The organism is Streptomyces sp. NPDC005799 (assembly GCF_040630525.1).
In the GTDB taxonomy this organism is placed as follows: domain Bacteria; phylum Actinomycetota; class Actinomycetes; order Streptomycetales; family Streptomycetaceae; genus Streptomyces; species Streptomyces griseorubiginosus_B.
Genome location: NZ_JBEXXQ010000007.1, coordinates 151,328 through 244,410, shown reverse-complemented (window position 1 = coordinate 244,410; position 93,083 = coordinate 151,328). Strand labels below are relative to the sequence as shown.

The following is a 93,083-nucleotide window of genomic DNA, read 5'->3' as shown; positions in this document are numbered from 1 at the left end:
TGGCGGCGAACCGGTTTTCCCTGCCCCGCTCCGCAGGAGCTTCGTTTCCTCCCCCGGCCAAAGCCGGCGGTATCCACGAAGGAGAGCCCCGATGAGCCGATTTCTCGTCTACACCGCACCGGGCAGCGGCCACGTGTACCCGCTCATCCCGACCTTGCTCGAACTGCGGGAACGCGGGCACGAACTGGTCGTGTTCGCCGAGGAGTCCACTCTGGAGACGCTGCGCGGACTCGGCTTCGGCGCGGCGGCCGTCCACCCCGAGATCGAGCAGCGGGAGGACGACACCTGGAAGGCCGTCACCCCGATCGGGGCGATGCGCCGCTCGGTGGCCATGTACGTCGACCGGGCCCGGCACGAGGTCACCGACATGCAGGACGCCATCGCCACGTGGCGGCCGGACGTCATCGCCCTGGACAACAACTGCTGGGGCGCCGCCGCCGTTGCGCAGGCGTCCGGCCTGCCGTGGGCGCAGTTGGCCACCTTCCTGCTGCCGCTGACCACCCCGGACGCGCCGCCGTTCGGGCTCGGATTGAGGCCTGCGGCCGGCTGGCCGGGCCGGCTGCGCGACGGGATACTGCGGCAGAGCGCCTTGCCGCTGTTCGCCGCGCCGAGGGCGGTGAACAAGCTGCGGCGCGATCTGGGGCTGGCCACGGTGAAGCACGTCCCGGACCTGTACATGACGGCACCGCTCATCCTGTCGTACACCGCCCAGCCGTTGGAGTACCCCCGTCCTCTGCTCCAGTCGTCCGTGCACTTCGTGGGCCCCAGCAGCTGGGATCCCGCTTCCGACACCGATGAGCCGGAGTGGCTGGCCTCTCTCAACCGGCCGGTGGTCCTGGTGACCGTCTCCACGGTGTTCCAGGACGACGCCAAGCTGATCCAGGCGGCCCTCGACGCCCTGGCCGACGAGCCGTACGACGTCGTGGTCACCACAGCGTCCATCGATCCGGCCCGCTTCCGCGCCCCTGCCAACGCGCACCTGCACCGCTTCGTGCCCCACAGCCTGGTGCTGCGGAAGGCCGCGGCTGTGGTGTGCCACGGCGGCATGGGCATCACCCAGAAGTCCCTGCTGGCCGGGGTGCCGGTATGCATCGTGCCGTTCGGCCGGGACCAACTGGAGGTCGCGCGGCGGGTCGAACTCGCGGGTGCCGGAACACGCGTGCCCGCCGGGCGCCTGAATCCGCGGCGCCTGCGGGAGGCGGTACGGCAGGCGGTGGGGAAGAAGCAGCAGGCCGTACGCGTGGCGGAACAGCTCAGGGCCGCCGGCGGTGCTCAGGCGGCCGCCGACGAGCTGGCGAAGTTGGTCGCCGCCCAGGTCTGACTCACCCCCCGGTCTCACCGCCCCCACCTCCCGCATCGCCCTGACGGGCCGGTTTCCGCTCCCCGGCGGGCCCGTCAGGGCTCACGGCCCTCCGGTCACGGCCGGGCAGCGCCGTCGCGGGCACGACGCGGGGGAGGACCGCGCGGGCGAGAAGACCGCGTGGCTCGGCGTCGTCCAGTTCCAGCTCCGCCCCGCCGGCCTTGAGCAGCGCCTTGGCGATGGCCAGCCCCAGGCCGGAGCCGCTGCGGCGGCCGGGCTGACGTCCGCGCCAGAACCGGTCGGTGGCCCGTTCCTTCTCCTGGGGCGACATTCCGGGCCCCTGGTCCTCGACCTCCACGTACACCGAGGTGTCGTCGGAGCGGATGCGCACGGTCACCCGGCCGCCCGGCGGCGAGAATCCGAGGGCGTTGTCCAACAGGACGTCGAGCACCTGGTCCAGCGCCCCGGGAAGGCATCTGGCGGGCGCGCCGCGCCCCTGGACCGCGATCGTGACGTCCGCTTCCTCCGCCCGGCTGCTCAACGCTCTCGCCCGCGACTCCACGACGGCCCGGACGTCGATCGTGCTCGATCCGCCGTCGACGGTGGCGGCGTTCGCCAGTACCAGGAGCTCGTCCAGGATGCGGCTCAGGCGGTCCGCCTCGGCGACCGCGACGGCCAGGTTCTCCTGCCCGTCCTCGGGGACGACGGCCTCCAGGGCCTCGACCCGCACGCGCAGTGCCGTCAGCGGGTTGCGCATCTGGTGCGAGGCGTCGGCCACGAAACAACGCTGCGCCTCCAGTACCGAGACCAGGCGGTCCGTCATGCCGTTCACCGCTTCGGCCAGTTCCCGCAACTCGGGCGGACCACGGTCCGCGGTGGCACGCACCGAGTACTGCCCCTGGGCGATCTGCCGGACCGCCGCCTGCAATTGCCGGGCCGGCCGCAGGCTCCATCGTACGAGCGGTATCCCCACGGCGGCCGCGGCCAGGAGCCCCGCGACGGCCACTCCCAGCAGCAGCAACGCGTCCTGAGTGACCTGCGAACGCAGCGACGTCGTCGGCGAGATGGTCGCGACCGATCCCACCGGCCGCCCCCGCTTCAGCACCGGCTCGGCCACGAACAGCGGACGGGCGCTGATGTTGAAGGAGTAGTCCAGCGGCACGGTGCTCTCTCCGACGAGCGCGCCGAGCAGGGTCCGCCGCCACTCCGGATCGCTGATCTTCGTGCCGGGCCGGGTGGAGTAGGTCCTGCGGCCCTGGTCGTCGAAGAGCAGGACCACGGCGTCGTTCTTTTCGCTGTAGGCCTTTGCCCGCGCCTTCCAGGCCGCGTCCGGGGCGGCACCGCCGGTCGCCTCGGCCGCCGAGGCGAGCGAGAAGGCATTGGAGACCTGCCGGATCACCAGGTGGTGGTAGTTGTTCATGGCCAGGTTCAGGCCGAGCGGGATCTCTGTGGCCAGCAGGATCACGGCGGTGAGCGTGAGGTAGACGATCAGCAGACGACGCTGCATGTGCGCCCTTTCTTACGTGGCTTGCTGCCCGGGCGCTGTCAGGTGGTCGACGGGGAACCGAGGCGGAATCCCACGCCGCGCTGCGTCTCGATCCAGTCGTATGATCCGAGTTTCCGGCGCAATGTGCCTATGTGGACGTCGAGGGTGCGTGTCGAGCCGAACCAGTTCTCGTCCCACACACGGGAGATGATGTCCTCCCGGGTGTGCAAGGTGTCCGGTTCCTCCACCAGCATGGCGAGCAACTCGAACTCCTTGCGGGTGAGTTGGAGGGGCTCGCCGCTCAGGGTGACGCTGCGACTGCGCAGGTCGAGGCTGAGCGGTCCCACGTTGATGACGTCCCGGCGCTCGGCGGTGCACGGGGCATTGTCGTGCGAGCCGAGGCCACAGCGGCAGGTCCGGCGCAGGACCGCCTCCATGCGTGCCCGCAGCTCGTGCACGGAGTACGGCTTGACGACGTAGTCGTCGGCCCCGGCCTGCAACCCCAGAACCTTGTCGATCTCGTCGGCGCGGGCGGTGAGCACGATGACCGGTACGGCGGAGCGGGCGCGTATGCGCTTGCAGACCTCGACGCCGTCCAAGTCCGGCAGGCCGAGGTCGAGAAGGACCAGCTCGCAGCCCTCCAGTTTGGTCAGCGCCTCGGCCGCCGTGGGCGCGGTCAGGATGTCATGCCCGAATTGGCGCATCGCCGCGGTCAGGGCGTCGGCGACATGTTCGTCATCTTCGACCAGCAGAACACGCATGATCCCCCCGGAACAATCTGATCAAGTTGCATATTCAAACGCCTACTTCAAGTCTAACCAAGTCCTAAGCAGACTCGTAGTGCAATGGAGTTGCACATCTTTTGAACACCGCCTGGCAATGGCCTGCAGTTGGGTTCAGTAGCGTCATGGCTGATCCCTGCGCGCACCCGCAGGTCGGCAGGTCTCCCCCACCGGAGGCCACGTGACGCCGCAGGCGAACCCGCCCCCTCGGGCCCGGTCCCGACGAGCGCTTACAGCCGGCATCGAAAGGAGCGTCGTGCGCGAGGCGACCCTGGTGGGCAGCATCGAGATCGCTGCCGATCCGACCACGGTGTACGGCATTCTCACCGACCTTGCCCGCTGGGAGCGGTTCGTCGCCGAGACCCGCGTTCCGGCCCGCGCCGCAGACGTTCGCCTCTCCCCCGGCATGACCTTCCGGGCCTGGAACCGCAACGGCCCCTGGCGGTGGCGTACGACCACCACCGTGCTGGAAGCGGTACCGCACGACCGGCTGGTGTTCCGCGTCTCCTGCCTCGGCTCACCGGTCTCCGTGTGGCGCTACGACATCGTCCCGACGCCCCGGGGAAGCCGGGTCACCGAGAGCACCCGCGACCTGCGCGGCACGGCCATGGTGCTGCTCTGCCTGATCACCACCGGCGTGCTGGACCGGGCCGAGCACAGCCGGCGCAACATCGAACTCACCCTGGCCGCGCTGAAGGCCGAGGCGGAAGCCGAGCAGCCGAAGTTCTCCTGACACCTTCAAGCGATGTGCAGTTCTCCTGCCTGATCCATGTCGCAGCTCTTAAGCACCTCTGCCAGCCATCTGAAGGCCTCTTGCAACACCGCTTCCTAGGTTTGGGGGCAGCCAGCGGGACAGGGCCTCGGCCGCTTCCGCCCGCTCCAGACATTCCGGCGATCTTCCCTCGACGACGTAAGGCTCGCGGAAATGCACTTTCTGGAACACGAACGCGCCACCCTCACCGACCTCCTCCCGGGCCTGGACGAAGCCCTGGCCGCCGCCCCGCTGTCGACCTGGGAGACACCCGGCAACCCGGGACTCGACCACTTCCGCACCGCGGGCGGTCCGGGCCTTCTGGTGCCCGCCGAGCACGGCGGCAAGGGCGCCGACCTGCTCACCGCGGTACGCGTCCAGCGCGCGGTGGGTGCTCGCTCGCCGTCCCTGGCGGTGGCCACCACCATGCACCACTTCTCCGTCGCCTCCCTGGTCGAGACCGCAGCGCAGAGCAGCGGGATGGAGTGGATGCTGCTGGCCGCCGTCGCCAAGGACAACCTGCTCCTGGCCTCCGGGTTCGCCGAGGGGCGCACGGGTCAGGGCATCCTCAACCCCGCGATCAGCGCCCGGGTGGAAGGCGACAAGGTCTGGCTGACCGGCTCGAAGAAGCCCTGCAGTCTTGCCTGGTCCATGGACCTGCTCACCGCGTCCTTCCCCTTCCCCGACGAGGACGGCACACCGCGCCTGGCCGTCGCCGTCGTCCCGGCGAAGACACCGGGTCTGTCCGTGCGTCCGTTCTGGAAGAGCCCCGTGTTGGCGGGCGCGGAAAGCGACGAGGTCGTCCTGGCGGACGTGGAGGTCCCCGGCGATCTGCTGGTCCGTACCGACGTGGGCGCCGACGGTGGGCTCGACCGCCTCAACACGGTCGGATTCCTGTGGTTCGAAGCACTCATGACGGCCAGTTACCTCGGTGCGGCCTCGGCCCTGGTGGAACGGGTCCTGGTCAAGCCCGGCATGCCGGCCGCCGCCGGCGCCCAGGCCGTCACGGCGGTCGAGTCCGCGGCCCTCATGCTGCGCGGACTGGCCGCCCGCGCGACCGACGGGCCGGTCGACGACGAGATCCTCGCCCAGGCGCTGGTATGCCGGTACGCGACACAGGACCTCATCGTCCGGGTCCTGGACGTGTGCGTCGAGGCTCTCGGCGGCATGGCCTTCGTCTCCGGCGACGACATCGCCTACCTCCACTCGGCCTGCCGCGCCCTGGCCTTCCATCCGCCCTCTCGGTCCCGGATGCACGAGACGCTGGCCCGCTACTTCGCCGCCGGCGAACCCTTGCGCATCCCTGCCTGAGCACCTCTTTCCGACAGCGGGCCCTGACCGGCCGCGGCCTCCTGCAGCGCTGCCGTCCCCGCCCACGACACCGCGAGGTACAGCAAGTGACTTCTTCCACCCCTCCCACCGTCCTGCTCACCGGAGCCTCGGGCGTGGTCGGCAACGCCCTGCTCGCCGAACTCCCCTCCTTCTGCGAGGTCATCGCCCTGATCCACCGCTGCGCGTGCCCCGCGGCCGCGCAGCAGGTCTGTGGCGACCTCACCGCGCCCCGCCTGGGTCTGGACCGCGCGACGTACACCGATCTCGCCCGTCGCGTGGATGTCGTCGTGCACTGCGCTGCGGTCACCGACTTCACCCAGGGGCCGGAGGCCACACATGCTCTGAACGAGGCCGGGACGCGTGCGGTCGTCGACTTCGCGGCCGACGCCGGCGCCGTCCTCCACCACGTGTCGACCGCGTTCGTGGCCCGCCACGAACTGACCCGCTCGCGAATGGGTCGCGACGTGGGCGAGGCAGGCGCCCGGCCGGAGGACTACCTGGATTCCAAACGCGCCGGCGAGGAGGTCGTACGTGCCTCCGGCGTCCCGGGGGTCATCGTCCGGCCCTCCATCGTCATCGGCGACTCCCGCACCGGGCAGATCGCCGCCTTCCAGGGCCTGCACAACATCCTGCTGATGCTGCTGCGCGGCCTGATGCCGCTGGTTCCGCTCCCCGCCACCTCGCTGATCGACTTCGTGCCACAGGACGTCGTGGCCCGCGCGATCGCGGCGCTCATCGCCGCCGACCGGCGCGACGGCGAGGTGTGGGTCACCGCCGGCCGGGAGGCCCTGCACACCGAACAGGTCCTCCAGGTCGTCTCCGGTGTCTGCACCGAGCTGGGCCTGAGCACCCTGATACCGCGGATCGTCGGCACCGACATGGTCGACCGCCTGATCCGGCCGGTGTTCCTGGCCGGGGGGCTCCCCAAGCGGGCACTGCGCCGCTTCGACGACATGCTCGCCATGACCGCGCTGTTCGCCGATGCGCCCACCTTCCCGACCTCGCTCGGCGAACTGCCCGGCGATCCGCCGCCGTTGACCCGTGAGGAGCTGGAGGCGGCCCTGCGCCAGACGCTCCTGCATCTCGCACGGGTCAAGAAGCTGGGCGACGCGCCCCCCGTCACGCGGCCCCTGGCCGCTGGAGTGCCCGCATGACCGCGCCGACCGTCTCCCCCGCCGCGGCACAACCTTCCGTCTCCGAGGTCCTCGCCGCCTGCCGCAAGCACCTCGGCCGGGGCCGGGCACGTCTGGCCTCCCTGACCGGCGGGGCGATGGAGGTCACCTCCTACGGTTCCCGCGTCTTCGGCGCCGACGGCAAGGAGTACGTGGACTGCGGCGGCTACGGCGTCTTCCTGCTCGGCCACTGCCATCCCCGTGTCGTCGAGGCGGTGGTCGACCAGGTGACCCGCCACCCGCTGGCGACCCGTCTGCTGCTGGAGCCGGTGGCCGTCCAGGCCGCGTCGGCACTGGCGGAGGTGACGCCGCCCGGCCTGGACCACGTCCACTTCGTCAACTCCGGTGCCGAGGCGACGGAGACGGCCGTCAAGCTGGCCCGGGCCCACGGCAGACACCGGCTGATCTCCACCATCGGCGGCTACCACGGCAAGACCACCGGAGCGCTGGCGCTGACGGCCAAGGAGCTGTACCAGGCGCCGTTCCGACCCCTGTTGGATTCCGAGCACGTCCCGTACGGCGACACCGAGGCACTGGCGGCCGCCCTCGCCGACGGACCGCCCGCCTGCGTGGTCGTCGAGCCCGTACAGGGCGAAGGAGGAGTCGTCCTGCCGCCGCCCGGCTACCTCCGCGACGTTCAGCACCTGTGCGCCGCGCATGGGGCGTTCTTCGTTCTCGACGAGATCCAGACCGGCCTCGGCAGGCTCGGCAGCTGGTGGGGCGCGGACGAAGACGGACTGCGGCCGGACGTCCTGCTGGTGGGCAAGAACCTCAGTGGCGGGGTCATCCCCGTGGCAGCGGCAGTCGCCACCGCCGAGGCCTACGCCCCCTTCGACCGCGACCCGTACCTGCACACCTCCACCTTCGCCCAAGCGCCCGTAGCCATGGCCGCCGCGCAGGCGGCCGTCCGGACCATCGCGGACGAGGGTCTGGTGCACCGGGCCCGGCTGCTGGGCGAGGACCTGCTCCTCCTGCTGCGGGACGTGCTCGCGCCGCTGGGCGACGCGGTCCGCGCGGTACGCGGCCGGGGCCTGCTGCTCGGCATCGAGATGCGCGACGAGCAGCTCGCCGGCGAACTCGTGCTGCACCTGCTGGAGGCCGGCCTGCTGGTCAACCACTCCCTCAACGCCCACCGGGTCGTACGGCTGACTCCGCCCGCCGTGCTCACGCCCTCCGACCTGGACTGGATCTCGGCCGCGTTCACCACCGCGGTCACCGCCCTGACGAAGGGACTGCACTGACATGCCCGAAGTGACCCTCGACGTCCGCATACCCGACCTCAATCCCCTGGCCGTCTTCGAGCGACTCCGCGACTTCGCCGCCTACCCGAAGTTCACCGACGCCATCCGCGAGGTGCGGGTCGTCGAGATCGACCACTGCACCGTCGACTCCCACTGGCAGGCCAACTTCCGCAACGGCGTCCTGTGCTGGTCCGAGCGCGACACGATCGACCCCGCCGCCCTCAGCATCGAGTTCACCCAGCTCGACGGCGACTTCGAGCGCTTCGAGGGCGGCTGGTACGTGTCGCAGGACTCCCCCGGCACCACGGCACGCTTCACCGCCGTCTTCGACCTCGGCATCCCCACCCTCGCCTCGCTCATCGACCCCATCGCCGCCCGGACGCTCCTCGACACGATGGGCCTGATCGCCCGGGGGCTGTTCGGCCCGCACGTCCTGCTGGACGAGCCGCAGACGGTACCGGCCGACGCCCCCGACGGGAGCCGACGGCCGTGACCAGCGCCCCCAGCTACCCCCTGATCCACGTGGCCGAGGCCGAACGGCCCGCGAACGCCCCGCCCTTGACCCAGCGGACGACCGACCGTACGTGCCGCGAGGTCTTCGCCCAGCTGCCGGCCGCGGTGAGCGTCATCACCACCGACGGTGCCCACGGACCGGCCGGAATGACAGCGAGCGCCGTCTGCTCCCTGTCCGTGGATCCACCGCTGATCCTGGTCTGCATCGCCAACCGCAGCCGCACACTCGAGTACATCCTCAGTCACGGGACCTTCGCCGTGAACGTGCTGCGCGAGGACCAGGCCGATGTCGCCAGGGCGTTCGCCGACCCCGGCACCGGCCAGCACAACCGCTTCGCCGCCGCACCGTCGCGTCGCGAGTCCGGAGCCCTCCTTCTGGAGGAATCCGCGGCCTGGCTCGCCTGCGACGTCCAGGACACCTATCCGGGTGGCGACCACACCATCGTCACCGGCCGGATCCGCTCTCTCGGCGCTTCCCGCATCCGCCCCCTGCTCTGGCACGGACGCCGCTTCCGCGCCCTGTCCTGACCACTGCCGTATCCACCTCGTCCCACCTCCCCGGGAGGAAACATGCCCAGGAACCTCACCCACCAGGTCGTGGCCATCACCGGCGGCAGCCGAGGCATCGGCCGCGCCACCGCCGAGATGTTCATCGCCAAGGGCGCGAAGGTCGCCATCGGCGCCCGCACCATCGAGTACGCGGCCAAGGTGGCCGGCGAGATCGGCGCACACGCCTATCCGCTGGACGTCACCGATCCGACGTCGGTCAAGCAGTTCTGGAAGACCGTCGAAGCCGAACTCGGCCCGGTCGACATCCTCGTCAACAACGCCGGAGAAATGATCGTCAGCCGGCTGGAGCACGAGACCGACGACGCCACCCTGCACCAGATCGAGGTCAACCTGCTCGGCACCATCAACGGCATGAAGACGGCGATGGGCCCGATGCGCGAGCGGGGCCACGGGCACATCATCAACATGGTCTCCGCCGTCGGCATGGTCGGCCTGCCCGGCTGCGCCACCTACTCCGCCGCCAAGCACGGTGTGGTGGGGCTCTCCGAGGCGGCCCGCGCCGAAATGCGCGGCTCCGGCGTGGACCTGTCGATCATCCTGCCCATCCCCGCCCGGACCGAGCTGACCTCCGGCGTCGGCAAGGGCCGCTTCGTACCGCTGCTCACCCCGCAGGACATCGCCGCCGCCGTCCTGCGCACCGCGCGCCGCCCCCGCTACAACGTCTACGTCCCCGGCTGGACCAACCCCGTCACCCGCTCGCTCTATCTGCTTCCCCAGCCCTGGCGGGACGCCATGGGCCGCTTCCTCAAGGCCGACCAGTTGCTGCGCACCACCGACTTCCAGGCCCGCACCTCCTACGAGGCCCGCCTGGGCCACACGCTGCCGAGGGAGGCCGCCTGATGGCCACGCCCACCAAGCGAGCGTCCCTCGTCAACAGCATCGTCAGGGGCTCGACCACCAAGGGCGCCGTCCGCCGCGGCAACGCCCCATCCGTCACCGGCATTGCCCTGGTCGACCGCCTCATCCACGTCCACCCCGTCACCACCGTCGCGATGTTCACCCCCGTCGCCGCGGCGGCCGCGGCACTCTCCGCGGGCCGCACCGGCGGCTGGGCCATGGCGGGCTGGGCGCTGGCCGGGTACGTCACCTGGACGCTGTCCGAGTACTGGGGCCACCGCATCGTCCTGCACTACGAACCACCACGCGGCTTCGGCGCCAAGCTCCACTACGTCCTGCACGGCGTCCACCACGACTACCCGCAGGACATGCGCCGCTCGATCCTCAGCCCGCTGCTGAGCATCCCCATGGTCGCGGCGACCTTCTACGTCTCCAGCGGACTGCTGGACGTCCCGCCGGTCTTCGGCGCCGGCTACGTCGTCGGCTACCTGGCCTACGACCTGTTCCATCTCTACCTTCACCACGGCAAGCCCAAGAACCGCCTGCTGCGCACCCTGCGGGAATACCACATGCGCCACCACTTCCGCGACGACTCCCGCGGCTTCGGCATCAGCGCCCCGTACTGGGACGAGCTGTTCGGCACCTCCATCGCCCGTACGCCCAAGGCCGGGCGGACGGCGGGCGCTTCATCCGGTGGCGCCTGACGGTCCGCCCTCCCAAGCCGCGTGGGCGCCGTCGCCACCACCGGGGCCACGACCCGTCGTCGGTGCCCCGGCCCCGGTGGCCGGCGCGGGCGCCCACGCGCCGCGGACGGCCACCGGCCGCTCCTCCCGCCCCAGCCGTCACGGGCCGCGCCGCCCCCTCACGAGGACCAGGCCTTGACTTCTCCCCCAGCTGAAGCGGGGAGATTCTTCCCTCGCGGGTTGAGTTTTCTGCTTCTCAGACAGCAGCTGCCCCGAACCAACGGCAAGGGACGTGGATACGCCCAGCAGTCTTACGCCAGCTCCACAGACCTGACATCCCGCCAGCCCGGCGGTAGGCCCGGCCAGCCTGGTTATCGCCGACCGGACGCCAAACAAACTACCCCTTACCTGCGGCTGGTTGACGGTGAACGCCAATCCGCCCTGGCGGCGCATCGGCTTTCCCTGCCCTGCTCCGCAGGAGACCGTCTCCTCCCCCGCCCCAAGGCGGGGGTATCCACGGAGGAATCCCGATGAACTCATCCGACACCCTCCCAGCACGCATCGCCTCCGCCCCGGACACCCACACCCCCCTTCCTGTCCCGTCCACACCGCCGTGCCAGACGGATCTCACCGAGGCGCTGGACTTCGTACGGCAGCACCACCGCGAACACCCGGATCAGACGGTCCCCCTTCACACGCGCCTGCGGCAGGTCCAGCGGCAGATCGACGAGACCGGCGCCTACCGCCACACCACCGAGGAGCTCACCTTCGGCGCACGCGTGGCCTGGCGCAACAGCAGCCGCTGCATCGGCCGCCTGTACTGGAACAGCCTGCAGGTCTTGGACCGGCGGGAGGCGACCACGCCCGAGGAGATCCACGAGCACCTGATCACCCACCTGCGCCGCGCCACCAACGGCGGGCGCATCCGCCCCACCATCTCCGTCTTCGCCCCCGACACCCCCGACCGCCCCGGTCCTCGCGTGTGGAACGACCAGCTCATCCGGTACGCCGGATACCGCCGGCCTGACGGCGGCGTCGTCGGCGACGCCGCATACACGGACTTCACCGACCTGGTCCAGCGCATGGGCTGGAACGGCCCCGGAGGCCCCTTCGACGTCCTGCCCCTGGTCATCGCCACCCACGACACCAAGCCGCAGCTCTTCGACCTTCCCGCCGACGCCGTCCTCGAAGTCCCCCTCCGCCATCCGGACCATCCCTGGTTCGCCGAACTCGACCTGCGCTGGCACGCGTTGCCCGCCATCTCCAACATGCGCCTGCGCATCGGCGGCATCGACTACCCCCTCGCCCCCTTCAACGGCTGGTACATGGGCACCGAGATCGGCGCCCGCAACCTCGTCGACGAAGACCGCTACAACCTGCTCGCCCTCGTCGCCGCCCGCCTCGGCCTCGACACGAGCGACGAAGCCACCCTGTGGCGCGACCGCGCCCTGGTCGAACTGAACGTCGCCGTCCTGCACTCCTTCACCGAGGCGGGCGTGCGCATCAGCGACCATCACACGGAATCCCGCCGCTTCCTGACCCATCTGGAGAAAGAGGAGCGGGCGGGCCGGACGGTGCCGGCCGACTGGACCTGGATCGTCCCACCCGTCTCCGGCGGCATCACACCTGTCTTCCACCGCTACTACGACGAAGCCGACCAGAACCCCAATTTCCATCTCGACGACGACGCCCGCGCTCGGGGCAGGGGCCGCTGCCCCTATGGCCACGACCGGTAACGATGAGGAGCAGGTGGCATTGACTTCTCCCCCAGCTGAAGCAGGGAGATTCTTCCCTCGCGGGTTGAGTTTTCTGCTTCTCAGACAGCAGCTGCCCCGAACCAACGGCAAGGGACGTTGATACGCCCAGCAGTCTTACGCCGGCTCCACAGACCTGACATCCCGCCAGCCCGGCGGTAGGCCCGGCCAGCCTGGTTATCGCCGACCGGACGCCAAACAAACCACCACCTACCTGCGGCTGGTTGGCGGTGAACGCCAATCCGCCCTGGCGGCGCATCGGCTTTCCCTGCCCTGCTCCGCAGGAGACCGTTTCCTCCCCCGCCCCAAGGCGGGGGTATCCACGGAGGAATCCCGATGACCATCCGCAGGGCGGTCGTTCCCGCCGCCGGCCTCGGATCGCGTCTCCTTCCGCTGACGAAGGCGATGCCGAAGCAGATGCTGCCGATCGGCGGCAGACCCGTGATCGAGCACACCGTGCGCGAACTCGTCGCCTCCGGCATCACGGACATCACCGTCGTCGGCGCGGGCCGCGGCAAGGACCTGATCCGGGATCACTTCCGGCCCGACCCCGCCCTCGTCGCCCGGCTGCGAGCGGAAGGCAAGTCCGCGTACGCCGACGCGGTTCAGGAGATCGGCGAACTGTCCCGGCTCGGCCACATCACCTACCTCGACCAGGACGGCCCGTACGGCAACGGCACCCCCGTCCTCAACGCCGCGAACCACCACAGCGTCGCCGAGCCGATGGTCGTCCTGTGGCCGGACGACGTCTTCGTCGCCGAGGTACCGCGTACGCGGCAACTGATCACCGCGTACGAGGCGACCGGCCGCCCGGTGCTCGCCCTCATGCCGATGGACCCCGCCGACGCCCGGCACTACGGTGTGCCCGTGGTCAAGGACGACCTCGGCGGGGGTCTCCTGCACATCGCCGGTCTCGTCGAAAAACCCGAGCCGGACGACGCTCCCTCGGCCTACGCGGCCGTCGGCGGATACGTCGTCACCCCCGGCATCATCGAGGAACTGCGCGCCCAGACCGAGCGCTGGTACCAGCGGCGGATCGGCGAGCTCTCCCTGACCGACGCCATCAGCGCCTACGCGGGCAGCCACACCGTCTACGGACAGGTCCTCGAGGGCCGCTGGTATGACACGGGCAACCCCCTGGCCTACCTCACCGCCCAGTTCGCGACAGCCCTGTCGGAGCCCGCATACGGCCCCCATCTGCGCCGACTCGCACTTGACCGGTGACCAGAGCCCTGTAAGCGCCTGCGCCGACTCGCCTTCGACGAAGCGAGCAGCCATACCCTCCAAATTGACGCCCCAGTCGACGACTTCGACTCAGAAGCATCCGCGAATCCCCGCGTAAGAATACCCCTAGGGGGTATAAGTGGAGTGGGCAAGTCACGGGACTCCCCCGAAGAGAGGACAGTGGCATGGGCCGCCTCCTGACCGCGGTGTCGAGTGGCGCACTCGCGCTGTTCAGCACCTACTGGGACGACTCGCTGCATACTGACATCGGCCGGGACACCTTCTGGAGCGCACCCCACGTACTGCTCTACGGCTCGCTCCTGGTCACCCTCGGCGCGCTGGCCCTGTGGGCCTGGCCGCGCGCCCGCGAGGAGGGTGTGAGAGGGATTCTGAGGGAGCCGGTCCTGCGCTCGGCAACCGTCTCGGGCGTGTCCATAGGCATCGCGGCCCCCGCCGACACGGCATGGCACACGGCCTTCGGGCGTGACGCCGTCCTGTGGAGTCCGCCGCATCTCCTGGCCATCGTCGCGACGATCGCCCTGACCGTCACTCTGCTGCGGGCGGTCGCGCTGGAGCAAAGGCGCGGATTCGCACTCGCGGCCGCAGAAGCCCTGGTCCTGGGCGCAGCCTTGGTGCCGGTCATGGAGTACGACTCCGACGTGCCGCAGTTTCCAGCCGTGTGGTATCTCCCCATCGTCAGCGCCGCCGTGACGCTGGCCGTCCTGCTCATCCGCCGTTTCGATTCCCGGCCTGGCGCGTCCGTCCGCGCGGCGCTGCTGCTGACAGCCGCGCGTCTACTGACGGTCGCCTTCCTGGCGCTCCTGGGTCATTCCACGCCCATCGTCCCACCCGTGCTCGTGGTGGCCCTCGCCGCCGACCTGGTACGGCGATGGCGTCCGTCCGCCTGGTGGCTGACCCTCGTCGTCCCGGCGGCCGTGCACGCGATCTACGTCCCCCTGTTGCCGGTGTTGCCGCACGGCACGGCCGTCCCCGCGGGGCAGATCGCGCCGTCGTTCCTGCTGGGCGTCGGCGGCTCAGCCCTGATCGTCCTGGTCGCCGAAGGGGTGCCGGACGGCCGGCACCGCGGGGTCCGGGTGGCTACGATCGGCGTCGCCGTCCTGCTCGCCCTTCCCCTGCTGGCCCCGACACGAGCCCTCGCTCACGATCCCGGGCAGGGCACCGACGTGGGCGAGGCACGGTGGAGCACCTTCGTCAGGGAGCACGAGGTCGACGTCACCCTCTCCTCCGACGAACCAGGGCTGCGCCCCTCCGGCCTGGTCGCCCGGCGCGCCGGAGAAGAGGTCACGGGACGGCTCACCTCCGACTCCGACGGCACCGGACACGGTACGGTCCGGCTGCACGCCGACGGCCGCTGGTTCCTGTACGCGACCTTCAGGGACGCCCGCAACCGGTTGGCGGAGAGCTGGGTCGCGGTGCAGCAGGGTTCCGCGCGGGCGCGCACGGCGACGCGTCCCGTCTACGTGCCGCCGACGCAGACGTACGGCGCGGGACGGACGGTTGCGACCGTGGTGCTGTACGGAATGGCCGCGGCGCTCCTCGTCGGCGTCGCCCGGTCCGGTCGCGAACCCAGAACGGTACCCACGGCCGGCTGAACACCTTCGACACGCCGTTCGTACTAAGGGCCATAGCAGTTGAAGGCCTGCAGTCGATCGGGAAGGTGATGATGGGAAGCCTGGCTCTCAGTTGGTCCATCGCGGCAGTCGCCGCCCTCGTGGCCGCGGTCAGCGCCGTCCGGGTGGTGACCACCAGAGGCGAGACCCGGTTCGCGGCGGGTGGTGAACTGGCCATGGGCCTGTGCATGGCCCTCATGGCCCTGCCTGCGACGGTCGCCTGGTACGCGGGCCACGGCATGTGGTGGGTGGTGGTGTTCACTCTGCTGGGGCTCGGCGGTGCGGCGCTGGCGGTCAAGCACACCCGTACGTGCGGATGGAAGCACGGCCGCCACTGGGTGCATCTCATCGCGGGAAGCTTCGGTATGGTGATCATGACGCTTGCCATGACGCCCACATCGTCCGGCCCGGTGCTGGCTCTGGGCTCCTCGATGGCGGACATGCCCGGAATGGAGAACATGCCGGGCATGCAGGATGTCGCCGCGAACACCGACACCTCGGGCATGGAGGGGATGCAGGGCATGGCCGGCATGGAGTCCATGCCGGGGATGAACATGCCCGGCATGGACTCCGCCGCCGTGCCAGCCTCGTCGTCGATACCCTTGTGGCGTTGGGTGATCGTGGCGCTCGCCGTGTACTTCGCCCTGATGATCGGCGCGTCCGTCTGGGCCCGGATACGGGGCACCGACAAGAACCTCGCCGCCGGCCGGACCTGGAGTCGCTGGCTGCTCGCCGTACCGGACACGCTTCTCGTCTTCCTCGCGTCCCTCACACTCTCGGTGTGGGACAAGGCCCGCACGGGCGAGGGCACCGCTCACGGCCGCCGCCGGAAAGTCGGCGCCGCCCCGCAGGCCGCCCTGGCGGCCCATGTCGGCATGGGCGCGACCATGTCCGGGATGCTGCTGACGATGGCGACCTGACGACGGACACAATGACTGCAAGCGATCGGCCGGCGCTCGCGATGGACGCCACGGACTCCCCGACGTCGGCGGACAACGGCGACAGCGGACGTTGTGGTCCGGATACTCCCACCGACAGAGGGTGGCCAGATACCCCTGGGGGTATGCTGTTGCCGGGCCGGGAGGACGGGGACGCCGTCCTCCCGCACACCGATCCCACGCGTTCACACCGAGGTTGACTTCTCTCCCAGCTGAAGCAGGGAGATTCTTCCCTCGCGGGTTGAGCTTTCTGCTTCTCAGACAGCAGCTGCCCCGAACTAACGGCAAGGGACGTGGGTACGCCCAACAGTCTTACGCCAGCTCCACAGACCTGACATCCCGCCAGCCCGGCGGTAGGCCCGGCCAGCTTGGTCATCGCCGACCGGACGCTACACAAACTACCACCTACCTGCGGGTGGTTGGCGGTGAACGCCGATCCGCCCTGACGGCGAATCGGCTTTTCCTCCCCTGCTCGGCAGGAGTCGGTTTCCTCCCCCACCAGAAGGCGGGGGTATCCGCGGAGGAATCCCGATGAAGCCATGACCGATCAGACGCCCTCCACCTCCGGCTCCTGCTGCGGCGGCTCGTCCTTTGGCTCCGACAGCACGCCCGACGTCCACGACATCCGGGCCACCGGCGTCACCACCGTCTACCAGGTGTCAGGCATGACCTGCGGTCACTGCGAGGGCGCCGTCTCCAAGCAGATCGCCGCCCTGGACGGCGTGATCGCGGTGCAGGCCGTCGCCAAGTCCGGCCAGGTGACCGTCACCTCCGCCGCCCCGCTCGACGAGTCGGCCGTCCGCGCCGCCGTCGACGAGGCCGGCTACGAACTCGTCGGTCAGGCCTGACGGCCCCCCGGGGCGCCCAGCCCCGAGGCACGACGCGCACTCCCTCCCGTGCCGGGACCCATCGCTCCGCCAATACGGACGCTGCGCGTCCCGGCCCCCCTGGAGATACGCATGACCAGCACGGCTCCCGACAAGACGCAGTCCCCCACAGCATCCGTACCCGCAGCATTCGTACCGGCAGCATTGGCACCCTGGCCGCCCTCGGCATGCTCAACCCGATGATCGCCGGAGCCGCGATGGCGTTCTCCTCGGCATTCGTAGTCACCAACAACCTGCGGCTGCGCGCCTTCAGGTAGGCATCGGCGAAACCTTGTTGGCACAGGCGCCCGGATCACGACCGGGCGCCTCGCCGTGTTCCACTCGTGGACAACGGTGCCGACGGAGCGCGACGTGTCACGCGATCGGCGTAAAACTAGTCTGCTTAGTAATTAAAGAGTAGGGTGACTGCGACACCTCATGGAACTCCGGAAGCCCCCGCTCGTTGCGCTGGCTCCCCGGCGTCTTTCAGGAAGGCGGTCGGGGGTTCCCGGTGAGGTGATCCTGCTGCGCGAGAGCGCAATTGAGGGATGTGCGGGCCCTGCTCAGGTGAGTCAGGGCCCGCATGCCAGCAGCAGGGGCAGCAAGGGAGCCACGACCGTGGCCGCCAGGATGCCCAGCCACGTCGCACGGTTCGGCCTGGGTTGCGGCGTGAGAATACGGCGCAGCCGGATGAGGGCGCCCGATCCGCCGGCCCCCAGGGCCCCATGAGGTGCCCGCCCTGCCGCGACCTCGTACATGGCGCTGGCCAGCGCATCCCTGGAGTGGTACCGCAGGGCACGGTCGTCGGCGATCATTTCCAACAGCAGGTGCGTCTGCTCCTTGGCGTGCTGGGCCAGCGGAAGACCCCGAAAGGCTCGGGAAAAGGCGTCGACCAGGACCTTCGGCACATGGTGCCGCCCGGCGATATGAGCCCGTTCGTGTTCGAGCACGGCGCGCAGCTGGACTTCGGAGAGGGTGTCCAGCGCACCGCTGGTGACCACCACACGGGAGCGGCGGCCCGGCAGGCAGTACACGGCCGGAACCTCGTATTCGACGACCGTGGCACCGTACTTCGGGGACGGCCTGCCGACAAGAGCGAGCATGTCCAACTGGCGCCAGCGGGCACACCGGGCCCGCCAGGCGCAACGGACGAGCCAGCCCACCGGCAGCAGGAGGACACCCACAGGAGCGGCGAGCACCAGCACGTCACCGAGGCTGGGCGGTCCGTCACTCGCGGGCGCGTCAGCGGCCAGGCCGCAGGCAGTGAGCAGTCCGACCAGCCCGTCGTGCACGTGCTGCTCGGTGAGCGCCAGGTGGTAGACGGCCAGGGCGGTGGCGACGACGAACGTGGCCATGAGCGCCTGCCAGGCCAGAACCGCGGCGGTCGGCGCATGATGAGTCCATTGCGCCCGCGTCAGCAGGGGTGGCGCCACGGCGCCCACCAGCACCGCGTATCCGGCCAGCGCCACGGCTGTGATCATGCCTCACTCCGCCTGTTCGCCCTTCGGAGAGCCGAGCGTAGCGCCTGCGTCTCGTCCGGCGTCATCTCTTCCAGGAAACTGACCAGGGTCCCGGCCGGGTCCGGATCGCGGCCCAGCGCCTCGTGCATCAGGGACGCCGTGTACTGCCGGCGAGTGCGGTTGGGCGTGTACACCCTGGTCCAGAGACGGTCATTGATCTCCGCCTCCCGCTCACCCAGTTGACGCACGACCGCTCCCTTCGCTTCCGGAGCGCGAGGCCTCCGGTACCGGTGCGCGTTCATCGTAGACGGCGAGGTCCGGGTGCTCTGCGCGGTCGTGGGAGAGGAGGCGTCCGGCAGCGACGCCGGTCGCTACGCCCGCGAGGCGGTCCCCCGCGCCGGCCGCGTACGGCACCGACGCGCGGAAGGGCGGGGAGGACCGCACGGACGGAGCCGCGGGGCACGGATCGGCGTGAGTGTCTGTCACCGGGCCGAAGCGTGCTCCATGGCCTGGTCGAGGTGCGTGATGACAGCCGCTACGTCATCGCTTTCGGTGCGCCGGATCAGCTCCAGAGCCGGCCGAACCAGACCACCAGGCCGCGCGATCAGCCGTGCCAGCACGGCCGCCCGGATGTCAAGGCGCTCGATGGTGGCCTCACGCTCCTGATCGCTCTGACCGGCCAGCAGTACCGCGTTGTACCACGCCTCCTCGCGCGACTGGCGGATGCTGAAGTCGAGGATCCGCTCGTCGGTGCGGCCGCCGACCTTGTCCAGCAACGACATGAAGGGCGACAGGGCGTCGACCGAGTCCTGCACGGCCAGCACCACCCGCCCGAGGATGTCGTTGATCAGCAGGAAGTCGTGCCGCAGAGCGTGGATGTCCTCGCCGGGGCTGGTCCGCGCGGCGGCGACGGCCAGGTCGAGGTTGATGTGCGCGTTCACGCCGAGTATCAGGTGCTGGACGATGATGGTGTCGTCGTCCTTGAGCAGCCCGAACGCCTCGCGCCAGCAACGCGGCCCACTCTGGTCCCGGCGCCAGGCGTCGTACGCCTCGAAGTAGCGGTTGCCGAAGTGCGTGTCGAAGCGGTCCATGCGGGCGCCGTCCTCGAACTGCCCGGCGTGGATGGCCGAACGGACCTCAACGGTCACCTGCCGGTACAGCGCCGCGAAGTAGCCGATCCGGTCACCGGCGCGGCCGGCGTCCCGCACGATGTCGGCAAGTCCGTTCACGACATCGTCGATGTTCTCCGCCGCCATGCTCAACCCCCGTCTGCTGTCTGCTGGTTCGGCAAACCTGTCGTACCACGACACACCGCGGTGGGCCCCTGCGCCGCAGGCAACGAGACGAGAACTCTTTTGCTGCAAAGGGCCGTTCACTGGCACGACTTCGCTGGGGCGGCTCGTCGGAACGCAGAAGCGCGTGTGCCGGTGTCGCACCACCGACACTGTCAGGGCTGTTGGGCGTACCAGGTCAGGTCGTCAGCCATGGTGGGCAGATACCTGTTGCGGTCCGCCAGGAGAACCGGGTCCCGGTCGTCGAGGTTCGCGTCGAGAACTCGGTGGGCGGCCCGGCGCCACCGCTCGAAGGTCTCCGGCGACGCGGTCGCGAGCCGGTGGACGTCGGTCACCCGCAGCCGACCGCCCACACCAGCGGGCCGTACCCGGCGCAGTGCCTCACCCGACAGCAGGTCCAGCACCGGGCTCAGCGGCACCTGGTCGCAGCGGGGCAGCTCCTGTTCGGCGCAGGCCGCGTAGAGGGCCAGGGCGACGAGGACGACGGTCATGTGCGCGTCGAGGGCGTTGCCGCCCGCGGGCGGGTACAGCCACTCGTAGACGTCTCCGTCGGTGGGCACCGCCCAGACGCACAGTCGCCGTGCCCAGTGGAGGCAGTCGGTGAGCGGCGCGATGCCGGTCGTGGTCACCACCCGGCCTTCCCAGCGCAGTTGACGCTCGGGGGCGTCGGGCGGGGGCGGGTACAGGGTCCGGTCCTCGGTGATCCGCGGCAACATGTCGATCTTGACCGCCGCGCCCGGAAATCGGCCCTCCGCGCCCTGCGCCCCCAGGTGGAGCAGTTGCCGCACCCCGCAGGCGGCCACCTCGGGGTCGGTCCATTCGTGGCCCTCTGCGCATTCCAGGTACGCCTCGCGCCCGCGAGCCACCAGGGTCAGCCCCGTCGTGCGACCGCAGCGGGGGCAGTACAGCGGCTCCTCCAGTACGTCGTCGATCAGATCCCCGTATTTGGCCACGACGATCTCCCCGCTGACGGACACGCGGACCAGTCCCTGCACGTCACGTCCCTTCGAGCGGACCGCTGGACCACTGTCCTACCCGAGCGGTGAGCGAATATCCGCCCACGCGCTGTCGGCAACCCCGGGAGGCACGGCCGGGCCCCGGGGCACCGTCCTGTCGTGCCCGCGCGACCTCGACATCGCGCGCCGGCTGTTCGGTGAGGTGGTCCGGGTCCACGCCGTCCAGCCCGGCCATCTCACCTCCCCCGCCCCCGAGGGAGCCGTGGCCTGAGGTACCGCCGTCTCCACCCACAAGAGCGGGGTGATCAGCCAGGTGGTGGGTGTGTGGGCGCCGCCCGCCACCCCGTTCCGCACCACGTTCCACGTCGCCGGTACCGGTGGCACCCTCAGCCACGACTCACTGGCCTCCCCCGGTCTGCGGGTCACCGGCAGCGACCGGGACGCCGCCGGGGCCGACGGCATCCCGTCGGGCGACTTCGGCCAGTCCCCGTACGCCCTGCAGATAGCCGAGTTCGCCGCCGCCTTCACCGGGCGCGGGCCCGAGCCTCGAGTGAGCGCAGGGGACGGTGTGGCGGCCGTCCGCATCGCCGAGGCCGCCGCCGTGTCCGCGCGCACCGGGCGGGCCGTGCGTCTCGAGGGGAGCCCCGCGTGAAAGTCGCCGTTCTGTCCTTCGCCCACGTCCACGCCGCCACCTACCTCACCCTGCTGCGCGAGCGCGAGGACGTCGATCTCGTCGCCGCCGACCCCGACGCCCCGACCGGCGCCCCGGACCGCGGCGCGGCCCTCGCCGAGCGGCTCGGCGTGCCGTACGCCGCCACCTGGGACGAGGTGTTCGCCCAGCCGCTCGACGCGGTCGTCATCACCAGCGAGAACGCCCGCCACCGCGCCCTCGTCGAACGAGCCGCGGCGGCCGGTGCCCATGTGCTGTGCGAGAAGCCGCTGGCCACCACCGAGGCCGACGCCCGCGCCGTCATCGACGCCTGCGCCCGTGCCGGGGTCGGCCTGATGACCGCCTACCCGGTCCGTTTCGGCTCCGCCTTCGCCGCGCTGCGCCGGGCCGTGGCAGACGGCTCGCTGGGCCGGGTGATCAGCGTCCACGGCACCAACAACGGCCGCAATCCGGCCCGTTCGAGCCCGTGGTTCGGCAGCCGCGAACTCGCAGGCGGCGGCGCGCTGATGGATCACACCGTGCACATCGCCGACCTGCTGGACGCGCTCCTGGAGGGCGAACAGGCCGCGGAGGTCTACGCCCAGGCCAACGCCGTCCTGGACGCCGACCTCGGCCTGGACGTGGAGACCGCGGGACTGGTCACCATCCGCTACCCCGGCGGCACGGTGGCCGCCGTGGACTGCAGCTGGAGCCACCCGCGGGACCATCCGACCTGGGGCGGTCTGACGCTGACCTGCGTGGGCGAGCGGGCGATCGTCGAACTCGACGCCTTCCCCCGGCTGTTGGACGGCTTCGACACCACCACCGCCCGCGCCCGCTGGGAACCGGGGGGCGACGACCTGGACACGGCGATGCTCGACGCCTTCCTCGACACCGCCCGCACCGGCCGACGCCCTGCCCCGGACGGGGAGGCGGGCCTGCGGTCCCTGCGGGTGGTACTGGCGGCGTACGAGTCACTGCGCACGGGCCGGCCGGTGGCACTGCCGGGCTGATGTCGGCCTTTTCGGTCGCACGGGGGCAGGTCCTCCCGGGGGCCCGGGAACGACCGGTGCCCAGGAGGCGGGATCCTCCTGGGTACCGGGGTCGTCCGTCGGTGTGCTCTCAGCCGGATGTCAGGCGTCCGTGGCCGTGACGGCCGCCGCGTACACGAGGGCGACGCGGTGGTTGTACTGAATGGTGTACATCGCCTTGGCGCCGGTGACGACCCGCCCGCTGGAGGGGAAGTAGTCGTCCGTGAGGGACGGTGCCGTGGTCGCCACGTAGGCCTGGCCGGTGGGCACGGTGTACATGCTCAGCGGAGCCTGCGTGGAGGGCGACAGACCCGAGGGGTACTCGGAGGCGTCGGGGTAGCTGGAACCGTACACCGCCACCGGGGAGCTGCCGGCCGCCGTGATCACCTTCACGCCCTGGGCCGGCGCGGTGTTGCAGCCGTCCGGGTTGTAGAACCACACCTTCGCGCCGCTGTACCAGATGGCGGTCCAGTCGCCGTCCTGGTCGGCGACGACGAACTGCTGACCGGCCACGGCCGTGCCGCCCCAGTCGTTGATGCGGTCGGTGCCGGCCGCGCCGGGGTGGATGGCCTGGTCGCCGAAGAGCGGGGCGGTGTCGCTGGGCTCGGTGCGCAGGTAGACGAAGTTCGCCTTCTGCTGCGTCTCGGTGCAGGCCGTGGTGGCGCCCGTCGGGTCGTCGGAGGGGCAGATCTGGACGGTCTGCAGGTTGGCGTCGAAGCGCGGGGCGATGGTGACGACCGAGCCGACGGGACCGACGCCGTGGCGCCCGGTGTGCACCCCGAGCAGGTTCATGAAGTGGTTCCAGTCCCAGCCCGGGCCCGGGTCCCAGTGCATGCCGGAGACGAGGGAGGACTTGGGGCCGGCGACGTTGTCGTGGCCGATGATGTGCTCGCGGTCCAGCGGTATGCCGAAGCGGTCGGCGAGGTACTTCACCAGGTCGGCCGTGGCCTCGTACTGCGCCTCGGTGTACCAGGTCGCGCCGTGGGCGGCGTAGCCCTCGTGCTCGATGCCGATCGAGTGCATGTTGGTGGAGTAGTTGCCCGCGTGGAAGGCGAGGTCCTTGGTGGGGACCATCTGCGTGACCGCGCCGTCGGAGGAGCGCATCACGTAGTGCGCCGCGGCGCCGCCCGCCTGCTCGAAGGTGGTGATGGCGGCGTCGTAGGAGCTCTCGGTGTCGTGGATGACGATGGTGTCGATCCGGATGCCGTTGGCGGGGCGGTTGGAGACCTGGCCGTTGGACGGCGACGCCGGAACGAAGGTGCAGGCGACGGTGGTGGGGCACTCGGTGGTGGCGTCCGCCGCGGCCTTCAGGTGCAGCGACGTCAACTGGCCGGTGGCCGGGCGCACATCGGTGTCGGCCGTCAGGGAGACGCGTGTGCCGTCGGTCGTGGTGCGGTGGGCGCCCTTCTTCATGGTGGCGAAGACGCGGTCGGCGAAGGCCTCGGCGCCCTGGCGCCGGGTGGACTGGCTGTAACGGGCCACGGCCGCGTACCAGTTGCCGGGCTCCGCGGAGGTGGAGCCGGTCGCGGCCTTCTGGTAGGAGGCGAGCAGGGCCGCGCCGCCGCGGATGTTGGCGGACGGGTCGGTGCGCAGCTTCCGCGCCGACAGGCCGGTCAGCTTCGCGGCGGCCTGCACGGTGTGCAGGGCCGGGTCGGCGGCCAGCTTGGTCAGGTCGCCGCGGCCGGCCGCGCCCGCGTCGCCGCCGGCCATCATGGCGGGGGTGACGTCGGTCAGGTGCATCGGCCCGTAGCCGCCGTCCGTGCTGTGCTGCCCGGGGTGGGTTTCCCAGGCGGACTCCTGGTACGCCACCGCGAGCAGCACCTGGCGCGGGACGTGATAGGCGTCTGCGGCGTCCTTGAAGTCCTGCTGCAGACCGGTCGCCGCGGGCGCGGCCGCACCGGTGGCCAGTGCCGTCATCGGCACCGCTATGCCGCCCCCGACGGCGAGCGCGACCGCGGCCAACAGGCTCACACGGCGTCGCTTGGACGCGTGTCCGCGCCTGGTACTGCTTGTGGTCATGAAGGTCCCCCGGACCTGAGAGAGATCGAAATGGCCGGGCGGACAGCACATATGACGGCGCGTCAGGTGGTCGACCGACTACGAGTACGCGCACCTCTGCACGAACTCTGCGCCGCTGTCCGTCGGCTTCTGCGAAGTGGATGATCCACCTCAGGGGGAACTCGCGTCAACCTCGGTCCGGGGAAGGGCAGTTCACCACTACAGAGGGTCCTGACACGACCACGGTTCCGGAACGCGCAGCGGGCGGGCTGTGCTCAGCCGCGCCACAGATCGTCGCCGTCACGCACCTGGGCGCCCATGTTGCGTTCCATCATGCGCAGTGCGGCCTGGGCGAGGTCGGCGTGGATGTGGGCCACCGCGTCCCGGGGAACGGTCACGTCGAAGTGGCGGATGTGGGCGTCCAGCGCCGAGTAGAGAATGCACTGCTCGGTGACCTGCCCGCACAACACCAGGTGGTCGATGCCCTGTTGGGAGAGCAGATAGTTCAACGGGGTCTCGAAGAAGACCGAGTGGCGTGCCTTGACGACGAAGAGGGAGCGGTCGTCGGGCACGAGCGGTTCCACGAGTGCCGCGCGCGGACCGGACAGGGCCTTGTCGAGGAGTTCGCCGTGGTGCGAGCGCCATTCGCCGAAGTTGTCGTTGACGTAGATGACGGGTACGTCGTTGTCGCGGGCTCGCTCCAACAGCGCGGCCACCCGTGGGACGACCTCCGTGACCGAGGGCAGCAGCAGGTCGGCGTCGGCGTGATCATAGGTGTTGATCATGTCGATGACGATCAGTGCGCTCTTGCCCATACCCACCAGGGTGCCCCGCTGGGGGAAGCCATGCAGACTTCGGCAAGATCCCGCATGCCCGAGCACCGGCCGCCTCGTAGGCTGAGGGCTGCTTGAGGCCAGAAGGGGAAACCGGACAGGGCCCTGTACCTCCCAGCCGAGGCGCCGCATGATCGAGTTCGCCGCTGTCTTCGCCGTCGCGGGCGCCGCGAGCAATGCCATGGGCACCGCCTTCCAGCGCAAGGCGGCCTCCACCGCCGACAAACGGGGGCTGCGCCTGCTGGGGGAACTGGTGCGTCGGCCCGCCTGGGTGATCGGCATGGCCGGCGTGATCGGCGCCGCGCTCTTCCAGAGCCTGGCCCTGGTCAACGGCCCCCTGGCCCTGGTCCAGCCGCTGTTCATCCTGGAGCTGCCCTTCGCCCTCATGATCGCCGCGCCGCTGATGCACCGACGGCTGCCCGCCTGGGGCTGGTGGGGAGTGAGCGCCGTGGTGGCGGGCCTGGCGCTGGTCCTCGCCTCGGCCGCCCCGCACGGGGCCACCGACCAGGCCTCGCCGGCGCGATGGATCGTCGGCCTCGGCCCCTGCCTGGGGGCGGTGGCCGCCACCGTCCTGCTGTCCGGCCAAGGCCGCCCGGCGGCGGCGCGGGCCGCCCTTCTGGGGGCCGCCGCCGCGATCGCCAACGCCGTCACGGCCGCCCTGCTCAAATCGGCGACGGGCACCTTCGCCGACCACGGCCTCACGGCCTTCCTCACCTCCTGGCAGACCTACGGCTTCGCCCTGGCCGGAGTCATGGCGGTGCTCCTGCTGGAGAACGCCCTGCAGGTCGGCCCGCTGGCCGCGTCCCAGCCCGCGCTGACCATCGGCGACGCGACGGTGAGTCTCGCGCTCGGCGTCGTGCTGTTCGACGAGGAGATCCGCACGGGCTGGTGGCTGGCGCCGGCCGCGCTGGGCGCCCTGCTGATCGTCACGGGCGTGGTGGTGCTGAGCCGCGCGGTACAGGCGATCGTCGTCCTGGAACAGTGAAAATCCGCAGGTCGAGAACGTATCGGATGCGGCATCGGGACTGTGGGCGCATCCTGGTCGGGTGATCGGTAGAAACACCGAACGCGCCGGGAGCAGAGCTGCTCACGCCGCTCCCGCGCCCTCCCAGTCACTGGCTCTCGCCGCCATGATGTTCGCGGTGGCGATGACCTTCATCGACCAGACGATCGTGTCCATCGCGGCACCCGACATCGTCTACGAGCTGCACCTGAGCGCGTCGGGTATGCGATGGGTGGTCAACGCCTATCTGCTGGCCCTGGCCGCCTTCTTCGCCCTCGGCGGACGCCTCGCCGACCTGTTCGGCCCACGCCGTGTCGTGGTCATCGGCACCCTGGTCTTCGTCGTCTCCTCGGTGCTGTGCGGCTGTGTCCCCCAGGGCGACTACGCGCTGACCTGGCTGATCGTCTTCCGGGCCACGCAGGGGCTGGGCGCCGCGCTGCTCTTTCCCGCGGCGCTGGCGGTGGTCGTGGCGGTCTTCCCCGTCCAGCGCCGCGGCCGGGCCCTCGCCCTGTTCTTCGGGCTGACCGGCGCCCTCACCGCGCTGGGCCCGCTGCTCGGCGGCTGGCTGACGTCCTGGACCTGGCGCGCGATCTTCTGGGTCAACGTGCCCGTCGCCGTCGTCGCCCTGATCCTGACCGCCCTCGCCCATATCTCGGACCGCCGTCGCGACGAGACACTGGATGTCGTCGGCGCCGTACTGGTCGCAGCCGGTATGGGACTGAGCGTGCTCGGCTTCCAGCAGGCGTCGGCGTGGGGCTGGGACAGCGCCGCGACCTGGGGGTGCATCATCGGCGGTCTGGCCGTACTGGCCGTGTTCTGCCGCTACGAGCTGAGGACCCGTCATCCTCTGATCAACCTGGCGGTCTTCCGCGACCGCGCCTTCACGGTCGACTCACTGGTGCTGTTCTTCGCGATGCTGGCGTTCGTCCCGCTGTTCTTCTTCGCCTCCGTCTACGCCCAGGTCTCCCTCAGCGCCTCCCCCAACCAGGCCGCCCTGTTCCTGCTCTACTTCTTCGCCGGGTTCGCGATCGCCTCCCAGTGGGGCGGCCGCATCCTCGACAAGCAGGGCGCACGACCGGCCATGAAGATCGGTTGCGTGGTCGGCGCCGTCGGCTTCGCCCTGTGGGCGGGCAAACTCACCGACCTGTCCATGCACGACCAGTGGCCCTACGCGGCACTCGCGGGCGCCGGAATCGGCTTCATCCTCGCCCCCGCCTCGACGGACGCCGTCAACCGCTCCATCGACGCCACCTACGGGGAGGTCACCGGCATCACCCAGACCGTCCGCAACTACGCCGCCAGCATCGGTCTGGCCGTCTTCGGAACCGTGCTGAACCACGCCATGACCGACAACGTCGTGCACAGCCTCACCGCCCGTGGCCTGTCCTCGACCGCCGCGCATTCCGTGGCGCAGGACGCCGCGGAAGTGATCGCGGGCAACGCTGACGCGCGACAGCCCACCGGTTCCGGTACGGCGGCGACGATGATGCGGGATGCGATGTCGACGATCCGCATGGACTTCGCCGAGGCCAACCAGTGGGTCTTCTACGGCATGGCCATCGCCCTGGGCATCGGCTACTTCTGCGCGCTGCGCCACCCCGGAGGCACCGCCCAGGCCGAGAGGGAGCAGCCGTCCACGGCGACGCCGGTCCACCACTGATCCGGGTACGGCCCGGTTCGGCTGAGACTGAGGGCGGCCAAGGCGGGCGTGTCGTCAGCCGCGCGCCGCCTCCGTGACCGTCGCGGGATCCACTCCGGTCAGTTCGACGATGCGGTGCGGCGGGACACCGGCGGCGAGAGCGCGTCCGATGAGGTTGTCGCGGCCGTCGGAGCAGTCGCGGTAGGCGAGCAGCTCCTGCTCGACCTGGGCGAGCGGCTCGGGTGTCAAGTGGTGGCGGACGCGGTTCAGTTCCTCGTCGCTGAGCGGGACGGGCAGCCGCTCGGCCCCCTCCGGAATGGCCCCGGTCTCCTCCGGCGGCAGCAGCCGCAGATGCGGAGAGGTCGGGGTGCTCTTCTGTGCGTCCAGCCACGCGCGTACGGCGGGCGTCTCCATGCAGGCGAGGTCACCGACGGCCGCGGGGGTCACCCCGAGCGGCGCGGAGACGTCGCCGATCAGGAACAGGTAGGCGTCATCAGTCATCGTCGGCTCCTTCTCAACGGGGGCTGATCGACGTCCCATTACCCCGCCGCGCCCGGATTACCGCGGGCTCACCGTGTCGAGTGAACGCGGCTGTCGGGGCCTCAGGCCGCGTCCGGCTCACGCCGTGCCGACTCCGGCGCGGGCACGTCACGAGACTTCTGCAACCCGCCGGGGATCAGCTTCAGATGACGCCGCGCATGCGCGTGCCGCGGGGGGCCGGGCGCCGCGGTCACCCAGTCCTCGACACGGTCCATGACCAGCAACAGCCCACCCAGCAGAGGAACCACCAACACCGCCACGACAATCACAACGCCACCCTCCGTCGGCTTCCGTGGACCCCGGGTGCCCGGCACACGGCGGAAGACCCGCCGACGGGATGTGAAGGTGCGGTGAAGTCGCCTCGAGCGTCGGCTGTTGTGACCGTCTGCCAGGATGTGGCCATGCCCACCCCGGTCGTTGAGATCCACGTGCCCCTGCTGTCCCCGCCCGATCTGCCCGACGGCTCCGACCCGTTCCCCTGGATCGAAGAGATAGAGGGCTTCTTGGAGGACCTCGAAGAGCAGAGCGAGGTGGAGGTCTTCGATGACGGGGAGGAATACGGGGACGTGTACGTCTTCTTCGTCACCGGAGCCGACGAAGAGGCCCTTCTGAACGTGGCGTCTCGTGTCGCCGCCTTGCCCGACGTGCCCTCGGGAACCTTCGCGGTGGTCAGTGACGATCAGGCCGAGGAGTTCGGGCTGGGGCGTCGGGTGGGGTTGCCGCGGCGAGCATGAGGAACCGGCGGTTGTCGTGTGGCTTGCATCGTTTCACGAGGCGTGCCTCGATCTATGTCTGCTTCCCGTGTCGTGCGGCTCAACGATGCCGCACGACGGCTGCTGCCCCAGGTCGCCCACGGGCACCTGCTGCGCGAGACCGTGACGGTGTGGCTGTCCGACGCCCACCAGCGCCTGCCCGACAGGCGGCCGGACGCCGGCGCTCGGCTCCTCCGCTCAGCGACGTCGGCGATCGTCACCTCGAGGTGTCGGCGGTCCGTGTCGTCGAGCCGGCTCAGAACGCCCTGGACAGCAGGCGCGCGCTCGGAGGTCCTGTCCGAGGTCTCCACAGCCCTGCTGTCGACGCCGCTGCCGCCGCTGACGAAAGGGCCGAGGGACGCGCGCCTAGGCGGGCAGCCCCCAGCGCGGTGCGTCCTGATTCGGTCGTACAGGAGTGATGGTCAGGTCGGGGTGGTCACCGCGCGCGGTGATGAGCGCGGTCTCGCCCCTGTGCAGCGCGATCCTGATCGCTCCGTCGCCGGCTTGCGCGTACCGGAGCGGGCTACCCCGTTCGTCGCGCACCTCGACCGGCCCATCGATGCCGTGCCGTACGACGCAGGGGGCGCCGGCCTCGCTGTGCAGCCGCACCCAGCGGGTGGTGCCGGACTGGCGGCGGGCGCCGAGCAGGAAAGCGCCCTGGGTGCGGAAGTCGTGCACGACCAGGTCCGCCCAGGCGGCGGGCAGCGCGGGGAAGACCCGGATGGTGCCGCCCCAGGACTGGCAGATCATGTCGTGCAGCGACTGGGCCGCCGACAGGGGTGTCTCGATCACCGGGCCCGACTCCTGGTACATGGTGTTGGGCTGGATGAAGCGGGTAATGAGTTCGTCGAGGTAGTGCAAGGCGTCGTCGCCCTTGCCCAGCAGCGCCGACATCGAAGCCGCTCCCGTGAAGGTGTAGCCCTGCAGGGCGCCTTCGAAGCCGACCCAGTGGGCCAGTGACTTCTCGATCAGAGCGCGTTCGTCCGGACTCCGGCCGGTCACCTCGTAGAGCGGGTAGACCGCGAGCAGATGCGAGTAGTGGCGGTGCGACTTGGCGAACGGGATGTCCGCACCGATCATGAAGCCGTTCGCATCCGTGGGATACGGCACCCGTTTGGCCAGCACCTCCCGCCAGCGGGGCACCAAGGGGTCGTCGACGCCCAGGAGTTCGGCCGATTCAACGAGGGTGCGACAGCCCCAGGTCAGCAGCATCAGGTCGTAGTTGCAGTCCCGGGAGTCGCCGCCGTACTCCGGGGAGAAGGTGGCGGGCAGGTGGAGTCTGCCGTCCGGGCCGGGCTCGAGGAAGTGCAGGTAGTAGTTGATCGCCTTGCGGAGGAGGGGGAAGAGGACGTCTCGCAGGACGGAGGTGTCCATGGTGTGGCGGTAGCTGAGCCATACGTTGTGCAACGCCCAGGTCAGATCGCCCACTTCGGGGGTGGGCGGGTCCTGGCCCGGGATGCCGACGCCGTAACCCATGAGCGGGCTGGCCGCCCCGTTGACCAGATGGGGATCGGTGGTGCGGGGGATGCCGAGCGAGTCGCTGCGGTACGGCTGCGCCACCTCGGCGGCGAGGTTGCCCCGGTACTCGCTCAACGCCCGTGTGATGGCGTCGAGTTCGAGATGGTTGGAGCCGTGGATGAGCCAGTACTCGAGTTGGGCGTTGAGGTTCCACCAGGTGTTGGGCCACGGCGTCGGCTCCAGCCAGGGGCCGCTGGTGGCCATCACGGGGGCGTCGCGGCGGGCGGCGGAGGCGGCCTTGTACAGCTGGAGCCAGTAGAAGCGCTGGATGCGGGCGTCGGGCACGGACAGGAAGCTCTTGCGGTAGTACGAGCGCCACCAGGCGCGGTGGGTGAGCGCGAGGGCGTCGTAGGGAAGTGGGGCGGTGGTGCGGATCGTCCTGAGCGCCCTGTTCAAGGCCGTGGTCTGCGGATAGGAGTGCGCGACGTGCGCGTACAGCGTCCGGCTCCGGCCGCTGGAGCGCTGGCGCCACGCGGTGACGTGCTGCCCGCCCGACAGCAGCGGCTGGACGGCGGCGCTGACTCCGTCGTGGTCGGCGACCTGGGCGGGAGGGTTGCCCCGGTAGCCGTCCGGGAGCGGTTTGAAGGCGGCTCGTGGGCTGATCGCGTCGGCGGGATGGAAGACCCAGCGAAAGCCGGTCTCGCCCTCGCTGGGCGTCACTTCCACCGCCAGGACCGAACGGTCGTTGTGGACCAGGGCGCGCAGCGCCAAGGTGCCCTTCTCGGTCGTCAGTGTGCCGGTCAACTCGGCGTCGCGCAGGGACAGCCGCCAGTCGATGCCGGTGATCGCTCCCACCGGCTCAAGGGTGAAGTGGCCGATCGGCAACCGGGCCAGGCCGAAGAGGGAACCGAACTCGGGGCGGTGGTCCTGGACTTCGGAGTGCTGGACGTTGAAGCGCACGGCCGTCGCGGTGGCGCCCGGCTCGGCGTAGATGCCGGAGCCGAGGAAGCCGTTGCCGAGGAAGGGGCCTTCGTACCAGGCCGTCGGCATCCGCTGCCACACCATGTCCGCGTCCTCGAGAACGGAGCGCCAGGGGTCGGAGGTGTGCGAGGGATACGGTGCGGACGCCGCTGACCCGCTCTCGTCGGCCGACGCCCGCGGGGCGGCCAGACCCGCCGTCAGCAGCGCGCCGCTCAGGGCTGATCCGGTGGCGAGGACGGAGCGTCTGGACGGATCGGGCACGGAGGGATGGGACACGGCGCCTCCAGACGGCTCGGCTCTGAAATTCATCGGATCTATCTCGCGATGGAACATAGGGTTGCGACTGGAGGGTGTCAACAGAGCGGGAGAGGCCCGATGTATCGAAGGGACCGCGGAGCTTGTTATGACCGTGGTCATAGCCCATGCTTACTGTCGGCAGCGCACTGAAGGACGCGTGTTCGGATCGACCGGCAGGAGGATGCGGCATGGGGACGAGCACGGCACGGGCGATGTGGGAACGGCTTGAACCGGTTCACGATCTCGTCTACTTCGCGCCCGAAGCCCGCCGGGCCGCCGACGACCTCGGGATGCGCGGGTTCTGGATGGGCTACTTCGCCCTGCGGGCGGCTCCGCTCGGCGCCGTACCCGCCTCCGTCGTCACCGCGTGCTTCTACGTCTTCCACCCCGATCGCGTGGCACGGGCGCTCCCGGACGCCTGGCAGTACGCCGCCCCACCGGACGTCCTGGCGGCGCGCGAACGCGCCATGGAGGCGGCCATGACGGGCCTGTTCGGCCCCGCCGTCATCACCTCGGCGGACATGGCCGAGGCCGCGGACCTGGCGTGGAACGCCGCCGCAGCCGCCGACACCGCCGGACGGCCGCTGGCAGCCGCCAACCAGGCCCTCGACCGCCCCCGGCAGCCGCACACCCGCCTCTGGCAGGCCCTGACCACCTTGCGCGAACACCGCGGTGACGGACATGTCGCCACGCTCGTCGCCCATCACCTCTCCCCCGTCGCAGCCATGGCCCTCAAGGCGGCGACGGGGGATTCCGACGCCGCGCTGCTGCGCGAGAGCCGCAAGTGGGATCTGAGTGACTGGGCCGCGGCCGAGGGGGAGTTGCGGGAGCGCGGCTGGCTCACGGAAGACGGGGCGCTGACCGCGGAAGGCACAGCCGCCCATGACGCCGTCGAGGCGCAGACCGATGCCCTCGCCGAACAGCCCTGGCAGGCCCTCGGCCAGGAAAACACCGCGCGTCTCGCCGAGTTGCTCACGCCGTTGGCCGCGGCGGTACGGAAGTCGGGGGTGCTGCCCTCCGGCAATCCGGTGGGGCTCACCGACACCACCGTCTGAGCCACGCGACCGGTCATATCGCTGTCGGCGTTCCCATCAGGAGCGCAGGTGTGGCTGAAGGGCTGGACGACCTCCGCGCACGCCTGTGTGCCCGGCCGGCGTGTCGACGTGCCCGAGGGCAACGGATGGCAGCGGCACGTGGATCCCGACTACCTCAACTCCCTGCCAGCCCACTGGGCCGCCGCCCAGTACCGGGACGGTCCTCCGCAGGATCTGTCCGCCATCGAGCGGGCCCACGTCGCCCGCGGGCACGCGTGGCGGCAGGCGCCGGGCGCCCGGGCGGGCTATACGCACGCGCAGACCACCAAGCCCCACACCCCGGCCGTCGCCCTGGGCGACTCCCCGTCCGGCCTGGCCGCCTGGATCCCGAGAAGCTGCGCTCCTGGACGGACCGCCTTCACGATCTTCCCGCGGGACCTCGTCCGCGCCCCACGCGAGTTCGCGGCCCGCTTCTTCGACGCCCGCTCCTGGATCGAGGAGCCTGTGGGCGGCCACTCCGCGGCATGGGAACTGTACGGACGGTACGCCTCGGGCGTCGTACTACTACTACGCCGCACAGCCATTGATCTCGCCGACGGTCGGTGAACCTGCGCGGACTGGCCACAGCGGGTGCGTATACCGCTGATGGCCAGTCCGTCTTACGGGGCCTCCCCGACGACCGGGGCGGAGGGGCTCAGCCTTCGGTCCGGGCGGGCAGGCGCCACCCCGGGCGGGGGAAGTGGCAGGTGTAGCCGTCGGGGTAGCGCTCCAGGTAGTCCTGGTGCTCGGGCTCGGCCTCCCAGAAGGGGCCGACCGGCTCGACCTCGGTGACGACCTTGCCCGGCCACAGGCCGGAGGCGTCCACGTCGGCGATGGTGTCCTCGGCGATGCGCTTCTGCTCGTCGTCGACGTAGTAGATCGCGGAGCGGTAGCTGAGGCCGATGTCGTTGCCCTGGCGGTTCTTGGTGCTCGGATCGTGGATCTGGAAGAAGAACTCCAGCAGGGCGCGGTAGTCGGTCGCCTCGGGGTCGTAGAGGATCTCGATGGCCTCCGCGTGGGTGCCGTGGTTGCGGTACGTCGCGTTCGGCACGTCTCCCCCGGTGTATCCGACCCGGGTCGCGGTCACGCCCGGGAGCCGGCGGATCAGGTCCTGCATTCCCCAGAAGCATCCGCCCGCCAGCACGGCCCGCTGCGTCTGTGCCGCCATGTCGGCTCCTCCCATTGTCTGTCGCCTCGGTCACTCGCGCTGATCGCCCATGCCGTCGGCGTCCCGTCTTTGCGCATACAACAGCGCACGGAGGGCGTGAACAATTCCTCGCACGGCCTTGTTCGGGGCGGTCCCGCGCAGACATCAATGCCACGATCGGGGGTACCCCCAGCATCGGAGGCTGATGATGTTCGAGGCAGGCGACATCCGCGAATGGCGCGGACACGACGTGGTCGACCCCAGTGGCCACAAGATCGGCACCCTGGAAGCGGTCTACGTGGACACCGGGACCGACCTACCCTTCTTCGCGACGGTCACCGTGGGTCTGCCCACCCGTCGCCGCCTGGTGTTCGTTCCCTTGTCCGGCGCGACCGTCGGCCCGGGGTACCTCAAGATCACCCATCCCCGGGACGTGGTGAAGAAGGCCCCCACCATCGACACCGACGGCGAACTGCCGGCCACCGACGAGCCGGACATCTTCGCGCACTACGAGCTCGACTACTCGACCGGGGCGGGCGGCGCACGCCGTCTCGCCCGCCGCTGACCCCCCGACACCGCCGGGAGCGCCGATGAGTCTGTTCCTGCTCCTCATCCTCGTGGCCCTCGTTCTGGGCATCATCGGATTCGCCGCCCATGGCCTCTTCTACCTGCTGATCATCGGCGCCGTCCTGCTGCTCGCCGACCTCGCGTACGGGGCCATGCGCTTTCGCCGCGGAGGACGCAGGCACCGCATCGTACGCTGACGCGGTCCCACCGAGACGTTCGGCCTGCCGCAGGGAGTCTCGGGGCGGGTGGAGGGAGTCTGTGCGCGATGGGAACCGCCGTCCATGTCCCCCAGACGAAGGACATGATCGGGGAGGAGCTCTCCGGCGACGAGGCGCTGAGCGCGCTGCGGCACTACGGCAGTCTTCGCCTGCTGCTGGACTCCTTCGCCCGGTTCCGCTACGCCGACGGTTTCACCAACGCGCGGGCCCTGGCCTTCCAGATCGTGCTCGGACTGGTCCCCTTCACGCTGGCCCTCGTAGGTCTGGCCACGTTCGTGCACACCGACGCGGTGGGCCGGGTCGTCGAACGCGCCCTCGGTGACATCGTGCCCGGCACCGGCGCGAAGGTGCTGCACGAGGCGTTCGCCGGAACGCGGCGCACCGCGCACGGCGGTGTCTGGAGCACCCTCGCGCTGTGGCTGGGACTGGCCTTCGCTCTGCTGAACCTCGCCTCGGCGATGGGGCAGATCGAGCGGGGCGCCAATCGCATCTACGGCATCGAACGCGATCGCCCCTTCCCGCACAAGTACGGCCGTGCCCTGCTGCTTTCCGTGGCTGCCGGGCTGCCGTTGGTACTCGGGTTCGTGGTGCTCGTGGCAGGCAGGGCGGTCGGAGAGGCCGTCGCCGAGGTCCTGGGCACACCGGGTGCGAACGGCCGGTGGTGGGACGTACTGGAGATACCGGTGGGGCTGGCGCTCGCGTGGATCGCGTCGGCGGTGATCTTCAGATGGTCGCCGCGCCGCAGGCAGCCGGGCTACACGTGGCTCGCCTTCGGCAGCGCCGTCCATCTCGTGCTGTGGATCGCGGCCACCCTGCTGCTGTCCCTGTACATCGGCAAGAGCGCGGCGTTCGGCGCCGTGTACGGCCCGTTGACCGCGTTCATAGCCCTGCTGCTGTGGGCGAACGTCACCGGGATCGCCCTGTTTCTCGGAATCGCCTTCGCCGCCCAGCTGGAAGCGGCGCGCGCCGGGATCAAGTCGGCCGTGCACCCCGACCCGGGGCCCGGATCCTGACCCCGCCGGCCGGCCGACCCCAGCCTCCAGGCGTCACCCGTCCCGCAACGTCCGCTGCGGCGAGCGGCCGTAGGCCTCGCGGTACAGGGCCGCGAAGCGGCCGGCGTGGTGGAAGCCCCAGCGGGCCGCGACGTCGGTGACCGTGGCTCCCCGGGTGGGGTCGGCGTCGGTGAGGTCCTGGTGGGCGTGGGCGAGACGGATCCGGCGCAGGTGGGCCAGGGGGGTGGTGTCCAGGTGGCGACGGAAGGCGTACTGGAGCGCGCGGACGGTGACATGGGCGGCGGCGGCGATGTCGGCGACCGTGAGGGGCTCGTCCGCGTGGTCGCCCATGTAGGACAGCGCCCGGCGCAGGGCCGCCGGATGGGAGTCCCGGCGGTCGGAGGAGGTCGGGTCGGTGACGGCGGTGTTGGGGAAGGTGGCCAGCACGGTCGCTGCCAGGTGTTGTGCGGCCGTGGAGACGATCAGCGGATGCTCGACGCCCCATGGGTCCGCCAGGACGTGGTCGCGCAGGTAGGTGATCGTGTGCGCGAGCCGCTGTGCGGCGGCCGGGGAGTACGGCCGGTGACCGATCAGCCGTACCGGCGCGCCACCGAACCCGCCGTCGGCGGCCACCTGCGACAACACGTCCGGGTCGAGCATCGTGATGTTGTAGCGGGCGCTGCAGATGCGTCCGGCGTACGGCAGTTCGGGCGGTGCGAAGGACACCACGTCACCGGGGCCGAAGGCGTCCTCGACGCCCTGGTAGCGGTGGTCCTGGATGGTGCCCTCGTGGACCAGGCAGAGGCAGATCCGCCCCAGCGGGGTGACCGCGTAGCTCATGTCGAAGTCGAGGTCGAGCTCGTCGACCGTGACAGGGCCGAGGGTGCTGCGGCTGATCCGGGCGCGGCTGCTGTCCTGGCTGCCGTTGCCGATGTGCATCTTCGCGTAGGCGCGGCTGAGGAACTCCTCGGTCCGGCCGAGGTCGTCGCTGTCGAAGGTGATCGTTTGCACGTCGGCCTTCTCCCCTCACTGGTGAAACGACCCGTCACCGCAGGTCAGGGCGGTTTCGTGGGCGCCTGCGCCGTCTGTGCGCCGTCAGGAACAGGCAGGTTTCGTTTTCTGGCTACTGCCCCCGGGAGTCTTCGTTATACGGCTGGCACCCGTGATCAGTGCGACAGAGGGTGGAGAGGAGTGACTCAGTGCTGACGTTCGCCGCCGGTGCGGCTCTGTGAGCAGGGAACGGGAAGGCAGCCTCACATGGCCCCAGCAGATGATGCGGCCGACAAGATCGCCGCGCTCCAGGAGGAGGTCGACCAGCTGCGGCAGGCGCTGGTCTCGCATGCCGCCGTCGACCAGGCGATCGGGGTGCTGATGGCCGCGGCGCGTCTGCGTTCCCAGGAGGGCTGGGAGGTGCTGCAGTTCGTCTCTCAGCACACCAACATCAAGCTCAGGGAGATCGCCCAGCACGTCCTGCGGTGGGCCGAGGACGGTGAGCTTCCCGACGCCGTCCGTACCACCCTCCATACCGCGGTGATCACGACCCGGCGGCAGCGGCTGCGGCTCGCTTCCCGCTCCGGGCAGGGCGGGAGGGATGGACGGCACCGCCCGCGTTCGGCTGCCGACTCGCGCATGGCCAACTCGGTGTGGTCCGGCAAGACCGCCGAGATCTGCGACTGCGGCGGGTAGCCGGCCTGGGCGGTCGCAGGCGGCCGGACGGCTTTTCGCGGCCGGGGATCCGGGAACCCAGTGGCCGTGCGTACCGCCCGGACGAACAGGAGGCCGGCATGAGCCACGAGCACGACGTGCAGCAGGACCCGACCACCCAGCATCCCCAGCCCGAGTTCCCCTCCCAGGACCAGCCGCATCCGGGCTGGACCGGGCCGATGGACCCGCCGCCCGACCACGGTGAGGACTCCTACCGCGGCACCGGCCGCCTGTCGGGCCGCAAGACGGTGATCACGGGCGGGGATTCCGGCATCGGACGGGCCGTGGCCCTCGCCTACGCGCGTGAGGGAGCTGACGTGCTGTTCACGCATCTGGAGGAGGAAGCGGACGACGCGCGGGAGACGGCGCGGCTGGTGGAGGACGCGGGCCGCAAGGCGGTCGCCGTCGCGTGCGACATCCGCGAGGAGGACAACTGCCGGGCGCTGATCGACCGAGCCGTCGCGGAGTTCGGGCACATCGACGTCCTGGTGAACAACGCGGCCTTCCAGATGTCGCAGCCCGACGGCATCGAGGCCATCACCACCGAGCAGTTCGACCGCGTCATGCGGACCAACCTGTACGGCATGTTCTGGCTGACCAAGTTCGCCCTGCCGCACATCCCGGAAGGCGGCAGCGTCATCAACTCCACGTCCGTACAGGCGTACAAGCCCAGTCCGCATCTGCTGGACTACGCGATGACCAAGGGCGCGATCGTCACCTTCACACAGGGGCTGGCCCAGATGGTCGCGGAGCGCGGCATCCGCGTCAACGCCGTTGCGCCCGGGCCGGTTTGGACGCCGTTGATCCCGGCCACGATGCCGGACACGGCGGAGTTCGGCAAACAGACGCCCATGGGCCGTCCCGCTCAGCCCGCCGAACTGGCCCCGGCGTACGTCTATCTCGCCTCCCAGGAAGCGAGCTACATCACCGCGGAGATCCTCAACGCGACCGGTGGCACACCGCTGCCGTGACTCCCGTGTGACTCGAGGAAGTCGATCCAACCCGTGAGGCTTCTGGTTTGTCTTCAGGAGTGCGGCGGCAACCAACCGCCACGGACGAGCACTACGGCGCCTCCCTGTGCGGCTGGACGACAAGGAGTCACGAAGATCACGAGACGAGCGAGTCGGGCCGCCGGATTACGTCGGCCTGCCGGCGGGACGCTGAGGGCCGCCGTGCTGCTGGGGGCCGGGCTCACGTCCTCGGCCACGGAGGCGCCGCCGGGAACGCCGTGGAGGCGCCGGCGTCCGTCGACGCGAACACCGGCTCGCGGGTGGTGACGACCTCGTACGACCTGGGCGACAGCGCCTTCACCGATCCGCAGAGCGGCACGGTCATAGAGGTACGCGCGGTGGTGCACTATCCGGGCCGGCTGCGGGGGGCGGCTGCCAGTGGTGGTGATGTCGCACGGCTCCTGGTACGCGTGCACGGAGACCGACGCCCAGAGCCGACCGTGACTACGGGGACCGGGCGCGTCTGTTCAACGTTCATCTGCGCCTGCTACGGCGGCTCGACCTGGGCGGTGGTCCGCTGGCCCGGCAACTCCCCGCGCTGTGCGGGCATCTGGACATGCGGCGCGTCGGGGCGCTGGGGCAACCGAGCCGATCCCGCCGATCGCCTTCGAGGTGTGCCTGCCCTTCCGCGAACTGGGCTACAGCCGGCCAGAGGTGGCGGAGGCCGCGGTACTCGACCATCGTCCGCACAGCTGGACCGCCTTCGAGACCACCCCGACCCGGCGGCTCGGCCTCTCCGCCTTCCAGGCATGTGCACACGGTGGGCTGGCTTCCGGCATCCGACCGCTGGTGGACCGCTGTACTTCCAGGCGTTCCTGGGGGTTTCGACCGGACACCTCCAGCGCGCTGGTGGCGGTGTGCACGCGGCGGTTTCGGGCCGACGACCCGTTCGTGGCGACCGTGTACGGACTGCTGACGGGCGTTTAGCCCTGTACCGGCTCCGCCCGGGCGCCACGGGGTGTCGCGCCCGGGCGGAGAGGGGGTGTCACAGACGCTGCCAAAGCGCCGGCGTGGCGTCGGGGGCCCAGGCGCTCTGCGCCTGGTGGCTCTGCAGGCACCGGTAGCGGGCCTGTCCCTGTGCCACCGTGGTGCCCACCCGGTAGACGCGTCCGGCGCTCCAGGCGTCGGTCGTCCCGGGGGTCTGCGAGGCGGCGGTCTGGCCGGTGGTCTTCAGGGTGAGACCGAAGTCGCCGAGCGTGGCGTTGATGGGCTGGAAGAAGGTGGTGCCGCCCCTGGTGCAGTCTCCGGAACCGCCCGAGGTGGTGCCCTGCGCCTGCGCGCCGGAGATGTAGGGGCCGCCGGAGTCACCGGGTTCGGCGCACACGTCCGTCTGGGTCAGGCCGTTGACGGTGCCCTCGGCGTAGTTGACGGTCGCGTCCGTCTGCTGGATGGTGCCGCAGTGCCAGCCGCTGGTGGAACCGGAGCGGCACACGGACGCGCCGATCAGCGCCTCGGCCGAACCGGCGACCTGCACCGTCTGTCCGTTGTCCGCCTTGACGTCGGGGGTGGCGGTCCAGTTGGCGTTGACGCCCACCCAGGCCATGTCCTTGCCGGGGAAGGTGGAGGCCTGGAAGGTACCCTGGTTGGTCTGGTCGAAGCCGGTGGTCTTCGCCCCGGGCCTGCCGCAGTGGCCGGCGGTGGCGAAGCCCTGCGTGGTGCCCTTGGTGACGGAGAATCCGATGGAGCAGCGTGCGGTGCCGTTGATGTAGTAGGCGTCCCCACCGACGAGGTCCTTCAGCAGGCGCGGACGGTCGGCCGTGACACGAACGCGGATGCGGTCGGCAGAGACGCCGGCGGCCTTGACGAACGCGGCCGCCGCCGAACGGCTTCTGGCCTCCACGACCACCCGGTTGGTACGGGCGTCCGTGTACCACACGGGGGTGTTGGCGGCGATCCGGTGGGCGGCCGCCTTGTCCAGCTTGCTCTGGGCCGTACGCAGGTCGTTCAGGGTCCAGCGGACGAGGGCCGGCTTGGCGCCCTGGGCCCGGATGGCCGGGAAGTCGGCGCGGGAGGTGGTGGCGACGCTCAGCTGGGTGGAGGCCGCGCCCTTGACCCAGGCGCCGGCGAAGCGGGTGCCCAGGGCGTTGTGCAGGGTGCCGGCCCGGGTACCGGCCTCCGCCTCGTTGACCAGGCGGGCGGACGCCTGAGTCGGCGTCAGACGCAGATCTCGCTCGAGCGCGCGCAGGACTTGGGCGGACGGCTTGTCGGCGCCGAGGGTCTGGGCGGCACTGGGGGCGGGGCCGGACGGCGCCTGGGCCGACGCGGCCGGGTGGAACGCGGTCAGGCCGAGGGCGACCAGGGCGGCGTTGCGGGCGAGCGCACGGGATCTGCCTGCCATGGGGGCGTACCTCCTACGGTGGGGCGCGGGTTCGGGTAGCCCCAAAGGCCTAGCCGTCCATGACGTGGGAGATGTCAACCGCTGCCCTTTTGCACAGTTCGGGGGACACCCGGGAGGGCATGTGCAGTAGCGGCCCGGCGGGTCAACGGTCGTTCGGGTTGGGCTTCGTCGTGCGGGGCACTCGGCGGGGGCTGATGATCATATCGGTCGGGAGCACGGGAGGCGTGGGTGGCCGTTCGTCATCGTCTGATCAAGGTGAGCCCCAGCGCCGCGTGGGCGGTGCTCGCCGACGGCATCAGGTATGCGGAGTGGGTGGTGGGAACGTCCGCCTCCCGCCCGGTCCGCGGCCGATGGCCCGCGAAGAACGCGGCGATCCGCTTCCAGGTGCGGTTGGAGCCGACCCATGCAGACCTTCCTCCCCGACCCTGACTTCAGGACGACGGCCCAGCTCCTGGACCGCCGCCGCCTGGGCAAACAACGCGTCGAGGCGCTTCAGGTGCTGCGCGGCCTGACCGTGCCGGGCTACGGCTGGCGTCGGCACCCGGCGGTGCGGATGTGGGCCGGGTACGAGGAGGCTCTCGTCCGCTACGGACTGGAGATCTGCCGGGTGTGGCGCGAACAGGGGCACCAGGACAGCTGCGCCGCCTCGCTCGTCGCCGGTTTCGCGGCCGCCCGCCCGGGTCATGCCGTGCGTGAGCAGGGGCGGCTGGCCGCCGAGCGGGAACTGCCGCCCTGGCTGGGCGACGAGCAGTTCCACCGCAGTCACCGCTCGGCGCTCGTCCGCAAGGACCCCGCCGTCTACGGCGAGCTGTTTCCCGGCGTGCCCGACGATCTGCCCTATGTGTGGCCGCCCTCGGACCGCCGGGACGCGCTGGCCTCCTGAGACTCAGCCCGTGGTGAGCAGGGCCGCGCGCAGCCGGGCCAGAAGACGGTTGAGCAGGCGGGAGACATGCATCTGCGAGATGCCCAGACGCTTGCCGATCTCCGCCTGGGTGCACTCCTCCACGAAGCGCATGTGCAGGATCAGCCGCTCCCGCTCGTCGAGTTCGGCGATCAGGGGCGCCAGGGAGTGGAAGTCCTCCACCAGCTCCAGAGCGGCGTCCTCGGTGCCGATGAAGTCCGCGAGAACGCCCTCGCCGTCCTCACTGGTGGAGACGGCGGCGTCGAGCGAGGAGGAGTTGTAGCCGTTGGAGGCGACGCGGGCCTCGATGACCTCCTCCTCCGACAGGCTCATCAGCTGCGACAGCTCCGCCACCGTGGGCGTACGGCCCAGGCGGCTGCTGAGCTCCTCGGTGGCGTGGGCCAGCTGGACCCGGGCCTCCTGCAGTCGGCGGGGCACGTGGACGGCCCAGGAGGTGTCGCGGAAGAACCGCTTGATCTCGCCGACGATGTAGGGGATGGAGAAGGAGGTGAACTCCACCTCGCGCGAGACCTCGAACCGGTCGATCGCCTTGATCAGGCCGATCACGCCGACCTGGACGATGTCCTCCATCTCCGCCGGGCCGCGGCTGCGGAACCGGGCGGCGGCGTAGCGCACCAACGAGATGTTCATCTCGATCAGCGTGTTGCGCGCGTACTGGTACTCCTGAGTGCCCTCTTCCAGCTCCGCCAGCCGGGCCAGGAAGTGCCGGGTCAGCTCGCGGGCGTCGCGAGGGGTGACGTTGATGGGGTCGGCTACCTCCGACAGCTGGTCCGCCCCGGCTTCGGTCGTCAACGCCGCCGTCATGATGGATGCCTCTCCCTCGTATCGACTCGCGGCCTGCCAGCCGCTCGGGCTGGCGGATACCCCGGATTCTGCTTCTCACCACATTCTTGCGCGCCGGACGGACAAGTGGCCGATTTTCATCCCTCGCCCGGCCCGGTGCGACCCGGTTGGCAAATCAGCTCGTGTACCCGGGAAGACACCCTTCATGCAGCTCGGGTCGCGGAATTTCGAGCCGGCCGCGATGTTCTTCTGAGGCTTTGGTTGTCGAACGACAACTGCGTTAATCTTCACCGGATTTTCTCATCGGGCCGCTCCGTGAACTGCGTAAACGCGGACGGTGAGGCGGGGTCGTACGCGGTCCCGGCGCGGTTCCGAGTCCTCGGGGTGAGGGCTCTTGGGGAGCGGAACAAGGGGTACGCATGGCGAGCAGGACTACCGAGGCCGTCGAGCGGGCCCCGGGTGAGCAGGAGCTGCGGCAGCTGCTGGCCGGGCTGACCGCCGTACGGGACGGTGACTTCGGAACCCGGCTGCCGGCGGACGGCGAGGGCCTGCTGGGCGACATCGCCACGGTCTTCAACGGCATGGTGGACCAGCTGTCGGTGTTCACGTCCGAAGTGACGCGGGTGGCACGCGAGGTGGGCACCGAGGGCACGCTGGGCGGTCAGGCGGAGGTACCGGGCGTCTCGGGGACCTGGGCCGATCTGACCGACTCGGTCAACGCCATGGCGGGCAACCTCACCACACAGGTGCGCGACATCGCCCAGGTCGCCACGGCGGTCGCCAAGGGCGATCTGTCGCAGAAGATCGACGTGCCCGCGCGCGGCGAGATCCTGCAGCTGAAGGAGACCGTCAACACGATGGTCGACCAGCTGTCCTCGTTCGCCGCCGAGGTCACCCGTGTCGCCCGCGAGGTCGGCAGCGAGGGCCGCCTCGGCGGACAGGCCCAGGTGCCGGGGGTCGGCGGCGTCTGGCGCGACCTGACCGACTCGGTCAATTTCATGGCGGGCAACCTCACCTCCCAGGTCCGCAACATCGCCCAGGTGACGACCGCCGTGGCACAGGGCGACCTGTCCCAGAAGATCACCGTGGACGCCCGCGGCGAGATCCTGGAACTGAAGAACACCATCAACACGATGGTCGACCAGCTCTCCGCCTTCGGCGACGAGGTCACCCGCGTCGCCCGCGAGGTCGGCACCGAGGGGCGGCTCGGCGGTCAGGCGGACGTCAAGGGCGTCAAGGGCACCTGGCGCGACCTGACGGACTCCGTGAACTTCATGGCGGGCAACCTGACCGGGCAGGTCCGCTCCATCGCCCAGGTCGCCACAGCCGTGGCCAACGGTGACCTCTCCCAGAAGATCACCGTGGACGCCCGGGGCGAGATCCTGGAACTGAAGGAGACCATCAACACGATGGTCGACCAGCTCTCCGCCTTCGCCGACGAGGTCACCCGCGTCGCCCGCGAGGTCGGCACCGAGGGCAACCTGGGCGGACAGGCCATCGTGCGGGGCGTGTCCGGCACCTGGAAGGACCTCACCGACAACGTCAACGTGATGGCGTCGAACCTGACCGGGCAGGTCCGCTCCATCGCCCAGGTCGCCACGGCCGTCGCCCGCGGTGACCTCTCGCAGAAGATCACCGTGGAGGCCAAGGGCGAGGTCGCCGCCCTGGCCGACGTCATCAACACGATGGTCGACACGCTGTCCGCGTTCGCCGACGAGGTCACCCGCGTCGCCCGCGAGGTCGGCACCGAGGGCCGCCTCGGCGGACAGGCGCACGTGCCGAACGTGGCCGGCACCTGGAAGGACCTCACCGACAACGTCAACTCCATGGCCAACAACCTCACCGGGCAGGTGCGCAACATCGCCCTGGTGACGACCGCGGTGGCCAACGGTGACCTGTCGAAGAAGATCGACGTCGACGCACGCGGCGAGATCCTGGAGCTGAAGACGACCATCAACACGATGGTCGACCAGCTGTCGTCGTTCGCCGCCGAGGTCACCCGCGTCGCCCGCGAGGTCGGCAGCGAGGGCCGGCTCGGCGGACAGGCCGAGGTCGAGGGCGTCGAGGGCACCTGGAAGCGGCTGACGGAGAACGTCAACGAACTGGCCGGCAACCTCACCCGGCAGGTCCGGGCGATCGCCGAGGTCGCCAGCGCCGTCGCCGAGGGCGACCTGACCCGCTCGATCACGGTGGAGGCCTCCGGCGAGGTCGCCGAGCTCAAGGACAACATCAACTCCATGGTGGAGTCCCTGCGCCAGACCACCCGGGCCAACCAGGAACAGGACTGGCTCAAGACCAATCTCGCCCGCATCTCCGGCCTGATGCAGGGGCACCGCGAACTGCCCGTGGTCGCCGAGCTCATCATGGACGAGCTCGCGCCGTTGGTCAGCGCCCAGTACGGCGCCTTCTACCTGGCGGAGGAGAGCGCACGCGGCCACGAACTGCGGCTGGTGGGCTCCTACGGCTACCCCGACGACAGCGACCGGCCCGAGCGCATCCCCGTCGGACGCTCGCTGGTCGGACAGGCCGCGCGCAACCACAAGCCCATCAGCGTGGAGGACCTGCCGCCGGGCTACGTCACCATCTCCTCCGGACTCGGGCACGCCGTACCCAGCGCCCTGGTCGTGCTCCCGATCGTCGTGGAGGACCAGGTCCTCGGCGTCCTCGAACTGGCCTCCGTCACCCGCTTCACAAAGATCCACCAGGACTTCCTCAGCCAGCTGATGCCGACCATCGGCGTCAACCTCAACACCATCGTCGCCAACGCCCGCACCGACGAGCTGCTGGACGAGTCCCAGCGGCTGACCGCCGAACTCCAGGCCCGCTCGGAGGAGTTGCAGGTCCAGCAGGACGAACTGCAGCGCTCCAACGCCGAGCTGGAGGAGAAGGCGTCCCTGCTGGCCTCGCAGAACCGCGACATCGAGGCGAAGAACCTGCAGATCGAGCAGGCGCGCCAGGAACTGGAGACCCGCGCCCAGGAGCTGGCGCTGGCCTCCAAGTACAAGTCGGAGTTCCTGGCCAACATGAGCCACGAGCTGCGCACCCCGCTCAACAGCCTGCTGATCCTCGCCCAGTTGCTGGCGCAGAACCCCTCCCGCAACCTCACCCCCAAGCAGGTCGAGTACGCGGGCATCATCCACTCCGCCGGCTCGGACCTGCTCCAGCTGATCAACGACATCCTGGACCTGTCGAAGGTCGAGGCCGGCAAGATGGACGTCGCTCCCGAACGAGTCCCGCTCCGCCAGCTGCTGGAGTACGTCGAGGCGACGTTCCGTCCGATGACGACGCAGAAGAGCCTGGAGTTCACGGTGGCCACCGCGCCGGGCACCCCCGCCGACCTGCTCACCGACGACTCCCGGCTGCGGCAGATCCTGCGCAACCTGCTGTCGAACGCGGTGAAGTTCACCGAACAGGGCGGCGTGGAGCTGCACATCGAGCCCGCCGCGGACCGGGAGGTGCCCGCGGGCGTCCACCGCGGCGGCCCGGTGGTGGCCTTCCGTGTGAAGGACACCGGCATCGGCATCCCCCAGCAGCAACTGGAGACGATCTTCGGCGCGTTCCAGCAGGCGGACGGCACCACCAGCCGCAAGTACGGCGGCACCGGCCTGGGCCTGTCCATCACCCGCGAGATCGCCCATCTGCTCGGCGGTGCCGTCACCGTCGACAGCACGCCCGGTCAGGGCAGCACCTTCACGCTGTATCTGCCCGTCGCCCGTGCCGACTTCGAGGATCTGCTGGACGGCGGCAGGCCGCTGGAGCAGCCCCGCGCCACGACCACCGCGGAGCTTCCGCCGGCGCAGGGGGCGCAAACCCCCGTTGCCCAGGGACCCGAGCAGCGCCGCCGGCGTCTGCTGGTGGTCGAGGAGCGTCCCCGCGGGCTGCTGACCCTCGTCGCCGAGCGGGCGGTCGCCGACCTCGCGCCCGATCCCGACGACCCCCACGGGCCGATCGACATCATCACGGCGGTCGGGGCGCAGGAGGCGGCGAGCACGCTGGCCGCCGAGCCCTGCCACTGCGTCGTCCTGGAACTCGGCATGCCCGACGACGAGGGCGCCCACCTGCTGGAGGCCATGCGGGGCGACTCGGCGCTGGCCAGCGTGCCGGTGCTGGTGCACACCGGTCACCGGGTCGACCTGGCCCACGAGCAGCGGCTGCGCGCCGGCGCGGACGGCCGGCCGCTGGACTTCCTCTCCAGCCTCGACGAGCTGCGCGAACGGATCACGCTGCACCTGTCCGCCGAGGAGCCGGGGGACGTGCTGTCGCTGGTGCGCGCCGAGGAACCGCACCGTCCGGCCGCCCATGTCGTGGACGACGCCTTCGTCGGCCGTACGCTGCTGGTCGTCGACGACGACGCGCGCAACCTCTTCGCCCTCAGCGGGGTGCTGGAGCTGCACGGCTTCCAGGTCCTGCACGCCGACAACGGCCGCAAGGGCATCGAGATGCTGCTCGCCCACCCCGACATCGCGCTGGTCCTGATGGACGTGATGATGCCGGAGATGGACGGCTACGCCGCCACCGCCGAGATCCGCGCCATGCCCCAGTACGCGGAGCTGCCCATCATCGCCGTCACCGCCAAGGCGATGCCGGGCGACCAGGAGAAGAGCCTCGCCTCGGGCGCCAACGACTACGTCACCAAGCCCGTCGACACCAACGACCTCATCGGCCGCGTCCGACACTGGCTGGCGGAGTGAGGGGTACCCCGCCAGCAGGCCCATCCGCCGATCGTGCGGCGTCCGTGGACGTCATAGCCGAGGAACAGGTCAACCGTGAGCAATCTCCACCAGCCGCCCGAGCCGGACGGCAGCGCCACCGGCTCGTGCGGCCAGCCGGCACCCTCCGCACCGGGCATCGACCTCGCCCGCGCCGATCCGGGGGCCGTGGCGCCCGCCGCCCGAACCGGCGCGGAGGCGCCCGGCACGACGACGACCGCAGAGGACGGGCGCACCTCCCCCGTCGGCCGGCTGGCCGCGACCGTGGAACGGCTGCGGCAGGAAGTGCGGGCCGCCCAGGCCGAGGCGGACGGCCGCGCCCTGATCGAACTGGCCAAGGGCATCCTGGTGGAACGGCTGGGCTGCGGGCCCACACAGGCGGCGCGGCAGCTGGAGGAGCTGGCCGAACAGGCGGGCGTGACCCCGCTGGAGTTCGCCGTGGACGTCATCAACCAGGCCTCGCGCGACCGGCTCTCCGAGGTCACCACGGCCTTCCTGGCCGCGGCGACCGGCCGCGCGGAGGGCGACGGCTCCTCCGCCGTACGCCTGCGGGCCGCCGAAAGCGGTGCGCTGGCCGCCCGCGACGCCCAGGCCGTGGCCGACTCCCTGCTGGACCACGCCCTCACGCCGCTGGGCGCGGTGGCGGTGGCCATCTGGGCGCTGAGCCCCGACGGTGCGCTCACCCTGGCCGGCAGCGCCGGATTCTCCGCCGCCGAGGCGGAACGCTGGCGGTACGTGCCGCCAGGGGTGGCGACGGTGGCGCGGCGCGGGCTCGGCGACCGCGAGGACCAGTGGATCGGCTCCCTGTCCAAGACCGGCCTGCCCTCCCTCGGCCAGCACCAGTACCCGGACGGCGGCCGCGTCGCCGTACCCGCCGGAGCCGGCGGCCGGATCCACGGCGTACTGGAGATCGTCTGGCCGACGCCCCTGGAGCCGCAGCCGCCGCAGATCGTCCGGCAGATCGAGGCGCTCGGCGAACTGTGCGCGCACACCCTGGGGACCTACGCCCACCAGCACCCGGAGGACGACCACAAGCCCCGGATCCTGCCGGACGTGGCCGAACTGATGGACCTGGCGGACGGACTGCACGACCCGGCCCTGGTGCTCGTGCCGTACCTGGACGCCGGCGGCGACCTCGTCGACTTCCGCATCCAGCACGTCAACAGCCGTTTCCTCGACCCCGCAGGGCGGCCGCGGGGCGTCGTCAGCGGCGCGCTGCTGCTGGAGGCCTACCCCATGGCCGCCGGCCAGAGCGAGCTGTTCGAGCAGGTGGAACGGGTCTACGCCACCGGTGAGCCGTACCGCACCCATCGCATGCGGCTGACCGCGCTGGTCGACGACGTCCCGCTGGCCGCCGTCGCCGACATCAACATCACCCGGCACGGCGGCAGCGTCCTGCTGATCTGGCGCATAGAGGACGAGACGGCCCGGCTGGCGAGCCTGCTCCAGCACGCCCAGCGGCTGGGCCGCATCGGCGGCTTCGAGGAGAACCTCCTCACCGGCGAGATCACCTGGAACGGCCAGCTCTACAGCCTCTACGGCAAACCCGACTCCAGCGGCCCGGTCCCCCTGGAGGACCTGCCCGCCCACGCCCACCCCGACGACGCCGTCGCCATCGGCCGGTTCCTGCGCACCCTGCTGCACCATCGCCGGCCGGCGTCCACCGCGTTCCGGCTGCAGCGGCCCGACGGCGTCACCCGGCACATCCGCGTGGTGGCCGAGCCGGTGCTGGACTCCGACGGCCGCCTGTTCGTCGTCCGGGGCGCCTACCAGGACATCTCCGCCCAGCACTGGACGGAGGTCGCCCTGGCCGCCACCCGCGACCAGCTCGCCCACACCGAGCAGCAGGCCAGCGAACGCGCCCGGCTCACCCTCCAGCTGCAGCACGCGATCATGCCTCCCGCACAGGCGCCGCTGGAGGCCCCCGGCCTGCGGGTGGCCGTGCGCTATCGCCCCGCCGAGACGCAGAACCTCGTCGGCGGCGACTGGTACGACGCGGTCATGCTGCCCTCCGGGCTGGTGCTGCTGTGCGTGGGCGACGTCGCCGGACACGGCATCGAGGCGGCCACCAGCATGGTCGTCCTGCGCAACGCGCTGCGCGGACTGGCCGTGACGGGCGCCGGGCCGGGACAGCTGCTGTCCTGGCTGAACATGGTGGCCCACCATCTCAACGGCGCCGTCACCGCCACCGCGGTCTGCGGTCTCTACGATCCCGAGCGGCGCACCCTGCGCTGGGCCCGGGCGGGCCATCTGCCGCCCGTCCTGGTGCGCGTCGGCGAGGCCGCCCCGCTGCCCCTGGTCAAGGGGATGCTGCTGGGTGCCGTGCCGGAAGCGGGGTATGAGGAGCACGAGGTCCAGCTGGCGGTGGACGACACCCTGCTGATGTACACCGACGGCCTGATCGAGCGCCGGGACCGCTCCGTGGAGGAGTCCCTGGCGCAGTTGCTGACGGCGGCCCGCACGGTCCCGCCCACGCTCGACCAGCAGTTGGACCGGCTGCTGACCTACAGCCGGTCCGACACCGACGACGACACCTGCATCGTGGGTGTCCGGGTGGCCTAGCCTCGTTTCGAGGGCAGTGCATCCGCCGAAAGGGTCGCGGCGGAACAGAAGGCGGCACTCCGAGTCGACGGGAACGAGAAGCGGGAATCCGGTGGCCCACGCGGACAACAGTGCAGACGACCCCCAGCACGCGGCCTGGCCCGAGGCCTTCGCCGCCGACACCGGCATGGGCGCGGACCTGGCCGCCGTGGACTGGCCGGCCACGCCGCTCGGGCCGCCGTCCCGGTGGCCGCAGAGCCTGCTGACGGCGGTGGACATCCTGTTGTCGTCGCGGTTCTCCATGTGGATGGCCTGGGGCCCGGACCTCACCTTCTTCTGCAATGCCGCCTACCGACGCGACACGCTGGGGCGCAAGTACCCCTGGGCGCTGGGCCGTCCTGCCAGTGAGGTCTGGTCGGAGATCTGGCCCGACGTGGGGCCCCGCATCGACCAGGTCCTCACCACGGGGGAGGCCACCTGGGACGAGGCACTGCAACTGTTCCTGGAACGGGCGGGCTATCGCGAGGAGACGTACCACACGTTCTCCTACAGTCCGCTGCGCGACGACACCGGCACCGTGGTGGGCATGCTGTGCGTGGTCAGTGAGGACACCGAACGCGTCGTCGGGGCCCGCCGGATGGCCACCCTGCGCGATCTCGGCTCCGCTCCCGACGTCGTGCGCACCGAGGCCGAGACGCTCGGGTTCCTGTGCCGGCAACTCGACGGCGACCAGGAGGATCTGCCCTTCACCCTGACCTGCCTCCTGGCGGAGGACGGCGCACGTCTGGCCGCCGCCACGGGCACACCGGCCGGCCATCCCGCCGCCCCGGAACTTCTGTCACCGAAGGACGCCTCCGGCCCTTGGCCGCTCGCGGCCCTGACGGACACCGCCTCCGTGTGCGTCCCGCTCGAGACCGTGCCCGATCTGCCCACCGGCGTCTGGCGGCAGCCGCCCCTGCAGGCCCTGGTGGTGCCGCTGGTGCAGCAGGGCGGCGAGCCGTACGGCTTCTTCGTCGCCGGGCTGAACCGCTACCGCACCCTCGACGAGGGCTACCGCGGATTCGTCGAACTCGTCGCCGGACACATCGCCGCGGGGATCGGCTCGGCCCGCAGCTACCGTGCGCAGCAGCGGCGGGCGGAGGAACTGGCCGAGCTCGACCGCGCCAAGACCGCCTTCTTCTCCAACATCAGCCACGAGTTCCGCACCCCGCTGGCGCTGATCTCCGGGCCGGTCGAGGAACTGCGCGAGCGGCTCGACGACTGCGACCCGCGCGTGCGGCAGGAACTTGAGGCCATCCACCGCAACGCCCAGCGGCTGGGAAAGCTGGTCAACACCCTGCTGGACTTCTCCCGCATCGAGGCCGGCCGGGTGCAGGCCGGTTACGAGCCGGTGGATCTGTCTGCGGTGACGGCCGAACTGGCCAGCGTCTTCCGCTCCGCCGTCGACCGGGCCGGACTCGGACTCGTCGTCGACTGCCCCGCCCTGGACCGGCCGGTCCACGTCGACCGGGACATGTGGGAAAAGGTGATCCTGAACCTGCTGAGCAACGCGCTGAAGTTCACCTTCTACGGCTCGATCGCGGTCACCGTCCGCGAGGAGGAGAACGAGGCGGTCGTCACCGTCCGCGACACCGGCGTCGGCATCCCCGCACACGAGATACCGCACCTGTTCGAACGTTTCCACCGCATCAACGGCGTCCGCGCCCGCTCCCACGAGGGCAGCGGCATCGGCCTGGCCCTCGTGCGGGAACTCGTCGCGCAGCACGGAGGTGTCATCACCGCCGACAGCGTCCCCGACCGGGGCACCCGCTTCACCATCCGGCTGCCGTTCGGAACCGCGCATCTGCCCGCCGACTCCGTCCGGGAGTCCACCGCGGCAGGCGCCGCCTCGGACACCGCCGTGCCGTACGTGCAGGAGGCGCTGCGCTGGTTGCCCGCCGACAGCGGCACCGCCGTACGGGACAGAGCCGCCACCGACGCCGCCTCGCCGTCCGCCGTACCGGCTCCGCCGCTGCGCGCCCGGGTGCTGGTGGCCGACGACAACGCCGACATGCGCGAGTACCTGGTCCGCATCCTCACCGGCGCGGGGTACGAGGCGGAAGCCGTCAGCAACGGCCTGGAGGCGCTGTCGTCGGCCCGCACGCACACCCCGGACCTGATCATCAGCGATGTGATGATGCCGCTGTTGGACGGGCTCGCGCTGCTGGGCGCCCTGCGCGCGGACACCCGTACGGCCTCGGTACCCGTGCTGCTGCTGTCCGCCCGCGCCGGCCAGGAGGCCTCCATCGAGGGACTGGCGGCGGGCGCGGACGACTACCTCGTCAAGCCCTTCGCCGCGGCCGAACTCCTCGCCCGGGTACGAGCGAACGTGGAGCTGGCCCGTCTGCGCACCCATCACGTGCGCTGGCGCACCGCGCTGGTGAACTCACTGCAGGAAGCGCTGCTCGTCATGGACGAGGACGGGTGCGTACTGGAGATCAACACCGCCTTCACCGGCATGCTCGGCCACGGCACCGACAGCCTTCCCTCCGCCCTGCCACACCTCTGGTGGCCCGACACCGCCACCGACCCCGAGGCCCACCGCACGGTCGCCGACGCCTTCGCCGACCTCCTCCGGCGTGGAAGCGGCAACCACACCCTTCCCCTCACCCACGCCGACGGGCACCGGCTGTGGGTCAGGGCCTCCTTCAACGACGCCCACGACCCCGACAGCGGACGCCGGATGATCGTGGGCACGCTGCGCGACATCACGGCCGAACGCCGGGCCGCCCAACGGGAGAGCGCGCTGGCCGCGCTCAGCACCCGGCTGGCCGGGACGACCGGTGTGCACGAGGCGCTCATCACGGCGTTGGACCTGTTCCGGCGCGTGTGGCGCGCCGAGAGCGTCCTGTCGGCCGTCTTCACCGCGGGCGCCGCCCCACGCGTCACGGCCACCGCCCCAGGTACCTGGTCCGACATCCCGCCCGAACGGCAACAGGCCATCTCCGGGCTCCGCCGGCAACCGCCCCTCGCCCCGCTGCGTGAGGACACCGGCGCCGGCATCCTCCTCGAACACCCCGATGGGCCCCTGGCCCTGTGGATCGAGCTGGGTCCCGCCCGCCGTTTCGGCAGCGAGGACGAGCTGCTGCTGGCACTGCTCGCCGGTCACCTGGCCCAGGCCCTGACCCGCGCCCACCAGATCGACCAGCAGCGCGAGACGGCACTCGCCCTGCAGCGCGCCATCCTCGGCCCGGCCCAATTGCCCGAGGGCTTCGCCGTGCGTTACGAGCCCGCGACTCCTCCCCTGGAGATCGGCGGCGACTGGTACGACGTCATCGCGCTGCCGGACGACCGGATCGGCATCGTGGTCGGCGACTGCGTCGGGCGCGGGCTGCGGGCGGCCACCGTCATGGGACAGTTGCGCAGCGCCTGCCGGGCGCTGTTCCTGCAGGACCCCAGCCCGGCACGCACCCTCATGGCGCTCGACCACTTCGCCAAGGGCATCCCCGGTGCCCTGTGCACGACCGTCTTCTGCGCCGTTCTGGACCCGCTGACCGGCAGCCTGACCTATTCGAGCGCCGGCCACCCGCCGAGCGTGCTCGCCCTGCCGGACGGCGGCACCCGCCTCCTCGACCGCGGGCACGCCCTGCCGCTGGCCATCCGTCCCGGTCTCCAGCGCCCCGAGGACGTCTGCCGACTGCCGGGCCGCTCCTCTCTCCTGCTGTACACCGACGGCCTCGTCGAACGCCGGCGCCAGCCGCTCGACACGGGCATCCAGCGTGCCGCCGAGGCGCTGCACGCCGGCCGCCGGCTGGAGGTCCGTGGGCTGGCCGACCACGTCATGGCCGAACTGGCCCCCGAGGGCGGCTACGAGGACGACGTCGCCCTGCTGCTCTACCGCCATCCCGCCCCGCTGCGGGTGGACTTCCCCGCCGAGTCCGGCCGGCTCGCCCTCGCGCGCCACGCGCTGCGCGACTGGCTCACACGCTGCGACATGCCCCGGCGCGTCGCCCAGGACGTACTCATCGCCGCCGGCGAGGCCTGCGCCAACGCCATCGAGCACGGCCACCGCGACACGCCCGGCGGAGACGTCCGGCTGGCCGCCGAGGCGTCCACGGACACCGTGCGGGTCACCGTCGCCGACACCGGACGCTGGAAGCCGGGGGATCCTGCCTCCACTCCCCACCGCGGCCGCGGAATCGCCATGATGCGGGCCCTGGCCGGCGACCTCACCATCACGCCGGGCCCGGACGGCACCACCGTTGAAATGCACACGAGGATCCCGTGATGTCCACTGAGCTGACTCTCACCCACCGCCGCGCCGCCGACGGCAGAGCCGTCCTGGGCATCGAGGGCGAGATAGACATGAGCAACAGCGAGCTGCTCGCCGAGGCGCTGGAAGCCGAATCCGGTCCCCTCCTCGTCGATCTGACAGGTGTGGAATATCTCGACAGCGCGGGCCTGAACGTGCTGTTCGCGCATGTCGACCGTATCGAACTGGTCGCCCCGCCATTGCTGCACCCGGTGCTGACCATCTCCGGCCTCACGCGTCTGGTGAAACTGCGCCCGTCACAATGAAATCGCCGGTCTGGGAACACGAAGGCGGGGCATCCGGACTTCTACCGTCACCCCACGGACAAGGAGTTTCGAGATGGCGAAGGCGTTCACCCCCAAGTACACGGTCCCGGGCATCGAGCGCGAGGCGGCCGGCCGCCTCATCGACGTCCTGCGGCTGCGGTTGCACGCCCTCAACGACCTCCACCTCACCCTCAAGCACGTGCACTGGAACGTCGTGGGACCGCACTTCATCGCCGTGCACCAGATGATCGACCCCCAGGTCGACCGCGTACGCGACATGGCCGACGACGTCGCCGAGCGCATCGCGGCCCTCGGCGGAGTCGCCCAGGGCACGCCCGGCTCGCTGGTCAAGGAGCGCACCTGGGACGACTACTCCATCGGCCGCGAGGACGCCATCGCACACCTGGGAGCGCTCGACGTCGTCTACACCGGCCTCATCGAGGACGTACGCGCCGCCGTCAAGACAGTCGGAGAGATCGACCCGGCGACGGAGGACCTGCTCATCGAGCAGCTGCGGGACCTCGAGCAGTTCCAGTGGTTCGTCCGCGCCCATCTGGAGAACGCGGGCGGCGCCCTTTCCACGTCCCGCGCCGACACGGAGGCGGACGCGGCGAAGGCCGCCAAGGGCTGAACCAGGCGTTTCGCACGACCCGGTCCGGAAACACGAAACGGACCGAATTCCCGGCCTCGACGAAAACAAACAAAGGGAAATTGACGTGCGTGACGCGCTTTTCCCGGGGCACCAGAAACTGCGGAGGTAGACAAACATGGTTCCCTTGCTTCTCGTACTGCTGCTGGCTGTTGTTCTTTTCGGTGCCGGATTCGCCCTGAAGGCGCTGTGGTGGGTCGCCATCGCGGTTCTGGTGCTGTGGCTGCTGGGATTCGTGGCCCGGCCCGCCGGGCATGGTGGCCGCAGGGGCCGCTGGTATCGCTGGTAGGACACCAGGGTGGTGAGCGGGTCCCGTGGGCAGGAAGCCGACGGGACCTGTTCGCGTACACGGGGTCACAGCCGTGATCAAGGTGAACTGGAGGAGGACCAGGTGCTGACGAAATTCGCCGGACCCGGCGCACTCGGTCTGCGTGAGCAACTGGGCAAGGGCCTCTTCGCCCGTGTCGCCGGCCCGGACGGCCCGCGCAACCGGGCGCGGATCCACGACACTCCCGGCCCGCGCTGGTTCGGCCCCGAACGCCCGATACGCCGGGTGCACTCGGACGCCTCGATGTTCATCGGCGGTCTGTCGGCACTGCTCCTGCAGTCCCTGCACCCGCTGGCCATGGCGGCCGTGGCGGCACACTCCGGTTACCGCGGGGACCCCTGGGGCCGGCTGCAGCGGACGAGCACCTTCCTGGCCACCACCACGTTCGGCACCGCCGCCCACGCCCAGGAGGCGTGCGCCCAGGTCCGGGCGGTGCACGAACGGGTGCGCGGCAGGACCCCCGAGGGCGAGAGCTACCACGCTGCCGACCCGCACCTGCTCGCCTGGGTGCACGCCGCCGAGGTCGACAGCTTCCTGCGCGCGCACCAGCGCTACGGCGCGCGGCCCCTGCCGGAGGACGGGTGTGACGCGTACGTCGCCGACGCCGCGCGGATCGCCGCCGAACTCGGCGTCGTCGACCCGCCCACCAACCGTGAGGAGCTCGCGGGGGTCCTCGATGCCTACCGTCCCGAGCTGCGCGCCTCGGCGCAGGCACGCGAGGCCGCACGCTTCCTGCTGCTCAATCCCCCCGTACCGCTGGCCGCCCGGCTCCCCTACGGTGTGCTCGCCGCCAACGCGGTCTCCCTCCTGCCCTCCTGGGCCGCCCGCGAACTGCGCCTGCCCCGGCTGCCGGTGGTCGACGAGTGGTGTGTACGGCCCCTGGGGTCCGCGATGACCTCGGCGGTGCGCTGGGTCCTGGCCCCGTCCCGCCCGGGCACCGCGCCGGCCGCGAGCTGAGTCGCGGGGGCCGGCATCGCGGACGGAGGACATGCCCCGAACAAACGGTCACCGTCCAGGGTCCTGCCCGGAGCCCGCGCCATCGATCAGTGCCCCGTGCCTGCGTGCAACAGCGCAAACGGCTCCGGCTCACGGTTTCGCCAGTTCGGCTCGGACCTGCGGAAGGACGTTCGTACCGAGGAGTTCGATCCCGCGCAGGAAGTCGCGCTGGGGCACGCCGCCGACGTCCATCTGAAGGATCTGGCGGGTGTGGCCGAGCAGCCCGTGCAGGTGGAGGATGCGGTCGGCGATCGCGTCGGGGTCGCCGACGGACACCATCCCCTCGGGGCCGTGGTTCGCGGCACGGTCGCCGCGTGACGGGGCGGGGCGCCCCAGTTCGGCCATGCCCTCGACCATCATGCGGTGCTCGTACTCCAGGTACGTCGACCGGGCCCGGACGCCGAGGAACATCGGCAGTCCCAACTCCACGGCCCGCCCGACCGAGTTCGGGCTGCCGCCCGTCCCCAGCCAGATCTTCAGCGGCTGTTCGGGGCGAGGGAAGACGGTGACATCCCGCAGCGGCCTCCTGCGGTGCGGACCGTGTCAGGTGACGTGCTCCCCGGCGTTGACGACCATCAGCAGGTCGAGTTTGGAGGCGTAGACCATGTCGTAGTCATGCTCGTCGTGATCGAACAGCGGGAGCGTGGTCGTCGACGACCCCCGGCCGGCGACCAGTTCGATACGTCCGGGAGCCAGAGAGGCGGCGGTCGCGAGTTGCGGGAACACCCGGATCGGGTCGTCGGTCGACAGCACGGTGACCGTTGTGCCGAGCTTGATCCGACGGGTGGTGGCCGCGGCGGCGTTGACCACGGAGGTGGGCGAGGACAGTGGCATGGCCCGCATGTGGTGCTCGCCCACTCCGAAGAAGTGCCAGACCCGCCTCGTCGGCGAGCTTGACGGCCTCCAGTACGACACGGAGCGCCTGGGCGGTGGATCCGCGGCTGCCGTCGGGGAGACGGGGTGTGTTGCCGAAGGAGTAGACACCGAGACGGGTGTCGGTGATCGTGGCCGAGGAAGCCGGACCGGATGCGGCCGGCGGTGACCCCGTGGCCGTCGTCCAGGAGCCGCTGGACGACGAGCCGGCCGATCGCGCCGGTGGCACCGGCGGAGACACGCACCAGGGGTGGTTCCTCGCTGTGATCAGAAGCTGTACGGGCCGAAGCGACCCCAGGCCACCAGGGCGGCCAGGATCAGCAGAACGGCGTTGAAAGCGATCGCACCGGGCTCCTTGCGGCGGGCGTGGGTGAGCGCGGCGAGCACCATCACCACGGCAAGACCGGTCGCGGCCAGCGGGGTCAGCACGGGCGCGATATCGGTGGCCGCGGGCAGGATCAAGCCGAGCGCGGCGGCGAACTCCACGATGCCGATGAGGCGGACGGTGCCCTGGGAGAAGTCGGCCGTCCAGGGCAGCTGACCGGCCAGCTTCTCCTTGGGCTGGGTGGACTTCATGACACCGGCCAGGGCGAACATGGCGGCCAAAACGGCCTGGACTATCCACAAGAAGACGTTCACGTACGGGTTCCTTGGCAGACGGGGACGGGGTGGGAGTGAGCGGTTTCCCCTCCCGGGCGCGGGATGGGCGGGCCGATCAGGCGGTGAAAACGGCCTCGGAGCGGTCACGGTTTGCGTGCAGGTCCCAGTACAGCGGGGCGATCTCGTCGGCCGTGGCCGTCGGGAAGCCTTCCGGGCCGCCCCCGCCGATCCAGACGCTGATCGCCACGTGGGCGGCGTGCACCCCGCTGCCGGCCAGTTCCTTGTTCAGGTTGATCACCCAGTTGCGCAAGGCAGCCGCTGCCGCGTTGACGTTGCCCATCATCGGCACCGGGTCCACCGAACCGCCGCCGGTGGTGAACAGCAGGGTCCCGGCGCCGGCCTCCCGCATCGCGGGCAGGACCGCCCGAGCCGCCGTGATGGCGCCGTAGAGGTTGTACTCGATCTGCGGCTGAAGATTGTCCGGCGTGACCTCGGAAGGGATGGCCAGGGAGTGACCGGGCACCGGGGAGTGCGGGGCCGGCGAGTACTCCAGTACGTCGATGCCGCCGAAGCGGTCCTTCACGGCGTCCAGGGCGGCGGTCAGCGAGGGCCGGTCAAGGACGTCGGCCGGGAACGCCTCGGCCGTGATCCCTTTCTGGCCCAGCTCGTCGACGAGCGCCTGGAGCTTGTCCTTGGTACGGGCGATCAGGGCCACGTCGAAGCCGCGGCTGCCGAAGGTGCGGGCGATGGCCAGGCCCATGCCGGGGCCGGCGCCGATGATGGCGATGGTGGGCATGCTGAACTCTCTTCGTCAGTGGGGTGGTTCTCAGGAGCAGGCGACGGCGATCTTGCCCGGGGTGCCGGAGCTGAAGGCGGTGAACGCCTCCGTGGCCCGCTCCAGGGGGTAGGTCGCGGTGACCGGCACGCGCAGCGAGCCGGAGGCGGCCTGTTCGGCCAGGGCGGTCAGGGTCGAGGCGTTCGGGTCGGCCATGATCGGATGGACGGTGACGTCCGGGTCCTTCACGGCGTCCTGGGTCAGACCGGCGGGTGAGGCGATCCGACCGCCCGGGCGCAGCAGGCCGGCGAGCTCGGCCCCGTCTCCCGCCAGGTGCAGCACCGCGTCCACGCCGTCCGGGGCGATCGCGCGGACCTGGGCCTGAAGGTCACCGGTGAAGTCGACCACGTGGATCTCGGTGTCGGTCAGGCCGGTGACGAAGTCGGTCTGCGCGCCGGGGCGGGCGGTGGCGATCACCTTCGCGCCACCGGCGACGGCGAGTTGCACGGCCAGCGACCCCACCCCACCGCCGGCACCGGAGATCAGCACCGTTTCGCCATCGGCCAGGGCCACCGCGTCCAGGCAGTCCACCGCGGTCGCCCCGGCCACGCCCAGCGCGCCCGCGTCCGTCACCGCCAGACCCTGAGGGAGCGGGGCGACGGCGTAACCGGCGGACACGGTGACGTACTCCGCGAGCGACCCGGTGCCCAGGAACGGCTTCATCACGACACCGAAGACCGCGTCACCGACCGCGAAGCCCTCCACGCCCGCGCCGAGCGCCTCGACGGTGCCCGCGAAGTCCTTGCCGAGCACCAGCGGGAAGCGGTGCTCCATCATTCCCTGCAGGTAGCCCGCAGCCACGACGAGGTCGAAGCCGTTCACCGAGGAGGCGGCCACCTTCACCAGCAGCTCTCCGGCCTCGGGACGGGGAGTGTCCACCTCGGTCACGGCGGGGGCGGCAGGAACCGCCTCCAGGGTCACAGCGCGCATGACAGCACCTCCTCATAAGTGGACCGGCCTTCCCGGTTCCATTACCGCCGAGCGTAACAGCAGAAGTGGGCCGCCCGTTCCATTTGATTAGAGTAGGTACATGACCTCCGCACCTACCGACCGGACCCCGGACCGGCAGCCCGAAGCCAGACTGCGCGCCGACGCCGAACGCAACCGCGATCTCATCCTGGCCGCCGCCCGCCGTCTCTTCGCCACCGAAGGACTCGGCGTGTCCATGGCCTCAGTCGCCCGCGAGGCGGGCGTCGGCAAGGCAACGCTCAGCCGCCGCTTCGCCACGCGGGAGGAGCTCATCAACGCCGTCTTCGCCGACCGCATGGACGCCTACGCCGGCGCCGTCGCCGAGGCGCTCGCCGACCCCGATCCCTGGGACGGCTTCACCGGCTTCATCCAGGCCGTCTGTGCCATGCAAGCCGCCGACCGCGGCTTTGCCGACGTCCTGACCATGTCGTTCCCGGCCGCCAGGACCCTGGAGGCCCGCCGCATGGAGTCGTACAACGCGTTCCTCGACCTCATCGCCCGCGCCCGGAGCACCGGACACCTCCGCGAGGACTTCGTCCCGGAGGACCTCGTGATCCTGCAGATGGCCAACGCCGGCGTCATAGCCGCCGCCGGCGACAGCGCTCCCGACACCTGGCGCCGGCTCGTCGGTCACATGATCCGCTCCTACGCCGCCCCCGGCGCTCCGATTCCCGCGGTACCCGAAGCCCCGGCACCCAGAGCCCTCTTCCGCGCCATGGTCCGCCTCGCTCGAACCGGCCCGAGCTCCGCCTAGCCCCAGAAAATGGAGGCCCGGCGGGAGCAGCGCGGAAGCCGCGTGCCGTGGCATGTACCGCGGCACGCGGCGGGGTGGTGCAGCCGCGGGCGGAGAGCACGAACGGAAACGCCCACCCGTCCCGGCACGCATGCGAACGCCTGACTCAGAACATGGTGTTGTCGTTGGCGCTCTTCTCGGGCACTTCCTGGATGACGTCCCAGTGCTCGACGATCTTTCCGTCGGCGACGCGCCAGAAGTCGGCGACGGCCATGCCACGGTCACCGGGCTTGAGGTGCAGGTTGCTATGGGTGACCACGAGGTCCCCTTCGGCGATCGCGCGCTTGATGTCCAGGCGCAGGTCGGGGAACTGCCCGCGCAGCCAGTGGACGTAGCCGACGAAGGCCTGCGGGCCGTCCTGCGCCTCGGGGTTGTGCTGGGTATAGGTCTCGCCGAGGTGCGCGGCAGCGGCCTGCTCGGGCTGATAGTCGTTGAAGGCCTGCTCATAGAAGGCGATGACCAATGCCTTGTTGTCTGCTGCGGACATGCGGAATCTCCTGCGTGCAGTGGTTCGGTCGAGGTGCTCGGCCGGTCGTCGCGTCGCGTTTCTCCCCGTCGACGACGGGTTCACATCGCCGGACGATAGCTGACTCATCAGATATTTCTCGACGCTTCTGACCTGACCCATACCGACTTGGCCGCGTCATTGCCCTACCGGCGGGGTCACTCCGTCACTCGTCCTGGACAGCAGCGCACAGGCCGCCGTCGACGACAATGTCGGTGCCGTTCACGAAGCTCGCCTCGTCCGAGAGCAGGAACGCGGCGACGGCGGCGACCTCCTGGTACCGACCGACGCGGCCCAGTGGCGTGCGCTCGATGAGTCGCCGTACCGACTCGTTGCGCCCCATCTCCAGTCTGGTCTGCGGGTGTCGATGGCTCCGGGCGGCACCGAGCACACCCGCGCGCCCACCGGCCCGAGCCCCACCGCCTCGGCGCGGACGAAGCGGTGCACGCCGTACATGGCCCACGGGTACGCCCACGCCGGATCTTCGACGGCCGGGCCGATCGCCTCGCGGATCCGGTCGAGGAATCCCTCCTCCAGCGGGCCGTCCAGGACGGCCGCGACCGCCGGGTCCGGGTCGATGTGAGCGATCAGCGGGGACACCGAGGCGCAGTACACGAACGCGGTGCCCTCGGTGGCCTGCGGGCGGAGCGCCTCGGCGAGGAACGCGGTTCCGACGAAGTCGACCTCGAGGATTCTGCGCCAGTCGGCTTCCTCCGGGGGCGACGGTCTCGGCGTGTGCCACCGCCCGCAGTGTGCCGAGTTCACCGGCCCTTTCGGCCAGCCGGGCGAGTTCCTCCCGGTCAGTCTTTGACCCGCGATGTCCGGGGCGAAGCCGGGCACGGGCTCGACCATGCGACAGGAACGCCCGCGCGCCCGGCGTGAGGTGGGCGGGCAGGCTGGCCATCGCCACATGGGCCCGGCCTATCGGTACCGGCACAGCGGACAGGTTCCGACCACCGGCGGTCGGCGGGCGTCACGTCATCGTGCGGTCAGCCGTCCGACTCGGGCGCTGCGGCGCCCGTCGGACCAGGACGGAGCATGGCCTTGTAGAGGGCCTCATGCTCGGGGGATGCGGGCAACCGGCCGCGGGCCGGGGTCTCGAAGGACTGGATCAGCAGGGCGACGACGCGTCGCCAGGCTTCGGGTGCTGCGCCGCCGGTGGCGTTGACCACACCGGCGTTGGCCATGTGCACCAGCACCAGGTCCGAAGGGTCGAAGTCCGCGCGCAGGCGGCCGGTCGCCTTGGCGCGGCCGATGAGTTCGAGCATGCCTTCGTACGCCTCGTTGCGACGGTGCTCCAGGGCCTTGGCGGCGGGGAACGTCGTGGTCAGCACGTCGGCGAAGCCGTAGTCGGCGGCCTGCATCGCGCAGGCGGTCTCGACGTAGCCGACGAAGCCGTGCCAGGGGTCGGGGTCGTCGAGGGCAGTGGTGACCGCGTCGGCGTAGGCGGTCATGCGGTCGATGAAGACGGCGTCGACCAGCTCCGCCTTGGTGGGGAAGCGCCGGAACATGGTGGCGATGCCGACCCCTGCCTCACGGGCCACGGACGCCATGGAGGCATTGAGTCCGTCCCGGGCGAAGACCGTGCGCGCGGCGGCGATGATCCGTTCCCGGTTGCGCTCGGCGTCACTGCGCAAGGGCTGCGCTGCAGGGGCGTCGGGGTGCTGGTCGGCAGGCGTCATACCGGTCAGTCTAGCAACTGGATTGCCCTATCCATTTTAAGTGGTACGGTGGGACGCGGTGAAGCGGAAGGCCCTATCCGAATCTTGAATCGGATAGCCCTATCCAGATGCTTCCGCTCCCTGTCCATCTCACGAAAAGGATCACTGTGACCAGCATCGCCATCATCGGGGCCGGCCCCCAGCTCGGCCTGGCCATCGCTCGCACCTTCGGCTCCCAGGGCTTCGACGTCGCCCTGATCTCCCGCAACCGCGAGAAGCTCGACACTCTCGTGGGCAAGCTCGCGGCGGAGGGCATCGACGCCGCCGCCTTCCCCGCGGACGTCCTCGACCGTGACGCCCTCAGCAAGGCACTCCAGGACGCCGCCGCGAAGTTCGGCGGCATCGACGTCCTGGAGTACTCCCCCGTCGCCGGGCTCAGCACCGTCATGACCACTCCCGCCGAGACCGGACCGGCTCATGTCCAGCACGAGATCGAGTTCCAGCTCTACGGCGCCATCACCGCCACCCGGGCAGTGCTGCCCGCGATGCGGGAGGCCGGGGCCGGCACCCTGCTCTACACCACCGGCGCCGGCTCCATCGACCCCGTGCCGCAGGTCGGCAACGTCAACGCCGCCGCCGCGGCGCTCCGCAACTGGGCCGTCAACCTGCACAAGGAGCTGGACGGCACCGGCGTCCAGGCCGCCCACGTCGGCATCGACGTCTCGATCGGCACGCCGGCCGTCCCCGGTTTCCCGACGGCCCAGCCCGAGGAGATCTCCCCCGTCTACTGGGACCTGCACACCACCAAGCGCGACCAGGCCGAACTCGTCTTCAGCCTCTGAAAGCCGTCCGCGACGGTCTGCCTTCCCCCAGCGCGACGGTACGACGCGTTCCGCGATGAGGACGATGAGGACATCGCCTACGCCGGCGTCGCTCCCAGGGGCGGCTGAGCTCATCAGTACCGGCCCCGCCAGATGCAGGCGGCCGTCCCTCCGACCGGTACGGGGACGGTGAGCACGGCGCCGGAGGCAGGGGTCGGGTCGGTGACCCCGTGGCGGGCCGTGGTGACGTAGAGGCGGTGGTCGGTGGGGTGGAGGCACACCGATGTGGGGTGCGGGGCGGGGACGCTCAGGGTGTGCAGCAGGTGACCGTCGGGGTGGTAGCGGCGGACCTCACCGGCACCCCACATCGCCACCCACAGGCAGCCTTCCTCGTCGACGGTCATCCCGTCGGGGCGTCCTTCCTCTCCGCCCAGGCGGGCAAAGGTCTCCGGGCCGCCGGACAGGTCGCCGGAGAGGGCATCGACACGGCAGCGCAGGATGGTGCCGGCGGCCGAGTCGGCGAGGTACAGGGTCGTGCCATCGGCGCTGAAGGCGGGCCCGTTGGCGATCGTCAGCCCGTCGAGGACGCGAACGACCGTGCCGTCGAGGTCGGTTCGGTAGAGGCAGCCCGCGCCCCGGGTGCCGTCGTAGGCCATGCTGCCCGCCCAGAAGCGGCCGGCCGGGTCCGCGACGCCGTCGTTCATCCGGCTGGGGACCGCGGTGCGCTCCTCGGGGCGGTCCAGCCACTCCAGCGCACCGTCAACGGTAAGCAGCGCGATGCCGGTGCCCGCGGCGGCGATCCATACGTCCGGCGCGTCACTCACCGGGGCGACGGCGCCCAACGGGACGTCGAGCCGGGCGAGTTGGCGCGGAGTAGGTCGTCCGTCGTCACGTAGCTCGAAGAGCCGCCCGCTGATGATGTCGACGTACACATACCTGCCGTCGGCCCAGCGGCCACCCTCGGCGAGTTCGTACCCTCCGTCCACGACGACCGTGACGGGCGCTGTCGTGAAGGTCATGGGTCACCTCTTTTCGGTCGGCGGTCGGCGGTCGGCGGTCGGCGGTCGGCGGTCGGCGGTCAGCGGACGGTCGTGCCGTCGGGTTCGTCGAACAGTCCGAGTTCGTCGCGCGTGGGGAGGCCTTCCCAGTCGCCCCGGGTGGCGACGGCGAAGGCCGCGGTGGTGACGGCCCGGTGCAGACGGGCCGGGATGTCCGCGCCGTCGAGGAGTCCGGACAGGTATCCGGCCACGAAGGCGTCGCCCGCGCCGACCAGGTCGACGGCGTCGACCTGCCGCGCTGCGCGCTCGACTGTCGCGTCGGTGGCGACGACCGTCGCCCCCTGCGCGCCGCGTTTGACGATCACCTCTTGGATGCCTGCGTCCAACAGGCTCTTCACGGCGGCCGGTTCATCTGTCTCGGGCCGCTCCAGCACCAGCGGCAGCTCGTCCTCGGAGGCGACGAGCAGGTCGGTTTGGGCGAGCAACGGCCGGAGGGCGGCGCGGGCGCGGTCGGCTGTCCACAGCCTGGAGCGGTGGTTGACGTCGAGGCATACGGTGATGCCGGCGTCGCGGGCGGCCGTGGCGGCGGCCAGGACGGCCTCGGCCGCGGACGGACTGAGAGCCGGGGTGATGCCGGTCAGGTGAAGGACGCGGGATCCGGGGTCCAGTGCGGGCAGTACGTCGTCCGGTGTGAGGGCCGAACCCGCCGAACCGGCGCGGTAGTAGCTGACGCGGGTCAGTGTGCCCAGGCGGGGTTCGGTCAGCAGCAGACCCGTGGGCCGTCCGGCGTCGTCGGTGGGCGCGTGGCTGGTGTCGATTCCCTCGGCGCGCAGGGTGCGCAGGACCAGGGCACCGAGTTCGTCCGCGCCGACCCGGCCCGCCCAGCGCACCCGGTGTCCGAGCCGGGCGAGGCCGATGGCGACGTTGGACTCGGCTCCCGCCACGGAGAGCCCGAGGCTGCCGCCCATCCGCAGGGGGCCGTGGGCACGCAGCGCCGCCATCGTCTCGCCGAAGGTCACCACCTCCGGCGGCCCCTGGCGGTCCGCGCTCACGGCGTGTCCCCGGCGGCCACCGTGCGGAACTCGGCGGCGCGGACGCGCAGTTGGTCCAGGTCGCCGCCGTCGGCCGCGTCACCGACGAGCGGTGAGCCGACGCCGACGGCGAGGGCGCCCCGGGCCAGGTAGTCGCGGGCGGCCTCTGCGTCCACTCCCCCGACGGGCACGAAGGGCACCTCGGGGAACGGGTCGCGCAGGGCCCGCAGATAGCCGGGGCCACCCAGGGAGCCGGGGAAGAGTTTGATCGCGTCGGCGCCGCGTGCGAGGGCGGCTTCGATCTCGCTCGGTGTCAGGGCGCCCATCAGCACGGGCACGCCGTACGTCACCAGCCCGTCGACCAGTGCCGGGGTGACGAGGTAGGACGCCCCGGCGTCGACCGCGCGGCCCGCGTCCGCGGCGGAGCGCACCGTGCCGGCGCCGAGGAGGGCGTCGGGGCCGAGCGCGGCGCGGGCCTGCTCGATCACGGTGAGGGCGTCGGCGGTGGTCAGTGATATCTCGACGGCGGCGATGCCCTCTTCGACGAGGGTGCGTACGGTGCGCAGGACGGCGACGGGGTCCTTGCCCCGGACGATCGCCAGCAGGCGGTGGTGTCGGAGGGTTTCCACCAGGTTCATGAAAGCGGGGCTCTCTGTGCGGGTTCGGTTCAGGGGCGGCGGCTGCGCGGCCGTCACCACTCGGTGAACGCGCCGTCGGGGCCGCGCCAGACGGGGTTGCGCCAGCGGTGTCCGGTCTCGGCGGCCCGGCGAACGGCCTTCTCGTCGATGTCGACGCCCAGCCCCGGCCGGGGGCTCGCGACGGCGTGTCCGTCCTGGAAGCGGAAGGGTTCGGGGTCCATCACGTACTCCAGCAGGTCGCACTCCTGGTTGTAGTGGATGCCGATGCTCTGTTCCTGGATCAGGAAGTTCGGCACAGAGAAGGCGATCTGCAGGCTCGCGGCGAGGGCGATCGGGCCGAGCGGGCAGTGCGGGGCCAGGGTGACGTCGTACGTCTCGGCCAGGGCGGCGATGCGGCGGACCTCGGAGATGCCGCCGGCGTGCGAGAGGTCGGGCTGGGCGACGGCGATGCCACTGGCCATGACCTCGCGGAAGTCCCAGCGGGAGTACAGGCGTTCGCCGGTGGCGAGCGGGATGCTCGTGGACTCCACCAGGCTGCGCAGGTTGCCCGAGTGCTCCGGCCGGACGGGTTCCTCGACGAACAACGGGTGCAGCGGCTCCAGTTGGGGGAGCAGGCGACGGGACATGGCGGTGGAGGCCCGGCCGTGGAAGTCGACGGCGATGTCCCGTTCGTCGCCCAGCACTTCACGGACGGCCGCGACGCGTTCGACGACCTCGGCGGTGCGGGCCGGGGTGTCGATCGGGGCGAGTTCGGCGGAGGCGTTCATCTTGACGGCGGTGAAGCCCGCCTTGATCTGTTCCTCGGCGAGTTCGGCCACGTCGCTGGGGCGGTCGCCGCCGATCCAGGCGTACATGCGGACGCGGTCGCGCACGGGGCCGCCGAGGAGGCGGTGGACGGGGACGCCGTAGGTCTTGCCTGCGATGTCCCACAGCGCCTGGTCGATGCCGGCGACGGCGCTGGAGAGGATGGGGCCGCCCCGGTAGAAGCCGCCCTTGGTGAGTACCTGCCAGTGGTCCTCGATGCGCAGTGGGTCCCGGCCGATGAGATGGTCGGCGAGTTCGTGGACGGCGGCACGCACGGTTTCGGCGCGGCCCTCGATCACGGGCTCGCCCCAGCCGGTGATGCCCTCGTCGGTGGCGACGCGCAGGAACAGCCAGCGCGGAGCCACGAGGAACGTCTCAAGTGCGGTTATCTTCAAGGCACTTCCTTCGGAAGCGGATCGGTGCCGGCCGCGTCCTGGTTCGCGCGTACGGCCGCGAGGTCGTCGGAGGCCTGGGCCAGGAGGGATACGACGGCGGCCACGGCGACGTCCGGATCGCCCGCCTCGACCGCGTCCAGCAGCTCCTGGTGCACGGGGATGGAGTCGGAGAAGTGCCGGGCGCCGTGCACGATCCGGTCGCGGACGCGCAGGCCGGCCTCGATGACGACTTCCATGCGGCTGAGCAGTTCGTTGTGCGCGGCGTCCAGCAGGGCACGGTGGAAAGCCAGGTCCGCCTCGACCATCGCTTCCGCGTCCTTGTCCGCCGCGGCCATCGCCTCCAGCGCCTGCCGCATCGCGTCCAGGTCGGCCGCGGTGCGGCGGGCGGCGGCGAGCCGGGCGCCGGCCGGCTCGACTATCGCGCGGACCTCGGCGAGGTCCCCGAGGAAGCCGTCGGTGGGCGCGCTGCTGCCCTGCCAGCGCAGCAGGTCGCTGTCGAGGAGGTTCCAGTCGGCGCGGGGCCGGATGGTCGTACCGCGTTTCTGTTTCGACTCGAGCAGGCCTTTCGAGGCCAGCACGCGCAGTGCCTCGCGCACCACGGTCTTGCTGACGCCGAGCTCCACCTCGAAGTTGGCCGGGTCCACGACGGAGCCCGGGGGGTAGTCGCCGCGGATGATGCGACGGCCCAGTTCCTCCACCGCCTGGCCGTGCAGCCCCCTGCCGGGATGGGTCACCACGTTCTCCGTTTCCGTGTCGGTCCGGTCCGCGAGTGCCGCGCACGGCTCACCGCGCGTGGCACGCCGCTCACGAGGACTCCTTCATGACGCTCCATCCTCCATCCACCACCAGGCTCGCGCCGGTGACATAGGAGGCGTCCGCCGATGCCAGGAAGGCTACGGCGGCAGCCACCTCCTCCGGCTGCCCGAACCGTTTCGCCGCGGTTGCCGCCACGCTGCGGGCCCGGTCGGGCTCCGGGATTCCCTCCCAGGCGGCGGTGAGGATGGGGCCGGGCAGCACGGTGTTGACCCGGATGTCCGGCCCGTACTCGGCGGCCAGCTGGCGGCCCAGTGAGCACAGGGCGCCCTTGGCGGCGGCGTAGGCGGCGCGCCCGGGCAGGCCGACGAGCGCGTGCACCGAGGAGGTGAGGACGACGGATCCCGAGGCCTCGCGGAGCATGGCCGCGAAGGTCTTCATCCCGCGCCAGGCCGGCTTGAGCAGTATGGCCATCTGGCCGTCCCACTCGGCCTCGCTCAGTTCGTGGGCCGGCTTGTTGAGCTGGGCGAAGGCGTTGCTGTGCAGCACGTCCAGGCGGCCGTGGTGTTCCTGGACGTGGCGGGCCAGGTGCTCCCAGTCGGCGGCCGAGGTGACGTCGCAGCGTACGTACTCGGCTCGACCTCCCTGGCCGGTGATGGCGGCCGCGACCTCCTTGCCCGCGGTGTCGTCCACGTCCGTGACCACCACCAGGGCTCCCTCGGCCGCGAGTCTGTGAGCCGTGGCCGCGCCGATCCCGTGGGCGGCGCCGGTGATCACCGCCACGCGTCCGCTCATCCTGCGGCATTCCGTCATCGCCTGTGTCTCCCCTCGTGACTGTCTACGCACCCACCATAGCTGTTTCAATTAATTATGAATATATCTTGACGGCATGACGATGCCGCTCCGAAACTGACCGGCATGCAACGGGCACCTCACGTGCCGAACCAGGAAGGACCTCCACCCATGAGCCGCACCACACCCCGCCGCAGAAGCCGGGGCGCCCTCGCAGTGACCTCTGCCGCCGCCTTGCTGGCACTGTCCGCCTGCGGGGGTTCGAACGGTTCCCAGGACCCCGCGGTCCAGGCACCCGTCAAGCCCGGCCAGAAGGTCGACCTGCGCTTCTGGTCGTGGGTTCCCGGCGTCGACAAGGCGGTCGACAAATGGAACGCCACCCACCCGGACATCCACGTCAAACTGGAGAAGATCCCGGCGGGCAGCAGCGGCGGCTACGCCAAGATGCGCGCCGCGCTCAAGAGCGGCAACGCGCCCGACCTGGCACAGGTGGAGTACCAGGAGATCCCCTCCTTCCTGCTGGAGAACGGCCTGGTGAACCTGTCCCAGTACGGCGCGGACAAGGACAAGTCGAAGTTCGTGGACTGGCAGTGGCAGCAAGGAGTCTTCGACTCGAAGGTCTACGCGATCCCCCAGGCCTCCGGTCCGATGGGCCTGTTCTACCGCTCCGACCTGTTCAAGAAGTGGGGCATCGAACCGCCCGCCACCTGGGACGAGTTCGCCCAGGCGGCGCAGAAGATCCACGACGCCGATCCGAAGGCCTACATCAGCACCTTCCCGGCCGGAAACTCCGCCTGGTTCACGGCACTCGCGTGGCAGGCCGGCGCCAAGTGGTTCGGCGTGAACGGCGACACCTGGTCGGTGAACATCGCCTCCCCGCAGACGCTGAAGGTCGCGGCCTTCTGGGACAAGCTGCGCGGCAAGGGAGTGATCAAGACCGAACCCGACTTCGCCAACGGCTGGTACAAGGACCTGCAGACCGGTGCCATCACCTCGTGGGTCAGTGCCCAGTGGGGCGACGCCATCATCAGCGGCAACGCGCCCCAGACGTCGGGCAAATGGGCGGTCGCACCCATGCCGCAGTGGACCGAGGGCTCGAACGTGTCCGCCAACTGGGGAGGTTCCTCCACGGCCGTCCTCAAGGGCGCCAAGCACATCCCCGAGGCCCTGAAGTTCGCCGAATGGCTCAACACCGATCCCTCGAGCGTCGACCTGCTGCTGCAGGGCGGATACGGCTGGCCCGCGGCGGCCGACGGATACAAGGGCTCCTCGCTGGACAAGCCGTCACCGTTCTTCGGCGGCCAGAAGTACAACGAGGTCTTCGCGAAGTCGGACAAGAGCATCGACAACTCGTGGAAGTGGATACCGACGATCGACGCCACCTACCAGCACCTCAACGACGGCTTCCAGGCCGCCGTGGCCGGCAAGGGCACGTTCGTCTCCGCGGTCCAGCAGGCACAGAAGCAGACCGTCGAGGACCTGAAGAGGAAGGGTCTGAAGGTTTCCACCGGCCAGTGACCGCCTTCGGAGGGTGTGACACGGCCAGCGCCGTTCTGCCCTCCGGACTCAAGAAAGAACCCTGATGTCCACCCGAGCGCCCCGCCGCCGCAGAAACCTGGCGCCCGTCGCCTTCGTCGCGCCGTTCCTCCTGCTGTTCCTCCTGACCTTCGCCGTCCCCATCGGCTACGCCGTCTACCAGAGCGTCATGGACGACGAGCACACCGGAGCCCTGGGGCTCGGCGGCACCCGTACCGTCTTCGTCGCGCTGCGCAACTACTCCGACGCGTTGTCCGATTCCGCCTTCCTGCACAGCATCGGTCGCGTACTTCTGTTCGCGGTCGTCCAGGTGCCGGTGATGGTCCTCCTGTCCGCCGGGCTCGCGCTGCTGCTGGACACCGCCTCGGCCACAGGCGTGCGGTTCTTCCGCGCCGCCTTCTTCCTGCCCTACGGCGTCCCTGGGGTCATCGCGTCCATCCTGTGGGGCTTCCTGTACGTCCCGGGAGTCAGCCCTCTCGTGGACGGCATGCGCCACCTGGGGGTCTCCGTCGACCTGTTGGGCGGAAACACAGTCCTGTGGTCCATCGCGAACATCGTCACGTGGGAGTTCGCCGGATACAACGTCCTCGTTCTCGTCGCCCAGTTGCGGACCATTCCCACGGAGCTGTACGAGGCCGCCCGCATCGACGGCGCCAGTGCGTGGGTGACGGTCCGGCACGTCAAACTGCCGCTGCTGCGCCCGGCGCTGATCCTCACCACGGTCTTCACCATCATCGGCACGCTGCAGCTGTTCGCGGAACCGCTGGTGCTCAAGCCCGTCTCGTCGAGCATCGACAGCGCCTACACCCCCAACCTCAGCGCCTACAACGAGGCGTTCACCAACGACAACTACCACCTCGCCGCCGCCGAGGCAGTGCTGCTCGCCCTCGCCGCGTTCGTGCTCTCCTTCGGCTTCCTGCGGCTGATCAACAAGAGAGGTGGGGACGCGTGAGTCTCCAGACACCGGCCCGCACACACCCGCCGAGGGACGAGACGCCGCCCTTCGACGACGGCGCGACGCCGCGCGGCCGCATCACCGGGGTCACCACGCGCAGTCGCATCCTGGTCACCGGCGTGCTCGTGGCGGCCGCCGGGTACTTCCTGCTCCCGGTGTACTGGCTGATCGTGGCGTCCACCAAGTCCACCGGCGGCCTCTTCGGCAGCTTCGGCCTGTGGTTCTCCCATCCCCAGTTCCTGAGCAACCTGCGCCACGTGGTCACCTTCGACCATGCGATCTACCTGCGCTGGGCCGCCAACAGCCTGCTGTACGCGGGCGTCGGCGCGGCCGTGGCGACGCTGCTGGCCGCGATGTCCGGCTACGCGCTGGCCAAGTTCTCCTTCGCCGGCCGCGACACCATCTTCAACATCGTGCTGGGTGGCGTCCTGATCCCCGCCACGGCGCTGGCCCTGCCCATGTACCTGCTGTTCAGCAAGGCAGGCCTGGCCAACACCTACTGGGCCGTACTGCTGCCGAGCTTCGTCAGCCCCTTCGGCGTGTACCTGTGCCGGATCCACGCCGCGGCATCCATACCGGACGAGCTGTTGGAGGCGGCCCGCATCGACGGCGCGGGCGAGTTCCGTATCTTCAGGGTCGTCGCTCTGCGCATCATGACCCCCGCCCTGGTGACGATCTTCCTCTTCCAGTTCGTCGGCATCTGGAACAACTACTTCCTGCCGCTGGTCATGCTGTCCGACTCCAAGCTGTACCCCATCACCCTGGGTCTGACGTCGTGGCAGTCCTTCGCCGACCGCCAACCGCAGCTCTACCAGCTGACCGTCGGAGGCGCCTTCGTCTCCGTCGTCCCTCTGATGATCGCCATGGTGGCCCTGCAGCGCTTCTGGCGCAGCGGTCTGACCGAGGGCAGCGTCAAGGGCTGACGCCGCCGCACTCGGTTCGACGGCTGGAGGGGGAGGGGCGGTCCGCCCCTCCCCCTCCAGCCGTTCGACGCTCACTCGGCGCCCGGCAGCACCGCCTTCCGGAAGGCGTCGTAGACCAGCTTGGGCCGTTCCTCCGCGAACGTCAGCAGGCCCATCACGGAGATGCCGTTGTAGGCCTGGTTGTATCCGGCCCGCTCCTTGTAGTCCTTCAGGACCCAGTAGGTGAACCCGGCGACGAACTCGCTGCGCGCGCTCACCTGCGCCCAGTGGGCGGTGAAGCTCGCCGCCTGCCACTCCTCGGTGCCCTGTGTGCTGCTGGAGCCGTGCGTGCCGGCGATCGCCCAGGTGCCGTTCTCCGTGATCAGGATCGGCTTGTCGGGGTACTTCGCGTGCACCGCGTCCAGCGTCCGGCCGAGGTCGGTGTCCTTGCCGTAGAAGTAGCCGAAGTACTCGTTGAACCCGATCACGTCGGCGAGGTCGAACGCGGGGTCGTTGCTGGTGTTGGATGCCCAGGTCACCGGGCGGGCGGTGAGGTCGGCCGTCTTCACCGCCGCCTTGAGGTCGGCGAGCCAGGCCCGGTAGACGGGGGCGCCGCCGGCGTCGATCTCCGACTCGTTCTGCAGGCCCCAGAGGATGACCGAGGGGTGGTTGTGCTGGTTCCAGGCCATGGTCAGCGCCAGCGCGCGGGCGAGGCCGTAACGCTCGGTCTGAAGCTTCTCCTGGGCGGTGTTGAGCCACATGGTGTCGATGTCGTCCATCACCAGCACGCCGTGCGCGTCGGCCCAGTCGTAGACGTAGGGGTGGCGGTTGTAGACGCAGTTGCGGACGAAGTTGGCGCCCAGGGCAGTGACATGGCCCAGTTCCCGGTCGTACTCGGCCGGTGTCATCGCCCTGCCGTGCGCGGCCGTCTCCTCGTGCCAGTTGAGGCCCTTGAGGAAGAGAGGCTCGCCGTTCAGCAGCAACTGAGCGTGGGAGACGGTCAGTTCGCGTACCCCGTAGCTGGTCGACAGGGTGTCCACCCGTGGTCCCGCCGACCTGCCGGCGGTCAGGGTGGCGCGGGCGGTGAGGGTGCGCGGTGAGGCCGGGCTCCAGCGCGGGGCATCGGGTATGGGGACCATGACCCGCACGACGCCCGCTGATCGGGCCGCGATCCCGACCGCGACCCCCGTGGGCCGGCCGCCGCTCCCCCGGCCGGGGTCCACGGTGAGCCGGCCGTCGAAATCGGAGTCACCGTGATTCTCGACGACCGCACGCGCCTCCAGCCGCCCGTCCGCGGCGGTCACGAGCAGTTTGGTGACGGTGACCTGCGGGACCGCCTCGATCCAGGCCGACCGGGTCAGCCCCGCGTAGGGCCAGTAGTCGACGGGCTTGTACGGCAGTTCGCGGTCGTCGGTGACTGGCTGGGCGTCCGGGGCCGTGTAGTCGGTGTAGCTCGCCCGCCTAAAGACCCGCACCACGATCGTCTGACGTCTTCCCGGCCGGAGCGCTCCCGCCACCGGAAGGGCGAAGGGCGAGTTGGCTCCCTCGTGCTTGCCGACGTGGGTGCCGTCGACCCAGACCTCGGCGCTGTAGCCGACGGCGAGGAAGGCGATGCGCACATGCCGGGCGCGCCAGGACGCAGGGACCTCGACGGTGGTGCGGTACCAGGCGTACCCGTCGGCGAACGCCGTTCCCGTACCGAACGCGGCGCTCTGCGAGCCGAATCCGGGGGTGTTCAGCAGATCCCAGGCGGCCGGAACGTCGATGAGGCCCCAGGCTCGGTCGTCGTGGTGGGGGGACTGCCAGCCCTCGTCGAGTCCCTGGTCGGCGGGGTCGAAGCGGAAGCGCCACCGCTTGTCCAGGAACAGGTAGTCGCGGGTTGGCTCCTGGGTGCGCCAGCCGTCGAAGGCGGGAAGGACCGCGCCGTAGTGGAAGACGACGTTGGTGCCGCCGATGTCGCGCACATGGGTGCCCGAGGGCTCGGTGGCCGGGTGGGGGTCGAGCACCGGCCCGTTCGCGACGGCGACGCCCGCGCCGTCCGCCGCCCGTGCCTCCTCGGGCCAGGCGGGCAGGGCGACAGCGGCCATCGCACCGAGTGCCGTGACGACGGCACGCCGGGAGGGGCGGAGGGATTCGGTCATGTCAGGCGGCTCCTCGAGACACATGCGTATGCGTTCGCCCCACAGCGTGGACAACGCGGTCATCCCCGGTCAAGGATTATTCATAAATAATGAATTGAGCTAGGGTGAGGCCGCCGAGCCGCCGACGGCCCCCAGCACACGAACGACGGGTGACCTCATGACCGCACAGCAGCAAGCCACCCCGCGCGAGACCACCGAGCGACTCGCCATCACACTCTGGGACTTCAGCTGGTACACGCAGGCAGGACCCGGTGAACCCTTCGCCGATCTCGACCGCGCCTTCGCCGAGACGGTGGACCGGGGCTTCAACACCGTACGGATCTGCGCCATGCCCTTCCTGCTGTTCTCAGGCCGCGTCCAGGACACCGATTCCCTCCAGGTCCGCGGCCTGGGCGAGGAGTTCGGACAGCGCACCCGCTGGTACGACGTGCGCGGCGGCTATCCGCTGGACGGCCGCCGCCGGCTGGTCGAGCTGTTCGAGGCGGCGGCACGACACGACTGCAAGGTGATCGTGTCCTCCTGGGAGTACCAGCAGTCCCCGAGCTTCGCCGACACCGACGCCTGGCACCGCGCCCTGGCGGAGATGCCCGGCCCGGACCGTGCCGAAGCGGTGGCCGAAGCGCTCGCCGACCTGCTGGACTTCCTCACCGAGCGCGGTCTGGACGGCCCCGTCGCCTACGTCGAGGTCCACAACGAGGTCGACAACTGCGACCTGGTGCCGGCCGACGGCACCACCGGTCACTACGCCCGGCTGCGCGGCCCCCTGGAACGCGCCGTGAAGCTGCTGCGGGCCCGCCACCCCGCCGTCCCCGTGACCTACTCGCTGGGCGAGCCGTGGCCCGACGAACTCGGCGATCTGCCGGATGGAGCACAGATCGCACACTTCCACTTCTACGTCTACGGCGTGCTGGGCGCGCTGTACGAGGCGGTGGGCCTCGGCCACGGCACCGAGGCGGCACCCGAGACCGCCACCTGGCCCACCCCGGAGCTGGCCGCCATGCTGCTCCCCGACGCTCCCGCCTTCGCCGACTACCAGCCGGACGAGCCCTGGCGACTGGCCGCGACCGGCATCCCGCGCGAACTGTTCTACGCGCACGACTGGGTCGACCCCGACCGCTGGGACCTGTGGCTCTACGAGAACTACGCGGCGCACCGGCAGAGCATGCGGGACACACTGACCGGTTGGGTCGACTCGGTCGCCGATTTCGCCCGCCGCCGGGGCATCCCCGCCGTCCTCGGCGAAGGCGTCGTGGGCTACACCCCCCTGCTGACCCGCTTCGAGGAGGACGCCGTCGGCAAGGACATCGCGGAGTTCGTCGTCGACCGCTGCCTGGCCGCCGGCTTCCACGGCACCGTCCTGACCTCCAACGCGGCCCCGCACCACCCCATGTGGCACACCGACCGGGACTGGATGCGAGGGGTCAACTCCCGCATCACGGCGGGCTGAACGCGATCCATTTGGCGGCCCAGCACGCGAACGGCGAGCCGGGCCGCCACGGCGGCGGCGCGGCGCGAGCGACGAAGGGAACCGGTTCGCAGCCGACGGCGCGAACCCAGCGGATAGCCCTTTCCGCTTCTCGGTGGTAGCGTGAAGCCGTCAACCGGAATGGCCTATCCGGATCAGAAATTGGATAGCCCGTTCCACTTGCGCTCCGGTCGTACGTAAGGATTCCCATGACCACCATGTCGTTTGCCGACGCGGCACGCATGTGCCTCACCGCCAAGTACGCCACGTTCTCCGGTCGCGCCCGGCGTGCGGAGTACTGGTGGTTCTCGCTGCTGTACGTGATCGCTACCGGCGTGATCGCCGGGATCTGCTTCGCGGCCGGGACCCTGCTGCCCGGCATCCTCCTCCTGCCGTTCATCGTGCCCATGCTCAGCGTCTCCGTCCGCCGGCTGCACGACACCGGCAAGCCGGGATGGAGGATGCTGATCGCCCTGATTCCCGCGGTCGGGCCGATCCTCTACCTCGTGGGCATGACGGTGGACAGCATCCCGGCCGCCAACCAGTACGGCCCCTCCCCCAAGGCCGTCGTCCAGCCCGCCGGCTGAGCGTAGCCAATCCGGTTGGACCCTCCGGGACATCTACGGACTGAACGCTGGTCCACCCGACCCCGCCGATGAAGCCACCCCGACAAAAGGAACGACACACACCATCCTCACCCCCGGAGATTGCGTGTTGAACATATGAATAAACTCTGGATTCTTCACGGAGAGGGATCCGGCGTGACTGAACACACCCCCCATGTCTGCCCGTTATGCGGCGCGCCCAGGGCAGCGGACGGCACTCCGTCCTGCGCCTGCGGACGACGTGTCTCCGACGCCCACCGCCACAGCCGTACGGCGGCGGCGGCAGCCGCCGAGGATTTCGACCCGGTGCGGATCCGGCCCTTCGTGGAACTGGAGGACGAGGGCGGCTCCGGCGACCCCGACGACTCGGCAACTCCCGATGCCGCCACGGCAGTTGACGGCGTGCACGCGTCACCCGGGCACGCCCCGGACAGCTCGACGCCGGCCGAGGACGACACCCCGACGACGCCCCTCCCGTCCGTCGACGAGCCGGTCGCGCCCCGTCGCCGGGTCGGGCTCCTGTTCGCGGGAGCCGCCGTCGCCGTCCTGGCCGTGGGAGGCACGGTGGGCGGGCTGTTGTACGAAGGTCCCTCGCACGACACCTCGCGGTCGGACGGCATCCGGGCACCGCTGCCGGATCCCGGCACCTCCACGAGCGCGGCAGCCGTGCGGCCGTCCGCGAGCGCGTCGTCCGCCTCGCCGTCACCGACGACATCGGAGTCGGCCGGCGCGACGCCCAGCCGGTCGGCGACCTCGACGGACTCGGCGCCCCCCGACGGCACCCCGTCCGCCGGCGCCTCGGCGACCCCCTCCCCCAGCGCCTCCAGCGGACAGCCCCCCGTCCTGCGGCTGGGCGACACCGGCCCGGAAGTGGTCGAACTCCAGCTGCGGCTGCGCCAGGTGGGCCTGTACAGCCAGGACGCCGACGGCGTCTACGACAGCGACGTGCAGAGCGCGGTCCGCAGTTATCAGTTCACCCGTCTCATCCTGCAGGACGAATCAGGCGTGTACGGCAGGGCGACCCGAGCCTCGCTGGAGTCGGAGACCAAGAAACCCTGATCCGCGCAGGTCCGGCGACAGCCCTGCCCTTTCGGGCAACTCCCTTTGACCCGGCGTCCGGTGACGTCATGTCAGGGGATGGCTAGTCTGCGAGCGTGAGTCGCGTGCCCCAGCAGACGGAGGACACTCCGGTCGTCCAGGACAGCACAAGCGCGAAGAGCCGTCGACGGCGGAAGGGGCCCGGTCCTTTCCTGCTCATCGTCATGCCCGGGCTGGTCGCGATGACCGGGGTGTCGGTGTTCCTGGCCTCCACCGGCGGTCTGTCCTCCGTACTGCCCCGGGGGTCGAACGCGGCCGACTCCGCCACGAGCAAGGTCGACGGCTCCTATGTACCGTGGCTGCGCAAGGCGACCAAGTCCTGCACGGTGGTCACACCGTCGGTGCTCGCCGCGCAGATCGATCAGCTGTCCGGATGGAGTGACGACACCGCGAGCCTGTCCCAGCAGGGCATCGCCCGCTTCACCGACGCGCAGTGGCGCACCTGGGGGCGTGACGAGGACGGCAACGGGCGCTCCTCCCCGCACGACGCGGTGGACGCGATCATGGCGCTGGGGCGGCAGGACTGCTCCCTCGTCCGTCAGGTCACCACCCTGAGGACCAAGGGAACCGTCAACGGGGACCTGGTCGATCTCACCCTCGCCGCCTACCGGGCGGGGACCGGCGCGGTGGAGAAGGCGGGCCGGGTGCCCGCCGCGGCCCAGGACTTCGTGCAACAGGTCAAGGCCCGGCTGCCGCAGTACGAGGCGCTCGTACGGCAGAACCCCGAGCAGAACGCGAACCAGGCACCGACCACCGTCCTGGCCCCACCGGTCACCACGCTCACGGTCACCTCCCCCTTCGGCTCCCGCAAGCATCCGCTGACCGGGGTGACCAAGCTGCACACCGGGGTCGACTTCGGTGCGCCGCAGGGAGCGCAGGTGTCCGCCGCACGGGACGGGCGGGTGGAGTTCGCCGGCATGACCACGGCGTACGGCAACCGGATCGTGATCGACCACGGCACGATCGGGGGCAAGCGGCTGGAGACGACGTACAGTCATCTCTCCGCGCTGCAGGTCACCGTCGGGCAGAGTGTCACGACGGGCACCCCGATCGGACTGGTGGGCTCCACCGGGCTGTCGACCGGGCCGCATCTGCACTTCGAGGTGCTGCTCGACGGGCAGTACACCGATCCCCTGCCCTGGCTCACACCCGCACACTGACGTTGAGTTCGTGTTCGCTCCACGCCCGGTCCCTGAGGTCGGCGGACAGCAGTGTCTCCACCGTCGTACGGGCCAGGGCCTCCGTCGCCGCGAGCATCACCCGGCGACCACGCTCGGAGGAGGCCGCGGTGGCGAACTCAGGGGTGTGATCGGATCCCTCCGACGTCATGATCGCCACGAAGGGATGGATGGCGGGCACGCGGCCGCTGACGTTGCCGATGTCGGAGGAGCCCAGGAACACCCCCGGTTCGGGCGGGGTGAGCTCGATGCCCGCGCGGGCCAGATGGTGCGCGAAGCGGGCGGAGAGCACACGGCTGTCGCGGAAGTGCTCGTAGCGGGGTGTGGCGCGTTCGACCGTCACGGTCGTGTCCGTCGCCCGGGCGACGCCGTGGGCGCAGGTCAGCAGCTCGCCGGCGAGGTTCTCGAGGCCGACGGCGCTCGCCGCGCGCAGGCCGAAGAGGCCTTCGGCGTACTCGGGGACGATGTTCGTCGCCCGCCCCCCGTCGGTGACGATGCCCTGGATGTGCGAGCCGGCCGGCAGCCGCCGCTCGACGACGGCGAGTGTGTTGAACAGCTGGATGAGGGCGGCCAGCGCGTCGATGCCCTCGGTGGGGTTCCCGGTGGGGTGCGCGGCCCGGCCGTGGAAGCCGACGCGGTACTGGGTCTGCGCGGTCAGCGGTGCCCACTGCCAGTCGTGGACCCCGGGGTGGAACATGAGCGCGGCGTCGAGGTCGTCGAAAACCCCGGCGTCGGTCTCGATGACCTTCCCGCCACCACCCTCCTCCGCGGGCGTCCCCACGGCCCACACGGTCCCGGGCGCGTCGCCCAGCGCGGCCCGCGCGGCGAGCGCGGCGCCGAGTCCCGCCGCCGCGATCAGGTTGTGCCCGCAGGCGTGACCCAGGCCAGGCAGGGCGTCGTACTCGAGCAGCAGGGCCACCGCGGGCCGCGTGCCCGTGCCCGCCCTGGCGGCGAAGGCGGTGGGCAGCCCGGCGAGGCCGCGTTCGACCATGAAGCCCTCGCGTTCCAGCTCCCCGCTCAGCAACTCGGCCGCGTGGTGTTCCGCGAACGAGTATTCCGGATCGGCGTGCAGCGCCATCGCCGTCTGCCACAGTCGCTCCGCCCGGACGGCCACCTCGCCGCCCACCCTCCCGAGCACTTCGTCGACGGCATCGGACACCTCGGCCTCCCCGGTCAGTCCTGTCGGTGTTCACGGAGGCGAGTTCCAATGAGCACGCGTCGTACACCCCGTGGGCCGAGGGAGGGGCGGGGCGTTAGCGAGTCGAAGGCCAGGGCACTCGGAGTGCGTGGCGGATCCGGACGGGGATACGCCGCTTCCTGGCTGGAGGTGAGGAGCATGGGACACGGTGGGAACGTCATCAACGAGCTGATGACCGATCACCGAGAGGTCGAGGAGATCTTCGGCCGGATCGAGGCACTGCCGCCCGGCGACAAGAACCGCAAGGTGTACGCGGACCAGGCCACGATGGAACTGGTACGGCACTCGGTCGCCGAGGAGGCCTATCTCTACCCGGCGGTGCGTGAGCACGTCCCCGGCGGGGACGCCATCGCGGACAGGGAACTCGAGGACCACGCCAAGGCAGAGCAGATCATGAAGGATCTGGAGAGCTGCGAGGCGGACCACATGGAGTTCGACCGGCTCATCGGTCTGCTGATGACGGAGATCCGCTCGCACATCGCGGACGAGGAGGAGAACCTCTTCCCCCGGCTGCAAGCGGCGTGTCCCCCGGAGGCGCTGGACAAGCTGGGCGACAAGGTGCGTCAGGCGAAGAAGATGGCGCCGACCCGGCCGCACCCGTCCGCGCCGGACAAGCCTCCGGCCAACAAGATGCTGGCGCCCGGAGCCGGGCTGGTCGACCGGCTGCGGGACGCGCTCAGCGGCCGCGGCAAGATGGACGACTGAGCCGAGCCGGCAGCCTCGTACACAGGAGCCCGTCGCCCTCTGGCGGCGGGCTCCCGCACGTCCCCACCAGCGCTTCTGTGAGCAACGGCACTCCGGGCATCAAGTCCCCTTCACCCCCTCGGACTTGATCGACACCGTCCGCCCGGGGCGACGCCTGCCGCACCGACCCGCTCATCTCTTCTGCCACCATGGGCCGCGCCGTATCCCGGCTCCATGGAGACCCGTGCAGCGCAGCAAGGTACTCCCTCGTCGTCCGTTCGCTGAGTCGTCCGACTCGTCTTCGAGTACCGCACTGTGTCTTCCTCCCTCGCTCCTTCGCGCTCGCCCTGGCGCTCGCTCCGCTACCGGAGCATGCGCTGGTGGTCCGTCGCCAACTTCGTGTCCAACGCCGGTACGTGGATGCAGCTGACCGTGCAGAACCTGCTGGTGCTGCAGATCACCGGGTCCGCCGCCGCGACCGGTCTGTCCATGTCCGTGCAAGCCGCGCCCGCCCTGCTGATGAGCCTGCTGGGCGGGGCCGCCGTGGACCGCTGGCCTCGGAAGCTGACGGCCGCCGTCAGCCAGGCGCTGCTCGGTGCCGTCGCCTTCGTGATGGCCGTACTGGTGGCGCTGGACCGGCTGGACATGACGGTGCTCATGGCGCTGGCCGCCGTGACCGGCGTCGTCGCCACGGTCGACGGGCCCGCCTGTGCCCTGCTGGGCAACGATCTCGTGCCGGCCGAGGACGTTCCCTCCGCCATCGGGGTGGGCGCCCTCGTGCACAGCGCCGGCCGGCTGGTGGGCGCCGCCCTGGCGGGGGTCGCCGTCGGCTTCCTCGGTACGGCCTCCGCCTACGCGGCCAACGGGCTGTCGTTCCTGTTCGTCGCCTCGGTGATCCCCTTCTTGCGTCCCGTGCGCGGGGCCGACCGTGACGTCGAGGTGGATGCGGGTGAACCTGCCGCGATGACGGTCCGGGAGGGACTGGGCTACTTCGCCCGGCGCCCGCGGCTGGTCGCGCTGGCCGGTGTCACGGCCGCCAGCTCGGTCTTCGGCCGCAACTACGGGCTGACGCTGGCCGTCCTGGTCACCGGGCCGCTCGCGGGCGGGGCCGGGGCGTTCGGCACGGTGTCCACGGTGCTCGCCGTGGGCGGCATCATGGGGGCCGTACTCGGTGGGCGGCTGCGCCGGCCGTCGGTACGGCTGGTGGGCGTGCTGGCCGCCGCCGGGGGGCTGCTGCAAGCGGCCGCAGGTCTGTCGCCGTCGCTGGGGGTGCTGGTGGTGCTGGTGCTGCCGATGGCCGTGGTGGAGTCCGTCTCCGACACCGCGGGCACCGCCGTACTGCAGACCGACCCGCCCGCCCATCTGCGCGGCCGGGTGCTGGGCGTGTGGGGCAGCATCGGCACGGTGTGGAGCCTGGGCGGACCGCCCGCGCTGGGCCTGCTGATGGAACTGGCCGGTGTCCGCGGCGCCCTGATCGCCGGAGGCCTGCTCATCACCGGCACCATCGCTTCCGGCCTCCTCCTGCGCACACGCCGGGTTCAGCAGCCGGTCATGGTGCGCGAGGAAGAGGGCGACGTCACCGACCGGGACGCACTGGGCACGGCAGCCTGAGCGCACGTCCCGAGCGCTGCCGCAAAGGCCACCATGCTCAGCAGGCCCTGCGGCGAACCGGCGACCCGGCTGACTTCCTCCCCGTCACCGCTGAAGCAATCACGACTGGCCCGGCCAGAGCTGCCACAGCAGCGAGCAGACGCAGCAGACCTACCGGCGAACCGGCGGCCTGTCGGCCTCGGCGTGGGCGGTCGCTCAGGCGATCAGGGCCTGGCCCGGGTCGAGGCGGTCCAGGAGCTGGGACTGGTGGAGTGTCGCCACGGGGGCGAGCAGGTCGGGGTGGCGAAGGAGGGCGGCGGCGCGGCGGTCGGCGTCGTCGGGGGCGAGCAGGCGGCGAAACTCGACGGGTGTACCGGTCGTGTGGCTGCCCGTGGCGAGGGCGGCCACCGCCGTCGCGGCCAGGCCGGGGTCGCTCAGCAGGGCGGCCGCCCAGCTCGCCACCACCTCGTCGACCCAGGTGCGCCAGGCGTGGGCGTCCTCGTCGTCCGGCTCATCGACGGGCTCCGCGCCGGTGATCCAGTCCAGCCGGGCCGATCCGCCGGGGCCCGCCATGCCGACGAGCGCGGCGTCCATCGGGGTCGGGTAGCGCAGCCAGGCCGCGACCGTCACGGCCTGGCGTGCCTGCACCTCGCACAGGACCGAGGCCAGCGCGCCACCGCCGGAGGGATAGGCGCGGGTCAGCCACTGGGCGGTCGCCGCGATGAGCGGGGAGAGATCTGTGAGCACTGCGGGGCCGTCCGTAGAGCGGGGTGTGACAGGGAATGCGAAAAACGGTAGCTGGCGGTCGTGGCCGGGAACATGCCTTCGACCGGTCGCAGGGCGTGGCATCGACCACATGAGCGCGGGAACCCGTTCGGCCTCCGTACCCATGTCCTCACCTCTTTGGAGACAGTCATGAGTGTCCTGCGACTGGTCGGCCGCCCCATGCTCGCCTCGATGTTCCTGGCCGGCGGCCTGAACTCCCTGCGCTCTCCGGAGAAGGTCGCGCCCGCGGCCGAACCCGTCGTCCAGCCGATCACGGAACGCGTCGACGCCCTGCCCGACCGCACCGAACAGGCCGTGCGACTGAGCGGTGCCGTACAGGTGGCCGCGGGCCTGCTGCTGGCCACCGGGCGGCTGCCGCGCCTGGGCGCGCTCGCCATCGCGGGCACGCTGGTGCCCACCACGCTGGCGGGGCACCGCTTCTGGGAGGCGGATGACCCCGACGAGCGGGCCCAGCAGCGCATCCACTTCCTGAAGAACCTCTCGATGCTGGGCGGACTGCTCATCGCGGCTGACGACACCGCCGGGTCTCCGTCGCTGGTGTGGCGTGGCCGGCACGCCGCCCACGACCTGCGGCGCGATGCACATCTGGTGCGGCGCTCGGTGCGCGCGACTGCTCGCCCGGCGGTGGCTGCGGGCGGGGTCAGGGCCAAGCTGGGGCGCTGATCACCTCAGGCGGCCGTCAGGAAGCGGTCGAGGGCGGTGGTGACTTCGGCGGGCCTCTCGACGGGGAGTTCGTGGCCGGCGTCGATGATGCGGACCACCGCGTCCGGATAGGCCTTGGCCATGCGCAGCATCTGGCGCACGGGCAGCTGGATGTCGTGGAAGCCGTGGATCATCAGGGTCGGCGCCTGGATCTCGCCGGCCCGGTCCAGGACGTCGAAGACCCGCATGGCGTCGTAGAGGGTCATGACGACCTCGCGCGGGGTGTCCGCCGAGGCCTTGACGTGGGCGCGGATCTCCTCGCGGGGGTGTCCCGGGGCGAAGGCGCGCTGGATGTTGGCGGCGACGAACAGCTTGAAGGGCACCAGGGTGGAGGCCGCCATCAGCAGTCCCCGGCCCCGGCTGTAGGCCATGCGTCCGATGGAGTTGACCAGCACCAGGCGTTCGACCCGCTCGGGGTGGTCCAGGGCGATGGTCTGGGCGATCATGCCGCCCATCGAATGGCCGACGAGGACGGCCCGCTCGACCTTGAGGTGGTCCAGCAGCGCCAGGACGTCCCGGGCCAGCTCCGCGATCGTCCGTACGCCTCCCCCGGTGCTGTCGCCGTGGCCGCGCAGGTCGAGACGGATCACCCGGCGCGCGTCGGCGAAGTGGGTCATCTGGTGGTCCCAGCGGTGCCGGTTCGCCGTCCAGCCGTGCACGAAGACCAGGGGCGTGGGCTCGCCGTCGCGGGGGCCCTCGTCGTCGTAGGTCAGGGTCGCGCCGTCGACGTCAAGCTGCGGCATGGTCGCCTCCTGGATGCACTCCGATTACTGGCGAGTAGGGTAGCGGGAGGCGAGCCTGCCGTCACCGGGTCCGCGGACGTCGAAAGGCCCGGCACCGTGTCATGCACGGCGCCAGGCCCGGCGTGAGCGGTACTCAGCCGCCGTTGAGACGTGCCCGCAGGAGGTCCTTGCCCAGTTCCGCGCCCTTGCGGCTGTCCGCCTGGGCCTTGCGGAACAGGTCCGCGACCTCGGAGTCCTTCTCGCGCTCCGCGTCCTGGATGTAGGACTCCAGGCGCAGGGCGTTGTTCAGACACGCCTCGACGTACCAGATGAGGTTGTAGTCCTTGTCCGGCGTACCGGTCACGCCGCCGGTCTCCGTGCTGCTGGTCATGCGGGCCTCCTCCAGCGGTTGTCGTTCCGGAGTCGTACGAGTACCCGTCTCACGCTGGGCAATCAGCCGAAGCGGTGGGTGTGGATGCCGAAGTAGGGGAACGACTGGATCCGCTCGCCCCGTCGATCGGCCGTACGACGTCGTTGACGAAGTCGAGGAGTTCGCGCGGGCCGGGTGCGACGACCTCGGCGAAGAGGTCGAAGCCGCCGGAGGTCACCACCGATTGAAGTTCTCCCCTCCCTTCGCTTGCGCTCAGGAAGGGGATTCCCGCCTGCATTGCTGCGGCAGGTTTGACGGTTTTACCCGCCCTGCGACCGCGCCTTCCGGCGGCCGGGACCTCCACGATGACGTGGCCGATCCGGTACAGGTGCACGATGTTCCTCGCCGCGTTCCAGTCGGCGTTCGCCGTCCAGCCACAGCCGGGGTTCTTGCAGGCGAACACTTCCTGGCTCTCTCGGCTGCCGGGGGTGGTCCATCCGCAGGCTGAGCACCGCCGGGAGGTGTGCGGGGCGGGAACCTTCACGAGCCGGCCGCCGTAGCGGGCGCTCTTGTACGTCAGCATCGTCACGGTCCGCCCCCAGGCCTCCTGGGCGATGGAGCGGTTGAGTCCGGCCTTCGTCCTGGCCCCGTTGGGCAGGAACACGCCCGGCTGCTCGGGGTCGGGCTTCGGCTGGGGGGCTTTGGTCATGCCGGGGATGTTGAGCTGTTCGACCACCAGCACGCCGTACGTGCGGGCGAGGTAGGTGGTGGTCTGGTGCTGCCAGTTCACGGCTCGTCGCGTGGCTTTTGCTCGGAGCTGCTTGATCTGGTCGTAGGTGTGCCGCAAGCGGCGGGAGGTCTTCTCCCCGCGTTTGCGGAACGTCTTGCGGTGTGCGGCCTGCCGCTCCAGCTTGAGGAGCGTGGCCTTTTCCTTCGAGGTCAGCCACTTGTCCCGGTCGGCGGTGCCGTCGGTGAGGCGCGGCGGGCGGCCGTGGTCCTGGTGGTCCTTGTTCGAGAGGGCGAGGGGGATGTTCACCCCGGCGTCGATACCGACTGCCGGCCCCTGGTGGGGTTCGGGGGCGGCCTGGAGGCTCTGGACGCGGAAGGCGATGTGCCAGCCCAGCGCGTCCTTGACGAGGCGGGCTCCGGTGATCCGGTTCTCCGTGTCCGCCCTCTTGCCGACCGGGAGATCCTTGGTCCAGCGGAAGCGGACCCGGCCGACCTTGGGAAGGTTGACCATGCCCCACCGGCGGTGCACCCGCGTGATGTTCAGGTCCCGGCCCTGCGGGATGTCCACCGACATGGTGGTACCGAAGCGGGCCTTGTAGGCGGGCTCGCCGGCCCGGCCTTCCCAGCAGTTCACCCAGGCGCGCAGGTATGTCTTCAAGACGGCCTGCGCGGCCTGAGCGGGCAGGACGGCGAGGTAGTCGAGGTCCGTGCGGGCCTGCCGGATCGCCGCATCGGCGAGAGACAGCTTCGTGTCGCTCTTGGGTGTCATCTGCCACCAGGAGTGCAGGCAGTTCCACAGGGTGCGGGCCGCGTGCGCCTGGTCATCGATGAGCCGGATCTCGGCAGGGGACAGCGCCAGCCGGGCACGGTGCCCGAACTGCCGCTTCACCAGCCCGAGTTCGCCCATGAACGATCACCCTACACTCTCGCCTTATATCACCACGACGGAACACAAACCTGACGTACGCACCGGCCGTCACGTCGTCTACAACCTGCATGTCCATTTGGTGTTCGTCATCAAGTACCGGCGCAAGGCATTCACGGACGAGATGCTGAGGCGCTGTGAAGAGATCATGCGAGAGGTCTGCACGGACTTCGAAGCCGACCTCAAGCAATTCAACGGAGAAGAGGACCACGTGCACCTGCTCGTGCACTACCCGCCGAAAGTCCAGCTCTCCAAGCTGGTCAACTCCCTCAAGGGCGTCTCCGCCCGCCTGCTGCGCAAGGAGTACGACAGCCACGTACGCCGGTACCTGTGGGGCGGGCACTTCTGGTCCGGCTCCTACTTCGCCGGAAGCTGCGGCGGGGCGCCTCTGACCGTCATCCAGCAGTACATCGAGCGGCAAAAACGCCCCGTGGGATGAGCTGAACAGTACAGACCCGTGCTTCGGCACGGGTCACACCCACTTTGCGATGGCCTTCACCCCCGGCGTAAACGCCGGAGCACTGGCCAAGATCAAAGGTAGGCGACCTCCGGGTGCGGGGCCAGTTCGTCGGCGACCGCGCGCACGTCACCGTCGACGGTGATGCCGAGCAGGGCCATGGCCTGGACGGCCCTGGAGTCCGGCAGCCGCTGCAGACGCTGGCGGGCCGCCGAGGCGGACAGGCCGACCTTGGGGCCGAGGTCGGCGTAGGCGATCCGGCCGTCGGCCTGCAGTGCGCGCAGGATGGCCCGGTCGATCTCGTCCCGACGATCGATCCAAGCGTGCGCTGTGCGGCTCGGACCGTGAAGACCCCTCGCACCGTGAAAAGCCAAAAGGGGCCCGACCGGTCCCCCGCTCCGGTCGCGCCCCCAGGGGGGTCGAACTTACGTGCCCGCCGACGGGTTCGGTACCGTGTCGATGCCCGCTGTCGTGGCCGAAAGACTCACCCGTGCACAGGTGAGTCCGGATGGTCCGGTTTCGCCCCGTGGAAGACGGGTGTCCGCAGGTCACCGAGGGCGAGGTGCGCGAGGACGACCTCGTAGAGGTCGCTGCCGGCGGCCAGGAGTTGGCGTTCGAGGACCGGTTCGGCGCTGCGGACGTGTTCACGGACGGTCTGCGGGTGCATGCCCAGGGTCTGCGCGGCGCGTTCGGCGTTGCCTCCGGCAGCGATCCAGGTGCGCAGGGTGCGGCGCAGGTCGCGGGTGTCGGAGTCGAGCCGGCCGACGAGGTCCTGGGCCCAGGTGCCCAGCGCGGGGCCGGTCAGCAGGTCGGCGAGCGGGGCGTGCGATGTGGTGGGCTCACCGGCGTCGAGTGCCAGGCCGACCTGGGTGTTGAGGGCGAGATGGACGACGGCGCGGACGGTGAGGTCGGAGAAGTCGGCGCGGAGCAGGGCCTCCACGCGTTCCATGCGGGCGCGCACGGTGTTGCGGCTGACGCCGAGGATCTTCGCGGTGCTGACGGCGGTGAACTCCAGGCCCAGGCGGGTGGTGGCGAGGAGTTCGCCGCGGGTGTGATGGGCCAGGGTGTCGAGCGGGCGCAGCAGCCGGGCGGTCCAGGCGTGCAGTGCGGTCGGGTCCATCAGGCGCTCGGGATGGGTGCGTTCGGCGTACACGGCCTGCTTGTCCGGGCGGAACCGGGCGACGGCGAGGGCGCTGACGGCCTGTCCGTAGGCGGTCGCGGTGCTGGCGAGGCTCTGCGGGGCGCTGCCGCCGAGCAGGATGCCGGGCCGCCGGCCGGCGAGGTCGCGCAGTTGTACGGCGGCGGTGTCGCGCGGCGCCACGACGATGACGTGCGCGTCGACCGCCGGGCAGCGCACGACCAGCGCCTGTTCCCGTGTCACGGCCAGGCAGTCCTCGGCGATGCGGTCACGGTCCTGAGGGCACCCCTCCAGGACGTAGACGCAGGCGGTGTCGGTGTCCAGCAGGCCGGGCCACAGTCCGGCGGCGACCCGGCGTGCGGCGACGGTGTCCTCCACCATCAGCAACTGCAGGATCGCCAGGCGCAGATCGGAGGTCGCGCGTTTGAGGCGGTGGGCGGCCTCGGTGGACCCGTGGGCCCGCAGAAGCAGTTCGAGGACCTGGGCGGTGTGGCTGACGATGTCGGAGGCGCGCCGGTCGAAGGGCTTTTCACGGCTGACCGCGAGGACGCAGGCCGTCGGGGACCCGGGCTGCTCAACCCCGACCAGGCGCAGATGGCGGCCCGTGTCGTCCCAGGCGGCGGAGGAGATGCGTCCGCCGGCGATGTCGGCGACCAGATCGGCGTCCAGCGCCACAGGCGTTCCGGCGACGAGGCTGCCGTCGGCGCCTTGCAGACAGGCCGAACCGTGGACGGCTCCCGCGAGCCAGGAGACGACCCGGTGGACGTCGCGCCCGGTCTGCCGTAGCTGTTCGAGCAGTTGTCGCGCCCACAGCGTGTCGTCGGCACCCGTCGTCTGCGCGGGACGGCTCTCGTCCCTTCGGCCTGCCATGTCGCCCTTCTCCTCATGCATCGCTGCCTCGGCGTATCGCGGGGACGTTACCCCACGAGTGCCCGGCGGTCGTACGAGCACGATCGGACTGACGTGACATCAGGCCCGGTCCCTGAAGGGGCCGTCCGGGGCGAAGGCCAGTTCCGTGAAGCGCTCGGCGATGAGGCGGTGGGTGGGGCCGTCGGGGTGGAGGGCGTCGGGGAGCGGGAGTTCCTCGGCGTCCTTCTCGCCGTAGAGCTCGCGGCCGTCGAGGTAGTGGAGGTGGGGGTCGTCGGCCGAGCGCTGGGCGACGATGCGGGCCAGTTCGTCGCGGATGACGTGCAGGGTGAGTTTGCCGCCGGCGACCTCGGCCGGGTCGCCCATGGCCTGGAAGCGGACCTGGTCGGCGGCGAGGCTGTTGACGTCCATCGCGGTGGGGCCGGGGGTGTCCTCGTGCATGGGGCACAGGATGGGCGAGACGACCAGCAGCGGTGTGGTGGGGTGGCCTTCGCGGACGGTGTCGAGGAAGCCGTGCACGGCGGGGGTGAAGGCACGCAGCCGCATCAGGTCGGTGTTGACGAGGTTGATGCCGATCTTGACGCTGATCAGTTCGGCGGGCGTGTCGCGCAGGGCGCGGGCGGTGAAGGGGTCGAGCAGGGCGCTGCCGCCCAGGCCGAGGTTGACGAGCTCGACGCCGGCGAGGGAGGCGGCGAGCGCCGGCCAGATGGTGCTGGGGGTGGTGGCGTTGGAGCCGTGGCTGATGGAGCTGCCGTGGTGCAGCCAGACCCTGCGGCCGGAGTACGGGGCGGGCTCCACCGGCGCGTCGGTGCGCAGGGCCATGAGTTCGGTGGTCTCGGTGTGCGGCAGCCAGATCTCGATGTCCTTGTCGCCGTCGGGCAGTTCGGCGAAGCGGAGGGTGCCGGCCGGGCCGGGCTGCAGTTCGGCGGTGCTGGCGGCCATGTCGATGGTGAGGGTGTTGCCGCCGGTGACCGTGCCCTGCGCGTAGGGCGCGCCGTCGATGAACAGCTCGTAGATCCCGTCCTCGGGACGGTGGGCGAGGCCGGGGTAGACGCGCTTGGTGGGGCGCGCGTCGAGTTCCACGGTCCGGGTGCGGCTGCGGAGGACGAGGCGTACGCCGGAGGGCTGGGACTCCGCCATGAGGAGCTGTCCGTCGGTGCACTGGGCGCGGGCCCAGGCGGGCAGCCGGTGGGGCAGCACGCCGTCCTCGGTGTGCTCGACCTCCAGGGCGCCGCGCAGCAGGGACGCGGTGACGGGGGTGGAGATCAAGGGTGCGGCGGTGCTCGTCATCTGCTCAGACTCCTGTCGGTCGGGTCGGCCAGTTGCGTAGCAGCGCGTCGAGGGCGTCCAGCGTGCGGGCCCAGCTCTCCTCGGAGTCGGGGAGGCTGTGGCTGAAGCCGCCGGCGAGCTCCAGACTCACGTACCCGTGAAAGACGCTTCCCAGCAGCCGGACCGCGTGTGTCTGCTCGGGTTCGGGCAGGTCGTAGCCGCGCAGGAGGGCGCGGGTCATCTGGGAGTGCCGTACGCCCGCGCTGGCGGCGGCCGTCTCGGGGTCGAGCCGGAGCCGGGCGGCCGCCGAGCGGCCGGGGTGCTCGCGGCCGTAGTCGCGGTAGACGTTGGCGAAGGCGGTCAGGGCGTCCTTGCCGGAGCGTCCGGCCAGGGCGTCGGCGGCCAGGTCGGCGAGTTCCTCCAGGGCGAACAGGGCGATGCGGGTCTTGAGGTCCTGGGAGCTCTTCACGTGGGAGTACAGGCTGGCGACCTTGACGTCGAAGCGTCTGGCCAGGGCGGAGACGGTGACCTGTTCGAAGCCGGCCTCGTCGGCGAGTTCAGCGCCCGCGCGGACGAGGCGATCGGTGGTCAGGCCCACGCGTCCCATGTGCTTCCCTTCCGTCTACCTGAAGCAATTATGCGTTTGCCTAATAGCTTTAGGCAAATTAGCCTCGCGTTTATGAAGCCGCTGACCGAGCAAGAGATCCGTGCCGCCTTCGTCAACTGCAGCAAGGGCGAGGCCAAGCGCCTGTCCGTCCCCCGTGAGCTGGCCGAGCAGCCGTGGGAGGACCTGGACTTCCTGGGCTGGCGCGACCCGCAGGCACCCGACCGCGCCTGTCTGGTGGCCGAGTTGGAGGGGCAGCTGCGGGCCGTGGTCCTGCGCGGTTCGAGTGCCGGGTCCTGGCAGGCGCGGCGCAGCATGTGTTCGATGTGCCTGACCACGCACTCCGGTGGGGTCTCGCTGATGGTCGCCCCGCGTGCGGGAAAGGCCGGGCAGCGGGGCAACTCGGTGGGCGCCTACATCTGCAGCGACCTGGCCTGTTCGCTGTATGTGCGGGGCAAGAAGGACGCGGGCGCCGGCGCCCGGCTGCACGAGACGATCACGCTGGAGGAGAAGGTGCGGCGCACGGTCGCCAACGTCGCCGCGTTCGTGGCCAAGGTGCGGCAGGCATAAGCTCTGCGGATGGCGAAGTACTTCGACGTGCACCCCGACAACCCCCAGCCGCGCACCATCGCCCAGATCGCGGACAGCATCCGGTCGGACGCGCTGATCGCGTACCCGACCGACTCCTGCTACGCGCTGGGCTGCCGGCTCGGCAGCCGTGACGGAATCGAGCGGATCCGCACCATCCGCCACCTCAACGACCGGCATCACTTCACCCTGGTGTGCCAGGACTTCGCGCAGCTGGGCCAGTTCGTGCGCGTCGACAACGACGTCTTCCGCGCGATCAAGGCGTCCACGCCCGGCAGCTACACGTTCATCCTGCCGGCGACGCGCGAGGTGCCGCGGATGCTGCAACACCCGAAGAAGAAGACGGTCGGTGTCCGCATCCCCGACCACGTCGTCACCCAGGCCCTCCTCGCCGAGCTGGGCGAGCCGCTGCTGTCGAGCACCCTGCTGCTGCCCGACGAGGAGGAACCGATGACGCAGGGCTGGGAGATCAAGGACCGCCTGGACCATGTGCTGGACGCGGTGGTCGACTCCGGCGACTGCGGCACCGAGCCCACGACGGTCATCGACTTCTCCGACGGCGAGGCGCAGATCGTGCGGCGGGGAGCCGGGGACGTCTCGCGCTTCGAGTGAGCTCCAGCATCACCCGAGGCAGGGGGCCCTTTCGGCCCGGCGAGTGGCCCGTGCAACGATGACCGCACCCGGCCCGTCGGGCCGTGCATCCGGTCGCCGCCGAGCGCGCAGAGAGGCAGCCCCCATGACCTCCGTACAGGGAACAGCCCTTGACATCACCACCGAGGACGGCGTCGCCGACGCCTATGTGGCGCACGCCGCCGACGGCAGCGCCCGGCCCGGTGTCCTGATGTACATGGACGCCTTCGGGCTCCGCCCCCACCTGAAGTCGATGGCCGACCGGCTCGCCGAGGCCGGTTATACGGTCCTGGTGCCCAACGTCTTCTACCGGAGCGGACGTTCGCCGGTCTTCGACCTGCCGGAGTTCATCGACCCGTCGGCCCGGCCGCAGATGTGGGAACAGATCATGCCGGTCATGCAGACCCACACCTCCGAGCGCGCCAAGCGTGACGCGGGTGCCTACCTCCAGTGGCTGGCGGACTCCCCGCTGGTGGCGGACGGCCCGGTCGCGGTGACCGGCTACTGCATGGGCGCCCGGCTGGCCCTCTACACCGCCGGCACCTACCCGGACCGGGTGGCCGCCACGGCCGGCTTCCACGGCGCGCGGCTGGCGACGGACGACCCGGACAGCCCGCACCTGGTGGCAGAGCGCGTCACGGCGGAACTGTACTTCGGCCACGCCGACGAGGATCCCTCCATGCCGCCCGAGCAGCAGCAGCTGCTGGAGGAGACGCTGACGGCGGCGGGCGTACGGCACCGCTGCGAGGTCTACGCGGGTGCGCCCCACGGCTACACCCAGGCGGACACGGCCGCCTACAACAAGGAGGGCGACGAGCGGCACTGGGCGGCGCTGCTCGACCTCCTCGACCGCACCTTCTGACCATCATCCACCAACGACGGGCGGCGCCCGCGGAGTTCGCTCCAACGCTCACCTGGCGGTCCCGGGCCAGCTTCTCCACCACGATGTCGTTGAGCGCGGTGTCGTCCAGCG

General features: G+C 70.7%; 88 protein-coding genes and 4 pseudogenes. 52 read left to right on the top strand and 40 right to left on the bottom strand.

Annotation, left to right across the window (positions count from 1 at the left end; genetic code table 11):
- The first annotated feature begins 91 nt into the window (after window positions 1-91).
- Window positions 92-1,321: a glycosyltransferase gene (locus ABZ453_RS09835; RefSeq protein ID WP_359013389.1), complete on the top strand. Its 1,230-nt coding sequence runs from the start codon at window positions 92-94 to the stop codon at window positions 1,319-1,321.
- Window position 1,322: 1 nt separating this feature from the next.
- Here ABZ453_RS09835 and ABZ453_RS09830 read toward each other — a convergent pair whose 3' ends face one another.
- Both ABZ453_RS09830 and ABZ453_RS09825 read right to left on the bottom strand, forming a co-directional pair.
- Window positions 1,323-2,807 carry a HAMP domain-containing sensor histidine kinase gene (locus ABZ453_RS09830; RefSeq protein WP_359013387.1) on the bottom strand — a complete coding sequence of 495 codons (1,485 nt, stop codon included), beginning with the start codon at window positions 2,805-2,807 and terminating at the stop codon, window positions 1,323-1,325.
- Window positions 2,808-2,845: 38 nt separating this feature from the next.
- Entirely contained in the window at window positions 2,846-3,547 is a 702-nt protein-coding gene (locus tag ABZ453_RS09825; RefSeq protein WP_359013385.1) for a response regulator transcription factor, read from the bottom strand.
- 277 nt (window positions 3,548-3,824) lie between these two features.
- Here ABZ453_RS09825 and ABZ453_RS09820 point away from each other — a divergent pair, with 277 nt between their 5' ends.
- From ABZ453_RS09820 to ABZ453_RS09760, 13 genes are all read left to right on the top strand, one after another.
- The gene (locus ABZ453_RS09820) at window positions 3,825-4,301 is read left to right on the top strand and encodes an SRPBCC family protein (RefSeq protein ID WP_359013383.1); all 477 of its coding nucleotides are present in this window, start codon (window positions 3,825-3,827) and stop codon (window positions 4,299-4,301) included.
- Between the two features lie 192 nt (window positions 4,302-4,493).
- The gene (locus tag ABZ453_RS09815) at window positions 4,494-5,630 is read left to right on the top strand and encodes an acyl-CoA dehydrogenase family protein (RefSeq protein ID WP_359013381.1); all 1,137 of its coding nucleotides are present in this window, start codon (window positions 4,494-4,496) and stop codon (window positions 5,628-5,630) included.
- A gap of 86 nt (window positions 5,631-5,716) precedes the next feature.
- Window positions 5,717-6,805, top strand: coding sequence for an SDR family oxidoreductase (locus ABZ453_RS09810; protein ID WP_359013379.1), 1,089 nt, complete (start codon window positions 5,717-5,719; stop codon window positions 6,803-6,805).
- The gene (locus tag ABZ453_RS09805; RefSeq protein ID WP_359013377.1) at window positions 6,802-8,064 is read left to right on the top strand and encodes an aminotransferase class III-fold pyridoxal phosphate-dependent enzyme; all 1,263 of its coding nucleotides are present in this window, start codon (window positions 6,802-6,804) and stop codon (window positions 8,062-8,064) included. Before ABZ453_RS09810 ends, ABZ453_RS09805 begins: the two co-directional genes overlap by 4 nt.
- Window position 8,065: 1 nt before the next feature.
- Window positions 8,066-8,557 carry an SRPBCC family protein gene (locus ABZ453_RS09800; RefSeq protein ID WP_359013375.1) on the top strand — a complete coding sequence of 164 codons (492 nt, stop codon included), beginning with the start codon at window positions 8,066-8,068 and terminating at the stop codon, window positions 8,555-8,557.
- Window positions 8,554-9,105, top strand: a complete 552-nt coding sequence (locus ABZ453_RS09795; RefSeq protein WP_359013373.1) for a flavin reductase family protein — start codon at window positions 8,554-8,556, stop codon at window positions 9,103-9,105. Before ABZ453_RS09800 ends, ABZ453_RS09795 begins: the two co-directional genes overlap by 4 nt.
- 42 nt (window positions 9,106-9,147) lie before the next feature.
- Entirely contained in the window at window positions 9,148-9,987 is an 840-nt protein-coding gene (locus tag ABZ453_RS09790; RefSeq protein WP_359013371.1) for an SDR family oxidoreductase, read from the top strand.
- On the top strand, window positions 9,987-10,688 hold the full coding sequence (locus ABZ453_RS09785; protein ID WP_359013369.1) for a sterol desaturase family protein: 702 nt from the start codon (window positions 9,987-9,989) through the stop codon (window positions 10,686-10,688). Before ABZ453_RS09790 ends, ABZ453_RS09785 begins: the two co-directional genes overlap by 1 nt.
- Window positions 10,689-11,197: 509 nt before the next feature.
- Window positions 11,198-12,403, top strand: a complete 1,206-nt coding sequence (locus tag ABZ453_RS09780) for a nitric oxide synthase oxygenase (RefSeq protein WP_359013367.1) — start codon at window positions 11,198-11,200, stop codon at window positions 12,401-12,403.
- Window positions 12,404-12,751: 348 nt separating this feature from the next.
- Window positions 12,752-13,645: a sugar phosphate nucleotidyltransferase gene (locus ABZ453_RS09775; RefSeq protein ID WP_359013406.1), complete on the top strand. Its 894-nt coding sequence runs from the start codon at window positions 12,752-12,754 to the stop codon at window positions 13,643-13,645.
- 185 nt (window positions 13,646-13,830) lie between these two features.
- The gene (locus ABZ453_RS09770; RefSeq protein WP_359013365.1) at window positions 13,831-15,258 is read left to right on the top strand and encodes a hypothetical protein; all 1,428 of its coding nucleotides are present in this window, start codon (window positions 13,831-13,833) and stop codon (window positions 15,256-15,258) included.
- Window positions 15,259-15,326: 68 nt separating this feature from the next.
- Window positions 15,327-16,196 (top strand): DUF5134 domain-containing protein, encoded by an 870-nt coding sequence (locus tag ABZ453_RS09765; RefSeq protein ID WP_359013363.1) that lies wholly within the window; start codon window positions 15,327-15,329, stop codon window positions 16,194-16,196.
- A gap of 557 nt (window positions 16,197-16,753) precedes the next feature.
- Window positions 16,754-17,062, top strand: a complete 309-nt coding sequence (locus tag ABZ453_RS09760; protein WP_359013362.1) for a heavy-metal-associated domain-containing protein — start codon at window positions 16,754-16,756, stop codon at window positions 17,060-17,062.
- A gap of 590 nt (window positions 17,063-17,652) precedes the next feature.
- Here ABZ453_RS09760 and ABZ453_RS09755 read toward each other — a convergent pair.
- From ABZ453_RS09755 to ABZ453_RS09740, 4 genes are all read right to left on the bottom strand, one after another.
- On the bottom strand, window positions 17,653-18,561 hold the full coding sequence (locus ABZ453_RS09755) for a M56 family metallopeptidase (protein WP_359013360.1): 909 nt from the start codon (window positions 18,559-18,561) through the stop codon (window positions 17,653-17,655).
- Window positions 18,558-18,788: a hypothetical protein gene (locus ABZ453_RS09750; RefSeq protein WP_359013358.1), complete on the bottom strand. Its 231-nt coding sequence runs from the start codon at window positions 18,786-18,788 to the stop codon at window positions 18,558-18,560. Before ABZ453_RS09750 ends, ABZ453_RS09755 begins: the two co-directional genes overlap by 4 nt.
- Before the next feature lie 234 nt (window positions 18,789-19,022).
- Window positions 19,023-19,796 carry a DUF5995 family protein gene (locus ABZ453_RS09745; protein WP_359013356.1) on the bottom strand — a complete coding sequence of 258 codons (774 nt, stop codon included), beginning with the start codon at window positions 19,794-19,796 and terminating at the stop codon, window positions 19,023-19,025.
- 191 nt (window positions 19,797-19,987) lie between these two features.
- Complete coding sequence (locus tag ABZ453_RS09740) at window positions 19,988-20,827, bottom strand: hypothetical protein (RefSeq protein ID WP_359013354.1); 840 nt, start codon at window positions 20,825-20,827, stop codon at window positions 19,988-19,990.
- Window positions 20,828-21,089: 262 nt separating this feature from the next.
- On the opposite strand from ABZ453_RS09740, the gene ABZ453_RS09735 reads away from it, so the two are divergent.
- A complete protein-coding gene (locus ABZ453_RS09735; protein WP_359013353.1) occupies window positions 21,090-21,440 on the top strand; it encodes a hypothetical protein in 351 nt (116 codons plus the stop codon).
- Window positions 21,437-22,450 carry a Gfo/Idh/MocA family oxidoreductase gene (locus tag ABZ453_RS09730; RefSeq protein ID WP_359013351.1) on the top strand — a complete coding sequence of 338 codons (1,014 nt, stop codon included), beginning with the start codon at window positions 21,437-21,439 and terminating at the stop codon, window positions 22,448-22,450. Before ABZ453_RS09735 ends, ABZ453_RS09730 begins: the two co-directional genes overlap by 4 nt.
- A 120-nt stretch (window positions 22,451-22,570) precedes the next feature.
- On the opposite strand, the gene ABZ453_RS09725 is transcribed toward ABZ453_RS09730, so the two are convergent.
- Both ABZ453_RS09725 and ABZ453_RS09720 read right to left on the bottom strand, forming a co-directional pair.
- The gene (locus ABZ453_RS09725; RefSeq protein WP_359013349.1) at window positions 22,571-24,487 is read right to left on the bottom strand and encodes an N-acetylmuramoyl-L-alanine amidase; all 1,917 of its coding nucleotides are present in this window, start codon (window positions 24,485-24,487) and stop codon (window positions 22,571-22,573) included.
- Window positions 24,488-24,741: 254 nt separating this feature from the next.
- Window positions 24,742-25,281 carry an isochorismatase family cysteine hydrolase gene (locus ABZ453_RS09720; RefSeq protein WP_359013347.1) on the bottom strand — a complete coding sequence of 180 codons (540 nt, stop codon included), beginning with the start codon at window positions 25,279-25,281 and terminating at the stop codon, window positions 24,742-24,744.
- Between the two features lie 148 nt (window positions 25,282-25,429).
- On the opposite strand from ABZ453_RS09720, the gene ABZ453_RS09715 reads away from it, so the two are divergent.
- Window positions 25,430-26,284, top strand: coding sequence for a DMT family transporter (locus tag ABZ453_RS09715; RefSeq protein ID WP_359013345.1), 855 nt, complete (start codon window positions 25,430-25,432; stop codon window positions 26,282-26,284).
- Window positions 26,285-26,429: 145 nt separating this feature from the next.
- Complete coding sequence (locus ABZ453_RS09710) at window positions 26,430-27,962, top strand: MFS transporter (RefSeq protein WP_359013404.1); 1,533 nt, start codon at window positions 26,430-26,432, stop codon at window positions 27,960-27,962.
- A 54-nt stretch (window positions 27,963-28,016) separates the two neighbouring features.
- Here ABZ453_RS09710 and ABZ453_RS09705 read toward each other — a convergent pair whose 3' ends face one another.
- Together ABZ453_RS09705 and ABZ453_RS09700 are read right to left on the bottom strand one after the other, a co-directional pair.
- Window positions 28,017-28,442 (bottom strand): DUF6003 family protein, encoded by a 426-nt coding sequence (locus ABZ453_RS09705; protein WP_359013344.1) that lies wholly within the window; start codon window positions 28,440-28,442, stop codon window positions 28,017-28,019.
- A gap of 101 nt (window positions 28,443-28,543) precedes the next feature.
- Window positions 28,544-28,750 (bottom strand): hypothetical protein, encoded by a 207-nt coding sequence (locus tag ABZ453_RS09700; RefSeq protein WP_356765428.1) that lies wholly within the window; start codon window positions 28,748-28,750, stop codon window positions 28,544-28,546.
- A gap of 132 nt (window positions 28,751-28,882) precedes the next feature.
- Between ABZ453_RS09700 and ABZ453_RS09695 the strand changes: the two genes are divergently transcribed.
- A complete protein-coding gene (locus ABZ453_RS09695; RefSeq protein ID WP_359013341.1) occupies window positions 28,883-29,215 on the top strand; it encodes a hypothetical protein in 333 nt (110 codons plus the stop codon).
- Between the two features lie 384 nt (window positions 29,216-29,599).
- Here the strand turns inward: ABZ453_RS09695 and ABZ453_RS09690 are convergent, their stop codons facing one another.
- On the bottom strand, window positions 29,600-31,948 hold the full coding sequence (locus ABZ453_RS09690) for a glycoside hydrolase family 95-like protein (RefSeq protein WP_359013339.1): 2,349 nt from the start codon (window positions 31,946-31,948) through the stop codon (window positions 29,600-29,602).
- Window positions 31,949-32,157: 209 nt separating this feature from the next.
- Here ABZ453_RS09690 and ABZ453_RS09685 point away from each other — a divergent pair, with 209 nt between their 5' ends.
- A complete protein-coding gene (locus tag ABZ453_RS09685; RefSeq protein WP_359013337.1) occupies window positions 32,158-33,024 on the top strand; it encodes a hypothetical protein in 867 nt (288 codons plus the stop codon).
- Between the two features lie 48 nt (window positions 33,025-33,072).
- Window positions 33,073-33,609, top strand: a complete 537-nt coding sequence (locus tag ABZ453_RS09680; RefSeq protein ID WP_359013335.1) for a hypothetical protein — start codon at window positions 33,073-33,075, stop codon at window positions 33,607-33,609.
- An 88-nt stretch (window positions 33,610-33,697) separates the two neighbouring features.
- On the opposite strand, the gene msrA is transcribed toward ABZ453_RS09680, so the two are convergent.
- Window positions 33,698-34,210, bottom strand: a complete 513-nt coding sequence (gene msrA, locus ABZ453_RS09675; RefSeq protein WP_359013334.1) for a peptide-methionine (S)-S-oxide reductase MsrA — start codon at window positions 34,208-34,210, stop codon at window positions 33,698-33,700.
- Window positions 34,211-34,397: 187 nt separating this feature from the next.
- Here msrA and ABZ453_RS09670 point away from each other — a divergent pair, with 187 nt between their 5' ends.
- The 3 genes from ABZ453_RS09670 (at window position 34,398) to ABZ453_RS09660 (ending at window position 35,987) form a co-directional block, all read left to right on the top strand.
- Window positions 34,398-34,754, top strand: a complete 357-nt coding sequence (locus tag ABZ453_RS09670) for a PRC-barrel domain-containing protein (RefSeq protein WP_359013402.1) — start codon at window positions 34,398-34,400, stop codon at window positions 34,752-34,754.
- 25 nt (window positions 34,755-34,779) lie between these two features.
- Window positions 34,780-34,953, top strand: a complete 174-nt coding sequence (locus ABZ453_RS09665) for a hypothetical protein (protein WP_359013332.1) — start codon at window positions 34,780-34,782, stop codon at window positions 34,951-34,953.
- A gap of 68 nt (window positions 34,954-35,021) precedes the next feature.
- Window positions 35,022-35,987 (top strand): YihY/virulence factor BrkB family protein, encoded by a 966-nt coding sequence (locus tag ABZ453_RS09660; RefSeq protein ID WP_359013330.1) that lies wholly within the window; start codon window positions 35,022-35,024, stop codon window positions 35,985-35,987.
- A gap of 33 nt (window positions 35,988-36,020) precedes the next feature.
- Here ABZ453_RS09660 and ABZ453_RS09655 read toward each other — a convergent pair whose 3' ends face one another.
- Window positions 36,021-36,977 carry a helix-turn-helix transcriptional regulator gene (locus ABZ453_RS09655; protein WP_359013328.1) on the bottom strand — a complete coding sequence of 319 codons (957 nt, stop codon included), beginning with the start codon at window positions 36,975-36,977 and terminating at the stop codon, window positions 36,021-36,023.
- A 246-nt stretch (window positions 36,978-37,223) separates the two neighbouring features.
- On the opposite strand from ABZ453_RS09655, the gene ABZ453_RS09650 reads away from it, so the two are divergent.
- Both ABZ453_RS09650 and ABZ453_RS09645 read left to right on the top strand, forming a co-directional pair.
- The gene (locus ABZ453_RS09650; RefSeq protein WP_359013326.1) at window positions 37,224-37,652 is read left to right on the top strand and encodes an ANTAR domain-containing protein; all 429 of its coding nucleotides are present in this window, start codon (window positions 37,224-37,226) and stop codon (window positions 37,650-37,652) included.
- Window positions 37,653-37,750: 98 nt separating this feature from the next.
- The gene (locus tag ABZ453_RS09645; protein WP_359013324.1) at window positions 37,751-38,641 is read left to right on the top strand and encodes an SDR family oxidoreductase; all 891 of its coding nucleotides are present in this window, start codon (window positions 37,751-37,753) and stop codon (window positions 38,639-38,641) included.
- 220 nt (window positions 38,642-38,861) lie between these two features.
- Here ABZ453_RS09645 and ABZ453_RS09640 read toward each other — a convergent pair whose 3' ends face one another.
- Window positions 38,862-39,005 (bottom strand): hypothetical protein, encoded by a 144-nt coding sequence (locus ABZ453_RS09640; protein WP_359013322.1) that lies wholly within the window; start codon window positions 39,003-39,005, stop codon window positions 38,862-38,864.
- A gap of 420 nt (window positions 39,006-39,425) precedes the next feature.
- Between ABZ453_RS09640 and ABZ453_RS09635 the strand changes: the two are divergent.
- Window positions 39,426-39,607: pseudogene (locus ABZ453_RS09635) on the top strand (penicillin-binding protein); the annotation flags it as partial.
- 58 nt (window positions 39,608-39,665) lie between these two features.
- On the opposite strand, the gene ABZ453_RS09630 reads toward ABZ453_RS09635, so the two are convergent.
- A complete protein-coding gene (locus ABZ453_RS09630) occupies window positions 39,666-41,018 on the bottom strand; it encodes an alpha-lytic protease prodomain-containing protein (RefSeq protein WP_359013320.1) in 1,353 nt (450 codons plus the stop codon).
- Between the two features lie 228 nt (window positions 41,019-41,246).
- Here ABZ453_RS09630 and ABZ453_RS09625 point away from each other — a divergent pair.
- Window positions 41,247-41,417 (top strand): annotated as a pseudogene (locus tag ABZ453_RS09625) (SRPBCC family protein); the annotation flags it as partial.
- 4 nt (window positions 41,418-41,421) lie between these two features.
- On the top strand, window positions 41,422-41,901 hold the full coding sequence (locus ABZ453_RS09620; RefSeq protein WP_359013318.1) for an MSMEG_6728 family protein: 480 nt from the start codon (window positions 41,422-41,424) through the stop codon (window positions 41,899-41,901).
- A 3-nt stretch (window positions 41,902-41,904) separates the two neighbouring features.
- Here ABZ453_RS09620 and ABZ453_RS09615 read toward each other — a convergent pair whose 3' ends face one another.
- Entirely contained in the window at window positions 41,905-42,744 is an 840-nt protein-coding gene (locus tag ABZ453_RS09615) for a SigB/SigF/SigG family RNA polymerase sigma factor (RefSeq protein WP_359013316.1), read from the bottom strand.
- Between the two features lie 398 nt (window positions 42,745-43,142).
- On the opposite strand from ABZ453_RS09615, the gene ABZ453_RS09610 reads away from it, so the two are divergent.
- From ABZ453_RS09610 to ABZ453_RS09580, 7 genes are all read left to right on the top strand, one after another.
- Entirely contained in the window at window positions 43,143-47,414 is a 4,272-nt protein-coding gene (locus ABZ453_RS09610; RefSeq protein WP_359013314.1) for a HAMP domain-containing protein, read from the top strand.
- 75 nt (window positions 47,415-47,489) lie between these two features.
- Window positions 47,490-49,994 (top strand): SpoIIE family protein phosphatase, encoded by a 2,505-nt coding sequence (locus ABZ453_RS09605; RefSeq protein WP_359013312.1) that lies wholly within the window; start codon window positions 47,490-47,492, stop codon window positions 49,992-49,994.
- Window positions 49,995-50,085: 91 nt separating this feature from the next.
- Window positions 50,086-54,240: a SpoIIE family protein phosphatase gene (locus ABZ453_RS09600; RefSeq protein ID WP_359013310.1), complete on the top strand. Its 4,155-nt coding sequence runs from the start codon at window positions 50,086-50,088 to the stop codon at window positions 54,238-54,240.
- Window positions 54,240-54,530, top strand: coding sequence for an STAS domain-containing protein (locus tag ABZ453_RS09595; RefSeq protein WP_359013308.1), 291 nt, complete (start codon window positions 54,240-54,242; stop codon window positions 54,528-54,530). The genes ABZ453_RS09600 and ABZ453_RS09595 overlap by 1 nt, the downstream gene beginning before the upstream one ends.
- Before the next feature lie 73 nt (window positions 54,531-54,603).
- Window positions 54,604-55,161 (top strand): DNA starvation/stationary phase protection protein, encoded by a 558-nt coding sequence (locus tag ABZ453_RS09590; protein ID WP_359013306.1) that lies wholly within the window; start codon window positions 54,604-54,606, stop codon window positions 55,159-55,161.
- A gap of 136 nt (window positions 55,162-55,297) precedes the next feature.
- A complete protein-coding gene (locus ABZ453_RS09585; RefSeq protein ID WP_133042561.1) occupies window positions 55,298-55,468 on the top strand; it encodes a hydrophobic protein in 171 nt (56 codons plus the stop codon).
- Between the two features lie 105 nt (window positions 55,469-55,573).
- Window positions 55,574-56,464 carry an oxygenase MpaB family protein gene (locus ABZ453_RS09580; protein ID WP_359013401.1) on the top strand — a complete coding sequence of 297 codons (891 nt, stop codon included), beginning with the start codon at window positions 55,574-55,576 and terminating at the stop codon, window positions 56,462-56,464.
- 129 nt (window positions 56,465-56,593) lie between these two features.
- Here the strand turns inward: ABZ453_RS09580 and ABZ453_RS09575 are convergent, their stop codons facing one another.
- The 5 genes from ABZ453_RS09575 to ABZ453_RS09555 all read right to left on the bottom strand — a co-directional run bounded on the left by ABZ453_RS09575 (window position 56,594) and on the right by ABZ453_RS09555 (window position 59,741).
- Window positions 56,594-56,932, bottom strand: coding sequence for a hypothetical protein (locus ABZ453_RS09575; protein WP_359013304.1), 339 nt, complete (start codon window positions 56,930-56,932; stop codon window positions 56,594-56,596).
- 114 nt (window positions 56,933-57,046) lie between these two features.
- A complete protein-coding gene (locus ABZ453_RS09570) occupies window positions 57,047-57,337 on the bottom strand; it encodes an LLM class flavin-dependent oxidoreductase (protein WP_359013302.1) in 291 nt (96 codons plus the stop codon).
- Window positions 57,338-57,643: 306 nt separating this feature from the next.
- Window positions 57,644-58,015, bottom strand: a complete 372-nt coding sequence (locus tag ABZ453_RS09565) for a DoxX family protein (RefSeq protein ID WP_359013300.1) — start codon at window positions 58,013-58,015, stop codon at window positions 57,644-57,646.
- Between the two features lie 76 nt (window positions 58,016-58,091).
- A complete protein-coding gene (locus ABZ453_RS09560) occupies window positions 58,092-58,772 on the bottom strand; it encodes an SDR family NAD(P)-dependent oxidoreductase (protein ID WP_359013298.1) in 681 nt (226 codons plus the stop codon).
- Between the two features lie 30 nt (window positions 58,773-58,802).
- Window positions 58,803-59,741 carry an NADP-dependent oxidoreductase gene (locus ABZ453_RS09555; protein WP_359013296.1) on the bottom strand — a complete coding sequence of 313 codons (939 nt, stop codon included), beginning with the start codon at window positions 59,739-59,741 and terminating at the stop codon, window positions 58,803-58,805.
- 100 nt (window positions 59,742-59,841) lie between these two features.
- Here ABZ453_RS09555 and ABZ453_RS09550 point away from each other — a divergent pair, with 100 nt between their 5' ends.
- A complete protein-coding gene (locus ABZ453_RS09550; RefSeq protein WP_359013294.1) occupies window positions 59,842-60,534 on the top strand; it encodes a helix-turn-helix domain-containing protein in 693 nt (230 codons plus the stop codon).
- Between the two features lie 145 nt (window positions 60,535-60,679).
- Here ABZ453_RS09550 and ABZ453_RS09545 read toward each other — a convergent pair whose 3' ends face one another.
- The 3 genes from ABZ453_RS09545 to ABZ453_RS09535 all read right to left on the bottom strand — a co-directional run bounded on the left by ABZ453_RS09545 (window position 60,680) and on the right by ABZ453_RS09535 (window position 62,760).
- The gene (locus tag ABZ453_RS09545; protein ID WP_359013292.1) at window positions 60,680-61,060 is read right to left on the bottom strand and encodes a nuclear transport factor 2 family protein; all 381 of its coding nucleotides are present in this window, start codon (window positions 61,058-61,060) and stop codon (window positions 60,680-60,682) included.
- 184 nt (window positions 61,061-61,244) lie between these two features.
- On the bottom strand, window positions 61,245-61,421 hold the full coding sequence (locus ABZ453_RS09540; protein WP_359013290.1) for an SDR family oxidoreductase: 177 nt from the start codon (window positions 61,419-61,421) through the stop codon (window positions 61,245-61,247).
- Between the two features lie 646 nt (window positions 61,422-62,067).
- Complete coding sequence (locus ABZ453_RS09535) at window positions 62,068-62,760, bottom strand: helix-turn-helix domain-containing protein (RefSeq protein ID WP_359013288.1); 693 nt, start codon at window positions 62,758-62,760, stop codon at window positions 62,068-62,070.
- A 146-nt stretch (window positions 62,761-62,906) separates the two neighbouring features.
- Here ABZ453_RS09535 and ABZ453_RS09530 point away from each other — a divergent pair, with 146 nt between their 5' ends.
- The gene (locus ABZ453_RS09530; RefSeq protein WP_359013286.1) at window positions 62,907-63,581 is read left to right on the top strand and encodes an SDR family NAD(P)-dependent oxidoreductase; all 675 of its coding nucleotides are present in this window, start codon (window positions 62,907-62,909) and stop codon (window positions 63,579-63,581) included.
- A gap of 113 nt (window positions 63,582-63,694) precedes the next feature.
- Here ABZ453_RS09530 and ABZ453_RS09525 read toward each other — a convergent pair whose 3' ends face one another.
- The 6 genes from ABZ453_RS09525 to ABZ453_RS09500 all read right to left on the bottom strand — a co-directional run bounded on the left by ABZ453_RS09525 (window position 63,695) and on the right by ABZ453_RS09500 (window position 68,974).
- Entirely contained in the window at window positions 63,695-64,579 is an 885-nt protein-coding gene (locus tag ABZ453_RS09525; protein ID WP_359013284.1) for an SMP-30/gluconolactonase/LRE family protein, read from the bottom strand.
- Window positions 64,580-64,638: 59 nt separating this feature from the next.
- A complete protein-coding gene (locus ABZ453_RS09520) occupies window positions 64,639-65,559 on the bottom strand; it encodes a sugar kinase (RefSeq protein ID WP_359013399.1) in 921 nt (306 codons plus the stop codon).
- Window positions 65,560-65,606: 47 nt separating this feature from the next.
- Window positions 65,607-66,227 (bottom strand): bifunctional 4-hydroxy-2-oxoglutarate aldolase/2-dehydro-3-deoxy-phosphogluconate aldolase, encoded by a 621-nt coding sequence (locus tag ABZ453_RS09515; RefSeq protein WP_359013282.1) that lies wholly within the window; start codon window positions 66,225-66,227, stop codon window positions 65,607-65,609.
- Window positions 66,228-66,280: 53 nt separating this feature from the next.
- Window positions 66,281-67,426, bottom strand: coding sequence for a galactonate dehydratase (gene dgoD, locus ABZ453_RS09510; protein WP_359013280.1), 1,146 nt, complete (start codon window positions 67,424-67,426; stop codon window positions 66,281-66,283).
- Window positions 67,423-68,163 carry a FadR/GntR family transcriptional regulator gene (locus ABZ453_RS09505; protein WP_359013278.1) on the bottom strand — a complete coding sequence of 247 codons (741 nt, stop codon included), beginning with the start codon at window positions 68,161-68,163 and terminating at the stop codon, window positions 67,423-67,425. The genes dgoD and ABZ453_RS09505 overlap by 4 nt, the downstream gene beginning before the upstream one ends.
- Before the next feature lie 67 nt (window positions 68,164-68,230).
- Window positions 68,231-68,974, bottom strand: coding sequence for an SDR family oxidoreductase (locus tag ABZ453_RS09500; RefSeq protein ID WP_359013276.1), 744 nt, complete (start codon window positions 68,972-68,974; stop codon window positions 68,231-68,233).
- A gap of 168 nt (window positions 68,975-69,142) precedes the next feature.
- Between ABZ453_RS09500 and ABZ453_RS09495 the strand changes: the two genes are divergently transcribed.
- The 3 genes from ABZ453_RS09495 to ABZ453_RS09485 all read left to right on the top strand — a co-directional run bounded on the left by ABZ453_RS09495 (window position 69,143) and on the right by ABZ453_RS09485 (window position 72,385).
- A complete protein-coding gene (locus tag ABZ453_RS09495; RefSeq protein ID WP_359013274.1) occupies window positions 69,143-70,489 on the top strand; it encodes a sugar ABC transporter substrate-binding protein in 1,347 nt (448 codons plus the stop codon).
- A 64-nt stretch (window positions 70,490-70,553) separates the two neighbouring features.
- Complete coding sequence (locus ABZ453_RS09490; protein ID WP_359013272.1) at window positions 70,554-71,459, top strand: sugar ABC transporter permease; 906 nt, start codon at window positions 70,554-70,556, stop codon at window positions 71,457-71,459.
- Complete coding sequence (locus tag ABZ453_RS09485; protein WP_359013270.1) at window positions 71,456-72,385, top strand: carbohydrate ABC transporter permease; 930 nt, start codon at window positions 71,456-71,458, stop codon at window positions 72,383-72,385. The genes ABZ453_RS09490 and ABZ453_RS09485 overlap by 4 nt, the downstream gene beginning before the upstream one ends.
- 71 nt (window positions 72,386-72,456) lie before the next feature.
- On the opposite strand, the gene ABZ453_RS09480 is transcribed toward ABZ453_RS09485, so the two are convergent.
- Window positions 72,457-74,505: a glycoside hydrolase family 2 TIM barrel-domain containing protein gene (locus ABZ453_RS09480; RefSeq protein WP_359013268.1), complete on the bottom strand. Its 2,049-nt coding sequence runs from the start codon at window positions 74,503-74,505 to the stop codon at window positions 72,457-72,459.
- 157 nt (window positions 74,506-74,662) lie between these two features.
- Between ABZ453_RS09480 and ABZ453_RS09475 the strand changes: the two genes are divergently transcribed.
- The 4 genes from ABZ453_RS09475 (at window position 74,663) to ABZ453_RS09460 (ending at window position 78,833) form a co-directional block, all read left to right on the top strand.
- The gene (locus tag ABZ453_RS09475) at window positions 74,663-75,952 is read left to right on the top strand and encodes a cellulase-like family protein (protein WP_359013266.1); all 1,290 of its coding nucleotides are present in this window, start codon (window positions 74,663-74,665) and stop codon (window positions 75,950-75,952) included.
- 227 nt (window positions 75,953-76,179) lie between these two features.
- Window positions 76,180-76,557: a DUF805 domain-containing protein gene (locus tag ABZ453_RS09470; RefSeq protein ID WP_359013264.1), complete on the top strand. Its 378-nt coding sequence runs from the start codon at window positions 76,180-76,182 to the stop codon at window positions 76,555-76,557.
- A 174-nt stretch (window positions 76,558-76,731) separates the two neighbouring features.
- Window positions 76,732-77,634 carry a peptidoglycan-binding domain-containing protein gene (locus tag ABZ453_RS09465; protein ID WP_359013262.1) on the top strand — a complete coding sequence of 301 codons (903 nt, stop codon included), beginning with the start codon at window positions 76,732-76,734 and terminating at the stop codon, window positions 77,632-77,634.
- Window positions 77,635-77,837: 203 nt separating this feature from the next.
- Window positions 77,838-78,833, top strand: a complete 996-nt coding sequence (locus ABZ453_RS09460) for a M23 family metallopeptidase (RefSeq protein WP_359013397.1) — start codon at window positions 77,838-77,840, stop codon at window positions 78,831-78,833.
- On the opposite strand, the gene ABZ453_RS09455 is transcribed toward ABZ453_RS09460, so the two are convergent.
- Entirely contained in the window at window positions 78,817-80,010 is a 1,194-nt protein-coding gene (locus ABZ453_RS09455) for an amidohydrolase (RefSeq protein WP_359013260.1), read from the bottom strand. The genes ABZ453_RS09460 and ABZ453_RS09455 overlap by 17 nt on opposite strands.
- A gap of 177 nt (window positions 80,011-80,187) precedes the next feature.
- Between ABZ453_RS09455 and ABZ453_RS09450 the strand changes: the two genes are divergently transcribed.
- Both ABZ453_RS09450 and ABZ453_RS09445 read left to right on the top strand, forming a co-directional pair.
- Window positions 80,188-80,754: a hemerythrin domain-containing protein gene (locus tag ABZ453_RS09450; RefSeq protein WP_359013258.1), complete on the top strand. Its 567-nt coding sequence runs from the start codon at window positions 80,188-80,190 to the stop codon at window positions 80,752-80,754.
- 351 nt (window positions 80,755-81,105) lie between these two features.
- Window positions 81,106-82,344, top strand: a complete 1,239-nt coding sequence (locus ABZ453_RS09445) for an MFS transporter (RefSeq protein WP_359013256.1) — start codon at window positions 81,106-81,108, stop codon at window positions 82,342-82,344.
- Window positions 82,345-82,539: 195 nt separating this feature from the next.
- Here the strand turns inward: ABZ453_RS09445 and ABZ453_RS09440 are convergent, their stop codons facing one another.
- Window positions 82,540-83,070 (bottom strand): hypothetical protein, encoded by a 531-nt coding sequence (locus tag ABZ453_RS09440; RefSeq protein ID WP_359013254.1) that lies wholly within the window; start codon window positions 83,068-83,070, stop codon window positions 82,540-82,542.
- A 168-nt stretch (window positions 83,071-83,238) separates the two neighbouring features.
- Between ABZ453_RS09440 and ABZ453_RS09435 the strand changes: the two genes are divergently transcribed.
- The gene (locus ABZ453_RS09435) at window positions 83,239-83,772 is read left to right on the top strand and encodes a DoxX family protein (RefSeq protein ID WP_359013252.1); all 534 of its coding nucleotides are present in this window, start codon (window positions 83,239-83,241) and stop codon (window positions 83,770-83,772) included.
- Window positions 83,773-83,777: 5 nt separating this feature from the next.
- On the opposite strand, the gene ABZ453_RS09430 is transcribed toward ABZ453_RS09435, so the two are convergent.
- The 3 genes and pseudogenes from ABZ453_RS09430 to ABZ453_RS09420 form a co-directional block, all read right to left on the bottom strand.
- Window positions 83,778-84,554: an alpha/beta fold hydrolase gene (locus ABZ453_RS09430; protein WP_359013250.1), complete on the bottom strand. Its 777-nt coding sequence runs from the start codon at window positions 84,552-84,554 to the stop codon at window positions 83,778-83,780.
- Between the two features lie 133 nt (window positions 84,555-84,687).
- On the bottom strand, window positions 84,688-84,924 hold the full coding sequence (locus ABZ453_RS09425) for a hypothetical protein (RefSeq protein WP_133042569.1): 237 nt from the start codon (window positions 84,922-84,924) through the stop codon (window positions 84,688-84,690).
- A gap of 286 nt (window positions 84,925-85,210) precedes the next feature.
- A pseudogene (locus ABZ453_RS09420) lies at window positions 85,211-86,539 on the bottom strand (transposase); the annotation flags it as partial.
- Here ABZ453_RS09420 and tnpA point away from each other — a divergent pair.
- Window positions 86,538-86,996: an IS200/IS605 family transposase gene (tnpA, locus tag ABZ453_RS09415; protein ID WP_359013248.1), complete on the top strand. Its 459-nt coding sequence runs from the start codon at window positions 86,538-86,540 to the stop codon at window positions 86,994-86,996. The pseudogene ABZ453_RS09420 and the gene tnpA overlap by 2 nt on opposite strands.
- 98 nt (window positions 86,997-87,094) lie before the next feature.
- Here tnpA and ABZ453_RS09410 read toward each other — a convergent pair.
- From ABZ453_RS09410 to ABZ453_RS09395, 4 genes and pseudogenes are all read right to left on the bottom strand, one after another.
- Window positions 87,095-87,331: pseudogene (locus ABZ453_RS09410) on the bottom strand (AsnC family transcriptional regulator); the annotation flags it as partial.
- 167 nt (window positions 87,332-87,498) lie between these two features.
- Window positions 87,499-89,022, bottom strand: a complete 1,524-nt coding sequence (locus ABZ453_RS09405; RefSeq protein ID WP_359013246.1) for a helix-turn-helix domain-containing protein — start codon at window positions 89,020-89,022, stop codon at window positions 87,499-87,501.
- Between the two features lie 99 nt (window positions 89,023-89,121).
- A complete protein-coding gene (locus ABZ453_RS09400) occupies window positions 89,122-90,309 on the bottom strand; it encodes an SGNH/GDSL hydrolase family protein (protein WP_359013244.1) in 1,188 nt (395 codons plus the stop codon).
- A 4-nt stretch (window positions 90,310-90,313) separates the two neighbouring features.
- On the bottom strand, window positions 90,314-90,895 hold the full coding sequence (locus ABZ453_RS09395) for a WHG domain-containing protein (protein WP_359013242.1): 582 nt from the start codon (window positions 90,893-90,895) through the stop codon (window positions 90,314-90,316).
- A gap of 72 nt (window positions 90,896-90,967) precedes the next feature.
- On the opposite strand from ABZ453_RS09395, the gene ABZ453_RS09390 reads away from it, so the two are divergent.
- From ABZ453_RS09390 to ABZ453_RS09380, 3 genes are all read left to right on the top strand, one after another.
- Window positions 90,968-91,462 (top strand): FBP domain-containing protein, encoded by a 495-nt coding sequence (locus ABZ453_RS09390; protein WP_359013240.1) that lies wholly within the window; start codon window positions 90,968-90,970, stop codon window positions 91,460-91,462.
- A 9-nt stretch (window positions 91,463-91,471) separates the two neighbouring features.
- Window positions 91,472-92,092 carry an L-threonylcarbamoyladenylate synthase gene (locus tag ABZ453_RS09385; protein WP_359013238.1) on the top strand — a complete coding sequence of 207 codons (621 nt, stop codon included), beginning with the start codon at window positions 91,472-91,474 and terminating at the stop codon, window positions 92,090-92,092.
- A gap of 124 nt (window positions 92,093-92,216) precedes the next feature.
- Window positions 92,217-92,972: a dienelactone hydrolase family protein gene (locus ABZ453_RS09380; RefSeq protein ID WP_359013236.1), complete on the top strand. Its 756-nt coding sequence runs from the start codon at window positions 92,217-92,219 to the stop codon at window positions 92,970-92,972.
- Window positions 92,973-93,083: the final 111 nt, after the last annotated feature.

Coding starts and splice junctions, on each gene's coding strand:
- ABZ453_RS09475 (WP_359013266.1), top strand. CDS start 74,663: ATGACCGCACAGCAGCAAGCCACCCCGCGCGAGACCACCGAGCGACTC.
- ABZ453_RS09825 (WP_359013385.1), bottom strand. CDS start 3,547: ATGCGTGTTCTGCTGGTCGAAGATGACGAACATGTCGCCGACGCCCTG.
- ABZ453_RS09755 (WP_359013360.1), bottom strand. CDS start 18,561: ATGATCACAGCCGTGGCGCTGGCCGGATACGCGGTGCTGGTGGGCGCC.
- ABZ453_RS09765 (WP_359013363.1), top strand. CDS start 15,327: ATGATGGGAAGCCTGGCTCTCAGTTGGTCCATCGCGGCAGTCGCCGCC.
- ABZ453_RS09650 (WP_359013326.1), top strand. CDS start 37,224: ATGGCCCCAGCAGATGATGCGGCCGACAAGATCGCCGCGCTCCAGGAG.
- ABZ453_RS09470 (WP_359013264.1), top strand. CDS start 76,180: ATGACCACCATGTCGTTTGCCGACGCGGCACGCATGTGCCTCACCGCC.
- ABZ453_RS09835 (WP_359013389.1), top strand. CDS start 92: ATGAGCCGATTTCTCGTCTACACCGCACCGGGCAGCGGCCACGTGTAC.
- ABZ453_RS09460 (WP_359013397.1), top strand. CDS start 77,838: ATGCCCGGGCTGGTCGCGATGACCGGGGTGTCGGTGTTCCTGGCCTCC.
- ABZ453_RS09395 (WP_359013242.1), bottom strand. CDS start 90,895: ATGGGACGCGTGGGCCTGACCACCGATCGCCTCGTCCGCGCGGGCGCT.
- msrA (WP_359013334.1), bottom strand. CDS start 34,210: ATGGCGGCACAGACGCAGCGGGCCGTGCTGGCGGGCGGATGCTTCTGG.
- tnpA (WP_359013248.1), top strand. CDS start 86,538: ATGAACGATCACCCTACACTCTCGCCTTATATCACCACGACGGAACAC.
- ABZ453_RS09595 (WP_359013308.1), top strand. CDS start 54,240: ATGTCCACTGAGCTGACTCTCACCCACCGCCGCGCCGCCGACGGCAGA.
- ABZ453_RS09500 (WP_359013276.1), bottom strand. CDS start 68,974: ATGAGCGGACGCGTGGCGGTGATCACCGGCGCCGCCCACGGGATCGGC.
- ABZ453_RS09585 (WP_133042561.1), top strand. CDS start 55,298: ATGGTTCCCTTGCTTCTCGTACTGCTGCTGGCTGTTGTTCTTTTCGGT.
- ABZ453_RS09615 (WP_359013316.1), bottom strand. CDS start 42,744: ATGACGGCGGCGTTGACGACCGAAGCCGGGGCGGACCAGCTGTCGGAG.
- ABZ453_RS09720 (WP_359013347.1), bottom strand. CDS start 25,281: ATGGGCAAGAGCGCACTGATCGTCATCGACATGATCAACACCTATGAT.
- ABZ453_RS09815 (WP_359013381.1), top strand. CDS start 4,494: ATGCACTTTCTGGAACACGAACGCGCCACCCTCACCGACCTCCTCCCG.
- ABZ453_RS09540 (WP_359013290.1), bottom strand. CDS start 61,421: ATGGGGCGCAACGAGTCGGTACGGCGACTCATCGAGCGCACGCCACTG.
- ABZ453_RS09670 (WP_359013402.1), top strand. CDS start 34,398: ATGTTCGAGGCAGGCGACATCCGCGAATGGCGCGGACACGACGTGGTC.
- ABZ453_RS09800 (WP_359013375.1), top strand. CDS start 8,066: ATGCCCGAAGTGACCCTCGACGTCCGCATACCCGACCTCAATCCCCTG.
- ABZ453_RS09620 (WP_359013318.1), top strand. CDS start 41,422: ATGCAGACCTTCCTCCCCGACCCTGACTTCAGGACGACGGCCCAGCTC.
- ABZ453_RS09480 (WP_359013268.1), bottom strand. CDS start 74,505: ATGACCGAATCCCTCCGCCCCTCCCGGCGTGCCGTCGTCACGGCACTC.
- ABZ453_RS09725 (WP_359013349.1), bottom strand. CDS start 24,487: ATGACCACAAGCAGTACCAGGCGCGGACACGCGTCCAAGCGACGCCGT.
- ABZ453_RS09570 (WP_359013302.1), bottom strand. CDS start 57,337: ATGCCACTGTCCTCGCCCACCTCCGTGGTCAACGCCGCCGCGGCCACC.
- ABZ453_RS09745 (WP_359013356.1), bottom strand. CDS start 19,796: ATGGCGGCGGAGAACATCGACGATGTCGTGAACGGACTTGCCGACATC.
- ABZ453_RS09400 (WP_359013244.1), bottom strand. CDS start 90,309: ATGACGAGCACCGCCGCACCCTTGATCTCCACCCCCGTCACCGCGTCC.
- ABZ453_RS09715 (WP_359013345.1), top strand. CDS start 25,430: ATGATCGAGTTCGCCGCTGTCTTCGCCGTCGCGGGCGCCGCGAGCAAT.
- ABZ453_RS09770 (WP_359013365.1), top strand. CDS start 13,831: ATGGGCCGCCTCCTGACCGCGGTGTCGAGTGGCGCACTCGCGCTGTTC.
- ABZ453_RS09695 (WP_359013341.1), top strand. CDS start 28,883: ATGCCCACCCCGGTCGTTGAGATCCACGTGCCCCTGCTGTCCCCGCCC.
- ABZ453_RS09685 (WP_359013337.1), top strand. CDS start 32,158: ATGGGGACGAGCACGGCACGGGCGATGTGGGAACGGCTTGAACCGGTT.
- ABZ453_RS09435 (WP_359013252.1), top strand. CDS start 83,239: ATGAGTGTCCTGCGACTGGTCGGCCGCCCCATGCTCGCCTCGATGTTC.
- ABZ453_RS09515 (WP_359013282.1), bottom strand. CDS start 66,227: ATGAACCTGGTGGAAACCCTCCGACACCACCGCCTGCTGGCGATCGTC.
- ABZ453_RS09490 (WP_359013272.1), top strand. CDS start 70,554: ATGTCCACCCGAGCGCCCCGCCGCCGCAGAAACCTGGCGCCCGTCGCC.
- ABZ453_RS09610 (WP_359013314.1), top strand. CDS start 43,143: ATGGCGAGCAGGACTACCGAGGCCGTCGAGCGGGCCCCGGGTGAGCAG.
- ABZ453_RS09590 (WP_359013306.1), top strand. CDS start 54,604: ATGGCGAAGGCGTTCACCCCCAAGTACACGGTCCCGGGCATCGAGCGC.
- ABZ453_RS09535 (WP_359013288.1), bottom strand. CDS start 62,760: ATGACGCCTGCCGACCAGCACCCCGACGCCCCTGCAGCGCAGCCCTTG.
- ABZ453_RS09805 (WP_359013377.1), top strand. CDS start 6,802: ATGACCGCGCCGACCGTCTCCCCCGCCGCGGCACAACCTTCCGTCTCC.
- ABZ453_RS09555 (WP_359013296.1), bottom strand. CDS start 59,741: ATGCGCGCTGTGACCCTGGAGGCGGTTCCTGCCGCCCCCGCCGTGACC.
- ABZ453_RS09525 (WP_359013284.1), bottom strand. CDS start 64,579: ATGACCTTCACGACAGCGCCCGTCACGGTCGTCGTGGACGGAGGGTAC.
- ABZ453_RS09560 (WP_359013298.1), bottom strand. CDS start 58,772: ATGCCCACCATCGCCATCATCGGCGCCGGCCCCGGCATGGGCCTGGCC.
- ABZ453_RS09705 (WP_359013344.1), bottom strand. CDS start 28,442: ATGACTGATGACGCCTACCTGTTCCTGATCGGCGACGTCTCCGCGCCG.
- ABZ453_RS09640 (WP_359013322.1), bottom strand. CDS start 39,005: ATGACCGTGCCGCTCTGCGGATCGGTGAAGGCGCTGTCGCCCAGGTCG.
- ABZ453_RS09450 (WP_359013258.1), top strand. CDS start 80,188: ATGGGACACGGTGGGAACGTCATCAACGAGCTGATGACCGATCACCGA.
- ABZ453_RS09545 (WP_359013292.1), bottom strand. CDS start 61,060: ATGTCCGCAGCAGACAACAAGGCATTGGTCATCGCCTTCTATGAGCAG.
- ABZ453_RS09520 (WP_359013399.1), bottom strand. CDS start 65,559: ATGGCGGCGCTGCGTGCCCACGGCCCCCTGCGGATGGGCGGCAGCCTC.
- ABZ453_RS09785 (WP_359013369.1), top strand. CDS start 9,987: ATGGCCACGCCCACCAAGCGAGCGTCCCTCGTCAACAGCATCGTCAGG.
- ABZ453_RS09830 (WP_359013387.1), bottom strand. CDS start 2,807: ATGCAGCGTCGTCTGCTGATCGTCTACCTCACGCTCACCGCCGTGATC.
- ABZ453_RS09385 (WP_359013238.1), top strand. CDS start 91,472: ATGGCGAAGTACTTCGACGTGCACCCCGACAACCCCCAGCCGCGCACC.
- ABZ453_RS09430 (WP_359013250.1), bottom strand. CDS start 84,554: ATGCCGCAGCTTGACGTCGACGGCGCGACCCTGACCTACGACGACGAG.
- ABZ453_RS09550 (WP_359013294.1), top strand. CDS start 59,842: ATGACCTCCGCACCTACCGACCGGACCCCGGACCGGCAGCCCGAAGCC.
- ABZ453_RS09445 (WP_359013256.1), top strand. CDS start 81,106: ATGCGCTGGTGGTCCGTCGCCAACTTCGTGTCCAACGCCGGTACGTGG.
- ABZ453_RS09645 (WP_359013324.1), top strand. CDS start 37,751: ATGAGCCACGAGCACGACGTGCAGCAGGACCCGACCACCCAGCATCCC.
- ABZ453_RS09405 (WP_359013246.1), bottom strand. CDS start 89,022: ATGGCAGGCCGAAGGGACGAGAGCCGTCCCGCGCAGACGACGGGTGCC.
- ABZ453_RS09790 (WP_359013371.1), top strand. CDS start 9,148: ATGCCCAGGAACCTCACCCACCAGGTCGTGGCCATCACCGGCGGCAGC.
- ABZ453_RS09665 (WP_359013332.1), top strand. CDS start 34,780: ATGAGTCTGTTCCTGCTCCTCATCCTCGTGGCCCTCGTTCTGGGCATC.
- ABZ453_RS09495 (WP_359013274.1), top strand. CDS start 69,143: ATGAGCCGCACCACACCCCGCCGCAGAAGCCGGGGCGCCCTCGCAGTG.
- ABZ453_RS09780 (WP_359013367.1), top strand. CDS start 11,198: ATGAACTCATCCGACACCCTCCCAGCACGCATCGCCTCCGCCCCGGAC.
- ABZ453_RS09660 (WP_359013330.1), top strand. CDS start 35,022: ATGGGAACCGCCGTCCATGTCCCCCAGACGAAGGACATGATCGGGGAG.
- ABZ453_RS09760 (WP_359013362.1), top strand. CDS start 16,754: ATGACCGATCAGACGCCCTCCACCTCCGGCTCCTGCTGCGGCGGCTCG.
- ABZ453_RS09380 (WP_359013236.1), top strand. CDS start 92,217: ATGACCTCCGTACAGGGAACAGCCCTTGACATCACCACCGAGGACGGC.
- ABZ453_RS09425 (WP_133042569.1), bottom strand. CDS start 84,924: ATGACCAGCAGCACGGAGACCGGCGGCGTGACCGGTACGCCGGACAAG.
- ABZ453_RS09630 (WP_359013320.1), bottom strand. CDS start 41,018: ATGGCAGGCAGATCCCGTGCGCTCGCCCGCAACGCCGCCCTGGTCGCC.
- ABZ453_RS09390 (WP_359013240.1), top strand. CDS start 90,968: ATGAAGCCGCTGACCGAGCAAGAGATCCGTGCCGCCTTCGTCAACTGC.
- ABZ453_RS09710 (WP_359013404.1), top strand. CDS start 26,430: ATGATGTTCGCGGTGGCGATGACCTTCATCGACCAGACGATCGTGTCC.